Raw genomic sequence first — 115,343 nt, 5'->3', positions numbered from 1 at the left:
GGTCGCCCCAGGCCCCGAAGTCACCAACACGACGCCCACCTCGCCCGTGGCACGGGCATACCCGTCCGCCATATGTACCGCGCCTTGTTCATGACGCACCAGAATATGCTCTATGCCGCCAACCGTATGCAGGGCATCGTAAATATCCAGCACCGCGCCGCCTGGATAGCCGAACACGTGCTTAACGCCCTGATCGATCAACGATCGGATCACCATTTCGGCGCCTGACAACATCTCCATGGGTTTGCCTCTTCTGTTCAGATGCGAATTGCTTCCGTTTAACGCGGGATACCCCGCCTAACGTTATATTTCGATATAACTTATTAACATAACGCCAGATTATAGTGCAGGCAAACGCTTGCCCACAGGTCTGGACGCTTCATTTCGGTAAACGAACTGTTAAAGGGGTAACGACTGAGATAAAACGCTAAAGAGTGCGCGCCGGGTTGGGAATTATGCCGCGGCGCCCATTGATTAAAGTGTGAAATATCGACGACGAATTTCTATGGTTCGACGGCGGAGCGATCACTCCGCGTACATTGCGTCGATTTCAGGCTGATAACGTTGATGAATGACTTTACGACGCAGTTTTAATGTCGGCGTCAGTTCGCCGTCTTCCATGCTAAACGGCGCGGGCAGAAGGGTAAATTTCTTCACTTGTTCGAAACGTGCGAACTCCTTCTGCATCTCCTGCAAACGTTGTTCAAACAATTCCAGAATATGATTGTGGCGCAAGAGATCCAGCCGATCCTGATAGCGAAGATTGATGGAGCGGGCGTACTCCTCTAAAGCCTCGAAACACGGCACAATCAGGGCCGAGACATATTTACGCGCATCCGCAATCACCGCCACCTGCTCGATATAGCGATCTTGCCCCAAGGTGCCTTCCAGGCACTGAGGAGCAATATATTTTCCGCCGGAGGTCTTCATCAGATCCTTGATGCGTTCGGTAATAAACAGATTTCCCCTCTCGTCCAGTTCGCCTGCATCACCCGTCTTAAACCAGCCATCTGGCGTAAAGGCCGCGGCAGTCTCTTCCGGACGATGAAAATAGCCGCGCATCACCGTAGCCCCCCGCACCTGAATTTCATTCTCCTCGCCGATACGAACCTCGATACCGGGCAACGGCATCCCCACCGACATCAGAGAGGTCGCCTCATGCTCCCAGCAGGATACCGTCGCACAGGTTTCCGTCAGGCCATATCCGTAAACGATGCGAACACCTATCGACTGAAAAAAAGCGATGATATTACCGTCAAGACGAGCGCCCGCCGCAGGCAGGAAGCGAACCCGACCACCGAGCAATTGCCGCAGGCGCTGCAATACCAGCCGGTCGGCGATGCTATGCGCGGCGCGGCTCCAGAAGCCGACACGTCTATCGGCTTGCCGACGGACATGCAGATGACGCCCTCGTTCCAGCGCCCAGCGGAACAGCAGGCGACGATGCCACGGTGCCTGAGCCACTTTTTCGTGAATACCGCAGTACACCTTTTCGTAAAAGCGTGGCACCGCACACATCAACGTCGGCGACACCGCCTCCATGGCGGCCCGAACCTGATTGGTATCGCTCAGGTACACATTCAGCGCGCCACAATGCATGATGAAAAAGCTCCATGCCCGTTCAAATACGTGGGACAACGGCAAAAAGCACAGGGAAACATCTTGGTCAGAGACGTCAAGCCGTTCATCATGCAGCTTGAGTTGAGTCGCCATGTTGGCGTAATCCAGCATCACACCTTTAGGCTCGCCGGTCGTTCCTGAGGTATAAATCAGCGTAAACAGATCATTCAAATCGCTTTCGTCAATACGCCGTTGCAGCTCAGGCAACCAAACCGCCTCATCCGCCGCTGCTTCAAACTCCCGCAAATACACCGCAATATCGCACCCACGACGCCGAATATTGTCATCCAGCAGAATGATATGGCGAAGTTGAGGACAGGTCTCGCGTAACGACATCAAGGTATCGAACTGCGCCTGCCCGCCGACAAAAACCGTGCGAATATCCGCATCGTTGAGAATGAATGCCGCCTGTCCCACAGAACTGGTGGCATACAGAGGCACCGAAATTGCCCGCAAATGTAACAAGGCCAGATCCACCAGTGACCAGTTGATCCCGTTATCCGAGAAAATAGCCACCCGTTCCTGCACTTCGATCCCCAATGCAAGCAATCCACAGGCGATACGGTTGACTCGCTCTCCGACCTGCCGCCAGACCAAATGCTGCTCACGCTCAGGATCCCATTCCCGAAACGCCGGCGCATCAGCTCGAACAGCGACCTGATGCTGAATACGTTGAACCAAATGATAGTGTGATAATGGATGTTTACTCATGAAGTGCGGGCCAGAAAATTTCAGCGAACAGGTGTACGTTTCTGGGCAGGAGTCTACCGTGAGCGCATTCCGGTTGAAAGCGCTTTCCCCGGTTTCCACTTGCGAAATGTGACGGCTGAAGCGTCTTTGACCCGGCTCTTCTCGCCAATCCGTGGTTGACATCCCTCCGGGAATCAAGTACCAATAACGCCAGCACAAAATTTTAATCACTCTGGATGACAGAACAACATGTTCAACTTCGCTCAACTACTAGGCCTACTACTAAACGCATCTCACATGCGCGGTATGCCGGTGGGCGAAAATCAGAGCTGATTTCACGTCACACGTATAAAAACCCGCGCCACTGCGCGGGTTTTTTTTTACTCGCCGGGCGCCCAGACAAACAGGATAAAAGGAAGAGACCAATGAGCCAGCAAGTCATTATTTTCGATACCACATTGCGCGACGGTGAACAGGCATTGCAGGCCAGCTTGAGCGTCAAAGAAAAAATTCAGATCGCGATGGCGCTGGAGCGCATGGGTGTTGACGTTATGGAAGTAGGTTTTCCGGTATCCTCTCCAGGCGACTTTGAATCCGTACAGAGCATTGCTCGCCAGATCAAGAATAGCCGTGTCTGCGCGCTCGCTCGTTGCGTTGAAAAGGATATAGATGTGGCCGCTGAAGCGCTGCGTGTAGCGGAAGCATTCCGCATTCATACCTTCATCGCCACCTCGCCGATGCATATCGCCACTAAGCTGCGCAGCACGCTGGACGAAGTGATCGAACGCGCCATCTACATGATCAAACGCGCGCGCAACTACACCGACGACGTTGAATTCTCCTGCGAGGATGCCGGACGCACTCCGATTGAAGATCTGTCCCGGGTCGTGGAAGCTGCGATCAACGCCGGGGCGCGCACCATCAACATTCCGGATACCGTCGGCTACACCCTGCCCCACGAATTCGGCAACATCATCGCTTCTCTGTACCAGCGCGTTCCCAACATCGACAAAGCCATTATTTCCGTCCATACCCATGATGATCTGGGGCTGGCGGTCGGCAACGCCATGGCGGCAGTGCATGCCGGTGCGCGCCAGGTTGAAGGCACGCTGAACGGCATTGGCGAACGCGCAGGCAACTGTGCGTTGGAAGAAGTGATTATGGCGCTCAAGGTACGTAGTCAACTGATGGGCCTGCACACCGGCATAAACCATCAGGAAATTTACCGCACTAGCCAGATCGTCAGCAAAATCTGCAATATGCCGATTCCGGCGAACAAAGCGGTGGTGGGCGCCAATGCCTTTGCGCACTCTTCCGGTATTCATCAGGACGGCGTACTGAAAAACCGCGAAAACTACGAAATCATGACACCGGAATCCATCGGCCTGAAAGAAGTACAGTTGAATCTGACTTCCCGTTCCGGCCGCGCCGCGGTGAAACACCGCATGGAAGAAATGGGTTACAAAGAACACGACTACAATATGGACGACCTCTACGCCGCCTTCCTGAAACTGGCGGATAAAAAAGGCCAGGTGTTCGACTACGATCTGGAAGCGCTGGCGTTTATCAATAACCAGCAGGAAACCTCCGAGTTTTATCGTCTGGATTACTTCAGCGTACAGTCCGGTTCCAGCGTGATGGCGACCGCTTCCGTCAAACTGTTCTGCGGTGAAGAAAATATCTCCGAAGCCGCGACCGGCAACGGCCCGGTCGATGCTGTCTATCAGGCTATCAACCGTATCACCGGCTACCCGATTACGCTGGTCAAATACCAGCTGTCCGCCAAAGGGCAGGGTAAAGAAGCGCTGGGGCAAGTGGATATCGTCGCCGAATACCAGGGGCGTCGCTTCCATGGCGTTGGTCTGGCCACCGATATTGTGGAATCCTCCGCCAATGCGCTGGTTAACGTATTGAATAACATCAAACGGGCGCAACTGGTTGAGAAGGAAGTACAACGTTTGCAGCAACACAACAATAAACAAAACAGTCAGGAAACAGTGTGATGACCAAGAGTTACCATATCGCCGTACTGCCGGGTGATGGCATCGGCCCGGAAGTGATGGCGCAAGCCCACAAGGTTCTGGATGCAGTTCGTCAGCGTTTCGATCTGCGTATCACCACCAGCGAATACGACGTCGGCGGTATCGCCATCGATCGTCAGGGTACCCCGCTGCCGCAGGGCACCATTGCCGGCTGCGAGCAGGCCGACGCCATACTGTTCGGTTCGGTCGGCGGCCCGAAATGGGAACACCTGCCACCCGCAGAACAGCCTGAGCGTGGCGCGCTGTTGCCGTTGCGCAAGCACTTTCGACTGTTCAGCAACCTGCGCCCGGCGAAACTGTATCAGGGTCTGGAAGCGTTCTGCCCGCTGCGCAGCGATATCGCGGCCAAAGGCTTCGATATCCTGTGTGTGCGTGAACTGACGGGCGGTATCTATTTTGGTCAGCCGAAGGGGCGCGAAGGCAGCGGCATGCACGAACGCGCGTTCGATACCGAGGTCTATCACCGTTTTGAAATTGAACGTATTGCGCGCATCGCGTTTGAATCCGCCCGTAAACGCCGCCGCGTCGTGACCTCCATCGACAAAGCCAACGTGCTGCAAAGCTCAATTCTGTGGCGTGAAATCGTCAATGAAATTGCGCGTGACTACCCGGACGTGCACCTGAACCATCTGTACATCGACAACGCCACCATGCAGCTGATCAAAGACCCGGCTCAATTCGACGTCCTGCTGTGTTCCAACCTGTTCGGCGACATTCTGTCCGATGAATGCGCCATGATCACCGGTTCGATGGGGATGCTGCCGTCAGCCAGCCTGAACGAACAGGGTTTTGGCTTGTACGAACCCGCGGGCGGTTCCGCACCGGATATTGCCGGCAAAAACATCGCCAACCCCATTGCCCAGATTCTGTCCGCCGCCCTGCTGCTGCGCTACAGCCTGAACGCCGGCGAAGCGGCAGACGCCATTGAACTGGCGGTGAATAAAGCGCTGGCGGCCGGTTATCGTACCGGCGATCTGACCAGCGACGGCAATGCCGTCAGCACCGATGAAATGGGCGACGCAATTGCCCGGTTTGTAGCGGAAGAGGCGTAATCATGAGTAAGACCTTATATCAGAAGCTGTTTGAAGCACATGTGGTTCACGAAGCGCCGAATGAAACGCCGCTGCTGTATATCGACAGGCATCTGGTGCACGAAGTCACATCGCCGCAGGCGTTCGACGGCCTGCGCGCCATGGGGCGTAGCGTTCGCCAGCCGGGCAAAACCTTCGCCACCATGGATCACAACGTCTCGACCCAGACGCGCGACATCAACGCCAGCGGCGAAATGGCCCGTATTCAAATGCAGGAGCTTATCAAGAACTGCGCTGAATTCGGCGTCCAACTGTATGACCTGAATCATCCGTTTCAGGGCATCGTGCATGTGATCGGGCCGGAACAGGGCATGACCCTGCCGGGTATGACCATCGTCTGCGGCGACTCCCACACCGCCACCCACGGCGCTTTCGGCGCTCTGGCATTTGGTATCGGTACTTCAGAAGTCGAACATGTGCTGGCGACGCAGACCTTGAAACAGGGCCGCGCCAAAACCATGAAAATCGAAGTCACCGGCGACGCCGCTCCCGGCATCACCGCCAAAGACATTGTACTGGCGATCATCGGCAAAACCGGTAGCGCAGGCGGTACTGGCTATGTTGTGGAATTCTGCGGCAAGGCGATTGAAGCGCTGAGCATGGAAGGCCGTATGACCCTGTGCAACATGGCGATCGAAATGGGCGCCAAGGCCGGCCTGGTCGCGCCGGATGAAACCACCTTCGCCTACCTGAAAGGCCGTCAGTTCGCGCCGAAAGGCAGCGATTGGGATGACGCCGTCGCCTATTGGACATCGCTGAAATCCGATGCCGACGCCGTTTTTGATGCAGTTGTCACCCTGAGCGCCGCCGATATCGCGCCGCAAGTCACCTGGGGCACCAACCCAGGCCAGGTGATCGCCGTCAACCAGCAGATTCCGGCGCCGGAGTCCTTCAACGATCCGGTGGAACGCGCATCCGCAGCCAAAGCGCTGGCCTACATGGGCCTGGAGGCAGGTGTAAAACTGACCGATGTCGCCATCGACAAAGTGTTCATCGGTTCCTGCACCAACTCCCGGATTGAAGATCTGCGAGCGGCGGCGGCTATCGCTAAAGGCCGCAAAGTCGCCGCCGGCGTACAAGCTTACGTGGTGCCGGGGTCTGGCCCGGTCAAAGCACAGGCGGAGGAGGAAGGTCTGGACAAGATCTTTATCGAAGCCGGTTTCGAATGGCGTCTGCCCGGCTGCTCCATGTGTCTGGCCATGAATAACGACCGGTTGAATCCGGGCGAGCGTTGCGCCTCCACCAGCAACCGCAACTTCGAAGGGCGTCAGGGCCGTGGCGGCCGCACCCATCTGCTCAGCCCGGCGATGGCCGCGGCGGCGGCGGTGACGGGCCGTTTCGCTGATATCCGTGAACTGAATTAAGAGAGGCAACCATGGCTAAATTTACTCAACACACAGGTCTGGTGGTGCCGCTGGATGCCGCCAATGTCGATACCGATGCGATCATCCCGAAACAGTTCCTGCAGAAAGTCACCCGTACCGGGTTCGGTCAGCATCTGTTCCACGACTGGCGCTTTCTTGATGACGCGGGCCAGCACCCCAACCCGGAGTTCGTACTGAACCAGCCGCGCTATAAAGGCGCCAGCATCCTGTTGGCTCGTGAAAACTTCGGCTGCGGATCGTCCCGCGAACACGCCCCCTGGGCGTTGACCGACTACGGTTTCAAAGTGGTGATCGCACCGAGCTTCGCCGACATCTTCTACGGCAACGCCTTCAACAACCAGTTGCTGCCGGTGAAACTGAGCGAAAATGACATTGACGATCTGTTCACTCTGGTGGCAAACCACAACGGCATCACTTTTACGGTGGATCTGGAAGCCCAGACCGTGCAGGCCGGCGAGAAAACCTATTCGTTCGAGATCGACAGCTTCCGTCGTCACTGCATGATCAACGGGCTGGACAGTATCGGCCTGACGTTACAGCACGATGCGGCGATCGCCCGTTACGAACAACAGCAACCGGCATTCCTGCGTTAATGCCACGGTTTACGACGGTAAAGCCCACCTCGGTGGGCTTTGTTTTAACCTGATTAATGTGAACGAGCCCCACGGCTCCAATAAGCCATAAACGTCACCGCTTCGCGTGCAATACCGCGCTCTCCCAGCAGATAACGCCGCAGGTTCTTTACTGACGAAGACTCGGCAGCAATCCACCCGAAAAACTCGCCTTGCTGCACCTGAGCACGTTCCCACAGCACCTCATCGTCAGGAATCTCCTGCACGTCCAGACCCGACGGGGATACGGCTTCCGGCAACTGCGCCGACTGGCGTACCGCCGCCAATAACCGCTCACCATAGCTCGCACCGGTATCTTCACGCGGCAGCCAGAACACCTCAGCAAAAGCGAACTGGCTCAGGTCGACGCAGTCCGCCGCCAGCGGTACCTCGATAAACGCCTGAACTCGTGGCGGTTCAGCCCGTTCAGCGAGCTGCTCAAGAATGCCTTTCACCGCCGGCAAGGCCGTTTCATCGGCGGCCAACATCACTTGCGTCACCCTGGGCGGCAACACCCACTCATACCCACCACAATCATCAGGAAAAGCGCCATTGGGCGCCACCGCCTGAACTTCAGCACCCGGCTGGGCCGTCATCGCCCAGGACGATGCCGGGCCTTCGGTTCCGTGGATAACAAACTCCACCTCCATTTCGCCTTTTTCTGTGTCCAGACGTCGCATCGTATAGGTGCGTGGAATCGGCCGCTGCGCCTTCGGCAACTGCTGCGCCAGCCGATACCATTCACCTTCGGTCGGCAACCGGGAGGGCGTGCCGTCTTCAGAAGGAAACAGCAGTTTGATGCGTTGGTCCGGCGCGCCCATTTTCATTTCCCTGACCGCCTCGCCGCCAAACACGCAACACATCAACGATGGTGTCAGCATTTCCTTGCGCATCAATGTGATATCAAACACCTTATACCCCTGAACTCCCGACATAATCCGCCTCTCTGGTTGTCAAATCATCACGTCTGCCCGCAAACCGGCCTCACCCGGCCTCGCCGCAAAGACGATAATGATAACAATTATCTATAGCATTTACACCGGTAAGCACAAGGCCTCGCTTCTGACTGCCGGAGCGATCACAGTCCCCACCGCAGAGACGTTTTATGCTGTGGTTCCGTTATACCCTGCGTAGGGAGGACTCATGACACGCATCATTCGGTGTTATCGCCTGAGCATCTCCGGCGATAATCGCCCTTGGTTTAACATCGACCACCGTCTCACCAACGATTTCCCTCGTCCGTTTCATGCCTGATTCATCACTAAGCTGACTTTTTCCTTTTACTTCAATTTATTGACCCCGTATTGCGGCGCTCATGCCCGCACACTGGCGTCATGGAGATATCGCATGAAACGCATTCCCGAGCCTTTTCGCATCAAAATGGTGGAAAACATCCGTATGACATCCCGCGCCGAACGTGAACAAGCGCTACAGGACGCGGGCTACAACCCGTTTCTGCTGCGCAGCGAGGATGTCTATATCGACCTGCTGACCGATTCCGGCACCGGCGCGATGAGCGACCGTCAATGGGCAGGCCTGATGATGGGGGACGAAGCCTACGCCGGTTCACGCAACTATTACCACTTATGCGATCAGGTGAAATCGCTGTTGGGCTACCCCTTTACCATCCCGACCCATCAAGGACGTGGCGCAGAACAGATCCTGTTTCCCTGCCTGCTGGCGAAAAAACGCCGGGAAGGTGGCGGACAAAAGCCGGTCTTCATCTCTAATTTTCATTTTGATACCACCGCTGCACACGTCGAAATGACCGGAGCACGCGCCATCAACGTCGTCACGCCGAAAGCATTCGACACCACCACCTATTACGACTGGAAAGGCGATTTCGATCTCGATCTACTGCAATCGGCCATCGAACAGCACGGCCCGGAAAATGTGGTCGCCATCATCACCACGGTGACGTGCAACAGCTCCGGCGGCCAGCCGGTTTCCATGAGCAATATGCGCGAGGTCTACCGTATTGCGCAGCAGCACCGGATCCCGGTCGTGATCGATTCCGCCCGTTTCTGCGAAAACGCCTGGTTTATCAAACAGCGCGAAGCGGGTTATCAGCAACGGAGCATCAAAGACATCATTTACGAGATGTATCAGTACGGCGATATGCTCACCATGTCGGCGAAAAAGGATCCGATGGTGAATATCGGCGGCCTGTGCTGTTTTCGCAGCGATGAAGATCTGTACAACGACGTGCGGGTACGCTGCGTGCCGCTGGAAGGTTTCGTCACCTATGGCGGGCTGGCCGGGCGTGATATGGAAGCGCTGGCCATCGGTCTGGAAGAGGGCACCAATGAAGACTTTCTCACCTATCGTATCGGTCAGGTGACTTACCTCGGCGAACGCCTGAAAGCCGCCGGTATCCCGATTCAGTACCCGGTGGGCGGGCACGCGGTGTTCGTCGATGCCAAAAAATTGCTGCCCCATATTCCGCCGGAACAATTCCCGGCGCAGGCGCTGAACAACGCACTCTATCTGGAGGCAGGGATCCGTAGCGTGGAGATCGGTTCGCTGCTGCTGGGGCGCGACCCGGACACCGGTGAGCAGAAACCCTCGCCGCTGGAGCTATTGCGGTTAACTATCCCCCGCCGGGTTTACACCAATGACCATATGGACTACATCGCCGATGCATTAATTGCGCTGAAAGCCCAGGCGCATGACATCAAAGGCCTGACGTTCACCTACGAACCGCCGGTGTTGCGCCATTTCGTGGCTAAACTCAAGCCAGTGGAGTAAAACCCGCGGTCTTCAGACTGCATTGAGCATAAAAAAAGCCAGCGGATCATTCCGCTGGCTGGTGAAACGCACCATTACTCAGAAAATCAGGCCGCTCCGGAACCGGACGACACCGGTACACGGTCTTTGCTGACGGAACGTCACCTGAAGCCGCGATGCCGCAACACTCACATCCGTTATCACAGCCAATGGCGATATTCTTCTTCGTTCATCTCGCCAATCTGCCACTGTGTCACCTGCAACAGCAATGCCATACGCTGTGACGTCGACAAAAAACACCATAAACCGCGCCTGCCGTGACGCAGCCAACGCACATAGAAACGATACTGACAGGTCATCATCCGCCTCCTCACACTGCGTTGTTCACTGACCCAAAGTATCGACGTAATATAGGGAAAAATATATTGATGACTTTCCGCCGTGGAGTTCCCCTTTTATGTCATCGACTCGTTTGCAACAGCAGTTTGTCCGGTTATGGCAATGCTTTCAGGGCCAGGATACCGACACCACGCTACAGGAATTGGCCATCCTGCTGAATTGTTCGCGCCGCCATATTCGGTCACTGCTGCGCGCCATGCAGGATCAGGGTTGGCTGCTCTGGCATGCGGAAGCGGGACGCGGAAAACGTTCACGCCTGACGTTCCTGTACACCGGCCTGACGTTGCAACAGCAACGAGCCGAAGACCTATTGGAACAAGACCGTATCGACCAGTTGGTGCAATTGGTCGGCGACAAGGAAACCCTGCGCCAGATGCTGTTGTCCCACCTGGGACGCAGCTTCCGCCAGGGCCGCCACCTGCTGCGCATACTCTATTATCGCCCGATGCATAACCTGATGCCCGGCAATGCATTACGGCGTTCCGAAATGCACCTGGCCCGGCAGATCTTCAGCGGGTTGACCAGCATAAATGAGGAAAATGGGGAACTCCTGCCGGATCTGGCGCACCACTGGCAGGCACTGTCGCCACTGCATTGGCGGTTTTATCTGCGTCCGGCGGTACGCTTTCATCACGGTCGGGAAATGACGATGGAAGACGTGGTCACTTCCCTAAAACGGCTGACGCTGTCGCCGCTGTTCTCACATTTGGTCGCCATTACTTCCCCCACTCCGTTCGTGCTGGATATTGAGCTCAGCATGCCCGACGTTTGGCTGCCATGGCTGCTGGGCAGCGTTCCGGCGATGATCATCCCGAAAGAGTGGCAAACACTGCCGGACTTCGTGCGTCAGCCAGTGGGTACCGGCCCATACTCGGTGGTGAAAAACACCCATAGCCAACTTAAGATTCAGGCATTTGACGACTACTTTGGCTACCGTGCGCTGATCGATGAAGTCAGTATTTGGGTACTGCCTGATGAACCGTCGCGCTCTCCCTGCTCAATACAGTTACAGGGAGACGATACACATACCGACGAACTGGAAAACCGCTTGGAGGAAGGCTGTTACTACCTCCTGTTCGATCGACGCGCGCCGACCATGTGCGATCCGGCTGTCCGGCGTTGGCTCTGCCAGGTGCTTAGCCCGGTCGCCATGCTCGGCCAGGCGGGCGATATTTACCAGAGCAGTTGGTCGCCCGCCTACGGCCTGCTGCCGCGCTGGCATCACAATATTCCGCGCGCCTTGCAGGAAAAGCCGGCGTCGCTGGCTCAGCTGCGTATCACCAGCTATCGCGATCACCCCGAATATCAGGATATTACCGACATCATGGCGCGTCTGTTGGCGCAGTACGATGTCACGCTCAGCGTGCAGCATCTGGATTATGAAAAGTGGTATCAAGGGCAAGGCGATAGCGATCTGTGGCTCGGCAGCGCCAACTTTGCCTTGCCGCTCGAATTCTCGCTGTTTGCCATGTTGTATGAAATGCCGCTGCTGCAACACTGCATAGACGAAGATCTGGCCGCGACCGCCCGCCAATGGCGGCAGGGCTCGCTCTCTTTGCCGGATTGGGGACAGGCGCTGATACAACGCCAGCAAATCCACCCGCTATTTCACCATTGGCTGCAATTGCAGGGGCAACGCAGCATGCGCGGCATCCATCTCAATACCCGCGGGTGGTTCGATTTCAAATCCGCCTGGTTTGCACCGCCGGATAATCTCTAAACGCGCGCCGCACAGCGATTGTCGCGTCGTACATGTCGACGTCAACCGGAGCGCATGCGGCCAGATTCCGTGCTTTCCCTTCTGTAACGTTCATCTTACAATACCGCCGTTCTCAACGGGGTGCGATGCCGCCGCTGTTCGGTTTGTCGCTGAGAAAATACCCGTCGAACCTGATCCGGTTAATACCGGCGAAGGGATTTGAGACTGCTTCCGGCCTGCTCAAAGACCTTTGCCATCCGCTAAAAATTGGAGTGCAAAGTGTTAAAAAAATTACTGTCCTGCCTGCTATTACTATCCGCCCCCGTGTTCGCCAAACCGACGCTCACGGTCTACACCTACGACTCATTCGCGTCAGAATGGGGGCCGGGGCCGGGCGTCAAAACCGCCTTTGAAAAAACCTGCAACTGCGAACTGAAATTCGTCGCGCTGGAAGATGGCGTCTCATTGCTTAACCGCCTGCGCATGGAAGGCAAAAACAGCCCGGCCGATATTGTCTTGGGCCTGGACAACAACCTGCTGCAGGCAGCGGAACAAACCGGCCTGTTCAGCAAACACGGTATTAGCACCGATGCGCTGGTCGTACCCGGCGGTTGGAAAAACGACACCTTTCTGCCGTTCGACTACGGCTACTTCGCCTTCGTCTACAACAAAGACAAGCTGAAAAACCCGCCGACAAGCCTGCGTGAACTGGTGGAAAGCAACCAGCCGTGGAAGGTGATTTACGAAGACCCTCGCACCAGCACGCCGGGGTTAGGCTTGCTGCTGTGGATGCAAAAAGTGTACGGCGACCAGACGCCGCAAGCCTGGCAGCAACTGGCTAAAAAAACCGTTACCGTCACCAAGGGATGGAGCGAAGCTTACGGTCTATTCCTCAAAGGCGAGGCGGATCTGGTACTGAGCTACACCACGTCGCCGGCCTATCACATCATCGCCGAGAAGAAAGACACCTATGCCGCCGCTGATTTCGCCGAGGGCCATTACCTGCAAGTAGAAGTAGCCGGCCGTCTGGCCGGCAGTAAAAACCCCCAGTTGGCGGAGCGTTTCCTGCAGTTCATGGTCAGCCCGGCTTTCCAGCAGATCATCCCGACCACCAACTGGATGTACCCGGCGGTCAAAACCGAGTTACCTGCGGGCTATAACAGCCTGATTGTGCCCAAGACCTCGTTGTCGTTCACCCCACAGCAGGTCGCTGAACAACGCGCAAGCTGGGTGCAGGCATGGCAACGCGCCGTCAGCCGCTGATTCCCGGCTGGCTGTGGGCCGGCGGTCTGGCAGCCTCGTTGTTGACGGCCACCGCCGTGCTGGCCTTCGGCGCGCTGTGGCTTGATGCGCCGCAGGCGCCATGGTTGTCACTGTGGCAGGATAGTTATCTGTGGCATGTCATCGGATTCAGCGTCTGGCAGGCGCTGCTTTCCGCCCTGCTTTCCACACTTCCCGCGCTGTTTCTGGCGCGCGCGCTCTACCGACGTCGTTTCCCCGGCCGGCGCTGGCTGTTGCGGCTATGCGCCATGACGCTGGTGCTGCCGGTGCTGGTGGCGGTGTTCGGTATCCTCAGCGTATATGGCCGCGAAGGCTGGCTGGCGCAGCTATTGGCGCTGTTCGGGCTGCATTATCGCTTCTCGCCTTACGGTTTGCAGGGCATCCTGCTGGCCCATGTGTTCTTCAATCTGCCGCTGGCGACTCGGCTGATGCTGCAGGCGCTGGAGAGTATTTCCAGCGAACAGCGCCAGTTGGCGGCACAGCTCGGCATGCGCGGCTGGCATTTTTTCCGGCTGGTGGAATGGCCCTGGCTGCGCCGTCAGTTACTCCCGGCGGGATCGCTGATTTTCATGCTCTGCTTCGCCAGTTTCGCTACCGTGCTTTCTTTAGGCGGCGGCCCGCAGGCAACCACCATCGAGCTGGCGATTTATCAGGCGCTGAGTTTTGATTACGACCCGGCGCGTGCGGCGCTGCTGGCACTGTTACAGCTGATCTGTTGTCTGGGATTGACGCTGCTTGGGCAGCGGTTAACCACACTGCTGCCGGTCGGCATCAGCCAGCAGCGTGACTGGCGGGATCCTCAGGACAGCCCGTTCAGCCGCATCGCCGATACCCTGTTGATTGTCGCGGCACTCCTGCTGTTACTGCCGCCATTGCTGGCCGTGATGGCTGATGGGCTGCACGGTTCGCTCGTCAGCGTCATACGCCAGAATGCGCTATGGCAGACATTATGGACTTCGCTGCGCATCGCGCTGGCTTCCGGCGTACTGTGCGTCATCCTGACGTTGATGTTGTTGTGGAGCAGCAGGGAGTTGCGGCTGCGGCAGCGCACACAGGCCGCACAATGGCTGGAACTGAGCGGCCTGCTCATTCTGGCGATGCCGGGCATCGTGTTGGCGACCGGCTTTTTTCTGATATTCACCCATACCGTCGGATTACCGACCTCGCCCTATGAACTGGTGGTGCTCACCAACGCGCTGATGGCCATTCCCTACGCAATGAAAGTGCTGGAAAATCCGATGCTGGATATCGCACAGCGCTATGGCCCGTTGTGTCAGTCGCTGGATATTCACGGTTGGCAGCGGCTGAAAGTGGTGGAGTTGCGGGCACTCAAACCGCCGATCGCTCAGGCGCTGGCCTTTGCCTGCGTGCTGTCGGTGGGCGACTTCGGCGTCATCGCGCTGTTCGGCAGCGAGTCGTTTCGTACTCTGCCGTTCTATCTTTATCAACAGATTGGCGCCTACCGCAGCGCTGATGGCGCCGTGACCGCACTGCTGCTGCTGTTGCTCTGTTTTTTGTTATTCACCCTGATTGAGAAACTGGCAGGCCGTCATGATCACGCTGGATAAGTTGACCTATCTCTACCAACATTTGCCGATGCGCTTCGATCTACACCTTGATCCCGGCGAACGATTGGCCATTCTCGGCCCTAGCGGTGCTGGGAAAAGTACATTGCTTGCCCTGATTGCCGGTTTCCTGCAGGCCGGGCATGGCCGGTTGTTGCTCAACGGCCAGGATCATGCCGATACGCCGCCCGCCCGGCGCCCGGTCTCGATCCTGTTTCAGGAAAACAACCTGTTCCCCCACCTCACCTTGGGGCAGAACATTGCTCTCGGGCTGCATCCAGGCTTGAAGCTCGACCACGCGCAGCGCGACACGCTACGTCGCATTGCGCAGCGAGTCGCGCTGGACGACCTGTTGAATCGCCTGCCGTCGCAGGTTTCCGGCGGGCAACGTCAACGCGCGGCGCTGGCGCGTTGCCTGATCCGCCAGCAACCGATCCTGCTGCTGGACGAACCGTTTTCCGCGCTCGATCCCGCACTTCGGCAGGAAATGCTCACGCTGGTGGAGGATATCTGTACCGAGCGGCAACTGACGTTGTTGATGGTGTCCCACCACCTGTCGGACGCGCAGCGCATCGCACCGCGCAGCATTTTAGTGCTGGAAGGCCGCATCGCCCATGATGGCCCAACCGCCACCCTGCAACAGCACGAGCACGTCGCACGGATTCTGGGAATGACTGTCAGTTCAGGTAACAAATCGTGATCGTCATCACGATTTTGGTTTTCATCCCCTGCTCGCTATTGTTTGGTTTTCCATACTCATGGTTAGATGAATCCGCTAATTAACCAAAACGAAACAGGTTCCCCGTGAAACACACCACCTCTACTTTCGCACTACTTAACAACGCCGCGCAGCTAGACGCGGTCGTCGTCGTGCGCGTCGTGGTGGTCGTGGTCGGCAGCGCGCCGTAACGGGTTCCGAATCCAAATCAAGATTCCAAACCCCGCCGGCGCAAGCCGAGCGGGGTTTTTCGTATCCACCTCCCCGCTCCCCCAGCACCGGCTCTGATAAAGGATATGACTATGCGTTATACAGGAGCTGAGCTGATTGTCCGTTTGCTGGAACAGCAAGGCATCACTACCGTAACCGGGATCCCGGGCGGCGCTGCCTTGCCGTTGTACGATGCGCTAGGACAAAGCCGAACCATCCGCCACGTACTGGCTCGTCACGAACAGGGGGCTGGATTCATTGCCCAAGGCATGGCTCGGGCACAGGGCAAAGCGGCGGTGTGCATGGCCTCCAGCGGGCCGGGCGCCACCAATCTGCTGACCGCCATCGCCGACGCCAAGCTCGACTCCATCCCGCTGGTGTGCATTACCGGCCAGGTCTCTTCCGGCATGATCGGAACCGATGCCTTTCAGGAAGTGGACACCTACGGTATTTCCATCCCGGTGACTAAACACAACTATTTGGTACGCGATATCAGCGAGCTGCCGCGTGTCATCAATGATGCGTTCCGCATTGCCCAATCTGGCCGCCCCGGCCCGGTATGGGTGGATATTCCGAAGGATGTACAGACCGCCACCCTCGATCTGGCCGAACTGCCGACGCCGGATGCGCCGGCCGCCGCACCGGCTATCGATCAACATGCTGTTAATCAGGCTGCTGCAATGATCAACCGCGCCAAACGCCCGATCCTGTATCTTGGCGGCGGCATCATCAGTGCTGGCGCACATCGCCAGGCGACCGAACTGGCAGAACGCGCCGGCCTGCCCACCACCATGACGCTGATGGCGCTGGGTGCCATGCCGGTAGACCACCCGTTGTCGCTGGGGATGTTGGGCATGCACGCCGCCCGCGCCACCAACCTGCTCCTGCAACAATCGGATCTGTTGGTCGTACTGGGCGCTCGCTTTGACGATCGCGCCATCGGCAAGGCGGAGCAGTTCTGCCCGGACGCCAGCATCATCCATATCGATATCGATCCCGCTGAATTGGGTAAAATCCGCCAGCCGCACATTGCGTTGAATGCCGATGTCGCACAGGCGCTGGACTGCCTGCTGCCGCTTATCGAACGCAATGAACGCGCTGAGTGGCTCGCCCAGATGCGCGGGCTGCAACAAGAGTTTCCCTTCAACATGCCAAACGTTGACGACCCGCTGAGTCATTACGGCCTGATCCACGCCGTTGCCGGGCAACTGGACGATAACGCGATCATCGCCACCGATGTCGGCCAACATCAGATGTGGGTCGCTCAGGCGTATCCGCTGCGCCGCCCACGTCAATGGTTGACCTCCGGCGGTCTCGGCACCATGGGATTCGGCGTTCCAGCCGCTATCGGCGCGGCGCTGGCCGAACCTGAACGCACCGTGGTGTGTTTTTCCGGCGACGGCAGCCTGATGATGAACATCCAGGAAATGGCCACCGCCGCCGAAGAAAACCTGAACGTGAAGATCGTGTTGATGAACAACCAGTCGCTGGGGCTGGTGCATCAGCAGCAAGAGTTGTTCTACCAGCAGCGCTTCTTCGCGTCGGATTACCGCTACCAGACTAATTTTTTGGCTATCGCCGCCGGTTTCGGTTTTGCCACCTGCGATTTGAACGCCGCAGACAATCCGCAGGAAGCATTGCGTGATGCATTGCACCGCCGAGGCCCGGTGCTGATTCACGCCGCGATCGATATCAACGAAAAAGTATTCCCGATGGTGCCGCCGGGTGCCGCCAATACCGAGATGATTGGAGATTAATACCATGCAGACATCGACTACGACTCCCGCGCAGGTCACACTGGAACTGTCGGTACGCAACCATCCGGGCGTGATGTCCCACGTCTGCGGGCTGTTTGCCCGCCGTGCCTTTAACGTCGAAGGGATCATGTGTATGCCGTTGCCCGATAACGAACAAAGCCGCATCTGGCTGTTGGTCAAAGACGATCAGCGGCTCGCGCAGATGATCAGCCAAGTTGAAAAACTGGAAGACGTATTGCAGGTGACGCGCCACGGCGAAGAAATGCGGATTTTCGATCAGGTGGCGGAGTTTTATCGCTAACCACCAAACGCGCCATACCGACTCATTCCGGTATGGCGCGGCGTTTATCTTCGGTCACGGTGTACCGGCGCGGCAGGTGCGAGCCAGCACCAGGAAATGCCGACGACGCACAACCTACCTCATCGCCATAAATAACCGGACGGCGAAAACCAGCAACATCACGCCCATTAATTTCTCAAACCATCGCCCGTAAGAAAGAAAATAGGCCCTGACAGCGGAATGTGAAAATAACAGGCTGACCAGCATGAACCAGAGTGCATTTACGCCACACATCCATACGCCATACCCGGCCTGAATAAACCAGGGTGTCGCCGTACTGACCACCGAGGTAAAAATAGCCAGAAAAAATAGCGTAGCCTTAGGATTGGTGGCATTGGTAATAAATCCGGATAAAAAAGCCTTTTTCCCGCTCGGACGGTTGATAATATTTCCTTCCTGAAAAGCATCCTCCGTCATTGAATATTGACTGGTGATAAACTTTATCCCCAAATAAAATAGATAACCTCCTCCAGTGATTTTAGCGACATTCAGAAACCAGGATGATGCCTGCATCAATGCGCTGACACCGACCAAGGTATACATGACATGAATCGATATTCCCGCCCCGATGCCCAATGCAGTGAATAACCCGGTTGTTCTGCCATAGCAGACGCTCTGCCGTACCGTGACGGCGAAATCAGCCCCCGGAGACAATACGACTAAAAAATGAATCAGCGCCAGTGACAGAAACTCATGCCAATAACCCGTCATAATAAGAATATATTCCCATATGGATATTCCATGAATCGAATCATAAAAATCCGGTACCACAATCTATTATTTACGCCACAAGTATCACAAATAAAAAACAACTGCGGTAAACCGATATTTTTATCGTGGAGAGGATAACGAAAATAACTGTCCGTCACCGAATATCATAATGAACGACTCGTTTTCCTTTTTTGTTTTTCACATCCGTAATCACAACATCGCCAATTATTTTCAGAGAACTGACATGGGTTCCGCCGCAAGGATAGGGCGCAAATTCGCCGAAGCCGACAGTACGGAACCCATCCTGCTGTCGATCCACTCGACAAGGCCAGTCGGCAGCGACGGCTGCGGAACATAATGCCGTCAACGCCGGCGCCGTAATGTCGTGACTGTTTACGCCAGAGGAAAATTCAATTCTGCCCTCCCCCGGCCAGTGATGCGCTTTGACCGGCGTCCATCCTTGCGATTCCATGATATGCGCAATCAAATGTCCCGCGGAATGCCAGCGGGAATGCCACTGACGGCACTCGCCGTCAACCAGCACCCTCACCACACCCGACGCAATCGGTTCATCAGTAAAATGCCAAATTCCCTCCGGCACCATGACGACGTGTGTCACCACTACGCCATCGATCGTGCCCCGATCGGCGGGTTGACCACCACCCTGCGGATGAAAAGGCGTGCAACTTAATAAAACCGCATAGCCCCCGCCCGCCCTCGGTTTACATTCGATGACCTCCGCCATTACCGACAATTCCCCCTGCTCAAGATAGATTTTTTCCGTCACTGCATTTCTCCCGTCTCTTGGTTTTCCCCATTGTATTAAAACCATCCGAACAGGATAATCCGTCAAAATGGCAAATGATTTATTCCCTATGTTCACAAATAAAGAGCTCGGACTACTGGAGGAAATGGCGGTATTCGCCAAGGTGGTGGAAACCGGAAGCTTCTCGGAAGCGGCACGGCAGTTGGGGGCGACGCCTTCCGCGATCAGTCGCTCGATCAACCGGCTGGAAAAAGCGCTCAATACCCGGTTGCTGCAACGCACCACCCGCAAACTGCGGCTCAGCGATAGCGGGCAGGTGATATATCAACACTGTCAAAACATGGTGAACGAAGCGCTGGCGGCAATCTCGACATCAGGCGTATTTAACGATGCACCCGCAGGCATCGTTCGGCTGAGCGTCCCCAAAGCGGTGGGGCATTTTCTCATCCACCCGCATATTCCCGCTTTTCTGGAACAGTATCCCAAGGTTGATATCATCATGCGTCTGGAAGACCGCTATATGGATCTGATCGACGATCAGATCGATGTCGCCATCCGGATTACCAACCAGCCGCCGCCGGGGCTGATGGGTCGCAAATTGACCACGATCGATCATGTGCTGTGCGCCACCCCCGCCTACCTTGAAAAACAGGGGGTACCGCACCATCCTCATGATTTAAAACAACATTGCTGTATCTATCTCGGTGAAACCCCCGGCGACGCACGCTGGAAATTCAGCCGTGAAAACAAAACCGTCAGCGTCGCCGTGCATGGACGTTACGCCGCCAACCACACCGGCGTCAGGCTCGATGCCGTACGACGGCATATCGGCATCGGCAGCCTACCCTGGTTCACGGCCAGAGAAGCGTTAGAGCAAGGGGACATCGTGCAGGTGTTGCCCGAATGGAGCTTCAAAACCGACTATAGCGGGGAGATCTGGCTGCTCTATCCGCCGACCAGACACCTGCCCCCCAGAATCAGCGCGTTGATCGGTTTTCTTTCAGAACAGCTGGCTAAAGAACCCACTCTGCTCGGCAAAAAGAAAAAGTAACCCGTGCTACCCATTCAGAATCTGCCACAACAGACGGCGATACACCGGCATCAGCGGATGCAGCCACAGTTGCCACAGACAGATCCCGGCCAACAGTACGGTCAGCGGGGCCATCCAGCGCAGGCGAGCGGGAGTCAGCCACCCGCCGGGCTGTGCCGCCGTACCACCACGCTGTCGCCATACCTGCCACAACAACCACACGGCGCCCCAGACCAGCAGCGCCGTCGCCAGCAACAGCCACTTGAACCCGTTGCTGTCCGCCTGTTTGGGGATATCCAACGCCACACCGGCCAATATTCCCGGCATCAGATACGCAGGCGGCCAGGTAATACAACCGATGATATTAGGCACGGCGAAACGACGTGGCGGCAATTCCAGCATGCCCGCCACCATCGGGATCAACGGCCGGGTGGGCCCGACAAAACGCCCAATCAGCACCGTCGCCATATGGTGCTGATGCAACATCTTTTCGGTGCGATACAGATAGGCGCTGTGTTTTTTCAGGAACGACCAGCCATGTAGCCGATCCCGAAACCGCCAGCCGATGAAATAGGAAATCCAGTCGCCCAGCAAGCAACCGATAATCCCCACACCCCAGGCGGGATAGAACCCCATATTGCCGCTGCCGATCAACGCCCCCAGCGACACCATCATCACGGTGCCCGGCAGCAGTAGACCGACCAGCGCCAGCGATTCCAGAAACGTCACCAGCAGAACCGCCGTCAGCGACCAAGCCAGGGATTGGGTAATTACGTGTTGTAGCCAGGCTTCCATAAATCTCTACTTATCTGCTTTTTTATGAACGAAGATAACGGGATGATAGCAGTATACGATACAGAAATGGCAGTATCGGACTGCTACACTTCGTTTCCCGAACGATAAATTAAGTCGGGTGGCGGTGTTAACTCGCAAAGAGGATACGGCGCCTCTGTGACAGTTCGGCCGGATACGATCCCTCCCCTCAACAGAGCCGAACCCGCGACACATGCGACTCCCGCAGACAAAAAAGCCGGCGGATATCGCCGGCTCATGCATCAATGTAACGCGCAGAATGGGCACGCAATCTCGACTATGCGGCGCCTACCCGCCCAAGTACATCCGCTTCACTTCGGGGTTGGCGAGAATCTCCGGTGCCGGGCCGTGCAGCACGATATGGCCGTTTTCCAGCACATAGGCGCGATCGGCGATCTTCAGTGCAGCAGTGGCGTTCTGCTCCACCAGCAGGATGGTGATATTTTCCTTCTGCAGTTGCTTGATGGTAGCGAATAGCTCCCCCACCACCTTCGGCGCCAGTCCCAGGCTAGGCTCATCGAGCATCAACAGCACCGGCTCACTCATCAACGCGCGGGCGATAGCCAACATCTGCTGTTCGCCGCCGCTCATCGTGCCCGCCATTTGGCTGCGCCGCTCCTTCAAGCGTGGGAACAGCGCATACATTTTGTCCCGCAGGTAGGTGAAATTCATCGGGTTGTTGTAGGCCCCCATGCGCAGATTTTCCTCAATCGTCAGATTGGTGAACACTTTGCGCCCTTCCGGCACCAGCGCCAGCCCCTTGCGCACAATCTGGTGCGTGGGGCTGTGGGAAATATCTTCGTCCAGAAAGTTTACCCCGCCGGTGGATTTCACCAGGTTGATGATCCCGTTGAGCGTAGAGGTTTTGCCGGCGCCGTTACTGCCGATAAGCGTGACGATCTCACTGTTGTTGACTTCGAGATCGACGCCTTTAAGCCCCTGAATCAAGCCGTAAAATACCTGCAAATTGCTGGCCTTAAGCATAATCGATATCCCCCAGATAGGCGGCGATCACGTCGGGATTGTTCACCGCTTCCTGCGGCGTGCCGCTAAACAGCGGTTTGCCGTAATCCAACACCATCACCCGCTCGCATAGGGTATTAACGAACGACATGTCGTGTTCGATCAGCAGTACCGTCAACCCGTGGTCAGCACGCATTTTGAAAATCAGTTGCGCCAGCTCCGCCGTCTCCCGCGGGTTCATCCCTGCCGCCGGCTCGTCCAGCAGCAACAATTTAGGAGACGTCGCCAGTGCACGGGCAATCTCCACCTTACGCTGGTTGCCATAGCTCAAGTTGGTGGCCAGCGAATCGGCGTGCTCGGCGATACCGATGTAGTCCAGCAGCGCCATCGCTTTTTCTTTGGCTTGACGCTCGGCATGGAAAAAACGCCCGACGCGCAACGCCGCCTCCAGAAACGAATAATGAATAAAACGATCTAGGCCGATCAGTACATTTTCCAGCACCGTCATCGAGGGAAACAGCCGGATATTCTGGAAGGTACGGGCGATGCCCCGGTTCACCACCTGATTGGGCTTCAGCCCGGCCAGCGTTTGCTCACCCAGCGATACCACGCCGCCGGTCGGCTTGTAATTGGCGGTAATCACGTTGAACAGGGTGGTTTTGCCGGCACCGTTGGGGCCGATCAGGCCAAAAATCTCCGCCGGATTGATATGAAAACTCACGTCGTCGATAGCGCGCAGTCCGCCGAATTGCATGGTGACGTTATCAACGCGAAGCAATGGATTATTTGCCATTCAGACGTCTCCTGCGCATATCCCAGATTTCCTGTTTTCCCAGCAGCCCTTCGCGGGCAAAGAGCATGATCACCAGCAGCACCAGCGAGAACACCACCATGCGCAGCCCCGGATGCGCGCCGAAATCCTGGCCGAACAACGTCAACGGCTGGTCGAGGAAACGCAGCCATTCGCCGCTGCCCACCACCACCACCGTTCCCAAAATCGCCCCCGTAGTGCTGCCCAGACCGCCGAGCACAATAATGATCAGCAACTGGAACGTCAGCATGAAGTCGAACAGATCCGGCGAGATGATGGTCAGCAACGAAGCCAGCAAACCACCGCCGATCCCTTCGAAAAAGGCGCTGGTGGCGAAGGCGCAGGTTTTGATTTTGAAGGTATTGATCCCCATAGCGATGGCGGCGTCTTCATCGTCGCGCACCGCCTTCATGGCGCGGCCGTACTTTGAGTAAACCAGTTGCAGAATGAATACCACTGCGATCAGCGCGATAAAGCCGCACCAGTACAAAATGTGGCTTGCCTGCGGGATTTCGTTGATACCGATGGCGCCGTTGGTGATCTGCGGATTGTTGATGGCGAAGATTTTGATGATGAAACCGAAGCCTAACGTAACGATCGCCAGATAGTCGCCCCGCACCCGAAACACCGGAAACGCCAGGCAGACCGCCACAACCGATGCGCAGATACCGCTAATCACCAGTGCCGGCAGGAAACTGGTGTGCAATATCAGGATCACCGGACTGGGTGCCGCCATCTCGAACATGTTGATCTTGGTATCCGCCGTCAGCAGCAGAATGGCGGTAATGTAAGCGCCAATCGCCACAAAGCCGTTTGGCTCCAATGAAAGCTGGCCGGTAACACCGTTAATCAGGTTGTAGCTCACCGCCAGGATCATGAAGATAAAGATGTTGCAGAAAATACGGACGATATAATCGTCAAACAGCGATTCCAGCGCCGCCAGCGCCAGAAACATCAGCGCAAACAGCGCGATATACCCCAGGAACGTCGCCGGGGAAGTCTGCGGCATTCTCATCAGAAACGGCTCCTTTCCAGTCGTTCATCGCCCATGATGCCCACCGGTCGGAACAGCAGCACCAGAATCAGAAACATGAAGGCAAAGGCGTCCTTGTAGCCGCCCAGCTCCGGAAAAACCGCTACCGCCACCACTTCGGTAAAACCCAGAATGAAACCGCCGATCACCGCGCCGCTTACGCTGCCGATACCGCCCAACACCGCCGCCGCAAAGGCTTTCAAGCCGATCAACACCCCCATCAGCGGATCGATAGACGGATAGCTGATGGCATAGAACACCCCGCCCAGCGCCGCTAACCCACTGCCGAGCGCAAACACGAAGGCGATGATGTGATTGGCGTCGATCCCCATCAACCGCACGGTATTCACGTCAAACGCCACGGCGCGGATCGCCATACCGTGACGGGTGCGATAGAGGATGAACAGGATGATCGCCAGCAGTACCAGCGTGAGCAGCGGCACGATCCAGGCCACGTTGGTGATAATGATCGACCCGAAATTGATCGTCTGGTTGAAGAACGGCGGCGATTCGAAATAACGCGGGCTACCGCCAAATACCACGTTGAACAGGTTCTCCAGAAAGAAACTGACCCCGATGGCGGTGATCAGCATAGAGATCTTCGATGCCTGCCGTAGCGGACGATAAGCGATCTGGTCGATACCGATCCCCAGCAACGCGGCGATCAGCACTGAAAAAATAACGGCCGCCCCGAAGGGAAGCCCGAAAGACGTCACGCTGAACAGGGCCATATATGCCCCGACCATCATGATGTCGGCATGAGCGAAGTTAATCAGCCGCAGTACGCCGTACACCATGGTGTAACCAATGGCGATCAGCGCGTACATGCTGCCCAGACTCATCCCGTTGACAACCTGCTGCAAGAAAACCGCAACATCCATCATGCCACCCTTCTGCCGGTAATCAGGGGTACCGGTCAAGCAACCCCTTGGTCTCGGATAACACCGGAGCAGGCCACCGTGGGCAGCCGCTCCGGGGTATTTTCCGCTCTGTGATAATCAGCCGATCGGCCTTAAGGATTGACGACGGTTTTAAACACCAACTGGCCGTCCTTCACTTCATTGATAACCGCGTTACGAATGGCGTCGCCGTCTTTTAGGGTCAGCTTGCCGGTAATGCCGGTGAAGTCCGTAGTGGCGCGGATATTTTTGTTCACGCAGACGCGATCGTGCGGATCGCTGCACTTATTCATGGCGTTGACGATCATCTTGTAAGCATCCGCCGTCATCGCGCCCCAGGTATGGGTCGGTTCGTTATATTTGGCAGTCCAGGCCTTGATGAATTTCTCCCCTTCCGGCGTCTGCTCTTTGGCGTTGGGCGAGTAGTAGTCGGTGGTCATCCAGCCGTTCACCGCATCCTGTCCCATCTTGAAGAACACCGGATCGGCCGCCAGACCGTCGCCGCCGATCACCGGCAGTTTCAGCCCCAGCTGTTTGGCCTGCACCGCGATCAACGCGCCTTCGGTGTAGTAAATCGGCATGTAGATCACATCGACGTTATGCGACTTGATAGTGGAAAGCTGGGCCTTGAAATCTTTGCTGCCGCCGGGCGCCTGCACTTCAATAGGAATGGTGCCGCCGTTTTTCAGGAACTGGGTGCGGAAAGATTTCGCCAGCCCGACGGAATAATCGTTGCTGCTGTCAAACATGATGGCGGCTTTTTTGGCCTTCAGGTCGCGGGTCGCCAGGTTGGCCCCCACCACACCCTGAAAACTGTCGGAGAAGCACACCCGGCTGACATACTCCTTGCCCTTGGTGACGCGATCATTGGTGGCGGTCGGCGAGACGATCGGCGTTTTGTTGTCTTCCGCCATTTTGGTCATCGCCATGGTGTTGGTGGAGGTCACTTCGCCGATCACCGCGTCCACCTTGTCGCTGGAAACCAGACGCTGCATGGCGTTGGCGGCCTCCACCTTGTCGCTCTTGTCATCGATAATCACCAGCTTGACGGTATCGCCGTTCTTCAGCTTCGATTCGATGCCGTTAATCAACTCGACCCCTTTCTGGGACGGTTGGCCATAGCCGCTCAGTGCGCCGCTCAACGGCAGCACTACGCCGATTTTTACCTCGCCCGCCATGACGCTGGCGGATGCCAGCGCAGAAGACACCAGGACTGCCGCTACCGTGAATCTGAAACATGTGTTCTTCATGATCGCCTCTTATAAAAATAAGTACCGACTTCCTTCATGGAAGTACGCGCCATCCCGTCACCGTATTTCCGATTGCAGACGCCGCAGCGCCCATCTATCAAAATCGATGAGGTATTTCAGGGTGATAAAAAGAAGATCTGTGTAACAGGTTTATGTGCTGTTCACCGGTTTAAAGACAGCAATAAATATGCCAGGAGGAGAGAATCAATTAATGCGTTAATAATCAGAACCTAAAAGAAAAATATATCGATAACCGCCAACGGCAATCATCAGCTCGCTATGCCAATGCACCAATTAGACGCTTTATTGCTTCTTCTTAGTGCGCGACGATTTTTTACTTTTTATAAACAAATCAATCAATAGCAGCAATATTGCGGAGTGCATCACATATTGGCGGCGGTATTTCCATAATTCTCTGTTTATAATTTATATCGGTGATCTTTTCAGAGATTGTTTCTAAAATAATTTAGTTTTTATTCTTTTATCCTGCCGTTTCCGATATCAGAACATAGATATCAAAATAATAATTTCAAATTTCAACATTATTTTCACGCCGCCAAAATGGCCTCAACGGCCTGAATCATCATGGATGGATAATCAAAATAGGATCGATACGGTAGCCCACCAGGAAATAAGACCGACACACGGACAGCCTGAAATTTTTCAGGGATAAAACACTGGACAGATACTGTATGCATAACCATACTCTGCCTCGTCATTTCTACTATCTACCGCACAACGCGCCATGACAGACACCGAGTTGCGTCAGGGATTCGTACTTACCCGCCACTGGCAGGATACGCCGACCGGCATTCAGGTTGAGCTCTGGCTCGCTACCGATGACGGCCCTCGTCGCGTGCGCCTGCCGCCGCAGCAGGCAGTGGCGTTCGTTCCGCTGCAACATCAGGCACAGATCTTGCGCCTGCTCAACGGTGAAAAACATTGCCAATTGCGCCCGCTGGCGTTGCACAGTTTCCGCCATGAAGCGCTGTTGGGGCTCTACTGTGCGCAGTATCGCCAGTTGCTGCGGCTGGAGAAAACACTGCAGGAGGCGGGTATCCCGGTTTACGAGGCGGATATCCGCCCGCCGGAGCGTTTTCTGATGGAACGTTTCATCACCGCGCCGGTCTGGTTCAGCGGCGACGAGCGGCCGGGCGGTCTTATCGAACAGGCCCGGCTGAAACCGGCGCCGGATTACCGCCCGTCGCTGCGCACCGTCTCGCTGGATATTGAAACCAGCCGTCACGGCGAGCTGTATTGCATCGGGCTGGAAGGGTGCGGTCAACGTCAGGTGTTTATGCTGGGGCCGGAAAACGGCAACGCCGACGATGCCGGCGATCTCACGTTGGAGTACGTCGCCAGCCGCCCGCAACTGCTGGAAAAACTCAACCAGTGGATGCAAACCCACGACCCGGACGCGATTATCGGCTGGAATCTGGTGCAGTTCGACCTACGAGTGCTGCAGCAGCACGCCGAGCGTTACCGTATGCCGTTATTGCTGGGGCGCGGCGGCCAGGCGCTGGAGTGGCGCGAGCATGGCTACCGGCAAAACCACTTTTTCGCCGGTGCGGCAGGCCGGTTGATCGTCGACGGCATTGAAGCGCTGAAGTCCGCCACCTGGAACTTCGCCTCGTTCAGCCTGGAGTTTGTCGCCCAGTCGCTGCTGGGTGAAGGCAAAGCCAGCGATAACCCTTACCAACGGCTTGATGAAATCGAGGGGCGTTTCGCCCACGATAAACCGGCGTTGGCCCGCTACAACCTGAAAGACTGCGAACTGGTCACTCGCATTTTCGATAAAACCCAACTGCTGCCGTTCCTGCTGGAGCGCGCCAGCGTCACCGGGTTATCCGCCGATCGCAGCGGCGGCTCCGTGGCGGCGTTCACCCATCTGTATCTGCCCCGGATGCACCGTGCCGGTTTTGTCGCCCCCAATCTGGGGGAGGTGCCGCCAGAGGGAAGCCCCGGCGGTTACGTGATGGATTCTCGCCCCGGCTTGTATGATTCGGTACTGGTGTTGGACTACAAAAGCCTGTATCCCTCGATCATCCGCACCTTTTTGATCGACCCGGTCGGGCTGGTGACGGGGCTGAATCGTCCGGACGAACAGCATGCCGTCGCCGGATTCCGCGGCGCCTGGTTTTCCCGCCGCCATCACTGCCTGCCCGCCATTGTCGAATCCATCTGGCACGAGCGCGACGCCGCCAAGCGCGACGGTAACAAACCGCTGTCGCAGGCATTGAAAATCATCATGAATGCCTTCTACGGCGTACTGGGCTCCAGCGGCTGTCGCTTCTTCGACCCGAGGCTCGCCTCCTCGATTACCTTGCGCGGCCATGAAATCATGCGCCAGACCCGCACACTGATTGAGTCACAGGGTTATCAGGTGATTTACGGCGATACCGATTCCACGTTTGTCTGGCTCAACCGCGCCCACCGCGCCGAAGAGGCCGACGCCATCGGCCATGCGCTGACGACGTTCGTCAACCAATGGTGGCAGCAGCATCTACACCAGCAGCACGGGCTGGTTAGCGCGCTGGAGCTGGAATATGAAACCCACTTTCACCGTTTTCTGATGCCCACCATCCGCGGCGCCGAACAGGGCAGTAAAAAACGCTATGCCGGGCTTATCCATACCCCTGCGGGCGAGGAGATGGTGTTCAAAGGGCTGGAGACAGTACGTAGCGACTGGACGCCGCTGGCGCAGCAGTTCCAGCAGCAGCTGTACTGGCGCATTTTCCACCGGGAGCCCTATCAGGAGTGGATGCGGGAATACGTGGACAACACCCTGCGCGGCGCATGGGATGAACTGCTGGTATACCGTAAACGGCTGCGCCACCGCCTGGACGACTACCAGCGCAATGTTCCGCCGCAAGTGCGCGCTGCTCGGCTGGCGGACGATTACAACCGGCGTCATGATCGCCCACTTCAATATCAAAACGGCGGTTGGATCAGCTACGTGATCACCGTCAACGGCCCGGAACCGCTGGAAAACCGCCACTCTTCACTGGACTATCAGCATTATGTGGAAAAACAATTGCAGCCGGTGGCCGATGCGATTCTGCCCTTCCTGCACGACGACTTTGCTACACTGATTACCGGACAATTAGGGCTCTTTTGATGTTCGTTGGCGGTTGGCAGGTGACGAACCGGCCCCCATCCAGTACCATAGCGCCCCTTTAGGTTATGTCCCTGAATATCCGGTTTGCTCGCCAAAACCGTCGCTTCATCGCCAGGCATGTATGAGTTCGCAAGGATCAGACGCACCTGGGGAAACGTGATCGGGTGTTCTCGCTGCTAACAAGCCGAAGCGCGAAGCATGGCACTGCCACCGACGCGAAAACGAAACCGGAGCACAGCCACTCTCACCATACGAAACAAACCGCGGCTGCCGCGGTAGGCAGGGTGTTGCCGGATTTGGGGCCGTTGCCGAACAATAAACAGTTCCTGACTTTCATCTACAACGACGAGTATCGAGTTAGATTTATGCCTTTTACACTTGGTCAACGCTGGATTAGCGATACAGAAAGCGATTTAGGATTGGGGACGGTCGTGGCGGTAGACGCCCGGATGATTACCCTGCTCTTCCCGGCCAGCGGCGAAAACCGCCTCTACTCCAGAACCGACGCCCCCATCACCCGCGTGATGTTCAATCCGGGCGATACCGTCACCAGTCACGACGGCTGGCAATTGAAGGTCGAAGAAGTGCGTGACGAAAACGGATTGCGCACCTACATCGGCCGCCGTCAGGACGACGACAGCGCCGCTGAACTGAGGGAAGTGCTGCTCGACAGCAAACTCACGTTCAATAAGCCGCAGGATCGCCTGTTCGCCGGCCAGATCGATCGTATGGATCGTTTCGCCCTGCGTTATCGTGCGCGTCGCCACCTGCATGAACAGGCGCTGCAACCTTGGGGCGGTCTGCGCGGTATGCGCGCCAGCCTGATCCCGCACCAGCTCCACATCGCCCGCGAAGTCGGCCAGCGCCATGCGCCGCGCGTGCTGTTGGCGGATGAAGTAGGCCTGGGGAAAACCATTGAAGCCGGGATGATTATCCATCAGCAATTGCTGTCCGGCCGCGCCGAGCGTGTGTTGATCGTGGTGCCGGAAACCTTGCAGCACCAGTGGCTGGTGGAAATGCTGCGCCGTTTCAACCTGCTGTTTTCCCTGTTCGACGACGAACGCTATGCCGAGGCCCGCCTCGACACGGATAACCCGTTTGAAACCGAGCAACTCATCATCTGCTCGCTGGATTTTGTGCGCCGCAATCCGTCCCGCTTCGAGCACCTGATGGACGCCGACTGGGATCTGCTGGTGGTGGACGAAGCCCATCATCTGGCCTGGAGCGAAGAGGCGCCGAGCGCCGGCTATAAAGCTATCGAACGTCTGGCGCGCGTGATTCCCGCCGTTCTGCTGTTGACCGCAACGCCAGAACAGCTCGGCCAGGAAAGCCACTTCGCCCGCTTGCGCCTGCTCGATCCGGATCGTTTTCACGATTACCGCGAATTCATCGCCGAACAACAGCAGTATCGTCCGGTCGCCGACGCAGTAACGCTGCTGTTGAGCGGCAACCCGATCAGCGATGCCGATCGCAACGCTCTCGGCGACATGCTGGGCGAGCAGGATATCGAGCCGTTGCTGAAAGCCATTTCCAGCAACAGCGACGACAGCGATGCAGCCCGCAAAGAACTGATCGCCATGCTGATGGACCGCCACGGCACCAGCCGTGTGCTGTTCCGCAACACCCGTCAGGGCGTCAAAGGCTTCCCGCAGCGTGTACTGCACCAAATCAAGCTGCCGCTCCCCGCCCAGTATCAGACCGCTATCCGCGTTTCCGGCATCATGAATGCCCGTAAATCGGAGGAGGATCGCGCGCGCGACATGCTGTACCCGGAACAGATTTACCAGCAGTTCGAAGACGACAACGCCACCTGGTGGAGCTTCGATCCGCGCGTCGAGTGGATACTGGAATACCTGACCAGCCACCGCGACGAAAAAGTGCTGGTTATCTGTGCCAAAGCCGCCACCGCGTTGCAACTGGAACAGGTGCTGCGTACCCGCGAGGCCATCCGCGCTGCGGTGTTCCACGAAGGGTTGTCGATCTTAGAGCGCGACCGTGCCGCCGCCTACTTCGCTTCCGAAGAGGAAGGCGCACAGGTGTTGATCTGTTCCGAAATCGGCTCCGAAGGCCGCAATTTCCAGTTCGCCAGCCACCTGATCATGTTCGATCTGCCGTTTAACCCGGATCTGCTGGAACAGCGGATCGGCCGTCTCGATCGCATCGGCCAAAGCCGCGAAATCCAGATCCTGGTGCCATATCTGGAGAGCACCGCACAGGCGCTGCTGGTGCGCTGGTATCACGAAGGGCTGGACGCCTTCGAGCACACCTGCCCCACCGGTCGCACCATTTACGACAGCCACTACGAACAATTGCTCACGTTGCTCGGCACCCCGGCGCAGCAGGAAGGGTTGGACGATTTTATCCGCACCTGCCGCCAGCAGCACGACACGTTGAAGGCGCAGTTGGAACAAGGGCGCGACCGGCTGCTGGAAATGCACTCCAACGGCGGCGAAGATGCTCAAGCACTGGCGACCACCATCGCCGAGCAGGATAACGATGTTGAACTGGTGAATTTCGCGCTGAACCTGTTCGATATCGTCGGCGTGCATCAAGACGATCGCAGCGACGGCTTAATCGTGCTGACGCCGTCCGACCACATGCTGGTGCCGGATTTCCCCGGCCTGCCACAGGACGGCTGCACCATCACATTCGACCGCGATCGCGCGTTGTCCCGCGAGGATGCGCAGTTTGTCAGTTGGGAGCACCCGTTGATCCGCAACGGACTGGATCTGGTGCTCTCCGGCGACGTCGGCAGTTGTGCCGTTTCTCTGTTGAAAAACAAAGCGTTGCCGGTCGGTACCCTGTTGGCGGAACTGGTTTATGTGGTGGAGGCACAAGCGCCCAGAGCATTGCAGCTGACTCGCTTCCTGCCGCCAACGCCGATCCGTCTGTTGCTGGATCGCAAAGGTACCAATCTGGCGGCACAGGTGGAGTTCGAAAGTTTTAACCGTCAGTTAAACGCGGTTAACCGCCATACTTCCAGCAAACTGGTCAATGCAGTGCAGAACGAGGTACACGACATGCTGCAGAAAGCCGAACCGCTGGTGGAAGCACAGGCGCAGACGCTGATCGACGACGCGAAGCGCCAGGCCGAAACGCAATTACGCCGCGAACTGGCTCGGCTTGAGGCGTTGAAAGCCGTGAATCCGAATATTCGTGACGACGAGCTGGAAGCGCTGGAGAATCAGCGCGAGCAGGTGCTGCTCAATCTGCAGCAGGCCACCTGGCGGCTGGATGCCATCCGTCTGGTGGTGGTTTCCCACCAGTAATCCGGTTTGCCTTTACGCGGCGGGGCTATTCCCGCCGTGTTTCTGGAGTCAGCATGGAACCTTACAATCCCCCGCGCGATCCCTGGCTACATGTTCTGTATCAGGATCAACACATTATTGTGGTCAATAAACCCAGCGGATTGTTGTCGGTGCCGGGTCGCGCCGACGAGCATAAAGACAGCATCATGAGCCGGATCCAGGCCGACATCCCGACAGCCGAATCCGTACATCGTCTGGATATGGCGACCAGCGGTGTCATGGTTGTGGCGTTGACCAAAGCCGCCGAGCGCGAACTGAAACGCCAGTTCCGCGAGCGCGAACCGAAGAAATCGTACCTTGCCCGCGTATGGGGGCATATGGCGCAGGATGAAGGGCTAGTGGATCTGCCGCTGATCTGTGACTGGCCCAACCGCCCACGCCAGAAAGTCTGCTTCGAACAGGGGAAACCGGCGCAAACCGCCTATCAGGTGCTTGCACGCGACGCCGACGGCACCACCCGCGTGAAGCTGATGCCGATAACCGGCCGCTCCCATCAGCTACGGGTGCATATGCTGGCGTTGGGGCATCCTATTCTGGGAGATGGTTTCTATGCCCACCCTGACGCCAAAGCCATGGCGCCCCGCCTGCTGCTGCACGCGCAGGAACTGGCCATCACCCACCCGGCATTTCATACGCCGATGCATTTTCGCTGCGAAGCGGATTTCTGAATACGGGTCAATCAAAAGAACGAAGCGACGGAGAGCGAATCAGCGGGAAAAGTTGTGGGTTTTGAGAAACTCATAGGCGGCCTGAATATCCTGCGCCTTACGTTTGGCTATGTCGATCATACGGGGAGAGAGCCCTTTCCCCATCATTTTGTCCGGATGATGTTCACTCATCAGCTTGCGGTAGGCGCGTTTAACAGTCACGGCGTCATCGCTGGGGCGCACTCCCAGCGTCCGACAGGCGCTTTCAATGGTCGGGCCGCGCGACGACATCGGCGGACGTTGCCCATACGACTGACCACCATAAGACTGGTTGCGACGTTGGTAGGATTTGTTGTTGTTCTGCCGGGACTGATAACCATTCTGTCGCGATTGGTAGCTGCTGTTCTGGGAACTCGATTTCTGGCCCGACTGATGGCCATGGCCGCTACGCTCCATATTGCGCATGAACAACTCGAACTGCTCGCGCGTTACGCCCAACTCATCGGCAAAAACATACAGCAACCGGCGCTCATTCGGATGCAGAGCCCCATCGACAAACGCTACCTGTAATTGAATCTCAAGAAACATACGAATCAGATCAAAACGACCGATGCAGGCATCGCGCAATTTCCGCAATTTATTACGCATCGGGAACTGGTTGGCCTTGCCTTCGCGGAAGGCCTGCTGCGCGGCGGCACGCGCTTCGCCGAACAGTTCGAGATGATCCATCATTTTGGTGGCAATGCGGATATCAGCCTCCGTCACCCGCCCTTTGGACTTGGTGAGGTGCCCCATGGCCTGGAACGTCGTCAGGCAGAACAACGCCTGACGTGTGGCCTGAGCAGTAAAAAAGTCGCGCGGACGGGATCGACGGGCCCGGTCAAATAAATGACCCAGCACCACCCCGATGATTATCCCACCGACCCCGGCACTGGACATGATCCCCAGTACCAGTCCCAGCAACTTTCCCCAATACTGCATATACTCCTCAAATCCCCATGCCGTCGGCCAAAAATTGCTTTATCATACCCGTCATTTATCTTTGCTCCTAACGGCAACATCGCGAAAACGGCGGGGATTTGCGCTGGCACCAGACCAGGACATGCGATAGTCTCTGGCCGTTTGCCGGCATGACGCCTTTGATGACGGAACACCTGATACCGAGTATGAAAAAACGTTTCCCAACTCTGCTGGCCTCGTTAATCTGGTCAGCGCTATACAGCCAGCACGCGCTGGCCGATCTCGCCTCTCAGTGTATGTTGGGCATTCCTGTATATAACCGCCCGCTCGTTACCGGTGATACCAATCAGTTACCTGTACATATTCAGGCCGATCAGTCGCAAGCCAACTACCCTAATAACGCCATTTTCACGGGTAATGTGAACGTCGAGCAGGGCAATAGCGTACTCAACGCTCAGCAGGTCCAGTTGGATCAACAGCAAGGCAAGGATAAAAACACGCCTCTGCGTACCGTAACGGCAACTGGCGATGTGCATTACGATGACAACCAGGTCATTCTGACCGGCCCGAAAGCCTGGTCCAACCTGAATACTAAAGATACCGACGTTTACGACGGCACCTACCAGATGGTCGGTCGTCAAGGCCGCGGCGACGCAAACATCATGAAACTGCGTGAAAACAGCCGGTACACTATTTTAGATCACGGCTCCTTCACCTCTTGTTTGCCGGGTGATGATAGCTGGAGTGTGGTCGGTTCGGAAGTGATTCAGGATCGTCAGGAAGAAGTGGCTGAAATCTGGAACGCACGCTTTCGTATTGCTGGCGTTCCCGTGTTCTACAGCCCTTATCTGCAACTTCCCATCGGCAACAAGCGCCGCTCCGGTTTCCTGATCCCCAATGCCAAGTATGGCAGCAGAAACGGCTTTGAGCTTATTACGCCGTATTACTGGAACATTGCGCCGAACTATGATGCCACCATTACACCGCATGTGCAGACCAAGCGCGGGCTACAGTGGCAAAACGAGTTCCGCTATCTGACGCAGCCAGGTCTGGGCCAGATCGAATTCGATTGGCTGCCGGATGATAAGCAGTACAACCGCGACGTCAAATCCAATCCTTCGGTATACGGCACGGACGATAACTACACCCGCTGGCTGTTTCACTGGCAACATGCCGGCGTTATGAATCAGGTCTGGCGTTTCAACGTTGACTACACCAAAGTTAGCGATCAAACCTACTTCACCGACCTCGACTCCGTCTACGGCAACACCACCGATGGTTATGCGACACAGAAATTCAGCATGGGTTATGCCGAAAGAAACTGGAACGCTACCGTGTCAACTCGTCAGTACCAGGTCTTCAGCAATCTGGCGAGCCGGGATATCTATCGGGCTATGCCGCAGCTCGACCTCAATTATTACCAGAATGACATCGGCCCCTTCGATCTACACATTTATGGTCAGGCTGCGAAATTTACCAATATCAACCCGACGCTGCCGGATGCAACCCGTGTACATGTGGAGCCGACGCTATCGCTGCCGTTATCCAACCAGTGGGCGAGTCTCAACACCGAAGCTAAACTGATGGCGACCCACTATCAGCAGAATAATCTGGATACCTATAACGCCGATAACCCCACCAGTCCGTTGAAAGAGACGGTGAACCGGGTCATGCCGCAATACAAAGTCGACGGCAAAATGGTTTTCGAACGCAACATGGATTTGGTGCAGGGGTACACCCAGACACTGGAACCTCGCGCCCAATATCTCTATGTTCCTTATCGTAACCAGTCTTCCACTCGCGCCTATGATTCGACATTGCTGCAAAGCGACTATGCGGGGCTGTTCCGCGATCGCACCTTCAGTGGTCTGGATCGCATCGCCTCCGCTAATCAGATAGCCACCGGCGTCACTACTCGCCTTTACGATCAGGCATTAGTCGAGCGGTTTAACGCCTCTGTCGGCCAGATTTACTATTTTGAACGTCCGCGTACCGGCACCTCGTCCATTATTGATAGCAGCGACGATCGCGGCAGCCTGTCGTGGGCCGGTGACGCTTACTGGAAGTTTGCCGACGACTGGGGCGTTCGTGGCGGTCTGCAATACGACGATCGACTGAAAGATTTCACACTGGGTGATGCCGCGCTGGAATACCGGGCCGGGGGTGAACGGATGTTCCAGTTGAACTACCGTTTTGCCAGCGCCGAATATATTCAGGCCATGTTGCCTAACATCACCAACCCTGGCTACCAGCAAGGTATCTCCCAGGTGGGAGTGACCAGCAGCTGGCCGTTGTCCGATCGCTGGGCGATCGTCGGTGCCTATTACTATGACGTCAAAGCCAACCAGCCTGCGGATCAACTCGTCGGTTTGCAATACAGCACCTGCTGCTGGGCGGTCAACGTCGGTTACGAGCGCAAGATCACCAAATGGAACAGCACGACCAGCCAAAGCGTTTACGACAATAAGATAGGTTTCAGTTTCGAATTACGCGGTCTGAGCAGCAACTACGGCCTTGGAACGGACAAAATGCTCAAAAACGGCATTTTGCCCTATCAACGCGCTTTCTGATGATGTGATACCGGGAACTCTCGCTGCCATAAGCGTCTAACTACCGGTAACGATTAAACCGACAACCCGCCCGTGCGGATGAAATGAATGGGAAAGGTATGAAGAACTGGAGAACGCTGATTCTGGGACTGGCATTAAGTGCCAACACGGTGTTTGCCGCCCCGCAGGTGATGGATAAAGTCGCTGCAGTGGTGGATAACGGCGTGGTTCTGGAAAGTGATATCAATAGTCTGATGCAGTCCGTCAAGATGAACTCGCAGGAATCCGGTCAGCAGTTACCGGATGACGCTACCCTCCGTCATCAGATTCTGGAGCGGCTGATCATGGACAACATCGTGCTGCAGATGGCGCAGAAGATGGGAGCCCAGGTGTCCGACGATCAGTTGGATCGCGCCATCGCCAATATCGCCCAGCAGAACCATATGACCCTGGATCAATTGCGCAGCCGTCTGGCCGCAGAAGGCATCAACTACGACACCTACCGTAGCCAGATCCGTAAGGACATGACAATTGCCGACGTGCGCAATAGCGAAGTGCGCCGCCGCGTCACCGTCCTGCCGCAGGAAGTGGACGCGCTGGCCCAGCAGATCGCCAGCCAGGGCAGTGATAAAGAAGTGAACCTCAGCCAGATTCTGCTGCCGTTGCCGGAAAACCCGAGCCAGGAGCAGGTCGACAAAGCCGAGTCGCTGGCCAATCGATTGGTTAAAGACGCGCGTCAGGGTGCGGATTTCGGCAAGCTGGCCATCACCTATTCAGCCGATCCTCAGGCGTTGAAAGGCGGCCAGATGGGATGGGGCCGCCCGCAGGAGCTACCGTCGTTGTTCGCCGAACACTTGGCTAACCCGGAGAAAGGTCAGGTTATCGGCCCGATTCGTTCCGGCGTCGGCTTCCATATTCTGCGTGTGAATGATACCCGCGGCGGCAATCAGGCTATTTCAGTCACTGAAATGCACGCACGCCACATTCTGCTGAAAACGTCCGTCGTGATGAACGATGCGCAGGCGCGCGCCAAACTGGAAGATGTCGCCCGACAGATCAAGAGCGGCAGCACCAGTTTTGCCGCTCAGGCGAAACTGCTGTCGCAGGATCCGGGCACCGCCAACCAGGGCGGTGACTTGGGATGGGCCTCGCCGGATATGTATGACCCGGCGTTTCGCGATGCGCTGATGCAATTGAAGAAAGGTGAAATCAGCTCACCGGTGCGCTCTTCCTTTGGCTGGCACTTGATCCAGTTGCTGGATACCCGTCAGGTGGACAAAACCGATGCCGCCCAGAAAGAGCGCGCTTACCGTATGTTGTTCAATCGTAAATTCGCCGAAGAAGCGCAAACCTGGATGCAGGAAAAACGCGCCTCAGCCTATGTAAAAATCCTTGATAGTCAGAGCCCGAGCCAAAACTGATGTCGATGGAAAATATCACCCAACGAATCGTGGTGACGCCCGGCGAACCCGCCGGGATTGGCCCCGATCTGATCGTTATGCTGGCCCAACAGGCATGGCCGATCGAGCTGGTGGTTTGTGCCGATCCCGAACTGTTGCTCAGCCGGGCTTTACAGTTGGGGCTGCCGCTGACACTGCGTGACTATCGGCCCGAGGAGGCTGCCCGGCCGCAAGCGGCAGGCACGCTGACCCTGTTGCCGGTCATTACGACAGAGACAGTTATTGCCGGTCAGTTGAACGTCGCCAACAGTCGCTACGTGGTGGAAACCCTAGCGCGCGCCTGCGACGGGTGCCTGAACGGCGAATTCGCCGCGCTGATCACCGGCCCGGTGCATAAAGGCATCATCAATGACGCCGGCGTCCCCTTCTCCGGCCACACCGAATTCTTTGCCGATCGCAGCCAGTGTGCGCGCGTGGTGATGATGCTGGCGACTGAAGAACTGCGGGTCGCGCTGGCGACGACGCATCTGCCGCTGAAAGCGGTGTCAGAAGCGATCACCCGTACCAGTCTGCATGAAGTGATCTCCATTCTGCACCACGACCTGCAGCGTAAATTCGGTATTTCCCAACCGACCATCTACGTCTGCGGCCTGAATCCTCACGCCGGGGAAGGCGGCCATATGGGCCGGGAAGAACTGGATGTCATCATCCCGGCGCTGGACGAACTGCGTCAGACCGGCATCCAGTTGGTCGGCCCGTTACCGGCGGATACCCTATTCCAGCCCAAATACCTGGAACACGCCGATGCCGTACTGGCCATGTACCACGATCAGGGGCTGCCGGTGCTGAAATATCAGGGCTTCGGCCGCGCCGTCAATATCACGCTGGGGTTGCCTTTCATCCGCACCTCGGTCGATCACGGTACCGCCCTTGAGCTTGCCGCCAGCGGCAACGCCGATCCAGGCAGTTTCCGTACTGCACTCAATCTTGCCATTCATATGATCGCTAACCGTAATGAATAATCGCGTCCACCAAGGCCACTTCGCCCGTAAACGTTTCGGGCAAAACTTTCTCAACGATCAGTTTGTGATCGACAGTATTGTTTCCGCCATCTACCCGCAATCGGGTCAGGCGCTGGTGGAAATTGGCCCCGGGCTCGGCGCGCTGACCGTTCCGGTCGGGGAACGTATCGACCGTTTCACCGTGGTGGAGCTGGATCGCGATCTGGCCGCCAGGCTGGAAACCCACCCGACGCTGAAGGACAAGCTCACTATTATCCAGCAGGACGCCATGACGGTGGATTTTACCGCGCTGGCACAACAGGCAGGACAACCGCTGCGGGTTTTTGGTAACCTGCCGTATAATATTTCGACACCGCTGATGTTCCACCTGTTCAGCTATACTCACTCTATTCGCGACATGCATTTCATGTTGCAGAAAGAAGTCGTCAATCGATTGGTTGCCGGCCCGAACAGCAAGGCTTATGGGCGTTTGAGTGTCATGGCGCAATATTATTGTCAGGTCATCCCGGTGCTGGAAGTCCCGCCGAGCGCATTTAAGCCCGCGCCCAAAGTGGATTCGGCCGTTGTGCGCCTGGTGCCGCATACCACGTCGCCCTATCCGACGGTGGACACGCGCATGCTGGGCCGGATTACTACCGAAGCCTTTAACCAGCGCCGCAAAACGCTGCGCAACAGTCTGGGCAACCTGTTTACCCCGGAACAACTGACGGAACAGGGGATAGATCCCAACGCCCGGGCGGAAAACGTCACCGTTGAGCAGTATTGCCAGTTGGCCAACTGGCTGACGGGACACCCCGTACCGCAGGAATAAACTGGAGTTGTCGTGATGATTAACGCGCCCCGAGTTTGCATACAGGTCCAAAGCTTCTACGTGGAAGCGCAATCTCAACCAGATGAAGATCGTTTCATTTTTGCCTACACCATTACCATCCGTAATCTGGGGCGTCACGACATCAAACTGCTGAACCGTTATTGGATCATTACCAACGGCAACGGCAAGCAGACCGAAGTACAGGGTGAAGGCGTGGTCGGCCTGCAACCGCTGATTCTGCCGGGCAATGATTTTCAGTACACCAGCGGCGCGATTCTGGAAACACCGATGGGAACCATGGAAGGCCACTACCAGATGATCGATCATCAGGGCGAGGCGTTTCAGGTTGCTATACCGGTTTTCCGTCTGGCAATCCCTTCATTAATACATTAAGACATTATGGCTACCTATCTTGTTGGCGACATCCACGGTTGTCTGGCTGAGTTTGAGTCGCTTTTGGCGCAAGTTTCCTTCGATCCGGAACTGGATACCCTGTGGCTAACAGGCGATCTGGTTGCCCGTGGGCCGGATTCTCTCGGTGTGCTGCGTTACGTTCGCTCCCTGGGGCCGGCGGTTAGAATGGTACTGGGCAACCATGACCTGCACCTGTTGGCGGTCTATGCCGGCATCAGCCGCAGAAAGCCTAAAGACCGGCTGGAGACGCTGCTGGCGGCGCCGGATGTAGATGAACTGATCAATTGGCTGCGTCGCCAGCCGATCCTGCAGGTGGACGACGATCTGAAACTGGTGATGACCCACGCAGGCATCACGCCGCAATGGGATCTGGAAACCGCCAGAATATGCGCCAGAGAAGTGGAATCCATCCTTGCCAGCGACAGCTATCCGCTATTTCTCAATGCAATGTACGGCGATATGCCCAATCACTGGAGCCCCGAATTGAGCGGGCTGCCGCGTTTGCGTTTCAGTACCAACGTGTTCACCCGCATGCGCTACTGTTTCTCTGGCGGTCAACTGGATATGTTGTGTAAAGAGGCACCCTCGCAGGCGCCGATGTTGTTGAAACCCTGGTTTAATTTACCCAGCCAGTTACCTGCGGGCTATGCCGTGGCATTCGGTCATTGGGCGTCATTGGAAGGTCAGGGAACGCCAGCCGGCATCTATGCGCTGGATACCGGTTGTTGTTGGGGAGGATCGCTAACGCTGCTGCGCTGGGAAGATAAAAGCTATTTCAGCCAGCCATCACTGATAGCGCCTGACAGAGAAGCCATGGCCGCCGGGTAAACACCATCGGCGAAGCCGTGACCGGGCGCGCAGAAAGCCGCGCGCGCCTCCTCGTCACATCGCGCCACCCTCACGACGGTCCAGAATTTCGAAGCAGTAACTGTGGGAGTTGAGCTCATCCGCGTCGTGGAACTCGCTGAATATCGATACCCATTCGTCCGGCTCATATTCCGGAAAGTGCGTATCCCCTTCCACTTCCGCATCAATATGTGTCAGGTAAAGACGACCCGCTTTCGGCAACATTTGCTGATAAACCTTGCCGCCGCCAATCACCATGACTTCATCCACGTCGCCCGCCGCCAGTAAGGCTTCATCCAGCGACGCGGCCCAAATCACCCGCTCGTCGTCGCCCGGCTGGCTGCTCACCACGATATTTAGTCGCCCCGGCAATGGTTTGCCAATCGAGCAGTAGGTATGACGCCCCATAATTACCGGCTTGTTCAGCGTATTACGCTTGAACCATGCCAGATCGGCCGGTAAATGCCACGGCATGGCATTCTCCTTACCGATAACCCGATCCACCGCCAGTGCGGCAATCAAACTAATCACCATGGTAAAACCCTGCAGGCTGAAAAATTGGTGCCACTATACGGAAAGCCTGGGCGAACGTCGATATGACGACCTGTGACGGCCATAATATAAGAGAGATCCGACAGCTGAGCGAAGTGTCAGCAAATGTGAACAAACGCGCTCCATCTCAAAGAAAGCTGATACCCCGTCCATCAAGGCAGCCCCTGACTGTCATTTAAGATGCGAACTCTGTGCTCATCTCTCGTCGACTGTCGGGGTATATTTCAGGTTTTCGCTCCTGCCGAGACAGGTTGGGGCACCATCAGGTCTGGCGCAACGGCGCCCAGCCGCCAAAGACCCGCGATGTACGCGGGGCTATTTATGCCGATGACAGAGCGCCGCACCGACCGCAGCATACTCATACGCCGGGCCGCTTGCGATAAATCCAGATACCGGGCAACGATAACCCGATAGACAGCGCGCCCACGATAAAACTGGCTTTAAGAAAATTAGTAATCAATACCTGCATCAGCTCCTCGCTGTACCCCAGATGTGACAGTTGCACTACCGAAATCATCGCCGTATAAGCCGGAATGCCGGGGAACATCGGGATAACGGCGGCCACTGTGAACACTTTGGGATGGGCCAGCAACCAGCGAGACCAACGAATACCGATAACACCGATAAGAATGGACGCCACAAAAGACGCCCATTCGATATGGAAGCCGAAATGAACCATCAAAAAACGGCAACCATGGCCAATACCGCCCAGCAACGCACAATAAGGCAACGCTTTGATCGGTACGTTGAAAACCATGGCGAACCCCAGCGCCGGCACGGCAGCCAGCACCATATCCTGCGCCAGCGCATCAATCAGCTCTATGACCATCCGTGCAGCCCCCATAGCGCCATCGCCGTCACGACCCCGATGCAGGTCGCCAGCGTCAGCAGGCTGGCCATCGCCCAGCGCGCCAGGCCGGTATTCACATGCCCTTTAAACATATCCGCCACCGCATTGATCAGCGGGAACCCTGGCACCAGCAACAATACGCTGGCCGCCATCGACACGGTTGACGCATGCTCCAGCCCCGGTAGCCGCATCAGCAAGCCGGAAGCCGAAGTGGCGACAAACGCCGTAATGCAGAAATTGATCAAGGGGTTCAGATGGCGCGCGGTCAACATCTGCCGCACATACATTGCCATCCCGCTGGCAATCACCGTCACCAGAAACGCATCCCAGCCGCCGCCATTCAGCCGACTGAAACACCCGCATGACAACGCCACGACAGTTACCATCAGCCAACGCGGATAACGCAGCGGCTTGATTTTACTGAATCGACGCGCCACGCCGTCGACATCCAGCAACCGGTGCTCGGCCATGATCACCACATGCTGAACTTCCGTCACCACATGCATATTGATGCCGCGATCCACGTTTTTACGGGTGGAGGTCAGGCAATGTTCCTGCATAATCGTGGTTAATACGATCGCATTGGCGGAAATGGAGCTTTCCACGCTATCCACACCCAGCGCTACGCCCAGACGGGACGACAACTGCTCAACAACCATACTTTCAGCACCATGCTGCAGCAGCAGTAGCGCACACTGAATACACAGCCGGGTGATATCCCTCTGCTGCGTGGTCTCACATACCATATTTACGTTCCTGCCCCTGTTCCTGAATACAACCACTATATATATGGCTTTTATAAGTTTATTAACAATCAATTCTCGTTATTGATGGTGCGAAAGCATGCCATCGGCGCTATTATGCCCACGTTTTTTTGCCCGTTCTTTGATTGCCATACTGAATACATCATGCTTGAGACTTCTTTATTTGTTGCCACCATCGCCATGCTGGGGATGCTTTCTCCCGGCCCAGACTTTTTTCTGGTGATAAAAAACGCCGCGCGTTACCCCCGTCTCGCCGCCATGATGACGGCAGCAGGCGTCATCTGCGGCGTCGCTACCCATATGGCTTACTGTGTTGCCGGCCTGGCTGTCGTGATCACCACCACGCCATGGCTATTCAGCCTGCTGAAATATGTCGGTGCGGTTTATTTGATTTGGCTAGGCATTCAGGCGCTGCGCGCTCGCGGCAGCGGAAAATTGAATATCGCCGGCTTGCCGCGCCAGAGCGTCAGCCTGCGCAACGCCTTCATGCAGGGTTATCTCTGTAACCTGCTCAACCCCAAGGCCACGCTATTCTTTCTGGCTATTTTCACTCAGGTGTTGAACCTTGATTCCAGTTTCGGCGAAAAGTTGTGGTACGCCGGGATCATCTGGGGACTGACACTGTGCTGGTGGCCGCTACTGGTCATCCTGATTCAGAGTGAACCCGTGCGTCGCGGCATGACTAAAGCCCAAACATTGCTCGACAAAGTGCTGGGCGGCGTACTCATCACACTGGGCATCAAGGTTGCTCTGAGTTAACGCTCAACCCGCTGCCCTGCCGGTTTTCGGCAGGGTTTCTCTTTCTCGCCGTTCGCCTGACTTTCTCCCCGTTCGTCACTCCGCGCTTAAAAATTAAAAAAATAGCAATTAAACCGTAAATAAATCGAAAATATTGTCGCTATTTATTAATTGAGCCAGGCTCACTCTATCTATGCCGTTTTTTGTCTTTGTGACAAGCAACCTCTGGCGAAACTGCCAGTATCAGGGAAATGCCACGATGAGAAGGCAGCATCCCTGCAAGTTCCTACCGCGATACTTGAGCGAATACGAGATCGGTCTCTATCACGGCAGCCAATAACCGGAGTTTCGGATGACGACCATCAATAACCGTGTTACACAACAAACCAATGACAATCTACATAGCGCGTCAACTTCAGGCACGCATACCAGCGCAGAAAGTCGCACCGCGCTCAATGGCGCCACTCACAACACGCCGTCGACTAACCACGAGATTTCAACACTGGCGCTTCAGTTGTCGGCAGCCGCAGAACGGGCAGCCATACGGGATTCGACCCAGGGTTATCAATCTCTGGCAAAACAGGCACAAGAGACGATCGAGCAGTTGATCGGCAGTGATTATGATCGCCACAAGAAGCGTAACGACAGCGAGCTCCCCAACACTGACGACCCTGATCTGCTGGCTCGCGCCCAGCAGGCAACCGACTTCGTGAATCGAAAAGGCGCCAACCCATTCAGGGGATTATCCCGTGAGCAGTTAGCGCTCATCACCTATGACGATAGCGGAACATTTACCGTTAATGAGCGGCGGGCAGCCTGGTCAGAGGCTTACGATCAGGAAGAGGCGTGGCGTGTACGTGTGTGTGCGATGGCAATGAATGAATACAACGCCACCGGTAAGACGTCGAATTTCTTTAAAGAAGTTCTACGCCACTATCAGGAGCTCCCCAAAATGGAACGAGTACAGTATCCGCTGGATTACCCCATCCAGCTGCAAACAAGGATCGCGGAAGAGGAGAGTAAAACAACCTCATCGATCTCTGTGCATTTAACCGACAGCCAACTTTCCGAGCTATTTGAACGTTTATTAGGGTGGAGCCTGTCAGCGCAACAAATCGGCGCCATTACCACGCAGACCACCTCATCCACACATTAAAAGCGGCCATCCATGCCCATAAAAAAAGCCGGTCAGTGCACACCGACCGGCTCTTCATCAGCAGCGAGTGCCGTTAACCACGGATGCGGGCATGCATTTCCTGTACGGAGATCACCTGCTCGGTCGGGTCGGCATTCAGCGACATCGCCGTGGCGAAGCCGCCGTTCATGGTAGTGTCGTAGTGCACCTTGTACTGCAACGCGCTGCGGCGAATCAACTTGGAATCTTCAATCGCCTGGCGGCCCGCCGTGGTGTTCACGATGTAGGTATATTCGCCATTCTTGATGCGATCCTGAATGTGCGGACGCCCCTCGTGCACCTTATTCACTAACCGGGGATTAATGCCGGCTTCGCCCAGTACAATCGCCGTTCCATGGGTCGCATCCAGCTCGAAACCATGCTTGAGCAGCTTGGCCGCCAGATCGACGACCCGCGCCTTATCACCTTCTCTCACTGACAACAACGCCCGGCCGATTTTTTTCATCGGTGAATTGCTGCCTAGCATCGCCTTGGCGAAAGCTTCCGCAAACGTCCGGCCCACCCCCATCACTTCACCGGTAGAACGCATTTCAGGCCCCAGAATCGGGTCGACACCAGGGAACTTGTTGAAAGGCAGCACCACTTCCTTCACCGAGTAGTAAGGCGGAATCACTTCTTTAGTCACGCCCTGCGCGGCCAGCGTTTGCCCAACCATCACGCGGGCTGCGACCTTCGCCAACGGCACGCCGGTCGCCTTGGAGACGAACGGTACGGTACGCGCGGCGCGGGGGTTCACCTCAATCAGATAAACTTCGTTATCTTTCACCGCAAACTGCACGTTCATCAGGCCGCGAACGGACAGTTCAAACGCCAGTTTTTCCACCTGCTGACGCATCACATCCTGAATTTCCTTGCTCAGGGTGTAAGCCGGCAGCGAACAGGCTGAGTCGCCTGAATGCACGCCGGCCTGCTCGATATGCTCCATAATGCCGCCAATCAGCACACGTTCACCGTCGCAGATAGCGTCCACATCCACTTCCACCGCATCGTCCAGGAAACGATCCAACAGCACCGGCGCATCATTAGATACGCTGACCGCCGTCTGGAAGTAGCGCCGCAGGTCGACTTCGTCGTACACGATTTCCATCGCCCGGCCGCCCAGCACGTAAGACGGGCGCACCACCAGCGGATAACCGATGGCCGCCGCTTTCTCCACGGCCTGATCGATGGTGGAAACGGTGGCGTTGGCCGGCTGTTTCAGCGACAGACGATTAACCGCCTGCTGGAAACGCTCGCGGTCTTCAGCGCGGTCGATGGCATCCGGGCTGGTACCGATCACCGGCACCCCTGCAGCTTCAAGCTGACGGGCCAGTTTCAACGGCGTTTGACCACCGTATTGCACGATGACGCCCTTCGGCTGCTCAACACGTACAATTTCCAGTACGTCTTCCAGCGTTACCGGCTCGAAGTAAAGACGGTCGGACGTATCGTAATCGGTGGACACCGTTTCCGGGTTACAGTTGACCATGATGGTTTCATAACCATCTTCACGCAACGCCAGCGCCGCATGCACGCAGCAGTAGTCGAACTCAATACCCTGACCGATGCGGTTCGGCCCACCGCCCAGCACCATGATCTTGTCGCGATCATGATTCGGATTCGCTTCGCATTCTTCATCATAAGTGGAGTACATGTAGGCGGTATCGGTAGCGAATTCTGCGGCACAGGTATCCACGCGCTTATAAACTGGATGCAGGTTGTATTTGGCGCGCAGTTTGCGAATCTCACCTTCGGACACTCCGGCCAGTTTAGCCAAGCGGGCATCGGCGAAACCTTTGCGCTTTAACAGACGCAGGAATTCCGACGTCAGGCCGTTGGCGCCCAGCTCGGAAACCTGCTCTTCCAGACGAACCAGCTCTTCAATCTGCACCAGGAACCAACGATCGATGTTGGTCAGGTTGAACACGCCGTCGACAGACATGCCGGCACGGAATGCATCTGCCAGATACCAGATACGCTCGCCGCCTGCATCTTTCAGCTCACGACGGATTTTGGTCAATGCTTCCGGATCGTCCAGGCTCACTTTCGGATCGAAACCCGTAGCGCCGACTTCCAGCCCACGCAGCGCTTTCTGCAACGATTCCTGCTGGGTGCGGCCGATCGCCATCACTTCACCCACCGATTTCATCTGCGTGGTCAGGCGATCGTTGGCGCCGGCGAATTTTTCGAAGTTGAAACGCGGGATCTTAGTGACTACATAATCGATTGAGGGCTCAAAAGACGCCGGAGTACGGCCGCCGGTGATGTCGTTCATCAGTTCGTCCAGCGTATAACCGACTGCCAGCTTGGCGGCGATCTTGGCGATCGGGAAGCCGGTCGCTTTGGACGCTAACGCCGAAGAACGGGATACGCGCGGGTTCATTTCGATGACAATCAGACGACCGGTTTTCGGGTTCACCGCGAACTGTACGTTAGAACCGCCGGTTTCCACGCCGATTTCACGCAGTACCGCCATCGAGGCGTTACGCATGATCTGGTATTCCTTGTCGGTCAGGGTCTGGGCGGGCGCTACCGTAATGGAGTCGCCGGTGTGGATCCCCATGGCGTCAAGGTTTTCAATCGAGCAAACGATGATGCAGTTGTCGTTTTTATCCCGCACCACTTCCATTTCATACTCTTTCCAGCCGATCAACGATTCGTCGATCAACAATTCGTTGGTCGGCGACAGATCCAGGCCACGCGCGCAGATTTCTTCAAACTCTTCACGGTTGTACGCAATACCGCCGCCGGTGCCGCCCATCGTAAATGACGGGCGGATAATGCACGGGTAGCCGACATCCGCAGCAACCGCCAGCGCTTCGTCCATCGTATGTGCGATGCCGGAACGGGCGGTTTCCAGCCCGATTTTTTTCATCGCGATGTCGAACCGACGGCGATCTTCCGCTTTATCAATCGCATCGGCCGTCGCACCGATCATGGTCACGCCGAATTCCGCCAGCACGCCCTGACGTTCCAGCTCCAGCGCACAGTTCAGCGCCGTCTGTCCACCCATCGTCGGCAGCACTGCATCCGGGCGTTCTTTTTCGATAATCTTGCGCACCACTTCCCAGTGAATCGGCTCAATGTAGGTGGCGTCCGCCATCTCCGGGTCGGTCATGATCGTGGCCGGGTTGGAGTTCACCAGAATCACACGGTAGCCTTCTTCACGCAGCGCCTTACACGCCTGAGCGCCGGAGTAGTCAAATTCGCACGCCTGACCGATCACAATCGGGCCGGCGCCAAGAATCAGGATACTTTTTATGTCTGTACGTTTTGGCATTTCTCGCTCCTGCAAACCCGTTTACTCACCGCCGCGTTGGCGCTTGCGCCCTGTGCTTATATCGCAGCGTGACTAAACGGATTCTGATTATTTGGTATGGCTACGATAAGACTCAATCAGCTCGATGAAGTGATCGAACAGCGGCGCGGCGTCATGCGGGCCGGGGCTGGCTTCCGGATGCCCCTGGAAGCTGAACGCCGCTTTATCGGTGCGGTGAATGCCTTGCAGCGAACCGTCGAACAGCGATTTGTGCGTCGCGCGCAGCGTGGCGGGCAAAGATGTTTCATCGACCGCGAACCCGTGGTTTTGGGCAGTGATCATCACCCGGTTGCCGTCCAGATCTTTAACCGGATGGTTGCCGCCGTGGTGGCCGAACTTCATCTTGACGGTTTTGGCGCCACTGGCCAACGCCAGCAATTGGTGGCCCAGACAGATGCCGAATACCGGAATATCGGTTTCCAGGAACGTCTTGATGGCGGCGATGGCATAATCACAGGGCTCCGGATCACCGGGGCCGTTGGAGAGGAAAATCCCGTCCGGATTAAGTTTCAGCACTTCATCCGCCGGCGTTTTGGCCGGAACAACCGTCAGGCGACAACCGCGATCTACCAGCATGCGCAGGATATTACGCTTCACACCGTAGTCATAAGCCACCACATGGAACGGCAGTTCATCTTCCGCTTTGGCCGGCGGCAGTTCGCCTTGCAACGTCCAACTGCCTTGCAGCCAGGAGTAACTTTCACGGGTCGTGACTTCTTTGGCGAGATCCATGCCTTTCAATCCCGGAAAGGCTTTGGCTTTTTCCAACGCCAACGCCGCATCCGGCGCGTCGCCCGCAATGATACAACCGTTCTGCGCGCCTTTTTCACGCAGTAAACGAGTCAGTTTGCGGGTATCAATATCGGCTATTGCCACAATATTATGACGCTTGAGGTAATCCGACAGGCTCTCTTCACTGCGATAGTTGCTGGCAATCAGGGGCAAATCGCGAATGACCAAGCCTTGAGCGTGAATAGCGGGGGATTCTTCATCGGCATTATTGGCGCCAACGTTACCGATATGGGGATAAGTAAGAGTGACAATCTGGCGGGAATAGGAAGGATCAGTGAGGATTTCTTGATAACCGGTCATTGATGTATTGAAGACCACTTCCCCCACTGCCGCACCTTCCGCCCCGATGGCCCGACCGTGGAACTGGGTTCCGTCTTCCAGAACCAATAGCGCTGACTTAATCAAAACACCCTCCAAGGAATAAACAATCACGTTATTTGCATATTAATTCAGATTTAACGATCTAAATCAACGCAAAAACCACCTGTAAGGCAAATTTTCGGCAAATTGCGCGCATTTTAATGATGCCCCCGATACTTGTCTACTGAAACACCAAAAAATTATCCCTTTTTACCGCCTTGATGCCACATGCATGGCTTAGAGCGGAGAAAACACATATCAATTGATGTAAGTAAACGGTTGCCAGGCAGGATGAGTAAAAAAGTGGATGTAAATACGCCAACAAGGATAAAAAGCGTTATCAGAAGGAGATGAACGGTGTTGAAAATACCAGTTAATATAAAAATAGTGGCGTTAAAATCAAAAAATATCAAATAATCGCCATTTACATATAAAAAAAATGGCGCAAACATTAGCGCCATTAAAAATCAATAAGTTAATAAAAAAAATCCATCCTATATAAATCAAAGATTATCTAATTCAAGCACATCTTTCATATCAAAAAGCCCATTATTATGGGCCTTTAACCATATAGAAGCCCTGACTGCACCATTTGCAAAAGTCATGCGACTTGAAGCCTTGTGGGTTATCTCGATACGCTCGCCGATATCTACAAACATTGCAGTATGCTCACCAACGATATCTCCGGCGCGAACCGTGGCAAAACCGATGCTTTTCGGATCGCGTTCACCGGTGTATCCCTCGCGTGCATAGACGGCGCACTCTTTCAGGTCACGGCCCAACGCATCGGCGATGGCTTCCCCCATCGCCAGCGCGGTTCCCGACGGCGCATCCACTTTGTGGCGGTGGTGCGCCTCGATGATTTCAATATCCGTGTAATCACCCATGACCTTGGCCGCTTTTTCCAACAGTTTCAGTAGCAGGTTTACGCCCACGCTGAAGTTGGCGGCAAACACAATGCCGATCTCCGCTGATGCCTGCTGGATGGCGGCTTTCCCGGCATCGTCGAACCCGGTAGTCCCGATGATCATCGCCTTGGCATGCTGACGACAAAACGCCAGATGAGCCAAAGTTCCTTCCGGACGGGTAAAATCAATCAGCACATCAAAATCATCTTTCACCGCCTCCAGACTGTCTGACACCGTAACGTTCAGTTTTCCCAACCCAGCCAGTTCGCCAGCATCGCTGCCCACCAGTGACGATCCCTGGCGTTCCAACGCCGCACCCAGCACCGCGCCTTCGGCATTTGACACCGCCTGGATCAGTTGACGGCCCATGCGGCCGCCCGCACCGGCAACCGCAATACGGATCGATGAATCCTTCATGTTTACGCTCTCTTATAGTGATTTCAGGCATGATACAAATGCGTATCAGGGTAACTGAGCCAGCTAAGCGGTTGCCAGCAGATTTCACGCATGATTAGAAAATTATGTCAGGCTACGCTAGGCATCAGAGAAAGGGATAGCGGAAGGACGATGGAATAGAAAGCAGACAACGCATAAACATGCAATTTTTATGCATCCGATCGGCTGGACGGAAAAGATAAAAAAACGGCAGCCTCACGACTGCCGCTGATGATGTGTCTTTATTCAACCTGTCGAACGTCAACCCGCAGTTCTTTCGGCACTTCAAAGACGATGTTTTCTTCGCGCCCCTGCATCTCCAACGCAATCTGCCCGCCCATGCCTTGCAGCCGCTTCACGACCTGCTGCACCAACACGTCGGGAGCTGATGCGCCGGCCGTCACACCGACACACGCGGTGCGACTGAACCAGGACTCCTGAATATCATCTGCTGAATCAATGAGGTAGGACGGTTTGCCGACACGCTGTGCCAGTTCTGCCAGCCGGTTGGAGTTGGACGAATTTTTCGACCCGACCACCAAGACCACATCAGCCTCCAGGGCCAGATTGCGTACCGCCTCCTGGCGATTGGTCGTGGCATAGCAGATATCATCCTTGCGCGGCCCGATAATCTGCGGGAAACGCGCCCGCAGCGCATCAATCACCGCCGAGGTATCGTCCACCGACAGTGTGGTCTGAGTCATGAAGCACAAATTGGTTTCATTTTTCACTTGCAGTGACCAGACATCGTCCGGCCCCTCGACCAGATACATGCCACCTTTCGGATTGCTGTACTGCCCCATAGTTCCTTCTACCTCGGGGTGCCCGGCATGACCAATCAGAATCGCTTCCATACCTTTTCGACTGGCGCGCGCCACTTCCATATGTACCTTGGTGACGAGTGGGCAAGTGGCGTCAAATACCGTCAGATCGCGATTACGTGCTTCCGCGCGCACCGCCTGAGAAACGCCGTGAGCGGAAAAAATCAGAATCGCGCCGTCCGGCACTTCATCGATCTGCTCAATAAAAATAGCGCCGCGTTCCCGCAGCCCATCAACCACATAGCGGTTATGCACCACTTCATGACGCACATAGATAGGTGCGCCGTAAACCTCCAGCGCACGTTCCACAATACTGATGGCGCGGTCAACGCCAGCGCAGAACCCGCGTGGGTTCGCCAGCAAGATCTTCATGCGTCTTCTCCTGCCGCGGGGGGATCGATGCTCAGCACTTCAATATCGAAGGCGACAGTATGACCGGCCAGCGGGTGATTGAAATCCACCGTCACGGACTCTTCAGCCACCTCGCGAATTACGCCGGCCATATCGTTGCCCCCGATGCCGCTGAATAACATAATGGTGCCCACATCCGGCACCCCAGTCTCAGCAAAATCACGCCGCAGAAAAAACTGGATCAGATCGGGATTCGAGTGCCCGAAAGCCGATTCTGGCGGCAGGGAAAACTGGCGCCGTTCCCCGATGCGCAGCCCTAGCAGTTGCTGCTCAAGCGCAGGAGAAAGACTGCCGTCCCCTAGACGGAACAAAGCGGGTTTGCCGCTTTCACGGGTCGCCTCCGCTACGGAGCCGTCTTCCAGCGTCAGGATAAAATGAACCAGTACGGCGCTATCGCTAACCACTTGTTGAGTCATAGGTTACTCACCTGACGCCGTTTTTTTGTCCGGGGAACTGAAAAAACTCTCTACCACAACCAGAAACGCGCCGATGACGATTGCACAATCGGCAAGGTTAAATGTTGGGTAGTGCCAGTCGCCAATAAAAAAATCCATAAAATCAATTACATAACCATGAATCAAGCGATCAGAGAGATTACCGATCGCCCCGCCGATAATCAGCGCGTAGGCAATATTGGCCGCAATTTGACTGGCTCTGGTGCGATACATAATCACCAGCAACGATACGATGACTGCAACAGCAATCAGCGCAAAGAACCAGCGCTGCCAGCCGCCTTTATCAGCCAGAAAGCTGAAAGCCGCACCATAGTTGTGGGCGTAGGTAAAGCTAAAGAAAGGGATCAGCGGCAACGATTCGCCCAATTGAAAGTGGGTCATCACCCACTGTTTGGTCCCCAGATCCACTACCAGGATGACCAGCGCCAGCCATAGCCAACGCAGCCCCGTTGCTCCAGTCGATTTACTCATCAGACAAATTTACGCTCTTCGCCATTGCCGCCGATGTTAGTCGCGCAGCGACCACACACTTCCGGATGCGCGGCATCACTGCCGATATCCGTTTCATAATGCCAACAACGCGGGCATTTCTCCCCGTCAGCCTTAGTAAGGACAACTTTCAGCCCCGACAATTCACTTTGCTGAGCATTCGCCGGCGCATTCTCATAACGTTCGACACGCGCCCTGGAGGTCAACAAAGCGAAATGCAGTTCGGACTGCAACTGACCGAGATGCGCATACAGTGCGTTATCGGCATATAGCGTAACGGCAGCTTCCAACGAACTACCGATATGCTTGTCATTACGCGCCTGTTCGATCACCTTGTTGACTTCACTGCGTACTCTCAGCATTTCAGCCCAGAAAGTTTCATTCATGCTTTCCTTTGCATCCAGGCCGAACAAACCGTCATACCACTCTTCGGTGAAGACATACTGGGCGCGTTTACCCGGAAGATAAGCCCAGATCTCGTCAGCGGTGAAGGACAGAATCGGCGCCATCCAGCGAACCAAAGCTTCCGCGATGTGGAACAACGCCGTCTGGCAGCTGCGACGCGCAACGCTATCGCTTTTCGCCGTGTACTGACGATCCTTGATGATATCCAGATAAAAAGATCCCATCTCGACGGAACAGAACTGCATCAGGCGTTGAACCACGCGATGAAAATCATAACTTTCATAGGCCTCGACTATCTCTTCCTGCGCGGCGTTGGCACAACCAACCGCCCAACGATCCAGCACCACCATGTCTTCGGGTTTCACCGTATGCAACGCAGGGTCGAACCCATTCAGGTTAGCCAGCAAGAAACGCGCCGTATTACGAATACGACGATAAGCATCGGCGGAACGTTTGAGGATCTCATCGGACACGGCGATGTCGCCGGAATAATCGGTCGACCCAATCCACAGGCGCAGAATATCGGCGCCCATTTTGTCCATCACATCCTGAGGCGCAATGGTGTTGCCGATGGATTTAGACATCTTCCGCCCCTGACCATCCACGGTGAATCCGTGGGTCAGAACCTGGCGGTACGGAGCTTTACCTTTGATCGCCGTAGAGATCATCAGCGAAGACATGAACCAACCGCGATGCTGGTCGGAACCTTCCAGGTACATGTCGGCAGCATGGCCTGCAAACTCGGGACGGACATCCACCACGGAAGCGTGCGTCGATCCAGAGTCGAACCAGACATCCAGCGTATCCGGCACTTTTTCGTACACAGACGCTTCCGCACCCAGCAATTCCGCCGGATCCAGATCCCACCATGCCTGAATGCCTGCATCCTCAACACGTTTAGCGACGGCTTCAATCAGTTCGCCAGTACGTGGATGCAACGCTTGCGTTTCCTTGTGAACGAACAGCGCCATTGGCACGCCCCAGGTTCGCTGACGGGAAATACACCAGTCAGGACGGTTGGCGACCATGGCTTCAATACGCGCTTGCCCCCAATCCGGAATCCACTGTACACCTTTGATTTCGGACAGTGACTGCTTGCGCAGCCCTTTCTGATCCATGCTGACGAACCACTGCGGCGTGGCACGGAATATAATCGGCGACTTGTGACGCCAGCAGCACGGGTAACTGTGCTGCAATTTCTCATCATGCAGCAGCGCGCCGCGCTCACGCAGCAGTTCAACAATCTTGTCGTTGGCTTTGAACACGAACAAACCGTCCAGCCCTGGGAAGGTGCCCGGCAGATAACAGCCGTTCGGCCCGACCGGGTTGGCGATTTCCAACTGATATTTCTGGCTGATGACATAATCGTCCGGGCCATGACCACCGGCGGTATGTACCGCCCCGGTTCCCGCTTCCAGCGTCACATGTTCGCCCAGAATCGCCGGCACATCGAAATCCAGAAACGGATGGCGGAACCGCAGCAATTCCAGATCGCTGCCTTTGACCGTATTTCCCACGCAGCATGCCTCACTGCCGGCGATGCGCTGCGCTGCGCCTTCAGCCAATCCTTCCGCCACGACAATGGCGCGATCAGCCAGTTGAATCAGCACATAATCAAATTCCGCATTCAGGGCAATCGCCCGGTTGGCAGGTAGCGTCCAGGGGGTGGTAGTCCAGATAACCAGCGCCACATCGCCGTTTACCGCCTCAGCGGACAGGCCGAATTTCGCCAGCACCGCCGCACGATCGACCGCATTGAACGCGACATCAATCGCCGGGGACGTTTTGTCGTAATACTCGACCTCCGCTTCCGCCAGTGCGGAGCCGCAGTCGGCGCACCAGTGCACCGGCTTGGCGCCTTTGTGCAGATGGCCGTTTTCGATGATACGACCGAGCGCACGAATGATGTTAGCCTCGGTATTAAAATCCATCGTCAGGTAGGGTCGATCCCAATCACCCAGCACGCCAAGGCGGATGAAGTCTTTTTTCTGCCCGGCGACCTGCTCGGCGGCATACTTACGGCAAGCTTCACGGAACTGTGCAGCGCTCACTTTCTCGCCCGGCTTGCCGACCAACTGCTCTACTTTGAGTTCAATCGGCAAACCGTGGCAATCCCAACCAGGGATATAAGGAGAGTCATACCCAGACAACCCCTTGGATTTGATAATAATATCTTTGAGAATCTTGTTGACCGAGTGACCAATATGAATATTGCCGTTCGCATATGGCGGGCCGTCATGCAGAATAAAGGTTTTCTTACCTTTCTTGGCGCTACGAATAATCCCGTACAGATCCTGTTCATACCAACGTTTCAGCATGTCAGGTTCACGCTTGGCGAGATCGCCACGCATCGGGAACCCTGTTTCCGGCAAATTCAGGGTAGTTTTATAGTCACTCATTCGCTTCTCGATTTCGTTTTCGGCTAGAGAAATTAAACCGGTGTCTTCAACCCAAAAAACTCACGGGCTGCCACCACATCATTAGCGATTTGCTGCTTCAACGCATCCAGCGAAGCAAACCGCTGCTCATTACGTAATTTTTTACGCATTACCACATCGATATGTCGACCATAGAGATCCATCGTCACGTCCAGTAAATGGACTTCCAACTGCTGGCGCCGATCTCCGGTCACGGTAGGGCGTGTACCAATATTGGCGACACCAGGTAGCGGATGCTCCCCCAAGCCGTACACACTGACGGCATATACCCCGCTTACCGGGGAAACCTGGCGCTTAAGCGGTAGATTAGCGGTGGGGAAACCGATAGTCCGCCCGAGTTCGTTACCATGTACAACACGCCCGGAGATGCTGAATGGATGCCCCAGCAACGCTTCGGCCAACACCAGGTCGTCCCGCATCAACGCCTCGCGCACCGCAGTGCTGCTGACGCGCTTGCCGCCGTTGCAAAACGTTGCGGTGCTGATAACTTCGAAGTCCTGCTCAGCACCGGCTTTCTGTAATAACAGGAAATCCCCTACGCGACCAGCACCGAAGCGGAAGTCATCACCGACGACCAGAAAACGCACCCCCAGTTTCGCCACCAACAGGTCGGAAATAAATGTGCTGGCATGGTTGGCGGCGAACGTATCGTTGAATTCGACGCACAGCAGGTAATCAACGCCAGCCTGCGCCAAATACTTCACTTTATCCCTTAACCGGGTCAGGCGAGCCGGGGATTTTTCCCCGGCAAACAGTTCCAGCGGCTGCGGCTCGAAAATCATCACCATCACCGGCAACCCACGGGCGCGTCCTTCCTGTTTCAGACGTTCTAACAGCATCTGATGTCCGCGGTGGACACCGTCAAAATTGCCAATAGTAAGCACACAGCCATAATGGCGTGCCTGAAGATTGTGTATACCGCGTATTAGCTGCATAACTGGCTCAAAACAGTGGAAATCGGCGGATTATACCTTGTACAACGGACAAGGTTAACCCGCGATTGATGCCTTTTCGTGTCAGAACAATGGATTTCCGCCCCGCCGCACACTTAGACGTTTTCATCTTGCCGTCGACATCAACAGCCCGACACTGCAGGATTCCTCAGCAAATCGGCGGATGAATATCTATCAGGCCGAAACGGTCGAATTTATGACGCGAAAGACTGTATTCCCCGCGTCTAAGCTGATAGAATCCTGCGCCATCACAACGTAACAAGCGCTGACGTACAAACGGCGCTTATTTGCACAAATCCATTGACAAAAGAAGGCTAAAAGGGCATATTCCTCGGCCTTTGAATTGTCCTCGATAGAATATATTTGGGAGTTGGACCTTGGCTAATATCAAATCAGCTAAGAAACGCGCCGTACAGTCTGAAAAGCGCCGTAAGCACAACGCGAGCCGTCGCTCCATGATGCGTACTTTCATCAAGAAAGTTCAGGCTGCCATCGCGACTGGCGACAAAGAAACTGCGCAGAAGGCGTTTAATGACATGCAACCGATCGTGGATCGTCAGGCTAGCAAAGGTCTGATCCACAAAAACAAGGCTGCGCGTCATAAATCCAGACTGATCGCTCAGATCAACGCGCTGCAGTAATCACATTTTTTTGAATACTGCTGAAGAAACCGGCTTAGGCCGGTTTTTTTGTGTCCGCTATTCCTGAAACAGGGGTGAAAAATCCGTGTTGCAGACCCGCTGCACTGCAGGATGCTGGATCATCCGCTCAGCAAAAATCACATAATATTCGTCCTGCACATGAGTCAGCCTGCCCAGTTCGACAATATCGCCTTGCGCATAAACGTCACGCGCATAGAGAGACGGTGCAACAAAAATGGCGTCATGATTAACACCAAATGCGGTCATCAATGCGGCATCATCAAACTCCCCCATGATCGCGACGTGCAAATGCTGCTCGCTTAGCCAGTTAAGCAGCTTGCGGCCGAGCATAGTACGCCTGCCGGGGATCAGCAACCGACGTTGCTCCAGACACTCGGGAAACGGCGATGCCGGCGCTGGATGGCGACAATAAAAACTGACGCTGCATTCTCCGAGTTTGCGAGAAAACAACCCGGCCTGCTGGCTGGAGTCGATAGGGCAATCCGACACAATCATATCCAATTTGTGCTGGCCCAGTTGTTCCAGCAGCATTTCATGCGTTGACTCGAAACAGCGCAGCCGCATCTGTTGCTCAGTCACCACTGTTTCCAGCACCCGACTTACCAGCCGTTTGGACAGCGCATCCGCCACCCCGACATCGAACAGCAGACTCGCATCCTTACGATAATTAACGATATCCAGCATCTCCTGGCCCAGCACAAACATACGGTCGGCGTAGCGAAACACCAGTTGTCCCAGTTCTGTCGGCTCGATCCCTCGCCCCTTGCGCTTAAGCAGTTTTCCCTGTAGCCGTTCTTCCAGTGCTTTGATCTGGCCAGTGATAGTTTGCGGCGTTAGAAAAAGCAGCTCCGAAGCCCTGGAAACGGAGCCTGCCTTACATACATGCCAAAAATAATAGAGATGGTTGAAATTAATGTGCAGCATGACTTTTCTCTTCTTGCCACTGCGCCGCCGGCAACACCGCACGCAATGCCAGAAATCCCAGAATGGCTGCGGCAAAAGACGTCAGCAGAATCGCCAGCTTGGCATACAGAATAGCGTCGCTATTCACCTCGCCAAATGCCAGCAATGTAATAAAGATCGACATGGTAAAACCAATGCCACACAACAAGGATACTGCCATGACCTGGCGAAAATCGACGCCAGATGGAAGCACCGCTAGCCTAGTGCGAATCACCAGCCAACTGAACAAAGTGATCCCCAATGGCTTGCCCAACAACAACCCGGCGCCGATCCCCCATGTAAGTGGCGCGGCCAGTTGCGACAACGCAATCCCCTTCAGCTCAATGCCCGCATTAGCAAAAGCGAAAACGGGTATTACCATCATTGAAACCCAAACATCCAGTCCATGTTCCAACGTTTTAGCAGGAGATACTCCCCCGGTTGGCGAACGTAAAGGAATGAAAAAACCGACGATCACACCAGCTAGCGTGGCATGTATGCCCGATTTCAACACACACACCCACAAGATGATCCCGATCAACAGGTAAAGCGATGTTTTCATCACTTGTTGATGGTGTAGGTAAACAAGCACCAGTATCGCTGCCAGGGCACAAACCAGCGCAGGCCAGTAAAGCTGTTGAGTATAGAACAGCGCAATAATCAGAATAGCGCCCAAATCATCAATAATGGCCAGCGCCAGCAGAAACACTTTCAAACCAACAGGAACACGTTTTCCCAGTAACGCCAGAATACCGACCGCAAATGCGATGTCCGTCGCAGCAGGAATCGCCCACCCGGAGCGGGTTGTTGCGTCCTGAAAGTTAAACACCAGAAACAAGAGCGCAGGCACCAACATCCCGCCGACTGCCGCAGCAATAGGAAGCAACGCCTGGCGCCTGCTGGCCAAAGAGCCGGATAACAGTTCGCGCTTAACCTCCAACCCCACCAGCAGAAAAAAAATCGCCATTAAGCCATCGTTGATCCACAACAGCAACGGCTTATCGATCTCCAATGCCGCAATACGTAATGAAACCGGAATAGCCAAAAACGCATGATACAGGGAAACCGTAGCCGGCAGGTTGGCGATGAATAGCGCCAGTAGTGTTGCCACAATCAGGATAATACCGGCCGCGGCCTCCAGATGGATGAAACGCCTGAACACTCCAATCATTATCTTCTCTCCCTCCCATTTTGCAGGTAAAGCTCGCTGACATCGGGACAAGAGTAATCGCCATAAAAGATCGTTAAAAGCAGTTTAAATCTGGATTAATACTCGGTAAAACCGAATTATTACATCAGATTAAGCAGGAAGACAAAACATCGGCCATGTTTTAAACGACGTTTAGCGTCAAGCAACAATAAGGAATACGAAGATACTTGCTGAAACAGGGCGTTTACAGGCCGGTTGAGTTGATTGCTCAATCATGCGTTGCTTGCGCTGCTATAACCCTGACGGGGATCGAACCGGGTACAAGAACGCACATGATGGCTCTCGACTTTCAAAAGAAAACACCCTGTCAGCGTGTGGCTAACAGGGTGCGGATAAACCCTCAATCTCATGAACTGATTTTGGGAGCTGGCCGGTTTTTACCGATTAAAGACTCTCAGCGGGTCAAATCGTCAAAAAACTTTTTCACGCCGTCAAAGAAACTTTTGGAGCGAGGACTGTTGCCTTCCCCTGTCGGCCCGCCAAAGCTTTCCTGCAATTCCTGCAGCAGTTGCTTCTGACGATCGCTCAGGTTGACCGGTGTCTCAACCACAACCCGGCACAGCAGATCCCCCTGCGCCCCGCCGCGTACCGATTTCACCCCTTTTCCCCGCATCCGGAACAGTTTACCGGTCTGGGTTTCCGGTGGCACTTTGAGCATGACGCGGCCATCCAACGTCGGTACTTCGATTTCGCCACCAAGTGCCGCCATCGCAAAGTTGATCGGCACTTCGCAATACAGGTTGTTGTCTTCACGCTGAAAAATGGGATGCTGCCTGACCTGAACCTGAACATACAGATCGCCCGCCGGCGCACCGAACTCTCCGGCTTCGCCTTCACCTGCCAGACGGATACGGTCGCCGGTATCTACGCCGGCAGGAATCTTGACCGACAGCGTTTTGCTCTTCTCGACCCGCCCATGACCATGACACTTAGTGCAAGGATCCTTGATGATCTTGCCGCGTCCATGACAGTGCGGACAGGTTTGCTGCACGGTGAAAAAACCCTGGCGCATCTGCACCTGTCCATTACCGTGACAGGTGGGACAAGTCACCGGATTACTCCCCGGTTTAGCGCCGCTGCCATGACAGGCATCGCACTCCTGCAACGTCGGGATACGGATCTCTTTAGTGACGCCGCGTACTGCCTCTTCCAGCGTCAGCTCCATGGTGTAACGCAAGTCGGCACCGCGGCTGGCGCGCTGGCGACGGCCTCCGCCGAAAATATCGCCGAATACATCGCCAAAGATATCGCCGAAATCAGCGCCGCCGAAACCACCCGCTCCGCCGCCACCCATACCGCCTTGCTCAAACGCAGCGTGCCCATACTGGTCATAGGCGGCACGTTTCTGAGCATCGGTCAAAATTTCATAGGCTTCTTTGACTTCCTTGAATTTGGCTTCCGCCTCTTTATCACCCGGATTACGATCAGGGTGATACTTCATCGCCAGCCGTTTATAAGCCTTTTTAATCTCGCGCTCATCGGCGCCTTTCGCAACACCCAGAATTTCGTAGTAGTCTTGCTTGGCCATGCTTTTTTCCTGCCCTCAACATGCGTGCACGGGCGCAGAGTTTCCTCAACGCCCGTGCTGGTTGCCAGCCGCCACAGCAAACTGAGGTGGCTGCGCCCGCCTAAGGGCGATTATTTCTTGTCTTTGACTTCTTCGAACTCGGCATCGACCACATCATCATCCTGACGGGCGGCGTTGTCAGCGCCGGCTGCGCCCGCACCAGCTTGAGCTTGCTGCTGAGCCTGAGCCGCTTCCAGCAGTTTGGTGGAAGCCTGAGCCAACGTCTGGATCTTCGCTTCGATATCCGCTTTGTCTTCAGCCTTCAACGCAGCTTCCAGCGCCTTCAGCGCTTCTTCGATAGCCGTCTTATCACTGGCGGCCAACTTGTCACCGGACTCTTCCAACTGCTTACGGGTACTGTGCAACAGGTGATCGCCCTGGTTGCGCGCCTGTACCAGTTCTTCGAATTTACGATCTGCCTCAGCATTCGCCTCGGCATCACGCACCATCTTCTGGATTTCATCCTCATTCAAGCCGGAAGAAGCCTTGATGGTGATTTTCTGTTCGCGACCGCTGTTTTTGTCCTTGGCGGAAACATGCAGGATACCGTCTGCGTCGATATCGAAGGTGACTTCGATCTGCGGCATACCGCGCGGCGCCGGCTGGATACCGTCCAGATTGAACTGACCCAAAGATTTGTTATCGTGCGCACGTTTACGTTCGCCCTGCAGTACATGAATAGTTACCGCAGACTGATTATCTTCCGCCGTAGAGAACACCTGGCTGTGTTTGGTCGGAATCGTGGTGTTCTTGGTGATCAGCGGCGTCATCACGCCACCCATGGTTTCGATCCCCAGAGACAACGGAGTCACGTCCAGCAACAGCACGTCTTTCACATCACCAGCCAACACGCCGCCCTGCACCGCCGCGCCAATCGCCACAGCTTCGTCCGGGTTAACGTCTTTACGCGGCTCTTTGCCGAAGAAATCGGCAACTTTCTTCTGAACCAGCGGCATACGAGTCTGACCGCCCACCAAAATAACGTCCTGGATTTCGGATACGGACAGGCCGGCATCCTGCAACGCCACTTTCAGCGGTTCCAGTGAGCGAACCACCAGTTCCTCCACCAGTGACTCCAGCTTGGCACGAGTCACTTTAATATTCAGGTGTTTCGGCCCGGTAGCATCGGCAGTGATGTACGGCAGGTTGACATCCGTCTGCTGCGCGGAAGACAGTTCAATTTTTGCTTTCTCTGCCGCTTCTTTCAGACGCTGCATTGCCAGCGGGTCATTACGCAGGTCAAAACCCTGCTCTTTCTTGAATTCATCAACCAGGTAATTGATCATCCGGCTGTCGAAGTCTTCACCGCCCAGGTGGGTATCACCGTTGGTTGCCAACACTTCGAACGTTTTTTCGCCGTCGACATCATCGATTTCGATGATGGAAATATCAAAAGTACCGCCACCCAGGTCATAAACAGCGATGGTGCGGTTGCCCACGCCTTTGTCCAGACCGTAAGCCAGTGCTGCGGCGGTCGGCTCGTTGATGATGCGCTTCACTTCCAGACCGGCGATACGACCGGCGTCTTTAGTCGCCTGGCGCTGAGCATCGTTGAAATAAGCCGGAACAGTGATAACCGCTTCGGTCACAGCTTCGCCCAGATAATCCTCGGCGGTCTTCTTCATTTTTTTCAGCACTTCAGCGGAAATCTGCGGCGGGGCCAACTTCTGATCTTTGACCTCAACCCAGGCATCACCATTATCAGCCGGAATGATGCGATACGGCATAATGTTGGTGTCGCGCTGCACTTCTTCATCCTGGAAGCGGCGGCCAATCAAACGTTTGATAGCAAACAGCGTGTTCTTCGGGTTAGTCACCGCCTGACGTTTAGCCGGTTGGCCAACCAGAGTTTCACCATCCTGCGTATAGGCAATGATGGAAGGCGTAGTACGGTCGCCTTCGCTGTTTTCCAGCACTTTGACCTGCGTACCGTCCATAATCGCTACACAAGAGTTGGTTGTACCCAAGTCGATACCAATAATCTTACCCATCTAAACATCTCCACTTAAAAGTCATATCCGGTGTGGTAGTTCAACCTAACTATGCGGGCGGAATTCTGCTTTTCAACACCCCGAAATAGTCTAATTTTCCGGTTAAACCATTTTCGATGAGTCTAAGATGGGGACGACAATTCCGGCATCAAGGGGCATTCACCAAAAAAACTGCATCCACTCCCCTTTTCGATCAAATTATTCGCTTCCTGTCCGATTGTGCCATTTGTCACCTCCCGCTATGATGCCGCGCCCGCAGCCAAAAGAGGCGGCGCCCGGCCAGAACGGCACGGTTACACAACATCTTTATTACTTGTTTACTGCAGAGGATTTATGCAAGCAAAAACGTTGGCGAATCCCGGTCCGCTGGGACTGATGGGCTTCGGGATGACCACTATTCTTTTAAACCTGCATAACGCAGGCTTTTTTCCGCTCACATCCATTATTCTGAGCATGGGGATCTTCTACGGCGGCATCGCCCAAATTCTGGCCGGCATGCTGGAATACAAAAAGGGCAACACCTTCGGCGTTACGGCTTTCACGTCTTACGGCGCTTTTTGGCTGACACTGGTCGCCATTCTGATGCTGCCAAAAATGGGGCTGGCGGAAGCCAGCGACGCTAAATTCCTGGGCGTATTCCTGGGTCTGTGGGGCGTGTTCACTCTGTTCATGTTCTTCGGCACCCTGGGCGCCAACCGCGCTTTGCAGTTTGTCTTCGCCAGCCTGACCTTGCTGTTCGCCTTGCTGTCCGTCGGCAACATGACCGGCAACCATGCACTGCTGACTTTCGCTGGCTATGAAGGCATCATCTGCGGCGCTAGCGCCATCTATCTGGCGATGGCGGAAGTGTTGAACGAGCAGTACGGCCGCACCATTCTGCCGATTGGCGCACGCGGCGCGCATTAATCGTCGGTTGCACATTACGTCGACATTATTCGCAGCCTCATCATCGATAGCGAACAATGCCTACAAACAAAAAGAGGTTTCCCATCATAGGAAACCTCTTTTTTATGCCCTAGCGCCCAAAGGCGCACCTCGAAAGCATTATACGCCGGCAGGAGAATTCGCCGGTTCAGACACCGTTGATTGACGGCTTTCATTGCGCAGATAAAAACCCAGCAGCACTCCCAGCGCACAGAGAGCCAACACATAAAATGCCGGCGCAAGTGGCGTTACCTTCATCAGCAAAGTCACACATATCGGCGTCAAGCCGCCAAAAATGGCGTAAGACACATTATAAGAAAAGGAAATGCCGGTGAAACGCACCGTGGCAGGAAATGCCTGCACCATGACATAAGGAACGGCGCCCACCACGCCGACGCTGAACCCCGCCATGCTATAACTGATAAACAGCAATTCATGACTCTGCGCCGCATGGGTGTAAAAAAACCAGCTGCAAGCAGCCAACAGCAGGCTGCCGACGATAAACGTATAGCCAATGCCAAAGCGATCCGCCGCCAGGCCGGCGCTAATGCACCCCGCCATCAGCGCAATAGTCGCCAGACTGTTGGCTTGCAACGTCAGTGCCGGCGCAATGGCGAACAATTTTTGCAGATAGACCGGCGCCATTAAGATCACCACCACAATGCCGGCAGAGAGCATCCACGTCAGCAACATGGAAATCAGCACGGCTTTCTTGTGACGTAATATCACCATCTTGAGCGGCAGTTCACTGGCCAGTTTCTTGTGTTCCTGCATTTCCTGGAATATCGGCGTTTCCTGCAACCAACGACGCAAATACAACGCGATCAGCCCGAAAATCCCGCCGACAAAGAAAGGTATCCGCCAGCCGCCCGCAGAAATCTGCGCTGGTGACAACGATGTATTAAGCAGCGTCGCGATCATGGAGCCAAACAGGATCCCCAGCGTTAATCCAGCCGTCAGGGTGCCGCATGCAATACCGATGCGCGAACGCGGCACATGCTCCGACACGAACACCCAAGCCCCAGGCACTTCACCACCGATCGCCGCGCCCTGCAGCACCCGCATCAACAGCAGAAGCAACGGCGCGGCAATGCCGATCGACGCATAAGTCGGCAACATCCCCATACCCAGCGTAGGCAACGCCATCAACAAAATACTCAGGCTGAACATTTTCTTGCGGCCGACGAGATCGCCGAAATGCGCCATCACGATCCCGCCAAGCGGCCGAGCCAGATAGCCGGCAGCGAAGATCCCGAACGTCTGAACCTGCCGTAACCAATCGGGGATATCCGTCGGAAAGAAAAGATCGCCGATCACCGCGGCAAAAAAGACGAAGATGATGAAATCATAAAATTCCAGCGCGCCGCCCAACGCAGCCAGAGAGAGCGTCTTGTAATCATGCCGGTTTAACCGACGACTTTTTTCGTTAACCATAAATCACCGCACAACACCAGTATCAGGGGAGGATTATTTTAAACAACGCCGTAAAGTAAACATTACTATATCGGAAGAATTCTGATACACCAGCGACGAGCGGCGCTTATGCCGGAGATGATAAAATTTCAGTTTTTTATATCACGAATAGCATTTTGGGGCCTAAAAGCTGCTACCACATCGGTATTAGTTTCTACATAAGGCCCGTCAAGAAGCTGGATACAGTAAGGAATGCTGGCAAAAATGCCGGGAACAACCACCAGCCCGCGTTCATCTTTCAGGCCGGACAGAGTTTCACGAATGGACTTGGGCTGCCCCGGTAGATTGAGAATCAGCGCCTGTTTGCGAATCACGCCGACCTGCCGCGATAGAATGGCGGTGGGCACAAAGCGCAGGCTAATCTGACGCATCTGTTCGCCGAATCCCGGCATTTCACGATCCGCCACCGCCATCGTCGCATCCGGAGTCACATCACGGCGGGCCGGGCCTGTTCCCCCGGTGGTCAACACCAGATGGCACTCGCATTCATCCACCAGTTCGCAAAGCGTCTGCTCAATCAATGGCTGCTCGTCGGGCACCAGTCGGGTTTCCACCTCAAACGGTGTGGTCAGCGCCTCAGCCAGCCATTCCTGCAATGCCGGAATCCCCTTGTCTTGATAAATCCCGCTGGACGCGCGATCGGAAACGGACACCAACCCAATACGCAGCATGTTCATAACAACCTCGCTTTTACCAAAAACATATGCAATTCAGTGGAAAACTTCATCACCCCTGAATATTCGGAGAATATGGAGACAACGCCAAGACGCGATACCAAAGAAAGCCAATCAGGATCACAAAATCCCCACATAAAATACTTATTTAATAACCTGATATTAAATAAAAAAAATGGTTCTGTTGACGATAACTCATTAAGAACGCGATCTTAACCATCAGAGCGCGGCAAAAAATACAGTTCGCAGAAAAATAATTGAAAAATATTGGGAAAATGTATGAGTCGCCTTCAGAATCAGTTATTGAAATTATTTTCTCATCCGGTATCCGCATTTATTCTGTTTGGATCATTTGCACTTATCATCGCCAGCTTGTTACTGCTCAATGCCAGAGAAAAAGATTGGTGGGACGAAAAAGCCAGCTTTGACAACATTATCAGGATGTATGAATCCTATAGCACAAACGGCGAACTCAGCGAAAGCAACCGTAATTACAGGGTTGGCAGCGCGATGTCGATCAATGTCAAAGTGCTGGCGTTTAACACACGCGACACTCGTCGGGAGTGCATCACTCGCCTGACGGAACTGAATCTTTCGCTCAACGACATGGCGATTATCCGGCTTTGCGAAAACCGGCTCCCCGTATCAGGAAGTAAGTCCAATAAAGAGCAGGTCACGACACTCATGCCGATCCTATCGCCTACCGATGACCTGATCGGCGCGCGAGTCCGGGTGACTATCATGGACACCATGCCCGCATGGCGCGATCTTTTCCTGTCCCCATCGTCACTGTTTACCTTGGTATTCATTAGCTTGATGATTGCCGTTATTGGCAGCCTGCTATCCCTATTAGCCAAAAAATACCTGATCGAATTGCCTACCATCGCCCGCTACGACGACCTGACGAACGTTTTGCGCCGCGATGCTTTTTTTCAGGCATCCAATCAGGCGCTGATGCTTTCGCGCCGTGAAGATTTGCCGGTGTGCGTCATGCTGATCGACATCGACCACTTCAAACAGGTCAATGACACACGAGGACACGCCGATGGCGACAAAACCCTGACGGTCATCGCCAATCTCATCCGCGACAACAGCCGCCGTCAGGATGTGCTGGGGCGTCTTGGCGGCGACGAGTTCGCCATCGTTCTGCCGAATACTTCAGCAGAGAGTGCCAGCCAGGTAGCCGAACGAATCAGAACCGCCCTGATAGAACTGCGCGAAGAGAGTGAATGGTTGTCCCCGGACATTTCCGTCAGCATCGGTTTAACCGTAACCACCGATGATGAAGCCGAGTTGGATGAATTGATACGACGTGCGGATACCCACCTTTATATGGCCAAGAGAGCGCGCAACTGTACCGTTTCTGACCGTGGGCTGGTCACGCCGCTAGCAACAAAAACGGCCAGCACAGGCTGACCGTTATTCGGCGTCGAAACGGTAGTTACAACAATTCGACGATCATTTTTTCCAGTTTTTCCTGGTCAATGGCGAACTTGCGAATCCCTTCGGCCAGTTTTTCCACTGCCATCGGATCCTGATTGTGCTGCCAGTAGAACTCGGATTCGGTCAGTCTGGCCGGACGTGCCTTAACGTCACCGCTGTACTGCAGCTTACGCGCCACGTCGCCCGCCGTTTCCGCCAGCTCTTTCAGCAGCGCGGGGGCGATGGTCAGGCGATCGCAACCGGCCAGTTCCAGTATCTCGCCGGAATTACGGAAGCTTGCGCCCATCACCACAGTTTCATAGCCGTGAGATTTGTAATAGGTGTAGATCTCGCTCACGGAAATCACCCCCGGATCGTCCTGCGGCGCGAACTCTTTTTTGTCGCCATTGGCTTTGTACCAGTCAAGAATACGGCCAACGAACGGAGAAATCAGGAAAACGCCGGCTTCCGCACAAGCGCGGGCCTGAGCGAAGGAAAACAGCAATGTCAGGTTACAGTTGATGCCTTCTTTTTCCAGCTGTTCAGCAGCACGGATACCCTGCCAGGTAGAAGCCAGCTTGATCAGAATGCGATCATTGCTGATACCCGCGTCGTTATACAACTTGATCAAACGCTTGGCTTTGACCACGCTGGCTTCGGTATCGTAGGAGAGGCGCGCATCTACTTCGGTAGAAATGCGTCCCGGGATCAGTTTGAGAATTTCCAGACCGATATTGACTGCCAGTTTGTCCGTCGCATCGACAATCTGCTGTTCGCGCTTGCTGCTCTGGCCACGGGCCCAGGCCACGGCGTCATCAATCAGCGCACGGTATTCCGGGATTTGCGCTGCGTTCAGGATCAGGGAAGGGTTAGTGGTGGCATCCTGCGGTTTGTAAAGTTTCATCGCCGCGATATCGCCGGTATCCGCCACAACCGTAGTTAATTGGCGTAGGGAAGTCAGTTTATCAGTCATGTTGGCCTTTCTCATTGTTTGTGCATGAACTGGTGGCAGGGAACTGTCGCCAGAGCCTGATAATAACACGCGCGGGAACCCGCGCAAGCTGGTAGATAACGAACACCCAACGTTGATAATCATAAATTATCATTTAAAATCAATAAAATAAAAAAACAGTTTTATTCAAAGTCATGTTTGCTGAACACCTCAATACCGGTGAATCACACACCGATTGATTCATCAAGCCTGTCGCAATCATCGCCCCTTTTTCGGGCACATTTTGCTACAGTAAACCCCATCGCTATCTGAACGGATATTCCTATGCTTATTACTATTTCACCTGCTAAAACGCTGGATTACACCAGTCCGCTGCCCACACAACGTTACACCCAGCCGGAGCTGCTGGCCCATTCCGCCCGGCTGATTCAACGTTGCAAACAGCTGACACCAGCGGAAATTGCATCATTGATGGGGATCAGCGACAAGCTTGCTGGGTTGAACGCCGTCCGCTTCCAGGAATGGCAGCCGGAATTCACACCGGATAACGCCCGGCAAGCCATTCTGGCCTTCAAGGGCGATGTGTATACCGGGTTGAACGCAGATAGTTTCAGCGAACAGGATTTCGATTTTGCCCAGCAGCACCTGAGGATTCTCTCTGGGCTTTACGGCGTGCTACGTCCGCTGGATTTGATGCAACCATACCGGCTGGAAATGGGAATCAAGCTGAAAAATGACACGGGTAACGACCTGTACCAGTTCTGGGGCGACACCATCACCGGAAAACTGAATCAGGCGCTGGCAGAGCAGGAAGACGACATTCTGATCAATCTGGCATCGGACGAATACTTCAAATCGGTTATGCCAGGGAAACTCAAAGCCCGCCAGATCAAACCGGTTTTTCTGGATGAGAAAAACGGCAAATTCAAAGTCATCAGTTTTTACGCCAAAAAAGCACGCGGGTTGATGAGCCGTTTCATTATTCAGCATCGGCTCACTACACCGGAACAACTCAAGTCTTTCGATCTGGAGGGCTATGTATTCTCCGCCAGCGACTCTTCCGCCGACGAGCTGATTTTCAAACGTTCGGAGCGCTAACCTCCTCAACAAACGGCCTGCATCGGAGCAGTCATGACGTTCGCTGAGTGCTGGCTGATAGCGATCATGCCAATGCACTACGTTAGCTATGTTGCTCCGTGTGTTCGATTTTATTAAAACAAAGGAGCCCAATGGGCTCCTTTGCTGAGGCAGAGACTCTGCTTTGAGACGGCGATTAACGTGGCAATGCCATCAGGAACTGACGCAACTTGGCGAAATCAGGCGCAAAATGATGGGACAGCAAATCCAGATCAGCGCGCTCAGCCAGCTCCTGCGGCAACGGCAGAGCTTTCCCCAGAATCTCCTCCACGCTTTCCTTGAATTTCGACGGGTGTGCCGTCCCCAGGAACAGGCCATGCTCACCGGGCTGTAACTGATCGCGCAGCAGGCGGTAGGCGATCGCCGCATGCGGTTCGGAAACATATCCCAACGCATCCAGCTCCCGCATGGTGGTTTTAGTGACTTCATCGCTGACTGCGCCAAAGCCCAGCGTTTTCAGCGACCAGTTCTTACGACGGAACAGTTCTTCTACCCGCGGCCAGTTGTTGGGTTGGCTAACGTCCATGGCGTTGGAGAGTGTGGCGACCGTCGGATTCGGCTGCCAGCTGCCGTTTTGCAGAAAACGCGGCACGGTGTCGTTGGCGTTGGTGGCGGCAATAAAACGCTTCACCGGCAGCCCCAGCGATTTCGCCAGCAGACCGGCGGTCAAATCGCCGAAATTGCCGCTGGGCACCGAAACCACCAGTTGGTTGCGCGCTTCTTGCGACAGTTGCGCCACCGCCTCAAAGTAATAACAGATCTGCGCCAGCAGGCGGCTGATATTGATGGAGTTGGCCGAGTTGAGCCCCACCGTCTGCTTCAGCTCTTCGTCATCAAACGCCTGTTTGACCAGCGCCTGGCAGGCATCGAAGTCACTGTCGATGGCAATGGTGTGAATATTACCGCCAAGCGTACAGAACAATTTTTCCTGCAGCGGGCTGATCTTGCCGCGCGGATACAGGATAACAACGCGCACATTTTCCAGGCCGTAAAACGCATGCGCTACCGCTGCGCCGGTATCGCCAGACGTGGCGGTCAGGATGGTGATCTGCTCGTCGCCCGCCACTTCCGCCAGCATCTGCGCCATAAACCGGCCGCCGAAATCTTTGAATGCCAGCGTCGGGCCATGGAACAACTCCAGCGAGGAGATATCCGCGCTTACCGGCACCACCGGCGCCGGAAAACGAAACGCCGCTTTAACACGTTGATATACCGTCTCATCCGGCATTTCATCGCCGATAAACGCTGACAAAATACGACTGCTGCGGGTGACAAAATCCAACTGCAGCAATTCGTCGATCGCCGTCAGGTCAAATTCCGGCAACTCCAGAGGGAAAAACAGGCCCTGCTGGCTGCCGAGCCCTTTTCTGATGGCTTCGGCAAAATTCACCTGTTCGTTATGATCTTTCAGATTGTACAGTTTCATGCGTTATCCCACTTGTCGCGCGCCTGTCGTATCCAGACGGCAAATATGAACAAAACCTTCATTATTCTGCAGGTAGTGCGCCCGCAGCCAGTCGGCGACGTGCTCTGCCGCCCCCATGTTGTCGCACACGGAAAATAAAGTCGGCCCGGAACCGGAAATGCCGCACGCCAACGCGCCCAGTTCCTCGGCGGCACGGCGCGCCTCGGCAAAACCGGGCAACAAACGAGTACGGTAGGGTTCTGCGATCACATCCTTCATCAGCCTGGCGGCCAATTCCGCTTGCCCGGTGTGACAAGCGTGGATGAAACCGGCCAGATAACGACCGTGGCTGATGCAATCCTGGCGACGATACTGCGCCGGCAAAATCGCCCGCGCTTCAGCCGTCGAGACCTTGATGCCTGGGTACGCCATCACCCACAACCAGTTGTCAAAACCCGGCACGGACTGGCTGATAATCCCCAGTTCCTCCACCATCAACTGGATCCCGCCCAGAAAGCAGGGGGCGACATTGTCATAATGCACGCTGCCCGAAATACGGCCTTCCAGCTCACCCATCAAAGTTAGCAGACGAGTGTCATCCAGCGGTTTGCCGCAGTATTCATTCATCGCCATCAACCCCGCCACCACTGAACAGGCGCTGGAACCCAGACCGGAGCCGATAGGCATATTCTTTTCCAGCTTGATGGACACCGGTATCGTTTTACCGATTTCCTGACAGAAACGTTCCCAGCATTGGTAAACGATATTCTGTTTGGGATCGTCCGGCAGCTTGCTGACAAAACGGCCTTCGTTACGCAGGCTGAACAGCTCGGCCGCTTCCACCGAAACGCAGTCGCCAAGCAGCGTTCCATCTACCGGCGAGACCGCCGCCCCCAGCACATCAAAGCCGACGCTCACATTCCCGATGGATGCCGGGGCATAAATTTTCACCATTCTCACACTCCCACCTTCCACGACAGCGTACGCAACAGATCCGCGAATACGCCCGCCGCCGTCACCTCATTGCCGGCTCCGTAGCCGCGCAGCACCAACGGCAACGGCTGATAATAACGACTGTAAAACGCCAGCGCGTTCTCACCGTCTTTCACTTTGAACAACGGATCGTTGCCGCCGACGGCGCTGATTTGCACCCGGCAACGCCCTTCTTCGATCACGCCGACATAACGCAATACTTTGCCTTCCGCTCGCGCGGCGTCCACACGCTGAGCAAACTCGCCGTCCAGCTCCGGCAGACGCGCCAGAAATGTCGCCACGTCGCCGGACGCATAATCCTCCGGCAGCACTGAATCGACCTGGATATCATGCAGCTCCAACTCATAACCCGCTTCGCGAGCCAGAATCAACAGCTTACGTGCTACGTCCATACCAGACAGATCATCGCGCGGATCCGGCTCGGTAAAACCTTTTTCCTTCGCCAGCAGCGTTGCAGCCGACAGCGACATGCCTTCGTCCAGTTTGCCGAAAATGAAAGACAGCGAGCCGGACAGAATACCGTTAAAACGAATTAATTCATCACCAGCGTTGAGAAGATTCTGCAGATTCTCAATAACCGGCAAGCCAGCGCCTACGTTGGTGTCGTACAAGAATTTACGACGGGACTTGGCCGCGGCGGCGCGCAACTGATGGTAGTAGCGCAGAGTGCCGGTATTCGCTTTCTTGTTCGGCGTAACGACATGGAAACCGTTCGATAGAAAATCTGCGTACTGTTCGGCGACAGCCTGGTTGGAGGTACAGTCAATAATGACCGGGTTCAGCAGATGATACTCTTTCACCAGCCGCACCAAGGCTTCCGGGTTAAACGGCTCGCGCGCGCGCGCCAGCTCTTCGCGCCAGCGTTCCATCGAAATACCGTGAACGTTGGTCAGCATCGCTCGGGAATTGGCGATCCCGCAGACCCGTACATCGATGTGTTTCTGCTTCAACCACGGCTGCTGGCGTTGAATTTGCTCCAGTAACGCACCGCCAACCCCACCGACACCAATCACAAAAACATCCAGCACTTGATCGGTGTTAAACAGCATTTGGTGCGCCACGCGCACGCCCGTGGTCGCGACATCATTATTTACCACCACGGAAATCGATCGCTCAGACGACCCCTGTGCAATCGCCACGATGTTGATATTAGCGCTGGCGAGCGCGGTGAACAGGCGAGCGGACAGGCCGCGCAACGTGCGCATGCCATCGCCGACAACAGAGATAATCGCCAGCCGCTGAATTACATCCAAAGGCTCCAGCACGCCTTCCTTCAGTTCCAGATAGAATTCGTCTTCCAGCGTTTTACGCGCCCGCGGCAGTTCATTCTGAGAGACACAGAAGCTGATGCTGTATTCAGAAGAAGACTGGGTAATCAGTACGACGGAAATACCTGCGCGCGACATGGCGGCGAAGACCCGCGCGGCCATTCCCACCATGCCCTTCATCCCCGGCCCGGAGACGTTGATCATCGCCATGTTATTGAGATTGGTGATGCCTTTGACCGGATACTGGGTATCGTTGCTTTCAAGACCAATCAATGTGCCGGGGGCTTGGGGGTTTTCGGTGTTTTTGATAAGGCAGGGAATCTGGAACTGGGCAATAGGGGCGATGGTGCGAGGATGGAGAACCTTAGCGCCGAAATAGGAGAGCTCCATGGCCTCCTGATAGGACATCGACTTAAGTAGTCGGGCATCCGGAACCTGGCGTGGATCACAGGTATAAACACCGTCCACATCCGTCCAGATTTCGCAGCAATCCGCCCGCAGGCAGGCAGCCAATACCGCGGCTGAATAGTCAGAACCGTTACGGCCCAGTACCACCAACTCGCCCTTCTCATTACCGGCGGTAAAACCCGCCATCAGAATTACGTGATCCGCTGGGATGCCTTGTTCGGCAATACGGCGCGTGGATTCCGCGATATCAACTGTCGACTCCAGATAATGCCCTTGCGCCAGTAGTCGTTTGACTGGATCAATGACGGATACCTGATAGCCGCGCGCCTGAAACACCGCCTCCATGATAGCGATGGACAGTTTTTCCCCACGGCAGATGATGGATGCATTGACGCTGTCCGGGCACTGCCCCAGTAGCGAAATACCATGCAATACCTGCTTGAGCTGGGCGAATTCCTCATCGACACGCGCGTTGAGACGATCGAAAGCAAACCCCGGTTGGGATTCAGCCAGCCCTGCCAGTAAGTCGGTAAAGATCGCTTCTGCATCGCTGATATTTGGCTGAATATCCTGCCCCGCCACGGTTTTTTCGATCATCGCCACCAAGTGGTTGGTGATTTTCGCCGGAGCCGACAGTACGGTAGCAACCTGTCCCTGACGCGCATTGCTTTCAATAATGTCGGCAACACGCGCGAACCGCTCTGCGTTTGCCACCGAAGTCCCGCCAAATTTCAACACTCGCATTTTGATCTGTTCTCCTGAATTTCAGCTTACAAAAACACCGAAGCACTTTTGCATACCGCTTGCTGTGGCCCGAAAGGGGCGCCGAACAGCGAATTTTTTACCTGCAAAAAAAAACCCGCACTTTGCAAGTGCGGGCTTTTTCTGGATTCTTCTGTATGCGTCAGCCCGCACCGTTACACATTGTGCCGGTGGTAATAATAATGGTGGTAGTAACCAGGCTGATTGAACTCATCGCATTATGTTCTCGTTTGAGAAAATTAACAGCCCTATTAGTTAGGGCAATCGCCCCGCTAAGTCAACGGATTTCTTTGCTTATCTCCTTTTTAACCCACTTTGCTGGCGGATGAAAAAACTACATGCGCAAAAAAATGCCGGATGATGCGGTACGAAAGATAACATTTAATTATGTTCATCCATGAAAAAAGCATTACGCCTTATTTTCTATGGATAACGCTTTTTCCACGTCATGCAGAAGCCTATGAAGCATCGCGGTATCACGCTGTTCCAGCAACCCTAAACGCTGTCGTAACCAATCATGCAGCTTCTCATCCCGCTCAACATCAATACGGCCCAACAACCGCTCAACGCGCTGTCGCAAAGCGGACAGTTGCCCCGAATCGGCCGCAGGCGCCGCCACGGTAGTCACTTGCATCAGCGATGAGAGCTGATAACAATAAACCATAACAGCCTGACCCAGATTCAGAGAAGGATAATCCGCCGCCATAGGAACGCCGGTCAGAATATCCGCCAGAGCCAGCTCCTCATTCGTCAAACCGGAGTCCTCTCGTCCGAACACCAATGCGGCGGATTTCACCCATTGCCGTTTTTCTCTTATGACATCCAGCACTTGTTCCGGTGAGGCGTAGTAATGAAAACGGGCCCGGCTGCGCGCCGTCGTTGCAACGGTAAAATCCACATCCGCCAAGGCATCGGCCAACGATGAGAACGTCTGCGCTCGCTCCAGAATATCGCTGGAACCATGCGCCACCCAACGTGCGGCCGGCTCCCGATGCGCCTGACTGTCCACTATACGCAAGCACTCAAAACCCATAGTTTTCATCGCGCGGGCAGCCGCACCCACATTCTCGGCTCGGGCAGGTGCCACCAGAATAATAGAGAACTGCATACTTCCTCCCGGCCACATTTACTCCGGCCTCTATATCGGACATTGCCGTCCGTAAAAATCGAACGCGCTGCAAATTAACAAATAAATCACCATGCTGCAGCCATTGCCCGACGTCGTCACTTGTCTGCGTTATACGTGATGCCCACACCAACGGACGATATGTCGCCAATAAAGGACAATGCAGAAGTAAACTCAGACGGGAAACGGTTCAGCAATCATTATTTGCTATGGCTCGCACAAAATGACATGGACTACGCAATGGTGCGGCTCAATGAATGATGCGCATCTTCCACAAAATTGTTAACGTGCTACAATCAAATTTGACATATGTCAACGTAACCGTAGATTTGCCCGCCGGGAAAATCAGTGTTCACTGTTATGTCGCTGTTAATAAGGTTAAACTGTCCGGCACAATGGGTTCATTTGAAAAACCCGCCCAGTGTCTGTTATCAGATAATTTTTCAGGCACCAGCCAGTGTATCAGCCGTATTTACGTACTTTAGTCAGTTGGTGAAAAGAACGGTGAACATGCATCTCCGGGGCGCCCGCGAGAACCAGGACTTCTGTACTTTCGAATCTCTATTTTAAGTTGGCAATTTTAGGTAGCAAACATGCAGACCCCGCACATTCTCATTGTTGAAGACGAGTTGGTAACTCGTAACACCCTCAAAAGTATTTTTGAGGCTGAGGGATATGTTGTTCACGAAGCCACTGACGGTGCTGAAATGCACCATATTCTGTCCGAGCATGACATCAATCTGGTCATTATGGATATCAATCTGCCAGGAAAGAATGGCCTGCTGCTGGCCCGCGAACTGCGGGAACAAGCAAGCGTGGCGTTAATGTTCCTGACCGGCCGTGACAACGAAGTCGATAAAATTCTGGGCTTGGAAATCGGGGCGGATGATTACATCACCAAACCGTTCAATCCGCGCGAATTGACTATCCGCGCCCGCAACCTGCTGTCTCGTACCATGAATTTGGGCAGCGCACCTGAAGAGCGTCGTCTGGTCGAAAGCTATCGCTTTAACGGCTGGGAATTGGACATCAACAGCCGTTCTCTCATCAGCCCAAACGGCGAACAGTATAAGCTGCCGCGCAGCGAATTCCGTGCCATGCTGCATTTTTGCGAGAATCCTGGGAAAATTCAGTCTCGCGCGGAGCTATTGAAGAAAATGACCGGCCGCGAGTTAAAGCCTCACGATCGTACTGTCGATGTCACTATCCGCCGTATTCGCAAGCACTTTGAATCAACCGCCGATACACCGGAAATCATCGCGACCATTCATGGCGAAGGCTATCGTTTCTGCGGTGAGCTGGAAGATTAATCGCCAGAAAATGAAACAGATTAAAAAAACCGGAGCCTTGAGCTCCGGTTTTTTATGGCGTTACTGCGACTTGCCCCACGGCAGAATAGGCACCGTGCTCAATGCATTCTTCGGAGAACCATCAACCAAACGATCAGAGTAGGTTAGATAAATGAGCGTATTACGTTTCTGATCATAAAAACGGACAACCTGTAGTTTCTTAAATATCAATGAAGTCCGTTGCTGAAAAACGACGCTGCCTTTGCCTTTACTCGCATTCGCCACTTTTTCCGTCAGAGTAATGGGACCGACCTGATTACAAGAAATAGCCGCGTCAGAGGTATCTTCAGCCAACCCAAGCCCCCCTTTAATCCCACCGGTCTTGGCCCTGCTCAAATAACAGGTGACATTGGACACATCTGGATCGTCAAACGCTTCCACCACAATTTTATGATCCGGCCCCAACAGCTTGAAGGCGGTATCAACGGAGCCAATCTCTTCTGCCCAGGTAGATGACACTCCCATAAGCATCCCCACGGAAAGAAGCAGAATTCTTTTTTGCATCATTAATTTTCCTTCACGTACCATCAATGGTTGTTTACTCTCACTAGCTTAGGCAGCATTGTCAGATGGATTTCTGTAACAACGTATGTTAATCAGATTCTTTGTTCATAAAGCACAAAAATCTTGGGAAGAGCCAGGATAAAAAAATTGCTATTATGCCGAGTCTTATACGCTTCACGCCCAGTGTGTTCTATGAGGACGTTCTATGGATCAAGCCAGTATTATACGAGACCTGCTTAACTGGCTGGAGGGTCATTTGGACCAGCCTTTATCGCTGGATAATGTAGCGGCCAAAGCTGGCTACTCGAAATGGCATTTGCAGCGGATGTTCAAGGACGTAACGGGTCATGCTATCGGCTCATATATCCGTGCACGTCGTCTAACCAAAGCGGCGGTCGCTTTGTGTCTGACCAGCCGCCCTATTCTCGATATCGCACTGCAATACCGATTCGATTCGCAACAGACCTTTACCCGCGCATTCAAAAAACAGTTTTCTCAAACACCGGCCTCTTATCGCCGTTCTGAAGACTGGAATACCATCGGCATCCACCCACCGATCCGGCTAGGGGCGTTCGACTTACCACAACCCCAGTTCATCATTCAGCCTGAAATGCATCTGGTCGGTGTCACTCAAAGCTATATTTGCAATCTGGAACAAATTTCTTCTTTCTGTAGCGAAATGCGCATCCATTTCTGGCGCCAATATCTGGGGGACGCTAAAACAGTACCGCCGGTGTTGTATGGATTACACAATGTTCTTCCCAGCCGGGACAAAGACGACGAGCAGGAAGTTCTTTACACTACGGCACTGGAGCCTCATCACGTGCCAGAGGGTATACATCCCGGTAAGTCAATTACACTGCCCGCAAGCGAATACGCCATGTTTGTGTACGAAGGTCCGAAGGACAATTTACAGGAGTTCATCATCAGTCTGTTCGATACCTGCCTGCCGACTTACAAACTGATCTGTCGTAAAGGATTCAGCATCGAACGCTACTATCCCGAAGAACGAAAAATCACTCCAGACACGCTTCGCGACCCACCTAAACTTATTCGTTGCGAATGCCTGATTCCAATCCGCCGTTAACGCTGAAGTTCATCCAAGGCCGGAGCATCAAGATGAGAAACATCTCCGGCTGTTTCCACTACCCATCCGGGAGCCAGCCAAGGGCTCTGCTGGTAATCGATACGGGACAATGAACAATTGCGCAGCCGCAAACGACGTTCAGCCCACGCGGGTAATCCCAGCAATGTACTGATCAGACATCCCAGAGCAATACCGTGACTAACCAACAAAGGGCGGCTTCCCTGAGGCAAATCGAGACATCTATCCAATACTCGATTCATGCGTACCGCCAGCTCAGACATAGACTCACCGTTAGGAATCCTTCCGCCTTCCGTACCGTCAATCAGCTGTTTGCGCCATCCTTCCTCTTCCAAGCTAAGGGAATCGATCATTCGCTCCTCAAGCACGCCCATATTCAGCTCTCTGAGGTCGGGTTCAAGGATGACGGGGCACTCGGCACAGGCGGCAGCGATAATATCTGCAGTTTGACGGGTTCGCCCCAGGTCACTGGTAAAAATGTGGGTAATTCCCAGCTGTCGGACACGCGCAGCAACCCGATACGCCTGATGTTCGCCAGCCTGCGTCAACATGCTGTCTGATTGCCCCTGGATACGTCTGGCGACATTCCACTCAGTCTCGCCATGACGAACAAGATATACCTGTAACATGATCGTTTTCCGTTATACTGCATCAAATTAACTACAAAGTAAGGAAACTCTATGTTTTACGTTGTAGCTGCTACCACTAACCCGGCAAAAATTAACGCCATCACTTTAGCATTTGCCGATGTTTTTGGTGCAGATAATTGCCGTATTGAGGGAGTCAATGTCGATAGTGGCGTATCCAGTCAGCCACAAGGCTCTATTGAAACACGAACCGGGGCCCGCAATCGCGTGATGAGAGCACGTCAGGTAAGGCCCGAAGCTGATTTTTGGGTTGGCGTGGAAGCCGGTATTGAAGAAGGGATGACCTTCGCCTGGATGGTTATCGAAAATGCGACCATCCGGGGAGAATCTCGCTCAGCTAGTCTGGTGCTGCCGGAAAGCATTCTGCAGGGCATACGCGAAGGCCGCGAACTGGGAGATGAAATGGCGCGCCTGACTGGCATTCAGGATATAAAGCATCAAGGTGGGGCGATTGGCGTATTCACTGACGGTAAACTCACCAGAACCAGCGTCTACTATCAGGCATTACTTCTTGCGCTGGTTCCGTTTCACAATCCGCTTTATCAACGTCCTGCCGGCACATCTCAGGCATAAGTGTTCATACTCTTATGCGTCATTTTTCGGCAGAAGCTGCGCCTCCAACCATGACTTCAATGCAACAGGCGCAGTTTTCAAACTGTTGGAACCTCGGGTAATGGTTGCAATACCGGTTCCCAGTTCATTCTTGAGCTCCCGCTGACTCAACGTTCCTCTCATCAATTCCTGAACAATGCGAACCCGCGTACCCAACGCCGTCTTTTCATCCGGCGTCAGCAGTAGCTGAAGCAAAGGTTCATCCATGTCCTGGATGACGGCCTGCCGCAACAACCATACAAACTGACGCCAATACTCATCATCCTGTTCGGTTGGTGCAGCGTCATTGAAGAAATAGGGTGTCATAACCACGCGCCATACTAATTAACTAGTACAAAAGAATAGCATAAGCTCTACTACAAAAAGAAGTACGCCGGGTTTCTTCCCGGCGTTACCGCGCACACATGACATCACTGACCATAACCGCCATTCTTCAGGTGGAGCTTGAGGAACAAGATCGGTTTAATAGCGTCGACGCCACTCACTGTCTGTCATTAATTGGGTGGGCCGGCTCAACAGATTGCGGTAAAAAACGTCATAGGCCAGCACATTCTTGACATACCCGCGCGTTTCCGAAAACGGAATACTTTCAACAAACGCCACCGCGTCTATGCGGCCTTCACTATTCTTCAACCAGGTACTTACCCGCGAAGGCCCGGCATTATAGGCAGCGGAAGCCAGAATACGGTTTTGCCCGAACGACTGATAAACATATTCAAGATAGCTGGAGCCCAACTGGATGTTCATTTGAGGGTCGAGTAATTGACTACTGTCGCTGTAACTAGTGACATTAAACATTTGCGCCGTATGTTGTGCTGTAGCCGGCATCAGTTGCATTAAACCAGCAGCCCCCACACTAGAGCGAGCCTGCGGATTCCAGGCACTTTCCTGCCGGGCGATGGCCATGGCATAACTTTGACTGATCCCCTTACCTTGCGTCGCCTGGCGAAACTCGTCATTCCACGCTAAAGGAAAACGCTCCTCAAGGTTATCCCAGAGCTTAGCCACTATCGTCGCCTGCACGCTTAAATCATACCAACGTTGTTCAAACGCAAATCTGGCCAACGCTTCCTGTTGTGGACGATCACGGCTGGCGACTAATCCCGCCCATTCAGAACGAGCCAGACTTTCCAGCCGCCAGTACATCAATTCGCGTATTCGGGCAATCTCCGGCAATTGCCCAATTGAGCGATCGGGTCTGGCCGAAATAACCGTTGTCAGCGGATAGTTCACATTCAGCCGCTGTGCGGCCACCATCGGATAAAAACCACGCTGCTTCATCAAATCCCGCAGTTGATTTTCACCATCCTCACGCTGTCCCTGTTCAATAAGCAACACCGCTCGCCAGTAGCGCCACTCGTCTTTCTGTAATACCTCTGCAGGCAGGCGGGTCAACCATTGCGACAATCCCTGATGATCGTCTTGCCCCAATGCAAGACGCACCCGCCGTTCGATTAATGGCGCTGACTTGCTCTTTGCGATAACGGCATCACGCCACCGAGCCTGCTCATCCGAAACGTCAGTCCCCATAAAACGCCATGCCACATCCTCATCCATTGTCTGTCGATCCTGGCTTCCGAACCGCTGCAATCTCACCAGCTGAGGCAACAACGAACGGGCGCTATCCGGATCTTGTCTGGCGATACGGCTAAATGCGGCCAATAAGGCTTTACGGGTGAAATCTGTCGGGCCAACAGTGCGGGCAAAACGTTCCACCGTCTTGGTCGACGTATTTTGCAGTCTCAATAGAGCATCGGTAATCGTTTTATAATCAGGGGGAAGCTGTCTCGCCAGATGGCTCACTAAACCGCTATTGCCTTCCCCCATGGCCAAACGCATACGCTCAAGAACCATCATCGATGTCATTCCGCCATTCTGCTGCCAGGCAGTAAACAACTTGTCGCAGGAAGGAGGTAAGGAACGACCGGTTAACCAGATATCTCGGGTTTGATCCCAAATACCCTGGGGCTGGTTCACCATCAGACGCGCATACAAATAATTACAGCGCGCAGCAACGGGTTTAGGTTGCTCGGGGCTGAACGACAACAACCCGCTCCAATCCTGACGCCGCGCCAGCTCATTGATAAAATTGTTATTCAGTGTTCGAACGGCAGGCAGGGTCGGATGCGTAGCAATAAACTGTTTAACCTGCACAATGCTGAGAAGGGAAACATCCTGAGTCAAAGCCCGATACTCAAGATAAGGATAAAGCGGATAATCTCGCAGCGTTGGCATCAGTTGAGACACCACATCCAGTTGATTACTATCCCACGCAAGTTTGATCTGTTGATAGCGCTGACGCTGCTCATCCAAAGAATCAGCAAAAACCTGACATGACGCGCCGACCAGACACACCCCTGCAACGATATAACGCCAATATCCTACTTTGAACATGACAGCCCCAACCTCAATTCGTTACCGCTTCTGAATACCACCGCTGAACGTAAGCACCCACACTCACAACAAGCGCTCTTGTAACCATGGCAAGCGTTTTCATACCGAGCAAGTGTGTCACAGACTGGTTGGCAACGATACGCTGAACCTCTGTCGATGCGGAGAAAAAAGATGTCTTTTAGGTGCGATTCCGGAACTCGCTCGCAATGTTGCTCAACATCCCGGCCACATCTTGCAGCCTGAAGGAACCTCCCCCGCAAAGCAGGCATCACTACCGCAGTACGGCTGGGATTGAACGTTGAAAACAGCTAAACTCCGTCAACAGAAAATACTTTTGACCGCAGGAGTCCAACTCCCAAGGTTCATGCCCCCACATGCGCCATGCTTTTATGGCATAACGCTAAACCGGACAGACAGAAAGAGGCTCAGAGCAACGTGGCTCAATACGTTTATACTATGCATCGCGTCGGTAAAGTCGTACCACCGAAGCGTCATATTCTGAAAAATATCTCCCTTAGTTTCTTTCCAGGCGCCAAAATCGGCGTTTTGGGGCTTAATGGCGCAGGTAAATCCACTTTGCTGCGCATTATGGCCGGCATCGATAAAGACATCGAAGGCGAGGCCCGCCCGCAGCCGGGCATCAAAATCGGCTACCTGCCCCAGGAACCGCAACTGAACCTAGAACAGACGGTTCGGGAAACCATAGAAGAAGCGGTTTCAGAAGTAAAAAATGCGCTGACTCGTTTGGATGAAGTCTATGCTGCCTATGCGGATCCGGAAGCAGATTTTGACAAACTGGCTAAAGAACAGGGTGAATTAGAAGCCATCATCCAGGCTCATGATGGGCATAATCTGGATAACCAACTTGAGCGTGCAGCGGATGCACTGCGTTTGCCACCATGGGATGCAAAAATCGCCCACCTGTCTGGTGGTGAACGCCGTCGTGTTGCTATCTGCCGTCTGCTGCTGGAAAAACCGGACATGCTACTGCTAGACGAACCGACCAACCATCTGGATGCCGAATCCGTCGCCTGGCTGGAGCGCTTCCTGCACGATTATGAAGGAACCGTCGTGGCCATTACCCATGATCGCTATTTCCTCGACAACGTCGCTGGTTGGATTCTTGAGCTGGATCGTGGCGAAGGCATCCCTTGGGAAGGCAACTATTCATCCTGGCTGGAGCAGAAGGATCAGCGTCTGGCGCAGGAGGCTGCATCTGAGGCAGCTCGCCGCAAGTCCATCGAAAAAGAACTGGAGTGGGTTCGCCAGAATCCGAAAGGACGTCAGGCCAAAGGCAAGGCCCGTCTGGCACGCTTTGATGAACTCAACAGCGTCGAATATCAAAAACGCAATGAAACCAGTGAATTGTTCATTCCACCCGGCCCCCGCTTGGGCGATAAGGTGCTGGAAGTGGCGGCATTGACTAAATCCTATGGCGACCGGGTGCTGATCGATAACTTGTCGTTCAACATCCCGAAAGGCGCCATCGTCGGTATCATCGGCCCTAACGGTGCGGGTAAATCCACCCTGTTCCGTCTGTTGTCCAGTCAGGAACAACCGGACGCCGGCACGATTACACTCGGCGACACCGTCCAGTTGGCTTCTGTTGATCAATTCCGCGACAGTATGGACAACAACAAAACCGTGTGGGAAGAGGTGTCAGGCGGGCAGGACATCATGCGGATCGGCAACTTTGAAATCCCGAGCCGGGCTTATGTCGGTCGGTTCAACTTTAAAGGTGTAGATCAGGGTAAGCGTATCGGCGAGCTTTCAGGCGGTGAACGCGGTCGCGTACATCTGGCGAAACTGCTGCAGGTTGGCGGCAACATGTTGCTGCTCGACGAACCGACTAACGACCTGGATATCGAAACATTACGAGCACTGGAAAACGCCCTGCTGGAATTTCCTGGCTGTGCGATGGTCATCTCCCATGACCGCTGGTTCTTGGATCGCATCGCCACACACATCATCGATTATCAGGATGAAGGCAGAGTGGAGTTCTTTGAAGGCAACTTCACAGAATATGAAGAATATAAAAAACGTACTTTGGGTGCAGAGGCCTTGGAACCTCACCGTATCAAATACAAGAGGATGGCCTGAGTCGTCTGATTGCCCACGTTTAAAGCCGCATTGCATTATCTAGCTAGAAGAGCGGCGTCCACTCTGTTCAGCGTATAACGGCTTCCCAAACGGGAAGCCGTTTCTTTATTGCATTGATTCTTCAAGCTAAATAATCGAGAGATCTCTGACAGATAGCCTTTCGCATCAACGTTAAAAAACCGTCCAGTTCTGATCGTCGCCAGGCTTTTTCTTCCCATGGCCTATCGCTGCGGTCGCCGTTACAGGCACCAGCGGCTGATTTTGACGTGGTGCCACGACAGTGAGGGGGGCTTTTTCAGTATAAGAACGCAATTTGAATACAGAGACAGCCTGAGTCAGCCGCTCTGCCTGAGACTCCAAAGATGCAGCAGCAGAAGAGGCCTCTTGAACCAAGGCAGCATTTTGCTGGGTTGATCCCTCCATTTCGACAACCGCCTGATTGACCTGCTCAATGCCGCGGCGTTGCTCATCGGAGGCGGATGCGATTTCCCCCATAATATCCGTCACACTGACGACAGCATTCACGATTTCATCCATCGTTGCGCCCGCCCGACTTACCAGCTCCGAGCCGGAATCAACCAAACGTCCCGACTCACCAATAAGGGATTCTATTTCTTTCGCTGCCTGAGCGCTTCGCTGAGCCAGATTTCGTACCTCACCGGCCACGACGGCAAAACCCCGCCCTTGTTCGCCTGCCCGCGCCGCCTCAACAGCTGCATTCAACGCCAGAATATTGGTTTGGAATGCAATGCTATTGATAACACTGGTAATTTCTGAAATTTTTCTGGAGCTGGCAGAAATATTGCTCATCGTAGTAACTACTTCCTTCACAATATCGCCGCCCTGCTCTGCTTTGGTAGAAGCATTACGGGCCAGTTGACTGGCGTGACTGGCGTTGTCGGAGTTCTGCTTCACTGTAGAAGTCAACTCTTCCATGCTGGCAGCCGTCTGCTCAAGAGCCGCTGCTTGCTGTTCAGTACGAGAAGACAGATCGACGTTACCCACGCTAATCTCGGACGCGCCCTGATAAATAGAATCAGCACCATCACGCACGATTGAAACGGTATTCGTCAGCGAATCCTGCATCTGTTGAAGATTCTTACCAAGAATACCTATTTCATTACGTCCCAAATCGACAGGCGGCTGCGTCAAATCCCCCCTGGCAATGTTCTGAATGCGAGCAATCAGAATATCCACCGGCATCAGGACTGCTCTGCGAATGATAAAATAGCTGAGCACAGCTAACACAATCGACAACACAAATGCCGTTCCCATCAGGGTGTATCCCAAATTGGACTTTCTTTCCGCCTCGGTATTGATCCGGCTCGCATACTCACTCAGATACTTCACCTCCTTACGAACAGGAAGTGCATAGTTATTGTCCAGCTGTCGCGCTAATGTTGTCTCTAGCTCAATAACGCTCTCGAACTCACCACCACGCACCATCTCCACCATAGGCAACAGTACGTTATTACGGTAAGCGTTGTAACTGGCCGTCAATTCGCTATCTAGCGCCTTTTCTTCCGAAGACTGATCGACACGGGCCATGTATTCGTCGAATCGTTTTTTGGAACTATTAATTCGATCGTTAGCTTCTTTAAATGACTGATTATATGAATCTTTATCACCAATTCTCGACGCTGCCACCGCCTGAACCAGCAACTGACGAGCGACACGCAGTTGATCCATACTGCTGCTAATTCCCGAGCGCGTATCCGATGCCTGATTAGCCATATCTAACGCATCGTTACTCTGTTTCAAAAAGTAGCTCGCGGTGCCGATAGAAAGTGCAAACAACAACAGAATGATCGTCAACAACGTAATGAAAAACGTCACCAGACGAACATTGTTTACCGAAGAAATTTTTCTTTTTTGTTCTGCCATTCCGATTTCTCGCTTTAACGCTAAAGATACTATTCGTATCCTACGCCATAATAAAATACAAAGACTTACAGCATTATACCTAGTCAGATTGCCTGGCTAGAATCCATGCTAATAAATGAAAAAATCACATGCGTCGGATACGGGGGCTAGACATCATTAAAATGAAACGATGTTTCTTTTTTAATATAACAAAATTCTATTCAGATAAGAAAAGGTATTACTCAAGATCCCAAAGATGTACGGTAAATACCGAGAACATATAACAATTCACTTACTGTCCAGATAATCGATAATACGCCACCGTAAAGTTCGTCTTTAACGCATTTAAAAGGTCTTATATCTGTGAAGTAGATCAAATTGGTATTTTCACCGGGTAGTGCGAATAACACGTGGAGAGATAAAAACACCAGACGGTATAACGTCTCGCTTGCAAACAGCGCTTCATTTCCGATGACAAGTTGGTAAGGATAATTAAAAAATCCAGCCCCGCTAGCGGCGACTGGATTTTTTCAAAATGGCAAAGTGGGGTGGATCAATAAAGCAGGCGAGCACGGATCGTGCCTGGAATAGCCTTCATTAGCTGCAATGCTGTATCCGCACCGTCAGTTTCCACGTCGATCACCACATAACCGATTTCAGCGCTGGTCTGCAGATACTGTGCGGCAATATTGATGCCCTGAGCAGCAAAGATATTGTTAATTTGCGTCATGACGCCTGGACGGTTTTCATGGATGTGCAACAGACGGCTGGCGCGTTCACCGTGGGCCGGCAAAGAAACTTCAGGGAAATTGACCGCTGAGAGCGTAGAACCGTTATCGGAATATTTCGCCAGTTTGCCAGCGACTTCATCCCCAATATTTTCCTGCGCTTCCTGTGTTGAACCGCCAATATGCGGAGTCAGTAAGACATTATCGAATTCGCTCAGCGGGGAAACAAAAGGATCGCTGTTGGTAGCAGGCTCTGTCGGGAATACATCAATGGCTGCGCCAGAAAGATGCTTACTGCGCAGCGCCTCACACAGGGCGGGAATATCTACCACAGTACCGCGCGACGCATTGATCAGAATCGAACCGGGCTTCATCAGCGCTAACGCATCCGCATTGATCATATTTTGGGTACTGTCCGTCTCCGGTACATGCAGACTGACCACATCGCTCATGTTCAGCAGATCAGACAGATGGCGCACCTGTTGAGCATTACCCAACGGTAGCTTGCTTTCAATATCATAGAAGTAAACATGCATCCCCAGCCCTTCGGCCAAAATACCAAGCTGAGTGCCGATGTGACCATAACCGATGATGCCCAGCTTCTTGCCGCGAGCCTCATAACAGCCGACCGCCTGCTTGTGCCAGATACCGCGATGCGCATTAGCATTAGCGGAAGGAATGCCGCGCAACATCAGCAACAATTCGCCGATCACCATTTCAGCGACAGAACGAGTGTTGGAAAAAGGCGCGTTGAACACTGGAATACCGCGTTTGGTTGCAGCAGGCAGTTCCACTTGATTAGTACCGATGCAGAAACACCCGACGGCCACCAGCTTTTCCGCAGCGGCAAAAATCTCTTCCGTCAGATGAGTACGTGAGCGAATGCCTACAAAATGCGCATCGCGGATTGAGGCTTTTAATGACTCAGGATCCAGTGCGCCTTTATGGTATTCAATGTTGGTGTACCCCGCAGCGCGAAGATTCTCAACCGCACTCTGATGTACGCCTTCCAACAACAGAAACTTAATCTTGTCTTTTTCCAGTGATACCTTTGCCATTTCCCGACCTTATTTTCAGACTTCAGATGCGACGGTCTACAAACCGACCTCAGCAAACATAACAAAAATTACGCAGGCGGCAATACAAACGATTGCCTACACCAGTTACCCTGCTGCTCAGCCACCCGGCTTATACGGCGATAAATGCTACCAACCGTCACTTGAGCCAGACAGCGATGATACCAAATAAGAGAAACTGATATTAAGTACCAAAAATGAGCCGTTAACAAGAGTGGTTTTTTGAGATAAAAAAATCCGGCCAGGTTTACACCGTAGCCGGATGATGACGTGAGGCGCGTAAGATTACTTCAATCGAACGGTTTTGACGCCATCGGCCATTCCGACCAGCGCCACATCAGCACCTCGGTTGGCAAACAGCCCGACAGTCACCACGCCAGCAATACCGTTGATGCGATTCTCCATAGCCACCGCATCAGATAAATCAAAGTCATGTACGTCCAGGATAATGTTGCCGTTATCCGTCAATACGCCGTCACGATACAGCGGGCGACCGCCCAGTTTAGTCAGCTCGCGGGTGACATAAGTGCGAGCCATTGGAATGACTTCCACCGGCAACGGGAACTTACCCAGCACCTCAACCTGCTTTGAGGCATCCACTATGCACACAAATTGGCGGGAAATGGCTGCAACAATTTTCTCGCGCGTCAACGCCGCGCCGCCGCCTTTGATCATCTGCATGTGGGGATTAATTTCATCAGCGCCATCGACGTAAACATCCAGCGCATCGACATCATTACAATCAAAGACCGGGATACCCAGGCTTTTCAGTTTGGCAGTCGACGCATCAGAGCTGGATACAGCGCCTTTAATCTGATCCTTGATCGTACCCAATGCGTCAATAAAGTGTGCGGCGGTAGACCCCGTACCTACGCCAACAATCGTCCCGGGCCGGACATAATCCAGTGCGGCCCAACCAACGGCCTTTTTCAGTTCATCCTGCGTCATGGTGTATGCCTGTTATTACGACGAAAACGTGTGCGTATTATAAGGCATGACAGGGGCAAAAGGAGGAATTTGTCCGGCATTCGGCATACAAAGCTCCACCGTACTCGGGCTTCGACATGATTTTTTTCGGCGATTGCCCTGAGAAATGTGGCATAGTGCCAGAACAGTTTTTTTTCAGAGGATTCTTCAACTTCATGAAACGCCCGGACTATCGCACCCTTCAGGCGCTGGACGCCGTAATCCGTGAGCGTGGTTTTGAACGCGCTGCTCAAAAACTCTGCATTACCCAATCCGCGGTTTCACAGCGCATCAAACAGTTGGAGAACCTTTTCGGTCAACCCCTGCTCGTTAGAACGATTCCTCCTCGCCCCACGGAGCAAGGGCAAAAACTACTGGCTCTGCTGCATCAGGTCGAACTACTGGAAGAAGAGTGGCTGGGTAATGAAAACGGTAACGAAACACCATTATTACTCTCTTTGGCGGTGAACGCCGACAGTCTGGCAACCTGGCTGCTGCCAGCATTGCAACCGGTGCTGGTGGATTCACCAATACGCCTTAATCTGCAGGTGGAAGACGAAACCCGAACCCAGGAGCGCCTGCGCCGCGGAGAGGTAGTTGGCGCCGTCAGTATTCAATCGCAGCCGCTGCCCAGTTGTCTGGTCGATAAACTGGGGGCGTTGGACTATTTATTTGTAGCGTCTCCGGAGTTCGCGAACCGCTATTTCCCCAACGGTGTAACCCGCTCCGCGCTGCTGCGAGCTCCCGCTGTTGCTTTCGACCATCTCGACGACATGCATCAGGCATTTTTGCAACAAAACTTCGAACTACCGCCCGGCAGCGTTCCTTGCCACATCGTTAACTCATCCGAAGCGTTTGTACAACTGGCTCGGCAAGGTACGACCTGCTGTATGATCCCGCATCTGCAGATAGAAAAAGAGCTGGCAAGCAGCGACCTGATCGATTTGACGCCCGGTCTGTTCCAGCGCCGAATGCTGTACTGGCATCGCTTCGCGCCGGAAAGCCGGATGATGAGGAAAGTGACGGATGCCTTGTTGACCCACGGGCATCAGGTGCTTCGCCAGTCTTAGCAGACCGGCTCCACCCCCATAGCGATAGCGCTGCTCATCTGTTACCGCGCGTTGAATCAACGGTTCCGTTGTAATTCAAATACCACATCGACCTGATCGTCGAAATGTATCGCCTGCTGCTGATAGGTTTGCGCGACATCGTTCGGTGCCAACGCCTCGGTGGCTTTCAGCATACGCGCGACCGGCATCGGCTGATAATTTGAAACATGGTAGCGAATGCTATAAATCGGCCCCAGCGTTGTATTAAAGCCAGCCGCCAGTGACTGAGCCTGATGAGTCGCCTGTTCTATCGCTTTTTTGCGCGCTTGCTCACGATAAGTATCCGGATTGGATACCCCAAAATCCACCATGCGGATTTCATTCAAACCAGCCTTCAGCGCGCCATCCAACAATGCGTCCAATTTGTCTAACTGGCGTAATGTCACTTCCACTTGCCGAACCGCACGATATCCCTTCAATACCGAACCGCCGTTTTTCTGATAATCGTACTCTGGTCGGGTATTCAGGTTGGCGGCATTGATATCCGGCTTATCAACGCCATTCCGAACCAGAAAATCAACATACTGCGCCACTCGGTTATCAACCTGCTTCTTGGCATCGACCGCTTCTTTTGACGAGACACTCACTTCAATGACCAGACGGGCGAGATCCGGAAAGGCCTCTACGCTTGCCGTCCCGGAGGTGACGACATGAGGGCCATTCGGCAATTCATTGTTGGCCAGCGCCGAGGTGGCAAAAACACAACTCCCCAGCAAGGTAGCCATGGTCAGATTTTTCAGTTTCACGCGATACCCTCTATCTCTGCGCCATCATCGCCATCAGATGGATACGGCGATGAAACAGTACCGGACACCTTAACGAAAGGCTGCCCTTTCTCAATATAGGAGAAGTTCCGAATCTGACCGGGCCAATCAACGATCTCACAGATGTTGCCAACCATCGTGCGCCAGCTGCAACGCCATACTCCACATAACTGCACCGACGAAAAGATTGATAACCCGCTGACAACGGACGGAACGCAGCCAAGGCGCAAACCACGAAGCCAAAACCGCCAACCCGAAGAACCACACAAACGACGCCGTTATCGAGCCCAACGCAAACCAGCTTCGCTCGCCGGTTTCCAACCTGCCGCCCAGACTGCCCAACACAACGAAAGTATCCAGATACACATGCGGGTTAAGCCAGGTGACAGCAAGCAGCGTCAGCATAATGCGCCAACGGCTTTCACGGCTGATTTTCGCATCATTCAGTTGGATATCACGCTGGCATGCAATCCGTATGGCACCCCAGCCATACCACAGCAGAAATGCTACGCCTCCCCAAGTGACCAGCATCATCAACAACACCGACTGCGTCAGCAACGCGCTACCGCCGAACACGCCAGCACAAATCAACGCCATATCGCTTAATGAACATATCAACGCAATGGTCAGATGGTAATGGCGACGGATTCCCTGGTTCATCACAAACATATTTTGCGGCCCTAGCGGCAAAATCATCGCAGCCCCCAGAAAGAAACCTTGCCAATAAATCATCGTCATTTCCTACATATCCCCAACCAGTTCAATCATGTCGGCAGTGTATGAGGTGTATATCATTAACGGAAATGGGAAATATTAATCTGTCATTAGCATGATTAATAACAAAACGGCCCGACGATCGTCGGGCCGAAACCGAATTCATAGCATCCGCGGCAGCAGCAGTTACAGCGTTGGAATATCCCGCGATGCCTGCGGCACTGCGGTATTCTGGTGCAGGTGCACATCCAACTGGGGGTATGGGATACCGATTTTATGTTGATCCAACGCCCGTTTGAAATTCTCCAGTAAGTCCCAGTATACCGGCATGGCATCTCCATTGGTGGTCCAGACTCGCACCACAAAATTAAGTGATGACGGCGCCATCTCGTTCAGACGAATAATGACCTCCTTTTCATGCTGGATACGCTTGTCGGCGGCGACGATATCACCAAGCACTGTTTTCACCACATCGATATCCGCGTCATAGGCCACGCCGACGATGATTTCCGTCCGACGATCCGGCTCACGGGAACTGTTGATGATATTGCCCGCGATCACTTTGCCATTCGGCACCACGATGATTTTGCCGTCGGCGGTACGCAAGGTTGTCGAGAAGATCTGGACTTGAATCACGGTACCGGCAATGCCCCCCAGATCGACGGCCTCACCGCTACGAAAAGGCCTGAAGATAACCAGCAACACCCCAGCCGCAAAATTTGACAACGACCCCTGCAATGCCAAGCCGACTGCCAAACCGGCAGCACCTAAGACAGCAATGACCGAGGTGGTTTGTACGCCAATGCGACTTAACGCGGCAATCAGGGTGAACGCGATAATACCGTATCGCACCAACGCGGAAAGGAAATCAGCCACCGTAGCGTCGATATGCCGCGCCGTCATCAATCGATTAAGCGTATTGGCGACAATACGCGCGACGATTAACCCAACAATAAGAATGATAAAAGCCGCGACGATATTCACAGCGTACTGTAGTAAAAGGTTCTGGTTATCAACCAGCCAGTGCTGCAGGCGATTGACACTTTCAGTTACGTTCAGGTCTTCCATATTATTCTCCTGTCTTTGAAAAAACTCAGGCTGTGTATAGACGAACCCATCATCCCGACCGATATGCGGCGGATAAAAATAAGGCTCCCGTGGGGGAGCCCTGAATGTATATTCTGGCGTGTTATTACAGAACGTCGACAGCGTTCAGCTCTTTAAACGCTTTTTCCAGACGGGCTACCATGCTGGCCTGACCAGCACGCAACCATACGCGCGGATCATAGTATTTCTTGTTCGGCTTGTCTTCCCCTTCCGGGTTGCCCAACTGGCCCTGCAGATAGCCTTCGTTTTTCTTGTAGTAGTTCAGAATACCTTCCCAGGTTGCCCACTGAGTATCGGTATCAATGTTCATCTTCACCACGCCGTAGCTGACTGCTTCAGCAATCTCTTCCGCCGTAGAACCAGAACCACCGTGGAAAACGAAGTCTAGGCTATTGTGCGGCAGGTTGAACTTCTTGGAGACGAACTCCTGGGAGTTACGCAGGATTTTCGGCGTCAACTGCACGTTGCCCGGCTTGTACACGCCATGCACGTTGCCGAAGGAAGCCGCGATGGTGAAACGAGGGCTAATGGCGTTCAGTTTTTCATACGCATAAGCCACGTCTTCCGGCTGGGTATACAGCGCAGAGTTATCCAGATGGCTGTTATCCACGCCATCCTCTTCCCCGCCAGTGCAACCCAGTTCAATTTCCAGCGTCATGTCCAGCTTCGCCATGCGAGCCAGATATTTGCTGCAGATTTCGATGTTTTCTTCCAGAGACTCTTCAGACAGGTCGATCATATGGGAAGAGAACAGCGGTTTGCCGGTAGCTGCGTAGTGCTTCTCGCCCGCATCCAGCAGGCCGTCGAGCCACGGCAGCAGTTTTTTCGCGCAATGGTCAGTATGCAGAATCACCGGAATACCATAGTGTTCAGCCATCTGATGAACATGGTGAGCGCCAGAAATCGCACCCAAAATAGCCGCCTGCTGGCCTTCGGCTTTCAGACCTTTGCCCGCGGTAAACGCAGCGCCGCCGTTGGAGAACTGAACGATGACCGGCGCACGTACTTTGGCTGCGGCTTCCAGTACTGCATTGATGGAATCAGTACCGACGCAGTTAACTGCCGGCAGTGCAAACTTGTTTTCTTTGGCAATTGCGAAAACTTTCTGCACGTCATCACCGGTGATGACGCCAGGTTTTACGAAATCAAAGATTTTAGACATGTTACGTGTCCTGTTTCGTTGGCCGTGGAGGGTTAGAGACTCAATGGTTACTTTAACGGCGGCCCGATACTCCAGTCAGGCCGCAAGGGACGAAAGCACACTCCCGTCCCGATATCGATTACTGCCGTGCACGCTCTTCCAGCATGACGACCGCAGGCAGTTTCTTGCCTTCGACAAACTCCAGGAAGGCGCCGCCGCCCGTGGAGATGTAGGAAATCTTGTCGGCAATACCGAACAGATCAATCGCCGCCAGTGTGTCGCCGCCGCCGGCGATGGAGAAAGCATCACTGTTGGCGATAGCCTGGGCGATGATTTCCGTTCCTTTACGGAAGTTCGGGAATTCAAATACGCCGACCGGGCCGTTCCACAGAATGGTTTTGGCATTTTTCAGGATATCGGCCAGACGCTCGGCGGACACATCGCCCAGATCCAGAATCTGCTCGTCATCTTTAATTGCAGTCACGGATTTCAGCGTCGCCGTTGCAGTTTCGGAAAACTCGGTCGCAACACGCACGTCGCTCGGAACCGGAATATCACAGGTTTCCAGCAGTTTTTTCGCTTCAGGAATCAGTTCCGCTTCGTACAGGGATTTACCCACGTTGTGCCCCTGGGCAGCAACGAAAGTATTGGCAATGCCGCCGCCGACAATCAGCTGATCAGCGATCTTGGACAGCGAGTCCAGAACGGTCAGTTTGGTAGAGACTTTGGAACCGCCGACGATGGCAACCATCGGACGAGCCGGATTACCCAGCGCTTTGCCCAGCGCTTCCAGTTCATCGGACAGCAGCGGGCCGGCACAGGCGATCGGCGCAAATTTGCCCACGCCGTGCGTGGACGCCTGGGCACGGTGAGCCGTACCGAACGCATCCATCACGAATACATCGCACAATGCGGCATATTTTTTGGACAGTGCTTCGTCGTCTTTCTTCTCGCCTTTGTTGAAACGAACGTTTTCCAGTACGACCAGTTCGCCTTCGGCGACATCAACGCCGTCCAGGTAATCTTTGGCCAGACGCACCGGAGAAGACAGGTGATCTTTCAGGTAATTCACCACCGGCAGCAGGGAGAACTCTTCGTTGTATTCGCCTTCGGTCGGGCGCCCCAGATGAGACGTCACCATCACGCGAGCTCCCTGTTTCAGGGCAATTTCAATGGTCGGCAATGATGCACGGATACGTGCGTCAGACGTCACTTTGCCATCTTTAACCGGCACGTTTAGATCCGCACGGATCAACACACGTTTACCAGCCAGATCCAGATCGGTCATCTTAATTACAGCCATGGTGAATCCTCTTGTTGATTCTCTTCAAAGTTGCTTGAACGAGATACCGGCGCACCGGTACCGACTATCAGAAACCGCAGGCCGCCATTGCCTGTGTTGTGTCCAACATCCGGTTGGCAAAGCCCCATTCGTTATCACACCAGACCAGCGTTTTAACCAGATGCTGGCCGCTGACCCGGGTTTGCGTGCCATCCACAATCGCACTATGGGGATCGTGGTTAAAATCCGCGGAAACCAGCGGTAATTCGGTATAGTCAACTATACCACGAAATGCATCCTGCGCTGACTGACGGAAAAGTGTATTGATTTCATTCACATTTACCGCTTTTTTCACGCTAACGCTCAAGTCGATGGCCGTCACGTTAATGGTCGGCACCCGCACGGAAATTGCCTCAAAACGGTCAGCGAACTTCGGAAAAAATCGCGTAATCCCCACCGCCAGTTTGGTATCCACCGGAATGATAGACTGGCTTGCCGCCCGGGTGCGGCGCAAATCATGATGATAGGCATCAATGACCGGTTGATCGTTCATAGAGGCATGAATCGTCGTAACAGTACCGCTTTCTATATCAAACGAGTCATCCAACAGCTTGATGATCGGTATGATGCAATTGGTGGTACAGGAAGCGTTGGACACCAGACGATGCGTCGATAGCAAATCGGCATGGTTAACGCCGTATACGACGGTGGCATCCAAATCCGGCGCTCCGGGATGTGAAAACAGCACCTTTTTAGCACCGGCGGCCAAATGGGCCTCGCCATCCGCCCGACTGCCGTATACACCACTGCAATCCAGCACCACATCGACACCCAGCTCTTTCCAGGGCAACGCATGAATATCCGCCTGATGTAACAAACGGATAGTATCGTCGCCGACCGACAACCGATCACACTCCTGACGTACATCCCATGAGAAACGACCGTGGCTACTGTCATATTTAAGCAGATGGGCAATACCTTCGGCGCTGGCCAGCTCATTGATCGCCACCACCACCATTTCGGCCCGCCGACCGGACTCGTACAATGCCCGCAGTACGCTGCGGCCAATGCGGCCAAAACCGTTTATCGCAATACGGATTGCCATGAAAATCCCTGTGTAATGATAAAAGCGTGCGCGTAATAGGATAATCAGTACGTCGTCAGGAATAAACCGCTTGTTATATGCCAGTCCCCCCGATCTGCAGCCCCGAAAAATGCCGTCAGAACGATGACTGAAACGCTTCAGCTAGGATAAACAAAATAAGAACCAAAAGGAATACACCGGGGAAACGGATGCCAGAACAGTGACTCACATCAAAAAATTACCGCACGCTTTGCTGCCCTATCTCGGTGCAGATCAAAAAAGGCCGGGATACTCCCGGCCTTTGGCAATCTCAGCGCTGATGCACTTATTTCAACAACGCTTTCGCTTTAGCGACCACGTTATCGGTGGTAAAGCCAAATTCTTCGAACAGTTTCTCCGCAGGTGCGGATTCGCCGAAGCGTTCCATGCCAACGATGGCACCGTTCAAACCGACATACTTGTACCAGAAATCAGCAATGCTGGCTTCGATCGCCACACGGGCACTTACCGAAGACGGCAATACCGCTTCGCGGTAAGCGGAAGTCTGCTTATCGAAAGCATCGGTGGACGGCATGGAAACCACGCGAGCCTTGATACCTTCGTCCGTCAGTTTCTGCCAGGCGGAAACCGCCAGTTCAACTTCGGAACCCGTCGCGATCAGGATCACGTCGGGTTGACCGTTGCTGTCTTTCAGCACGTACGCGCCTTTTACGACATCCGCCAGTTGCTGAGCGGTACGCTCCTGTTGAGCCAGATTCTGACGAGACAGAATCAGCGCCGTCGGGCCGTCTTTACGCTCGATGGCATACTTCCAAGCCACCGCGGTTTCTACCTGATCCGCCGGACGCCAGGTACTCATGTTCGGCGTAACACGCAGGCTGGCCAACTGTTCAACCGGCTGATGGGTCGGGCCGTCTTCGCCCAGCCCGATAGAGTCATGGGTGTAGACATAAATGCTGCGAACCTTCATCAGCGCCGCCATACGCACAGCGTTGCGGGCATATTCCACGAACATCAGGAAGGTCGCGGTATAAGGTACAAAACCGCCGTGCAACGCGATACCGTTGGCAATCGCGGTCATGCCGAACTCACGCACGCCGTAGTGGATATAGTTGCCCGCTGGGTCTTCATTCAGCGCTTTGGAGCCAGACCAGATAGTCAGGTTGCTGGGCGCCAGATCGGCAGAGCCGCCCAGGAATTCCGGCAGCAATTTGCCATAGGCTTCCAGCGCGTTCTGAGAAGCTTTACGACTGGCGATCTTGGCGGCATTGGCCTGCAGCTGTTCAATCACCTTCGTGGATTCCTGCTGCCAGTTGGCGGGCAGTTCACCGCTACTGCGACGAGTAAACTCCGCCGCCAATTCCGGGTAGGCGCTGGCGTAAGCGTTGAATGCCTGCTGCCAGGCGGCCTCTTTGTTCTTACCGGTTTCGCGGGCATCCCACGCGGCATAGATTTCCGCCGGGATTTCAAACGGACCGTATTTCCAACCCAGCTGTTCGCGGGTGGCGGCCACTTCGGCATCACCCAGCGGCGCGCCGTGCGAGTCATGAGTACCGGCTTTGTTCGGAGAACCAAAACCGATAACGGTTTTGCACATCAGCAGGGACGGTTTATCCGTCACGCGCTGAGCCTGTGCAATAGCCTGATGAATAGCGTCGGCATCGTGGCCGTCAATGCCGCGAATAACCTGCCAACCATAGGATTCGAAGCGAGCGGCGGTATCATCAGTGAACCAGCCGTCAACATGACCATCAATGGAAATACCGTTGTCATCGTAGAACGCGATCAGTTTGCCCAATTTCAGCGTGCCGGCCAGCGAACACACTTCATGGGAGATCCCTTCCATCATGCAGCCATCGCCCAGAAAGGCATAGGTATGGTGATCGACGATGTCATGGCCCGGACGGTTAAACTGCGCGGCCAGCGTGCGTTCGGCGATAGCCATACCGACCGCGTTGGCGATCCCCTGCCCCAACGGCCCGGTGGTGGTTTCTACGCCCGGCGTATAACCCACTTCCGGGTGTCCCGGCGTTTTGGAATGGAGTTGACGGAAATTTTTCAGCTCTTCAATCGGCAGATCATACCCCGTCAAATGCAACAGACTGTAGATCAGCATGGAGGCGTGACCATTGGACAGTACAAAGCGGTCGCGGTTGACCCAGCTCGGATTGCCCGGGTTATGGTTGAGGTAATCACGCCACAAAACCTCGGCGATATCGGCCATACCCATCGGTGCGCCCGGATGACCAGATTTGGCCTTCTGCACACCATCCATACTTAACGCGCGGATGGCATTGGCAAGTTCTTTACGAGAGGACATGTTTGACTCCAGATCGGATTGAACAATTGCCTTGACGAACATAAGACATATTAATCAATACGTTATATCGAAAAGACAAAGAAAGGATACGCACAAATGTACATGAAAACCCGTCTGATTGCACATGGAACAACGGGCAGAAAAGCAGGATTCGCTGGCTGACCTGTGAGCACACACGCAATACCAGATTTTTCTATTATTTCACGGCTCTCCCGGCGTCTCCCTGAACAGAAAAGGGAGCGGTTATTCGTTAAAGCAGAACCTGTCATGCAGCCGCACGGGCGCGATCTCTAGAAAGCGAACCCCCACCTTGGCTGACGCGGCCAGACTCAACACCGTTCCCATTCAGGCGATCAACTTGCCATGTGGGCAAACAACGCCCGACATACCCGCATATCGGATATTCGCGTCGATTTACTCGTTATGTTTGCACGGCAAAACCGGGCATGCGCTGCCGTGATCTCTTCAGCTGCGGCAATAGTGCCGACGGAGATGGGGTCTGAAACGAAAGGCGTTATGCGAAGTCCCGCAACAATACAGGACTTCGCCTACTGTTTACGGCCAGCAAGAGTGAACCCGCACCGCTCGGCATCACTCATCGACGGCGTTATGCGTGCCCGTGACCGGTATGGTCGTGATTACGATGTTTAGTTACAAAACCGAGCAAGAAACACATAACGAAAACAACAAAATAGAGACCATTGGCCGTCACCAGCGCGGCATGGACATTAAACGCGCTCACGATAGGCCCGGTCACGATAAACGTCAGCATCGTGCCAACGGTGCCGCAGGTCAGGATGAAGTTCACCAGCTTCGGCGAAGGCATTCGGGTCTGCTGCGATCCCAGAGTAATCAACGTGGTGTAGATGGCACTGGAAATGAACCCGAGGAAAAGAATGAAATATTTCAACAGTTCCGGATTGCCGCTGGAAACAAACAGGTACATCGACGCCGTCGCCAGCAACGCCAATACCGTCACAACACGTTGCAGATCAAAGAATTTGAGCACATAACTGAACACCCACATGCCGATCATATAAGCCGTCCAGAAACTGCCCACCAAGCCGCCCGCATCACCGAGACTCATACCGAACGTTTTGGTCACATATTCCGGCACCCATTGGATAAACGCCAATTGGCCGAGAATGTAGCAGAGCGCGGCGATAGACAGCACCAGCACGTTGGCGCCCCATTTCTCCTGCGCCGTTTGGGTCTCTTTACGGGCGCTGTCGGCCGCACCAATGGACGGAAACTCGGACGGCAGCGTCAGCACCAGAATCACTACATACAGCAGCCCGATACAGGCATAAACCCAGTACCAACCGAAATGACGAGATAACAAAGCCGCGGCCAGAATCGGAAACAGAGTGCCGGCCATACTGAAGAATGAATCGGTAAACAACAGACGCGCGCCACGCTGCCGGCCTTCATACAATTGAGTAATCAGGAACGTACCGATCGACATGGTAATGCCGCTGACCACGCCCAGCGTAAACATGCATACAGAGAAAATAGTCAGCGTATCCGCCAGAAATAAACCGACAATTGATAACAGGATGAGAATAAAACCGAAAATAAGCTGTTTCTTCAGGGAGAAAACTTCCATTAGCCACACGTTCAGGAAAATGGAAATCAGAATACCGGCGTTCAGAAAAGTAAACGTATTACTCATGCTGGTGATAGGCACATTAAAATACTGGGCGATATCCCCCATCACCATGCCGGTTACAATAACCAGCGCCCCGGTCAGGGCATATGAAAAACAACTGGTAAAAAAAAGTCGCTGACGATTCAAATCAACCATGAATTATTCCTATGACCACCATTGCGGCCCATAACACCCTGTGAACTGATACATACCCTCAATAATTCGCGTTGCAGGAAGGCGGCAGGTATACGCATCGCGATGAGCTTACTCCAGTAAGTCATCCAGGTGAGCAAACGCCGTCAATGCATCGGCAACTTGAATAATGACGGGTATAGACCCTAAATAATTCGAATTGCGGGACACTTAGTCGCCCCATCACACAGGTCTTCCATGACATCAGAAGATGAATAATAGACTCGATGCACATTAAAACAGCGGGCGCATTGCATTCATCTTTCTGTGAATATTGCTGGAAAACACAGCCCCTGGCGATGATAGCCTGGAAGAAAAACGATAATTATAAACAAAAACGTTGGACACACAGAGTGTGCCCAACGTTCCTCTCATGAATTATTCGTCTTCCAGATAAGTATATCCGTACAGACCGGTTTCGAACTCTTCCAGGAACTGGGCCTGCAGCTCCGGCGCCAGATCCGTTTCCTTCACTTGATCACGGAAACGGGACATGAGCACTTCGGGATCCAATTGTACGTATTCCAGCATATCCGCCACGGTATTGCCTTCGTCAGACTCTTCCAGCTCGACGGATCCGTCCTGAAAGACGAAAACATCCACGGTCGAGGTATCGCCAAACAGGTTATGCATATTGCCAAGAATTTCCTGATAGGCGCCGACCATGAAAAATCCCAGCAACGGCGGGTTCTCCGGGTCATACGGCGGCATCGGCATGGTCGTGGCGACGCCGTCGCCATCCACGTAGTGATCAATGGCGCCGTCGGAATCGCAGGTAATATCCAACAGCACAGCACGACGCTGCGGCGGCTTATCCAGACCCTCCAGCGGCAGTACCGGGAACAGTTGATCTATCCCCCAGGCATCCGGCATCGACTGGAACAGCGAGAAGTTGACGTACAGTTTGTCCGCCATGCGTTCCTGCAGTTCATCGATAATCGGACGGTGCGCGCGATTGCTCGGATCCAACTGCTGCTGCAGACGCTGGCAGATATTCAGATAGAGCTGCTCGGCCTGCGCGCGCTGGGTCAGATCCAGCATGCCGTGCGTATATTGCATATGGATATCGTACAAATCCATCTGGCTGTCATGCAGCCACTCGCGCAGCGAACGACGATTGCCGGGCTGGTTGACCTCCTGCCAGGTACCCCACAGGCTTTCCAGCGCACGCGGCGCGTCTTCCGACGGCGCTTCCGGTTCGCTGAATTCATTACGTTCCACGCCGATGATGTTGGAAACCAGCACAGTATGATGAGCCGTGACCGCCCGTCCGGATTCGGTAATCACGGTCGGATGCGGCAGGTCATATTCATTACAAGCTTCGCCAATCCCCCAAATCACGTTATTGGCGTATTCATTCAGGCCGTAGTTGACGGAGCAATCGGATTGCGAGCGCGTACCTTCATAATCCACGCCCAGACCACCGCCGACGTCGAAACACTGGATGTTCACGCCCAGTTTATGCAGCTCCACGTAGAACCGGGCCGACTCACGCACACCGGTCGCGATATCGCGGATATTCGCCAACTGAGAGCCCAGATGGAAGTGCAGCAGTTGCAGGCTGTCGAGGCGGTTGGCCTGACGCAGCAGTTCCACTAAATGCAACACCTGCGCCGCTGCCAGACCGAACTTGGATTTTTCGCCGCCGCTGGACTGCCATTTGCCGGAGCCCTGCGACGCCAGACGGGCGCGCACCCCCAGACGAGGCACGACATTCAGCCGCTCGGCTTCTTCCAGCACCAACTTGATTTCGGTCATCTTCTCGATAACCAGATAAACCTTGTGCCCGATTTTTTCACCAATCAGCGCCAGCCGGATGTATTCACGATCCTTGTAACCGTTGCAGACGATCACGGTGCGGGTCATGCCCGCATGAGCAAGCACTGCCATCAGCTCAGCTTTGGAACCCGCTTCCAGCCCTAACGGCTCACCGGAATTGACCAGCGCTTCGATAACCCGACGATGCTGATTAACCTTGATGGGGTACACCAGAAAATAGCCGCCTTCGTAACCGAAAGACTCGCGAGCGCGACGGAACGCCGCATTAATGGAGCGCAGCCGGTGCTGAAGGATCTGCGGAAAACAGAACAGAGCGGGCAGACGCTGATTATCCTGTTGCCGTTCTTTGACCAGCTCAGCCAAATCGACCCGCGCTTCCGGCACATCCGGATCAGGACAAACGCTGATGTGTCCCAACTCGTTGACGTCGTAATAGTTATTGCCCCACCAGGCAATATTGTAAGTACGAAGCATTTCGCTGGCGTCACGGTCATTCATAGCTACCTCCTGCATGGAGCGAGAAGTATCGTATTTACCCGCCATCGACGAGCAGTGGATCATATCGTCAGACATGGCGATCCCTTAATTCCTACTTGGTTATAGATGCCGGCAGCGGCGCTCGCCGGAAAAAACGGCAGCACAATATGGCCTGCTGCCAACAACACTGTTTGCAACATGCAGTATGCCGTCGTTTTATGACTCTTATTAGTGTAAAGCACGATATCGAACTCCGAAGTTCGGGCCAGTGAAAATAACGGGATAACTATTTTCAGAAGAACGGGTTACGTTCATCTTTTCGGGGCAGGTAGGTTAACCAGCTCGGGAGTCCTGCGTTGCGCTGCGGGACAGGCAACTTCGGGCAAACGGCAGAAGGGAAGACGGGGACAAAAACGCCGTAAAATCAAAGGATACGCGCGGCGAACGCCAGTCACTCAGCACACAATGGATCATTAATCCTATCACCTCCACGCTCGCCGCAGATCATGCGGTCAGGCTATCACGGAAACAATCGATGGTTATCAGATTACGGACAACAAAACCGCTCGCCGTTTATACCGACACCGCCCCCGAAAAGCAAAATGAAAATAGTAAAAAACGTGCTTATTTCCATCGTAAATGCCGATGGTCTTCACTGATGGCCCGGCCGCCATAAAAACCACTGGCAATAGGTGCAAAACCTGACCTAAAATAGCCATCCAGATGTTAATCCATCCATACTGATTGACTGATAAACTGCTTAACGGCTTTAAGTTTATAAGGTAAAAAACTCATGGCTAAACACCTTTTTACGTCCGAGTCCGTCTCTGAAGGGCATCCCGATAAAATTGCCGATCAGATCTCTGACGCTGTTCTTGACGCCATTCTTGAGCAGGATCCCAAGGCCCGTGTCGCCTGTGAAACCTATGTAAAAACCGGCATGGTATTAGTAGGTGGCGAGATTACGACCAGCGCTTGGGTAGACATTGAGGAAATTACCCGCCGGACGGTACGTGACATTGGTTATATCCATTCCGATATGGGATTCGATGCCAACTCCTGCGCCGTTCTGAGCGCCATCGGCAAACAGTCTCCGGATATCAATCAGGGCGTTGACCGCAGTAACCCATTGGAACAGGGCGCTGGCGATCAGGGCCTGATGTTCGGCTACGCGACCAATGAAACCGAAGTGCTGATGCCTGCGCCGATCACCTACGCCCACCGCCTGGTTCAACGCCAGTCCGAAGTGCGCAAGAACGGTACGCTGCCATGGCTGCGTCCGGACGCCAAAAGTCAGATCACATTTGCTTACGACAACAACAAAATTGTCGGTATCGACGCCGTTGTTCTGTCTACCCAGCATGCGGAAGACATCCAGCAGAAAGACCTGCATGAAGCGGTCATGGAAGAGATCATCAAGCCGGTGTTGCCTGCCGAATGGCTCTCCGCCCACACCAAATACTTCATCAACCCAACCGGCCGTTTTGTTATCGGCGGCCCCATGGGCGATTGTGGCCTGACCGGTCGTAAAATCATTGTTGATACCTACGGCGGCGCAGCGCGTCATGGCGGCGGCGCATTCTCCGGTAAAGACCCGTCCAAGGTCGACCGTTCCGCTGCTTATGCCGCTCGCTACGTGGCGAAAAACATTGTGGCTGCCGGCCTGGCCGATCGTTGCGAAATTCAGGTCTCCTACGCCATCGGTGTGGCGGAACCGACTTCCATCATGGTGGAAACCTTCGGTACCGAGAAAATCGCCAGCGACCGTCTGGAAGCATTGGTGCGCCAATTCTTCGACCTGCGTCCTTATGGCCTGATCCAGATGCTGGATCTACTGCACCCGATCTATCAGCAAACCGCGGCTTACGGCCATTTCGGCCGTGAACATTTCCCGTGGGAAAAAACCGACAAAGCCGAGTTACTGCGCGATGCTGCCGGCCTGAAATAACGGTTTCACGCGCTCAAGATAAAAACGGCGATGCCATGCTTCGCCGTTTTGTTTTTTATATTCAACGATATCCGCTCTCCTCGTCCGGCTGGACAATATTGAAGACACGATTTCTCCGACGTAACCGCGTCATAAGAACAATGGCATGGTTTCTCCCGTGCGATTGCATCCAGACAGAGACCTCCGTAAGCTGCCGACATGAATACCTCAAGACTTCCCATTGCCCTACATCAGGCCGTAATGCGCTGCTTGCGGGATAAACTCCGGCAAGCCAATACAGCCCTCGGCAGCGACTACCCGGAACCCTCCGTCAGCTATCGGCAACGGGGCGCTACCGCCGGCAGCGCCTGGCTGAAAAACTGGGAGATACGGATCAATCCGGTGCTGTTACAGGAAAACCAGCAGGCATTCATTGATGAAGTGGTTCCGCATGAACTGGCTCATCTGCTGGTACACGCCCGTTTCGGCCAGACAGCCCCTCACGGCCGCGAATGGCGCTGGATGATGGAAAAGGTGCTACAGGTTCCGGCCAGACGCACCCACCGTTTCGAGACCGCATCAGTTCAGGGAAAAACCTTTCCATACCGGTGCGCCTGCCGCCTGCATGACCTCACGCTGCGTCGTCATAACCGCGTAATGCGCGGCGAAGCGGAATACCGCTGCCGCCACTGCGGCACCTTGTTACATGTCGTCATAACATCTTCTGTTTAAAACAAAATTTAAGCGTTTAATCCCGTATTTGTTGAATTTGCCTGCATGTCGTACTTCAGGTACGCTGCCTGCTTTTGCTAACCAAGGTTCATTCTGGAATATGCTTCGCAAAATCGCGATAACGCTAACGCTGAGCGTCGGTCTGGCTACCCTGACGGTTGCCGCGCAAGGCATCAATAATTTTACCCAGGCTAAGGCCGCAGCGGCCCAAATACATCGGGACGCGCCGGGTACGTTTTATTGCGGGTGCAAAATCACCTGGCAAGGCAAGAAAGGTACGCCGGATCTGGCTTCCTGCGGCTATCAGGTTAGGAAGGACGCCAATCGGGCCAGCCGCATCGAATGGGAACATGTGGTGCCCGCCTGGCAGTTCGGCCACCAGCGCCAGTGCTGGCAGGACGGCGGACGCAAAAATTGCACCCGGGATGATGTCTATCGTCAAATCGAAGTGGATCTGCATAACCTGCAACCGGCGATTGGCGAAGTGAACGGCGATCGCGGCAATTTCATGTATGGCCAGTGGAATGGCGACGAACGCCAGTATGGACAGTGCGAGATGAAGGTCGACTTCCAGAATCAGCAGGCCGAACCACCCGAACGCGCCCGCGGCGCCATTGCCCGTACCTATTTCTATATGCGCGATAGGTATAACCTGAACCTGTCCCGTCAGCAGACACAGCTCTTCGACGCCTGGAATAAACGATATCCGGTAACGCCGTGGGAATGCACTCGCGAACGCCGCATCGCCGAGGTACAAGGCAATCACAATCCTTACGTCCAACAGGCTTGCCAGCCGTAGCGCAGCTACCTACTATAGCGGACTGTCGCCGCCGCTTGCCGGCGGCGTCGATATCATCAGGGCGTTATCTGCCCGTTCCACACTGACAATAAAGGCCAGGGCCAGACTACCCATGCGAATACCGCGCATTTTTCATCCGGAGCTGCTTGCTCTGCACGGCGGAGAGACCGACCTGAGCGAAGACGCCGCCAATCATGTCGGCCGCGTGCTGCGCATGACGACCGGACAAGCGTTGCAGCTGTTTGACGGCAGTAATCAGGTATTTGACGCCGAAATTCTGCAAACGGGGAAAAAAAGTGTGTGCGTGCGCTACGCCGCCGGCCGTGTAGAAGATTGCGAGTCGCCTTTGCATCTTCACCTCGGGCAAGTGATGTCCCGGGGGGAAAAAATGGAATTCACCATTCAAAAATCCATCGAACTGGGCGTCAACGTCATTACGCCGCTGTTTTCAGAACGCTGCGGCGTCAAACTGGACGGTGAGCGCCTGGACAAAAAAATCGCCCAATGGCAAAACATCGCCATTTCCGCTTGCGAACAGTGCGGCAGGAACCGCATTCCGGAAATCCGCCCCGCCATGACGCTGGAAAGCTGGTGCGCGGAATCAGACAATGGGTTAAAACTGAACCTGCATCCGCGGGCGACGCAAAGCATCAACACCCTTTCCCTGCCGATCTCCCGCATTCGCTTGCTGATCGGCCCGGAAGGCGGACTCTCTTCGGGTGAAATTGCGATGACTGCAGCACAGGGTTTTACCGATATCCTGCTCGGCCCTCGCGTTTTGCGTACAGAAACTACCGCGCTCACCGCAATCACTGCGCTACAGGTAAGATTCGGCGACCTGGGGTAAAGGAGATAAAAATGATCAAACTCGGTATCGTGATGGACCCTATCGCCGCCATCAATATCAAGAAAGACACCAGTTTCGCAATGCTGCTGGAAGCACAGCGGCGAGGCTGGGAGCTGTATTACATGGAGATGGGCGATCTGTATCTGCACGCAGGCGAGGCCAGAGCGACAGTCCGGACACTGAGCGTTCGGTATGATTACAACGACTGGTATCAGTTCGAAGATACGCAGGATATCGCTCTGCATGAACTGGATGCGATCCTGATGCGTAAAGATCCGCCGTTTGATACCGAGTTCGTGTATGCGACCTACATTCTGGAACGGGCCGAAGAAAAAGGCACGTTGATCGTCAACAAGCCGCAAAGCCTGCGTGATTGTAATGAGAAACTGTTCACCGCCTGGTTCCCGGAACTGACGCCCGACACCCTAGTGACCCGCAATGCCGACAGACTGCGTGCGTTTCACCAACAACATAGCGATGTGATCCTTAAACCGCTGGACGGTATGGGGGGAGCCTCCATATTCCGACTGAAACCGGATGACGCCAATGTCTCCGTCATCATCGAAACCCTGACCGAACACGGCGGCCGTTACTGTATGGCGCAGAACTATTTGCCTGCCATCAAGGACGGTGATAAGCGCGTGTTGGTGGTGGACGGCGAACCGGTTCCCTATTGCCTGGCGCGCATCCCCAAAAGCGGAGAAACCCGGGGCAACCTGGCGGCTGGAGGACGCGGCGAGGCGCGGCCACTGAGCGAAAGCGATTGGCGGATCGCTCGTGCCGTTGCCCCCGTTTTAAAGCAGAAGGGATTGATTTTCGTGGGGTTGGATGTCATCGGCGATCGTTTGACAGAAATCAACGTTACCAGCCCGACCTGCGTGCGGGAAATCGAAGCCGCCTATCCGGACGTATCCATCACCGGCATGCTGATGGATGCGATTGAACGTTATCTGGCACAACGTTAATCAGGCCAGACCTGCGGCCCAGTCTGCCGTGCTCGCCGCCCCTGACGAGCCGGCCCATCAATGACGACAGAGATACGACAAACGACGACGATGAATTTACAGCACCATTTTCTTATCGCGATGCCAGGGCTACAGGATCCGGTATTCAAACGGACGGTTATCTATATCTGCGAACATAACGAAGACGGCGCCATGGGGCTGGTCATCAATAAACCCATGGAACAATTCACTGTCGAGACGATCCTGAAAAAACTGAAGATCGAACCAACACCACGCGATCCCGCCATCCGTCTCGACAAACCCGTTTTTATGGGCGGCCCGCTGGCGGACGATCGCGGTTTTATTCTGCACACACCGTGCGAAGGTTTTGCATCCAGCATTTCCATTTCCGATGAAACCATGATCACCACCTCCAAAGACGTACTGGAAACGCTTGGCACGCCGGATCAGCCACAAAATACCCTGGTCACGTTGGGGTATTCTGCCTGGGAAAGCGGTCAGTTGGAGAATGAATTGCTGGAAAACGCCTGGCTGACCGCACCGGCAGATAGCCAAATCCTGTTTTGTACTCCGATTGCCGAGCGTTGGCGCGCCGCCGCCAAAAAGCTGGGGGTGGATATTCACACAATCCCGTCTGAAGCGGGGCACGCCTGATGAGCAACCGAACCGTGATGGCCTTCGATTTCGGCACCCGCAGTATCGGTGTCGCCATTGGACAAGAGATTACCGGCACGGCTCGCCCGCTGCTTTCCCTCAAGGCGCAGGACGGCACTCCCGACTGGCAGAAAATCGGAGCATTGCTTAACGAGTGGCAACCGGATCTGGTCATCGTTGGTCTGCCGCTGAATATGGACGGCACCGAACAACCCATTACGGCCAGGGCGCGCAAATTCGCCCAACGCCTCCACGGCAGGTTCGGCGTAGCGATTCAATTACATGATGAACGTTTGAGTACCGTCGAGGCGCGTGCCGACCTGTTTGAACGCGGTGGTTTTCGCGCGCTGGATAAAGGCAGCGTCGATGCGGCTTCCGCCGTTATCATTCTGGAAAGCTGGTTTGAACAACAGAGCTGACTTGCACCCTGCGCAACTGCATTCCCGTTCGGTATAAATACATCAGGCTCGCATTGCGAGCCTGAAAAACAAGTGATGATCACACTGAATGATTATGCGTCCGGGTAATCGCGCAGGAAACCTTCCAGATCTTCCACCATCGATTGAGTGCCGACAAAAAACGGCGCACGCTGGTGCAGTTTCTGCGGAATAATGTCCAGAATACGGTTTTTGCCGTCGCTGGCTTTACCGCCTGCCTGTTCGGCCAAAAACGCCATCGGGTTGCACTCGTACAGCAGACGCAGTTTGCCTTCCGGATAACTCGCCGTGCTCGGATAAAGATAAATACCGCCTTTCAGCAGGTTACGATGGAAATCGGCAACCAGAGAACCAATGTAGCGTGTGGTATAAGGACGTTGTGTCGCTTCATCCTGTTCCTGACAGTATTTGATGTACTTTTTCACCCCCAAAGGAAACTTGATGTAGTTGCCTTCGTTGATGGAATACATGTTGCCTTTTTCCGGGAAACGCACTTTTTCGTGCGACAGGCAAAATACCCCTAGGGAAGGATCATACGTAAACGCATGAACGCCATGACCCGTGGTGTAAACCAGCATGGTGGACGACCCGTATACGATGTAGCCAGCCGCCACCTGTTTGTGACCAGGTTGCAGGAAATCGGCTTCAGTCACAGGCATACCCAGTGGGGTGATACGGCGATAAATGGAGAAAATCGTCCCGACAGAAACGTTTACGTCGATATTTGAAGAACCGTCCAGTGGGTCCATCAACACGACATATTTCGCGTTTTCAGCACTTTCACCTTCAAAGATGACAATATTGTCTTCTTCTTCGGAAGCAATGCCCGCTACTTCTCCACGTGCTTTCAGAGCGGCTTTCAACTTTTCGTTAGCGTACAGATCGAGCTTCATCTGCACTTCGCCCTGAACATTGGACACGCCGCTGGTACCGAGAATATCCACCAGGCCAGCTTTGTTGATATCACGGTGGATAATCTTGGCCCCCAGCTTGATGGCCGATAGCAACGCGGTGAGTTCACCGGTGGCGTGAGAGAAATCGTGCTGTTTTTCGACGATGAATTCGCCTAACGTTTTCATAACACTATTCCAGAATCTACGGATGAAAAGCGGTTTCAGTTTTATACCGCCAACGTTTGCGCCTGCAGTGTAGCCCAAAGGGAAGCCGGCACCTAGTCAAATCCATTTCGTATCGTGAATGTCCGGCGCTAAAATGGACGACAGACTTACTGAATATAGATGGAAAATGTATGCGTATTCATATTTTAGGAATCTGTGGCACCTTTATGGGCGGGCTCGCGTTGCTGGCCCGCTCTCTCGGACATGAGGTGACCGGTTCAGATGCCAATGTCTATCCCCCCATGAGTACCTTACTGGAGGAGCAGGGTATCACCCTGATTCAGGGATATGACCCGGCACAGCTCGACCCCGCTCCGGATCTGGTGATCGTCGGTAATGCCATGACCCGTGGCAACCCCTGCGTCGAAGCGGTACTGGAACGTAATATTGCCTACGTATCCGGCCCGCAATGGTTGCATGACCATGTACTGCGCAACCGCTGGGTTATCGCCGTCGCCGGTACTCACGGCAAAACCACCACGGCCGGTATGGTGACTTGGATTCTGGAAGCCTGCGGCTATCAACCGGGCTTCGTCATCGGCGGCGTCCCTGGGAACTTCACCGTCTCCGCCAGACTGGGCCAAAGCCCGTTCTTTGTGGTGGAAGCCGATGAGTACGACTGCGCCTTCTTCGATAAGCGTTCCAAATTCGTTCACTACAGCCCTCGAACACTGATACTGAACAATCTGGAATTCGACCACGCCGACATCTTTGACGATCTCAAAGCCATTCAGAAACAGTTCCATCATTTGGTCAGGCTGGTACCCGGCAGCGGCCGCATTATCATTCCCGCCAATGATTTGCACCTCAAGCAGGTCATGACGATGGGATGCTGGAGCGAGCAAGAGCTGGTTGGAGAAGAAGGAATCTGGAATGCGAAGAAAGTCGCCTCCGATGCCAGCGTATTTCAGGTCTATCTGAACAATGAACTGGTTGGTGAAGTGTCGTGGAAACTGGTCGGCGAACACAATATGCACAACGGCCTGATGGCGATTGCCGCGGCCCGGCACGTTGGTGTGATGCCGGGAGACGCTTGTCGAGCGCTGGGGGAGTTCATTAACGCACACCGTCGCTTGGAACTGCGCGGCACGGCGGATGGCGTTTCTGTTTACGACGACTTCGCCCATCACCCAACTGCCATTCTTGCCACACTGGCCGCATTACGTAGCAAAGTTGGCGGCACCGCGCGGATCCTGGCGGTGCTGGAACCTCGCTCCAACACCATGAAAATGGGACACTGCAAAAACGAGTTAGCACCCGCTCTGGGCCGTGCTGATGGCGTATTCCTGTTCCAGCCGCAGCACATTCCCTGGCAGGTCGCTGAAGTGGCTGACGCCTGCGTTCAGCCAGCACATTGGAGCGCAGATGTCGATACGCTGGTTGATATGATTGTCAAAACCGCGCAACCGGGGGATCACATTCTGGTGATGAGTAATGGGGGTTTCGGTAATATCCACAACAAACTGCTGGATGCGCTGCATCACCGGGAAACGCTGCACACAGATCAAGACTGATAACACCAAATGATGAAAACAAAAAAGGCGGGGAAATCCCGCCTTTGTTTTTATGACTACGATGTCAATCAGGCGTCAAACGGATCACGCAGAATCATGGTCTCTTCACGATCCGGGCCGGTGGAGATGATATCAACCGGGACACCAGTAACTTCTTCAACACGCTTAATGTAGTTACGTGCCGCCTGAGGCAATTGATTGTAATCTTTCACACCGAAAGTACTTTCAGACCAACCCGGCAGTGACTCATACACCGGCTCTAGACCTTCCCAACCTTCCGCAGCCAACGGCGTCACATCTATCGTTTTGCCATCTGCAGTACGATACGCCACACAGATTTTTACTTCCTTCAGACCATCCAGCACATCCAGCTTGGTCATACAGAATCCGGACAGGGAGTTAATCTGCACAGCACGACGCACAGCAACCGCATCCAGCCAGCCAGTACGACGACGACGGCCAGTAGTGGCGCCGAACTCGTTACCTTTCTGAGATAGATACTCACCAACGTCATCAAACAGCTCGGTAGGAAACGGACCACCACCTACTCGGGTCGAATACGCTTTGACGATACCCAGTACATAATCCACATAACGCGGCCCCAGGCCAGAACCGGTCGCCACACCACCCGCAGTGGTGTTGGACGACGTCACATACGGATAGGTACCGTGATCGATATCCAACAGTGTTCCCTGCGCCCCCTCGAACATGACCCGATCGCCACGCTCATGAGCCTTGTATAGCAGATCGGAAACATCGATAACCATGGACGTCAGGATATCCGCCACCGCCAGTACATCATCAAGGGTCTTCTGGTAGTCCACCGCTTCCACTTTGTAATAATGAACCAGCTGGAAATTATGGTAATCCAGAATGTCTTTCAGCTTGGCGGCAAAGCTTTCCTTATCAAAAAGATCACCGACGCGCAGACCACGGCGCGCAACCTTGTCTTCATACGCAGGGCCGATGCCACGCCCCGTGGTGCCAATAGCTTTCGCTCCGCGCGCTTTTTCACGAGCATTATCCAGAGCGACGTGATACGGCAGAATCAGCGGACACGCTTCCGAAATAAGCAGACGTTCGCGAACCGGGACACCACGAGCTTCTAGCGCCGTCATCTCTTTCATGAAAGCGTCAGGAGCCAGCACCACACCGTTACCGATGATGCTGATGACATTTTCACGCAGAATACCTGAGGGAATTAAATGGAGAACGGTTTTTTCACCGTTGATAACCAGAGTATGACCAGCATTATGGCCACCTTGGTAGCGCACAACATATTTGGCCCGTTCAGTCAGCAGGTCGACGACCTTGCCTTTACCTTCGTCACCCCATTGGGTGCCCAGTACGACAACGTTCTTACCCATCTCAAGAATCACCAGATTGGTTAAAAAAGGATTCTAACATCTCATCTTCGGCCTTTCAGTACTTTTAGCACACGATTGCGCACATTTTGGGCGGGAAATTCAGCTACCAGTACGGCTACGCAACATGTAGTAGATGACAACGCCGGCAACCACAATTCCTCCACCAAACCGACGCAAAATGTTGTCCGGCAACTGTGCCATCGCCAGGATCATTCGACGCCAGATGCGTGGAAACAGCAATGGTCCCAAGCCTTCCATAATCATCACCAGCCCTAACGCCAGCCAGATAGTTGCGCTCATAAAAACTCCAGACAGAAAAAAGCCCGTAAAAACGGGCTTTATAGTGACAAAAAACGGCTTATCGGGAAGGCATCGTTTTTTCCGGCGCTTTCATATAACGGAAGAAATCGCTGTCCGGACTCAACACCAGTACGTCCTGATTAGAACTATTAAAACTGTTCTGGTAAGCACGCAGGCTACGGATGAAGCTATAGAAATCAGGATCCTGGCTGAATGCAGAGGCAAACAGTTTGGCCACTTCAGCATCGCCTTCACCACGTAGGATGCGCCCCTGACGTTCCGCTTCCGCCAATGTACGAGTCACCTCGTAATCGGCAGTTGCTTTAATCTTCTCGGCCTGCTCCTGGCCTTGAGAACGATGGCGACGCGCCACCGCTTCACGCTCAGCACGCATACGCTGGAAAATAGCGTCGGAAACCTCAGTCGGCAGGTTGATCTGTTTGATGCGGACATCAATCACTTCAATCCCCAATGCAGCCATACTGTTCGGGTTGACTCGAGGCATATCACCACTGGTTTCACTCGCTACACGAGCAGCAGCAGATGCAATGGCATTATCAGCTTCTGACGTCTCTCCAGTGCCCGTATTCAGTGCTTCACGCACATCAGACATCAACTGCCCACGAGAATCGGTCACAATCCCTTTAACATCAAGGCGGCCAATCTCCGAACGCAGACGGTCACTGAACTTGCGTTTTAGCAGCACTTCCGCCTGTGAAACATCCCCCCCGCCGGTTGCCAGATAGTAACGGCTGAAATCGCTGATACGCCATTTAATATAGGAATCAACGATTAAGTCCTTTTGTTCTCGGGTAATAAAACGATCAGCCTGATTTTCCATTGTCTGGATACGGGCATCCAACGTTTTTACTGACTCCAGAAACGGAATCTTCATATGCAAGCCCGGCGCATAGATCAACGGCTTATTGTTGTCGTCACGCAGAACTTTACCAAAACGCATCACGATCCCACGCTGCCCCTCCTGAACAACAAACAAAGAGGCATAGACCACTAACAGTAACGGAACAAGAATAAAGAGTATTGGCTTACGCATGATTATTCTCTCCCGCTTCGAGTGCTCTCATCGCGTTGAGCGTTAGCCCGACGCTGATCCATGATGCTGCCATTACTAGTGCGTGGCGTATAAGTCGTACCAGCATTACCGCCGGACAAGCCCGAAGGCTGGCGCAGTGGCGTTGCAGTTCCAACATTACTGCCCGTTGATGCGCCACTCGCGATATTTTGCCCCCGCAGGATCTGCTCCAAAGGCAACACCATCAGATTATTTCCCTTATCGCTGACCAAAACTTTACTGGTGTGACTCAGAACGCGCTCCATGGTCTCAATATAGAGACGCTGGCGGGTGATTTCAGGCGCGGCCTTATATTCAGGCAGTAACCGAGCAAAGCGCGACACTTCCCCTTGGGCTTCCAGAATAGTACGTTCCTTATAGGCT

General features: G+C 54.3%; 97 protein-coding genes, 1 riboswitch and 1 other annotated feature (2 of these 99 cut by a window edge). Of the genes, 41 read left to right on the top strand and 56 right to left on the bottom strand.

Features of this window, described 5'->3' with window-relative positions:
• Window positions 1-240, bottom strand: the 5' portion of a protein-coding gene (ilvI, locus tag HEP82_RS09915; protein ID WP_192457923.1) for an acetolactate synthase 3 large subunit. The gene continues 1,482 nt to the left of window position 1, outside the view; 240 of the gene's 1,722 nt are visible here — the first part of the coding sequence; its start codon is at window positions 238-240; its stop codon lies off the left edge, out of view.
• A gap of 285 nt (window positions 241-525) precedes the next feature.
• Window positions 526-2,331, bottom strand: coding sequence for an AMP-dependent synthetase/ligase (locus tag HEP82_RS09910; protein ID WP_192457922.1), 1,806 nt, complete (start codon window positions 2,329-2,331; stop codon window positions 526-528).
• Between the two features lie 404 nt (window positions 2,332-2,735).
• On the opposite strand from HEP82_RS09910, the gene leuA reads away from it, so the two are divergent.
• The 4 genes from leuA to leuD are packed head-to-tail and all read left to right on the top strand — an operon-like array spanning window position 2,736 to window position 7,421.
• A complete protein-coding gene (gene leuA, locus HEP82_RS09900) occupies window positions 2,736-4,313 on the top strand; it encodes a 2-isopropylmalate synthase (protein WP_192457921.1) in 1,578 nt (525 codons plus the stop codon).
• Window positions 4,313-5,404 carry a 3-isopropylmalate dehydrogenase gene (gene leuB, locus HEP82_RS09895; protein ID WP_192457920.1) on the top strand — a complete coding sequence of 364 codons (1,092 nt, stop codon included), beginning with the start codon at window positions 4,313-4,315 and terminating at the stop codon, window positions 5,402-5,404. The genes leuA and leuB overlap by 1 nt, the downstream gene beginning before the upstream one ends.
• A gap of 2 nt (window positions 5,405-5,406) precedes the next feature.
• A complete protein-coding gene (gene leuC, locus HEP82_RS09890) occupies window positions 5,407-6,807 on the top strand; it encodes a 3-isopropylmalate dehydratase large subunit (protein WP_192457919.1) in 1,401 nt (466 codons plus the stop codon).
• An 11-nt stretch (window positions 6,808-6,818) separates the two neighbouring features.
• Window positions 6,819-7,421 (top strand): 3-isopropylmalate dehydratase small subunit, encoded by a 603-nt coding sequence (gene leuD / locus HEP82_RS09885; RefSeq protein WP_192457918.1) that lies wholly within the window; start codon window positions 6,819-6,821, stop codon window positions 7,419-7,421.
• 53 nt (window positions 7,422-7,474) lie between these two features.
• Here the strand turns inward: leuD and HEP82_RS09880 are convergent, their stop codons facing one another.
• Window positions 7,475-8,374, bottom strand: a complete 900-nt coding sequence (locus HEP82_RS09880) for a siderophore-interacting protein (RefSeq protein ID WP_192457917.1) — start codon at window positions 8,372-8,374, stop codon at window positions 7,475-7,477.
• Between the two features lie 208 nt (window positions 8,375-8,582).
• Between HEP82_RS09880 and tnaC the strand changes: the two genes are divergently transcribed.
• Together tnaC and tnaA are read left to right on the top strand one after the other, a co-directional pair.
• Window positions 8,583-8,693 carry a tryptophanase leader peptide gene (gene tnaC / locus HEP82_RS09875; protein ID WP_192457916.1) on the top strand — a complete coding sequence of 37 codons (111 nt, stop codon included), beginning with the start codon at window positions 8,583-8,585 and terminating at the stop codon, window positions 8,691-8,693.
• Window positions 8,694-8,786: 93 nt separating this feature from the next.
• On the top strand, window positions 8,787-10,187 hold the full coding sequence (gene tnaA, locus HEP82_RS09870; protein ID WP_192457915.1) for a tryptophanase: 1,401 nt from the start codon (window positions 8,787-8,789) through the stop codon (window positions 10,185-10,187).
• Window positions 10,188-10,366: 179 nt separating this feature from the next.
• On the opposite strand, the gene sgrT is transcribed toward tnaA, so the two are convergent.
• Complete coding sequence (gene sgrT / locus HEP82_RS09865; protein ID WP_225622400.1) at window positions 10,367-10,528, bottom strand: glucose uptake inhibitor SgrT; 162 nt, start codon at window positions 10,526-10,528, stop codon at window positions 10,367-10,369.
• A gap of 95 nt (window positions 10,529-10,623) precedes the next feature.
• Between sgrT and sgrR the strand changes: the two genes are divergently transcribed.
• The 6 genes from sgrR to ilvN all read left to right on the top strand — a co-directional run bounded on the left by sgrR (window position 10,624) and on the right by ilvN (window position 18,096).
• The gene (sgrR, locus tag HEP82_RS09860; RefSeq protein WP_192457914.1) at window positions 10,624-12,285 is read left to right on the top strand and encodes an HTH-type transcriptional regulator SgrR; all 1,662 of its coding nucleotides are present in this window, start codon (window positions 10,624-10,626) and stop codon (window positions 12,283-12,285) included.
• A gap of 106 nt (window positions 12,286-12,391) precedes the next feature.
• Window positions 12,392-12,500, top strand: a riboswitch (TPP riboswitch).
• Between the two features lie 43 nt (window positions 12,501-12,543).
• Window positions 12,544-13,527, top strand: a complete 984-nt coding sequence (gene thiB / locus HEP82_RS09855) for a thiamine ABC transporter substrate binding subunit (RefSeq protein WP_192457913.1) — start codon at window positions 12,544-12,546, stop codon at window positions 13,525-13,527.
• Window positions 13,503-15,113: a thiamine/thiamine pyrophosphate ABC transporter permease ThiP gene (gene thiP, locus HEP82_RS09850; RefSeq protein ID WP_192457912.1), complete on the top strand. Its 1,611-nt coding sequence runs from the start codon at window positions 13,503-13,505 to the stop codon at window positions 15,111-15,113. Before thiB ends, thiP begins: the two co-directional genes overlap by 25 nt.
• Window positions 15,097-15,810, top strand: a complete 714-nt coding sequence (gene thiQ / locus HEP82_RS09845) for a thiamine ABC transporter ATP-binding protein ThiQ (RefSeq protein ID WP_192457911.1) — start codon at window positions 15,097-15,099, stop codon at window positions 15,808-15,810. The genes thiP and thiQ overlap by 17 nt, the downstream gene beginning before the upstream one ends.
• A gap of 320 nt (window positions 15,811-16,130) precedes the next feature.
• The gene (ilvB, locus tag HEP82_RS09840) at window positions 16,131-17,795 is read left to right on the top strand and encodes an acetolactate synthase large subunit (protein WP_192457910.1); all 1,665 of its coding nucleotides are present in this window, start codon (window positions 16,131-16,133) and stop codon (window positions 17,793-17,795) included.
• Window positions 17,796-17,799: 4 nt separating this feature from the next.
• On the top strand, window positions 17,800-18,096 hold the full coding sequence (ilvN, locus tag HEP82_RS09835) for an acetolactate synthase small subunit (protein ID WP_012764249.1): 297 nt from the start codon (window positions 17,800-17,802) through the stop codon (window positions 18,094-18,096).
• Window positions 18,097-18,210: 114 nt separating this feature from the next.
• Here ilvN and HEP82_RS09830 read toward each other — a convergent pair whose 3' ends face one another.
• Both HEP82_RS09830 and HEP82_RS09825 read right to left on the bottom strand, forming a co-directional pair.
• Entirely contained in the window at window positions 18,211-18,846 is a 636-nt protein-coding gene (locus tag HEP82_RS09830; protein ID WP_225622399.1) for a LysE family translocator, read from the bottom strand.
• A gap of 154 nt (window positions 18,847-19,000) precedes the next feature.
• On the bottom strand, window positions 19,001-19,633 hold the full coding sequence (locus HEP82_RS09825) for an alanyl-tRNA editing protein (RefSeq protein ID WP_243061610.1): 633 nt from the start codon (window positions 19,631-19,633) through the stop codon (window positions 19,001-19,003).
• A gap of 88 nt (window positions 19,634-19,721) precedes the next feature.
• Here HEP82_RS09825 and HEP82_RS09820 point away from each other — a divergent pair, with 88 nt between their 5' ends.
• Window positions 19,722-20,663: a LysR family transcriptional regulator gene (locus HEP82_RS09820; protein WP_192457908.1), complete on the top strand. Its 942-nt coding sequence runs from the start codon at window positions 19,722-19,724 to the stop codon at window positions 20,661-20,663.
• Between the two features lie 6 nt (window positions 20,664-20,669).
• Here HEP82_RS09820 and HEP82_RS09815 read toward each other — a convergent pair whose 3' ends face one another.
• The 6 genes from HEP82_RS09815 to HEP82_RS09790 form a co-directional block, all read right to left on the bottom strand.
• Window positions 20,670-21,437: a DedA family protein gene (locus HEP82_RS09815; RefSeq protein WP_192457907.1), complete on the bottom strand. Its 768-nt coding sequence runs from the start codon at window positions 21,435-21,437 to the stop codon at window positions 20,670-20,672.
• A 306-nt stretch (window positions 21,438-21,743) separates the two neighbouring features.
• Complete coding sequence (locus tag HEP82_RS09810) at window positions 21,744-22,439, bottom strand: ABC transporter ATP-binding protein (RefSeq protein WP_192457906.1); 696 nt, start codon at window positions 22,437-22,439, stop codon at window positions 21,744-21,746.
• Complete coding sequence (locus HEP82_RS09805; RefSeq protein WP_192457905.1) at window positions 22,432-23,211, bottom strand: ABC transporter ATP-binding protein; 780 nt, start codon at window positions 23,209-23,211, stop codon at window positions 22,432-22,434. Before HEP82_RS09805 ends, HEP82_RS09810 begins: the two co-directional genes overlap by 8 nt.
• Entirely contained in the window at window positions 23,201-24,184 is a 984-nt protein-coding gene (locus HEP82_RS09800; RefSeq protein ID WP_225622409.1) for a branched-chain amino acid ABC transporter permease, read from the bottom strand. Before HEP82_RS09800 ends, HEP82_RS09805 begins: the two co-directional genes overlap by 11 nt.
• Before the next feature lie 59 nt (window positions 24,185-24,243).
• Window positions 24,244-25,143, bottom strand: coding sequence for a branched-chain amino acid ABC transporter permease (locus tag HEP82_RS09795; protein WP_192457992.1), 900 nt, complete (start codon window positions 25,141-25,143; stop codon window positions 24,244-24,246).
• A gap of 131 nt (window positions 25,144-25,274) precedes the next feature.
• Window positions 25,275-26,339, bottom strand: a complete 1,065-nt coding sequence (locus HEP82_RS09790) for an ABC transporter substrate-binding protein (protein ID WP_404821621.1) — start codon at window positions 26,337-26,339, stop codon at window positions 25,275-25,277.
• An 817-nt stretch (window positions 26,340-27,156) separates the two neighbouring features.
• Here HEP82_RS09790 and HEP82_RS09785 point away from each other — a divergent pair.
• The 3 genes from HEP82_RS09785 to rluA all read left to right on the top strand — a co-directional run bounded on the left by HEP82_RS09785 (window position 27,157) and on the right by rluA (window position 33,505).
• Window positions 27,157-29,529 carry a DNA polymerase II gene (locus HEP82_RS09785; protein WP_192457903.1) on the top strand — a complete coding sequence of 791 codons (2,373 nt, stop codon included), beginning with the start codon at window positions 27,157-27,159 and terminating at the stop codon, window positions 29,527-29,529.
• 365 nt (window positions 29,530-29,894) lie between these two features.
• A complete protein-coding gene (gene rapA, locus HEP82_RS09780; RefSeq protein WP_192457902.1) occupies window positions 29,895-32,798 on the top strand; it encodes an RNA polymerase-associated protein RapA in 2,904 nt (967 codons plus the stop codon).
• A gap of 53 nt (window positions 32,799-32,851) precedes the next feature.
• Window positions 32,852-33,505 (top strand): bifunctional tRNA pseudouridine(32) synthase/23S rRNA pseudouridine(746) synthase RluA, encoded by a 654-nt coding sequence (gene rluA / locus HEP82_RS09775; RefSeq protein ID WP_192457901.1) that lies wholly within the window; start codon window positions 32,852-32,854, stop codon window positions 33,503-33,505.
• Between the two features lie 39 nt (window positions 33,506-33,544).
• Here rluA and djlA read toward each other — a convergent pair whose 3' ends face one another.
• Window positions 33,545-34,465, bottom strand: coding sequence for a co-chaperone DjlA (gene djlA / locus HEP82_RS09770; RefSeq protein ID WP_192457900.1), 921 nt, complete (start codon window positions 34,463-34,465; stop codon window positions 33,545-33,547).
• Window positions 34,466-34,614: 149 nt separating this feature from the next.
• On the opposite strand from djlA, the gene lptD reads away from it, so the two are divergent.
• The 6 genes from lptD to apaH all read left to right on the top strand — a co-directional run bounded on the left by lptD (window position 34,615) and on the right by apaH (window position 41,468).
• Window positions 34,615-37,014 carry an LPS assembly protein LptD gene (lptD, locus tag HEP82_RS09765; protein ID WP_192457899.1) on the top strand — a complete coding sequence of 800 codons (2,400 nt, stop codon included), beginning with the start codon at window positions 34,615-34,617 and terminating at the stop codon, window positions 37,012-37,014.
• Window positions 37,015-37,112: 98 nt separating this feature from the next.
• A complete protein-coding gene (gene surA / locus HEP82_RS09760; protein WP_192457898.1) occupies window positions 37,113-38,414 on the top strand; it encodes a peptidylprolyl isomerase SurA in 1,302 nt (433 codons plus the stop codon).
• Window positions 38,414-39,415, top strand: a complete 1,002-nt coding sequence (gene pdxA, locus HEP82_RS09755) for a 4-hydroxythreonine-4-phosphate dehydrogenase PdxA (protein WP_192457897.1) — start codon at window positions 38,414-38,416, stop codon at window positions 39,413-39,415. The genes surA and pdxA overlap by 1 nt, the downstream gene beginning before the upstream one ends.
• On the top strand, window positions 39,408-40,226 hold the full coding sequence (gene rsmA, locus HEP82_RS09750; RefSeq protein WP_192457896.1) for a 16S rRNA (adenine(1518)-N(6)/adenine(1519)-N(6))-dimethyltransferase RsmA: 819 nt from the start codon (window positions 39,408-39,410) through the stop codon (window positions 40,224-40,226). The genes pdxA and rsmA overlap by 8 nt, the downstream gene beginning before the upstream one ends.
• A 15-nt stretch (window positions 40,227-40,241) precedes the next feature.
• Window positions 40,242-40,619, top strand: coding sequence for a Co2+/Mg2+ efflux protein ApaG (gene apaG, locus HEP82_RS09745; RefSeq protein WP_012764231.1), 378 nt, complete (start codon window positions 40,242-40,244; stop codon window positions 40,617-40,619).
• A 6-nt stretch (window positions 40,620-40,625) separates the two neighbouring features.
• Window positions 40,626-41,468, top strand: a complete 843-nt coding sequence (apaH, locus tag HEP82_RS09740) for a bis(5'-nucleosyl)-tetraphosphatase (symmetrical) ApaH (RefSeq protein WP_192457895.1) — start codon at window positions 40,626-40,628, stop codon at window positions 41,466-41,468.
• A gap of 54 nt (window positions 41,469-41,522) precedes the next feature.
• Here apaH and folA read toward each other — a convergent pair whose 3' ends face one another.
• From folA to HEP82_RS09725, 3 genes are all read right to left on the bottom strand, one after another.
• Window positions 41,523-42,017, bottom strand: a complete 495-nt coding sequence (folA, locus tag HEP82_RS09735) for a type 3 dihydrofolate reductase (RefSeq protein ID WP_192457991.1) — start codon at window positions 42,015-42,017, stop codon at window positions 41,523-41,525.
• A 379-nt stretch (window positions 42,018-42,396) separates the two neighbouring features.
• Window positions 42,397-42,867, bottom strand: coding sequence for a threonine/serine exporter (locus HEP82_RS09730; protein ID WP_192457894.1), 471 nt, complete (start codon window positions 42,865-42,867; stop codon window positions 42,397-42,399).
• Window positions 42,858-43,634, bottom strand: a complete 777-nt coding sequence (locus HEP82_RS09725) for a threonine/serine exporter family protein (RefSeq protein WP_192457893.1) — start codon at window positions 43,632-43,634, stop codon at window positions 42,858-42,860. The genes HEP82_RS09730 and HEP82_RS09725 overlap by 10 nt, the downstream gene beginning before the upstream one ends.
• A 162-nt stretch (window positions 43,635-43,796) precedes the next feature.
• Between HEP82_RS09725 and HEP82_RS09720 the strand changes: the two genes are divergently transcribed.
• Together HEP82_RS09720 and HEP82_RS09715 are read left to right on the top strand one after the other, a co-directional pair.
• Entirely contained in the window at window positions 43,797-44,411 is a 615-nt protein-coding gene (locus tag HEP82_RS09720; protein WP_023638132.1) for a LysE family translocator, read from the top strand.
• Window positions 44,412-44,742: 331 nt separating this feature from the next.
• Window positions 44,743-45,546, top strand: coding sequence for a hypothetical protein (locus HEP82_RS09715; protein WP_192457892.1), 804 nt, complete (start codon window positions 44,743-44,745; stop codon window positions 45,544-45,546).
• A gap of 73 nt (window positions 45,547-45,619) precedes the next feature.
• On the opposite strand, the gene carB is transcribed toward HEP82_RS09715, so the two are convergent.
• From carB to ribF, 8 genes are all read right to left on the bottom strand, one after another.
• The gene (carB, locus tag HEP82_RS09710; RefSeq protein ID WP_192457891.1) at window positions 45,620-48,844 is read right to left on the bottom strand and encodes a carbamoyl-phosphate synthase large subunit; all 3,225 of its coding nucleotides are present in this window, start codon (window positions 48,842-48,844) and stop codon (window positions 45,620-45,622) included.
• Between the two features lie 87 nt (window positions 48,845-48,931).
• Window positions 48,932-50,080: a glutamine-hydrolyzing carbamoyl-phosphate synthase small subunit gene (gene carA / locus HEP82_RS09705; protein WP_192457890.1), complete on the bottom strand. Its 1,149-nt coding sequence runs from the start codon at window positions 50,078-50,080 to the stop codon at window positions 48,932-48,934.
• 458 nt (window positions 50,081-50,538) lie between these two features.
• Window positions 50,539-51,360: a 4-hydroxy-tetrahydrodipicolinate reductase gene (gene dapB / locus HEP82_RS09700; RefSeq protein WP_192457889.1), complete on the bottom strand. Its 822-nt coding sequence runs from the start codon at window positions 51,358-51,360 to the stop codon at window positions 50,539-50,541.
• 260 nt (window positions 51,361-51,620) lie between these two features.
• The gene (ispH, locus tag HEP82_RS09695) at window positions 51,621-52,571 is read right to left on the bottom strand and encodes a 4-hydroxy-3-methylbut-2-enyl diphosphate reductase (protein ID WP_192457888.1); all 951 of its coding nucleotides are present in this window, start codon (window positions 52,569-52,571) and stop codon (window positions 51,621-51,623) included.
• Window positions 52,568-53,026: an FKBP-type peptidyl-prolyl cis-trans isomerase gene (fkpB, locus tag HEP82_RS09690; RefSeq protein WP_192457887.1), complete on the bottom strand. Its 459-nt coding sequence runs from the start codon at window positions 53,024-53,026 to the stop codon at window positions 52,568-52,570. Before fkpB ends, ispH begins: the two co-directional genes overlap by 4 nt.
• 3 nt (window positions 53,027-53,029) lie before the next feature.
• Complete coding sequence (gene lspA, locus HEP82_RS09685) at window positions 53,030-53,536, bottom strand: signal peptidase II (protein WP_192457886.1); 507 nt, start codon at window positions 53,534-53,536, stop codon at window positions 53,030-53,032.
• Complete coding sequence (gene ileS, locus HEP82_RS09680) at window positions 53,536-56,358, bottom strand: isoleucine--tRNA ligase (protein ID WP_192457885.1); 2,823 nt, start codon at window positions 56,356-56,358, stop codon at window positions 53,536-53,538. Before ileS ends, lspA begins: the two co-directional genes overlap by 1 nt.
• Before the next feature lie 32 nt (window positions 56,359-56,390).
• On the bottom strand, window positions 56,391-57,332 hold the full coding sequence (gene ribF / locus HEP82_RS09675) for a bifunctional riboflavin kinase/FAD synthetase (protein ID WP_192457884.1): 942 nt from the start codon (window positions 57,330-57,332) through the stop codon (window positions 56,391-56,393).
• A gap of 395 nt (window positions 57,333-57,727) precedes the next feature.
• On the opposite strand from ribF, the gene rpsT reads away from it, so the two are divergent.
• Window positions 57,728-57,991: a 30S ribosomal protein S20 gene (gene rpsT / locus HEP82_RS09670; RefSeq protein WP_012764215.1), complete on the top strand. Its 264-nt coding sequence runs from the start codon at window positions 57,728-57,730 to the stop codon at window positions 57,989-57,991.
• Between the two features lie 57 nt (window positions 57,992-58,048).
• Here rpsT and nhaR read toward each other — a convergent pair whose 3' ends face one another.
• From nhaR to dnaK, 4 genes are all read right to left on the bottom strand, one after another.
• Window positions 58,049-58,936, bottom strand: coding sequence for a transcriptional activator NhaR (nhaR, locus tag HEP82_RS09665; RefSeq protein WP_192457883.1), 888 nt, complete (start codon window positions 58,934-58,936; stop codon window positions 58,049-58,051).
• Complete coding sequence (gene nhaA / locus HEP82_RS09660) at window positions 58,923-60,125, bottom strand: Na+/H+ antiporter NhaA (protein WP_192457882.1); 1,203 nt, start codon at window positions 60,123-60,125, stop codon at window positions 58,923-58,925. The genes nhaR and nhaA overlap by 14 nt, the downstream gene beginning before the upstream one ends.
• A gap of 433 nt (window positions 60,126-60,558) precedes the next feature.
• On the bottom strand, window positions 60,559-61,692 hold the full coding sequence (gene dnaJ, locus HEP82_RS09655) for a molecular chaperone DnaJ (RefSeq protein WP_192457881.1): 1,134 nt from the start codon (window positions 61,690-61,692) through the stop codon (window positions 60,559-60,561).
• Window positions 61,693-61,802: 110 nt separating this feature from the next.
• Window positions 61,803-63,722, bottom strand: coding sequence for a molecular chaperone DnaK (gene dnaK / locus HEP82_RS09650; RefSeq protein ID WP_012764211.1), 1,920 nt, complete (start codon window positions 63,720-63,722; stop codon window positions 61,803-61,805).
• A gap of 333 nt (window positions 63,723-64,055) precedes the next feature.
• Between dnaK and satP the strand changes: the two genes are divergently transcribed.
• On the top strand, window positions 64,056-64,628 hold the full coding sequence (gene satP / locus HEP82_RS09645) for an acetate uptake transporter (RefSeq protein WP_192457880.1): 573 nt from the start codon (window positions 64,056-64,058) through the stop codon (window positions 64,626-64,628).
• 138 nt (window positions 64,629-64,766) lie between these two features.
• Here the strand turns inward: satP and HEP82_RS09640 are convergent, their stop codons facing one another.
• Both HEP82_RS09640 and mog read right to left on the bottom strand, forming a co-directional pair.
• Window positions 64,767-66,080 carry an MFS transporter gene (locus tag HEP82_RS09640; protein ID WP_192457879.1) on the bottom strand — a complete coding sequence of 438 codons (1,314 nt, stop codon included), beginning with the start codon at window positions 66,078-66,080 and terminating at the stop codon, window positions 64,767-64,769.
• Window positions 66,081-66,208: 128 nt separating this feature from the next.
• Complete coding sequence (gene mog / locus HEP82_RS09635) at window positions 66,209-66,796, bottom strand: molybdopterin adenylyltransferase (RefSeq protein ID WP_192457878.1); 588 nt, start codon at window positions 66,794-66,796, stop codon at window positions 66,209-66,211.
• A 276-nt stretch (window positions 66,797-67,072) separates the two neighbouring features.
• Between mog and HEP82_RS09630 the strand changes: the two genes are divergently transcribed.
• Window positions 67,073-68,209 carry a GGDEF domain-containing protein gene (locus HEP82_RS09630; protein WP_192457877.1) on the top strand — a complete coding sequence of 379 codons (1,137 nt, stop codon included), beginning with the start codon at window positions 67,073-67,075 and terminating at the stop codon, window positions 68,207-68,209.
• A 25-nt stretch (window positions 68,210-68,234) separates the two neighbouring features.
• Here the strand turns inward: HEP82_RS09630 and tal are convergent, their stop codons facing one another.
• Complete coding sequence (gene tal / locus HEP82_RS09625) at window positions 68,235-69,188, bottom strand: transaldolase (protein ID WP_192457876.1); 954 nt, start codon at window positions 69,186-69,188, stop codon at window positions 68,235-68,237.
• 303 nt (window positions 69,189-69,491) lie between these two features.
• Between tal and yaaA the strand changes: the two genes are divergently transcribed.
• The gene (yaaA, locus tag HEP82_RS09620; RefSeq protein WP_192457875.1) at window positions 69,492-70,265 is read left to right on the top strand and encodes a peroxide stress protein YaaA; all 774 of its coding nucleotides are present in this window, start codon (window positions 69,492-69,494) and stop codon (window positions 70,263-70,265) included.
• Between the two features lie 175 nt (window positions 70,266-70,440).
• Here yaaA and thrC read toward each other — a convergent pair whose 3' ends face one another.
• The 4 genes from thrC to HEP82_RS09600 all read right to left on the bottom strand — a co-directional run bounded on the left by thrC (window position 70,441) and on the right by HEP82_RS09600 (window position 76,248).
• On the bottom strand, window positions 70,441-71,730 hold the full coding sequence (gene thrC, locus HEP82_RS09615) for a threonine synthase (RefSeq protein WP_192457874.1): 1,290 nt from the start codon (window positions 71,728-71,730) through the stop codon (window positions 70,441-70,443).
• A 3-nt stretch (window positions 71,731-71,733) separates the two neighbouring features.
• On the bottom strand, window positions 71,734-72,663 hold the full coding sequence (thrB, locus tag HEP82_RS09610) for a homoserine kinase (RefSeq protein WP_192457873.1): 930 nt from the start codon (window positions 72,661-72,663) through the stop codon (window positions 71,734-71,736).
• 2 nt (window positions 72,664-72,665) lie between these two features.
• Window positions 72,666-75,122: a bifunctional aspartate kinase/homoserine dehydrogenase I gene (gene thrA / locus HEP82_RS09605; RefSeq protein WP_192457872.1), complete on the bottom strand. Its 2,457-nt coding sequence runs from the start codon at window positions 75,120-75,122 to the stop codon at window positions 72,666-72,668.
• 104 nt (window positions 75,123-75,226) lie between these two features.
• Window positions 75,227-75,347: a sequence feature (Thr leader region), on the bottom strand.
• A gap of 202 nt (window positions 75,348-75,549) precedes the next feature.
• Complete coding sequence (locus HEP82_RS09600) at window positions 75,550-76,248, bottom strand: tRNA/rRNA methyltransferase (RefSeq protein ID WP_192457871.1); 699 nt, start codon at window positions 76,246-76,248, stop codon at window positions 75,550-75,552.
• Between the two features lie 611 nt (window positions 76,249-76,859).
• Here HEP82_RS09600 and arcA point away from each other — a divergent pair.
• Window positions 76,860-77,576, top strand: coding sequence for a two-component system response regulator ArcA (gene arcA, locus HEP82_RS09595; protein ID WP_192457870.1), 717 nt, complete (start codon window positions 76,860-76,862; stop codon window positions 77,574-77,576).
• Window positions 77,577-77,636: 60 nt separating this feature from the next.
• On the opposite strand, the gene creA is transcribed toward arcA, so the two are convergent.
• Window positions 77,637-78,122, bottom strand: a complete 486-nt coding sequence (gene creA / locus HEP82_RS09590) for a protein CreA (protein WP_192457869.1) — start codon at window positions 78,120-78,122, stop codon at window positions 77,637-77,639.
• 202 nt (window positions 78,123-78,324) lie between these two features.
• Here creA and robA point away from each other — a divergent pair, with 202 nt between their 5' ends.
• On the top strand, window positions 78,325-79,206 hold the full coding sequence (gene robA / locus HEP82_RS09585; RefSeq protein ID WP_192457868.1) for an MDR efflux pump AcrAB transcriptional activator RobA: 882 nt from the start codon (window positions 78,325-78,327) through the stop codon (window positions 79,204-79,206).
• Here robA and gpmB read toward each other — a convergent pair.
• Window positions 79,203-79,853, bottom strand: coding sequence for a 2,3-diphosphoglycerate-dependent phosphoglycerate mutase GpmB (gene gpmB / locus HEP82_RS09580; RefSeq protein WP_192457867.1), 651 nt, complete (start codon window positions 79,851-79,853; stop codon window positions 79,203-79,205). The genes robA and gpmB overlap by 4 nt on opposite strands.
• Before the next feature lie 51 nt (window positions 79,854-79,904).
• Here gpmB and yjjX point away from each other — a divergent pair, with 51 nt between their 5' ends.
• Window positions 79,905-80,444: an inosine/xanthosine triphosphatase gene (yjjX, locus tag HEP82_RS09575; RefSeq protein WP_012764196.1), complete on the top strand. Its 540-nt coding sequence runs from the start codon at window positions 79,905-79,907 to the stop codon at window positions 80,442-80,444.
• Between the two features lie 12 nt (window positions 80,445-80,456).
• On the opposite strand, the gene trpR is transcribed toward yjjX, so the two are convergent.
• Together trpR and sltY are read right to left on the bottom strand one after the other, a co-directional pair.
• The gene (gene trpR / locus HEP82_RS09570; protein ID WP_192457866.1) at window positions 80,457-80,789 is read right to left on the bottom strand and encodes a trp operon repressor; all 333 of its coding nucleotides are present in this window, start codon (window positions 80,787-80,789) and stop codon (window positions 80,457-80,459) included.
• A 156-nt stretch (window positions 80,790-80,945) separates the two neighbouring features.
• On the bottom strand, window positions 80,946-82,877 hold the full coding sequence (sltY, locus tag HEP82_RS09565) for a murein transglycosylase (RefSeq protein ID WP_192457865.1): 1,932 nt from the start codon (window positions 82,875-82,877) through the stop codon (window positions 80,946-80,948).
• A gap of 435 nt (window positions 82,878-83,312) precedes the next feature.
• Here sltY and ettA point away from each other — a divergent pair, with 435 nt between their 5' ends.
• Window positions 83,313-84,977 (top strand): energy-dependent translational throttle protein EttA, encoded by a 1,665-nt coding sequence (gene ettA / locus HEP82_RS09560; protein WP_192457864.1) that lies wholly within the window; start codon window positions 83,313-83,315, stop codon window positions 84,975-84,977.
• 171 nt (window positions 84,978-85,148) lie between these two features.
• Here ettA and HEP82_RS09555 read toward each other — a convergent pair whose 3' ends face one another.
• The 3 genes from HEP82_RS09555 to rpiA all read right to left on the bottom strand — a co-directional run bounded on the left by HEP82_RS09555 (window position 85,149) and on the right by rpiA (window position 89,592).
• Window positions 85,149-86,861: a methyl-accepting chemotaxis protein gene (locus tag HEP82_RS09555; RefSeq protein ID WP_192457863.1), complete on the bottom strand. Its 1,713-nt coding sequence runs from the start codon at window positions 86,859-86,861 to the stop codon at window positions 85,149-85,151.
• A gap of 532 nt (window positions 86,862-87,393) precedes the next feature.
• Window positions 87,394-88,626, bottom strand: coding sequence for a phosphoglycerate dehydrogenase (gene serA / locus HEP82_RS09550; RefSeq protein WP_192457862.1), 1,233 nt, complete (start codon window positions 88,624-88,626; stop codon window positions 87,394-87,396).
• Between the two features lie 303 nt (window positions 88,627-88,929).
• Window positions 88,930-89,592 (bottom strand): ribose-5-phosphate isomerase RpiA, encoded by a 663-nt coding sequence (gene rpiA, locus HEP82_RS09545; RefSeq protein ID WP_192457861.1) that lies wholly within the window; start codon window positions 89,590-89,592, stop codon window positions 88,930-88,932.
• Window positions 89,593-89,786: 194 nt separating this feature from the next.
• Here rpiA and HEP82_RS09540 point away from each other — a divergent pair, with 194 nt between their 5' ends.
• Window positions 89,787-90,680, top strand: a complete 894-nt coding sequence (locus HEP82_RS09540) for a LysR family transcriptional regulator ArgP (protein ID WP_192457860.1) — start codon at window positions 89,787-89,789, stop codon at window positions 90,678-90,680.
• Between the two features lie 56 nt (window positions 90,681-90,736).
• Here the strand turns inward: HEP82_RS09540 and HEP82_RS09535 are convergent, their stop codons facing one another.
• The 9 genes from HEP82_RS09535 to speA all read right to left on the bottom strand — a co-directional run bounded on the left by HEP82_RS09535 (window position 90,737) and on the right by speA (window position 103,323).
• On the bottom strand, window positions 90,737-91,465 hold the full coding sequence (locus HEP82_RS09535) for an oxidative stress defense protein (RefSeq protein ID WP_192457859.1): 729 nt from the start codon (window positions 91,463-91,465) through the stop codon (window positions 90,737-90,739).
• Window positions 91,466-91,600: 135 nt separating this feature from the next.
• Window positions 91,601-92,221 (bottom strand): arginine exporter ArgO, encoded by a 621-nt coding sequence (gene argO, locus HEP82_RS09530; RefSeq protein WP_192457858.1) that lies wholly within the window; start codon window positions 92,219-92,221, stop codon window positions 91,601-91,603.
• Between the two features lie 162 nt (window positions 92,222-92,383).
• Window positions 92,384-93,265: a small-conductance mechanosensitive channel MscS gene (gene mscS, locus HEP82_RS09525; protein ID WP_192457857.1), complete on the bottom strand. Its 882-nt coding sequence runs from the start codon at window positions 93,263-93,265 to the stop codon at window positions 92,384-92,386.
• Window positions 93,266-93,389: 124 nt separating this feature from the next.
• A complete protein-coding gene (gene fbaA, locus HEP82_RS09520) occupies window positions 93,390-94,466 on the bottom strand; it encodes a class II fructose-bisphosphate aldolase (RefSeq protein WP_192457856.1) in 1,077 nt (358 codons plus the stop codon).
• 118 nt (window positions 94,467-94,584) lie between these two features.
• A complete protein-coding gene (pgk, locus tag HEP82_RS09515) occupies window positions 94,585-95,748 on the bottom strand; it encodes a phosphoglycerate kinase (protein WP_192457855.1) in 1,164 nt (387 codons plus the stop codon).
• A gap of 67 nt (window positions 95,749-95,815) precedes the next feature.
• Window positions 95,816-96,832 (bottom strand): erythrose-4-phosphate dehydrogenase, encoded by a 1,017-nt coding sequence (gene epd / locus HEP82_RS09510; RefSeq protein WP_192457854.1) that lies wholly within the window; start codon window positions 96,830-96,832, stop codon window positions 95,816-95,818.
• A gap of 304 nt (window positions 96,833-97,136) precedes the next feature.
• The gene (gene tkt / locus HEP82_RS09505; RefSeq protein ID WP_192457853.1) at window positions 97,137-99,131 is read right to left on the bottom strand and encodes a transketolase; all 1,995 of its coding nucleotides are present in this window, start codon (window positions 99,129-99,131) and stop codon (window positions 97,137-97,139) included.
• A gap of 607 nt (window positions 99,132-99,738) precedes the next feature.
• Window positions 99,739-100,935: an MFS transporter TsgA gene (gene tsgA, locus HEP82_RS09500; RefSeq protein WP_192457852.1), complete on the bottom strand. Its 1,197-nt coding sequence runs from the start codon at window positions 100,933-100,935 to the stop codon at window positions 99,739-99,741.
• Between the two features lie 414 nt (window positions 100,936-101,349).
• On the bottom strand, window positions 101,350-103,323 hold the full coding sequence (speA, locus tag HEP82_RS09495; protein WP_012764180.1) for a biosynthetic arginine decarboxylase: 1,974 nt from the start codon (window positions 103,321-103,323) through the stop codon (window positions 101,350-101,352).
• A gap of 697 nt (window positions 103,324-104,020) precedes the next feature.
• On the opposite strand from speA, the gene metK reads away from it, so the two are divergent.
• The 7 genes from metK to ruvX all read left to right on the top strand — a co-directional run bounded on the left by metK (window position 104,021) and on the right by ruvX (window position 109,570).
• Window positions 104,021-105,175 (top strand): methionine adenosyltransferase, encoded by a 1,155-nt coding sequence (metK, locus tag HEP82_RS09490; protein WP_192457851.1) that lies wholly within the window; start codon window positions 104,021-104,023, stop codon window positions 105,173-105,175.
• Window positions 105,176-105,373: 198 nt separating this feature from the next.
• A complete protein-coding gene (locus HEP82_RS09485; RefSeq protein ID WP_192457850.1) occupies window positions 105,374-105,886 on the top strand; it encodes a SprT family zinc-dependent metalloprotease in 513 nt (170 codons plus the stop codon).
• Window positions 105,887-105,986: 100 nt separating this feature from the next.
• Window positions 105,987-106,685: a deoxyribonuclease I gene (endA, locus tag HEP82_RS09480; RefSeq protein WP_192457849.1), complete on the top strand. Its 699-nt coding sequence runs from the start codon at window positions 105,987-105,989 to the stop codon at window positions 106,683-106,685.
• 112 nt (window positions 106,686-106,797) lie between these two features.
• Window positions 106,798-107,532, top strand: coding sequence for a 16S rRNA (uracil(1498)-N(3))-methyltransferase (gene rsmE / locus HEP82_RS09475; RefSeq protein WP_192457848.1), 735 nt, complete (start codon window positions 106,798-106,800; stop codon window positions 107,530-107,532).
• An 11-nt stretch (window positions 107,533-107,543) separates the two neighbouring features.
• Window positions 107,544-108,497, top strand: a complete 954-nt coding sequence (gshB, locus tag HEP82_RS09470) for a glutathione synthase (RefSeq protein ID WP_192457847.1) — start codon at window positions 107,544-107,546, stop codon at window positions 108,495-108,497.
• Between the two features lie 90 nt (window positions 108,498-108,587).
• Window positions 108,588-109,151 (top strand): YqgE/AlgH family protein, encoded by a 564-nt coding sequence (locus HEP82_RS09465; protein ID WP_023638126.1) that lies wholly within the window; start codon window positions 108,588-108,590, stop codon window positions 109,149-109,151.
• Window positions 109,151-109,570, top strand: coding sequence for a Holliday junction resolvase RuvX (gene ruvX / locus HEP82_RS09460; protein ID WP_192457846.1), 420 nt, complete (start codon window positions 109,151-109,153; stop codon window positions 109,568-109,570). Before HEP82_RS09465 ends, ruvX begins: the two co-directional genes overlap by 1 nt.
• Before the next feature lie 92 nt (window positions 109,571-109,662).
• Here ruvX and fbp read toward each other — a convergent pair whose 3' ends face one another.
• Window positions 109,663-110,667, bottom strand: a complete 1,005-nt coding sequence (gene fbp, locus HEP82_RS09455; protein ID WP_012764172.1) for a class 1 fructose-bisphosphatase — start codon at window positions 110,665-110,667, stop codon at window positions 109,663-109,665.
• 170 nt (window positions 110,668-110,837) lie between these two features.
• On the opposite strand from fbp, the gene mpl reads away from it, so the two are divergent.
• A complete protein-coding gene (gene mpl / locus HEP82_RS09450; protein WP_192457845.1) occupies window positions 110,838-112,220 on the top strand; it encodes a UDP-N-acetylmuramate:L-alanyl-gamma-D-glutamyl-meso-diaminopimelate ligase in 1,383 nt (460 codons plus the stop codon).
• A gap of 68 nt (window positions 112,221-112,288) precedes the next feature.
• Here the strand turns inward: mpl and HEP82_RS09445 are convergent, their stop codons facing one another.
• From HEP82_RS09445 to hflK, 4 genes are all read right to left on the bottom strand, one after another.
• Entirely contained in the window at window positions 112,289-113,587 is a 1,299-nt protein-coding gene (locus HEP82_RS09445) for an adenylosuccinate synthase (protein ID WP_012764170.1), read from the bottom strand.
• Between the two features lie 99 nt (window positions 113,588-113,686).
• Window positions 113,687-113,887 (bottom strand): DUF2065 domain-containing protein, encoded by a 201-nt coding sequence (locus HEP82_RS09440; protein WP_192457844.1) that lies wholly within the window; start codon window positions 113,885-113,887, stop codon window positions 113,687-113,689.
• A gap of 58 nt (window positions 113,888-113,945) precedes the next feature.
• A complete protein-coding gene (gene hflC / locus HEP82_RS09435; protein ID WP_012764168.1) occupies window positions 113,946-114,941 on the bottom strand; it encodes a protease modulator HflC in 996 nt (331 codons plus the stop codon).
• Between the two features lie 2 nt (window positions 114,942-114,943).
• Window positions 114,944-115,343, bottom strand: partial view of an FtsH protease activity modulator HflK gene (hflK, locus tag HEP82_RS09430; RefSeq protein WP_192457843.1) — the 3' end only. Its footprint extends 857 nt past the window's final position; only the last 400 of its 1,257 coding nucleotides appear in the window; its start codon lies off the right edge, out of view; it ends in the stop codon at window positions 114,944-114,946.

It is taken from the genome of Musicola keenii (genome assembly GCF_014855505.1).
GTDB classification, from domain to species: Bacteria; Pseudomonadota; Gammaproteobacteria; order Enterobacterales; family Enterobacteriaceae; genus Musicola; species Musicola paradisiaca.
This window is presented reverse-complemented; position numbering and strand designations above follow the sequence as displayed.

What these genes read in the sequence shown, in the direction of transcription:
- leuB (WP_192457920.1), top strand. Translation starts at nt 4,313, where the DNA reads ATGACCAAGAGTTACCATATCGCCGTACTGCCGGGTGATGGCATCGGC.
- creA (WP_192457869.1), bottom strand. Translation starts at nt 78,122, where the DNA reads ATGATGCAAAAAAGAATTCTGCTTCTTTCCGTGGGGATGCTTATGGGA.
- ilvB (WP_192457910.1), top strand. Translation starts at nt 16,131, where the DNA reads ATGCGTTATACAGGAGCTGAGCTGATTGTCCGTTTGCTGGAACAGCAA.
- pdxA (WP_192457897.1), top strand. Translation starts at nt 38,414, where the DNA reads ATGTCGATGGAAAATATCACCCAACGAATCGTGGTGACGCCCGGCGAA.
- tkt (WP_192457853.1), bottom strand. Translation starts at nt 99,131, where the DNA reads ATGTCCTCTCGTAAAGAACTTGCCAATGCCATCCGCGCGTTAAGTATG.
- HEP82_RS09810 (WP_192457906.1), bottom strand. Translation starts at nt 22,439, where the DNA reads ATGCTTAAGGCCAGCAATTTGCAGGTATTTTACGGCTTGATTCAGGGG.
- rapA (WP_192457902.1), top strand. Translation starts at nt 29,895, where the DNA reads ATGCCTTTTACACTTGGTCAACGCTGGATTAGCGATACAGAAAGCGAT.
- metK (WP_192457851.1), top strand. Translation starts at nt 104,021, where the DNA reads ATGGCTAAACACCTTTTTACGTCCGAGTCCGTCTCTGAAGGGCATCCC.
- dnaJ (WP_192457881.1), bottom strand. Translation starts at nt 61,692, where the DNA reads ATGGCCAAGCAAGACTACTACGAAATTCTGGGTGTTGCGAAAGGCGCC.
- HEP82_RS09640 (WP_192457879.1), bottom strand. Translation starts at nt 66,080, where the DNA reads ATGGTTAACGAAAAAAGTCGTCGGTTAAACCGGCATGATTACAAGACG.
- HEP82_RS09445 (WP_012764170.1), bottom strand. Translation starts at nt 113,587, where the DNA reads ATGGGTAAGAACGTTGTCGTACTGGGCACCCAATGGGGTGACGAAGGT.
- mpl (WP_192457845.1), top strand. Translation starts at nt 110,838, where the DNA reads ATGCGTATTCATATTTTAGGAATCTGTGGCACCTTTATGGGCGGGCTC.
- HEP82_RS09540 (WP_192457860.1), top strand. Translation starts at nt 89,787, where the DNA reads ATGAAACGCCCGGACTATCGCACCCTTCAGGCGCTGGACGCCGTAATC.
- nhaA (WP_192457882.1), bottom strand. Translation starts at nt 60,125, where the DNA reads ATGATTGGAGTGTTCAGGCGTTTCATCCATCTGGAGGCCGCGGCCGGT.
- sgrT (WP_225622400.1), bottom strand. Translation starts at nt 10,528, where the DNA reads ATGATGACCTGTCAGTATCGTTTCTATGTGCGTTGGCTGCGTCACGGC.
- fbp (WP_012764172.1), bottom strand. Translation starts at nt 110,667, where the DNA reads ATGAAAACGTTAGGCGAATTCATCGTCGAAAAACAGCACGATTTCTCT.
- satP (WP_192457880.1), top strand. Translation starts at nt 64,056, where the DNA reads ATGCAAGCAAAAACGTTGGCGAATCCCGGTCCGCTGGGACTGATGGGC.
- HEP82_RS09795 (WP_192457992.1), bottom strand. Translation starts at nt 25,143, where the DNA reads ATGGATGTTGCGGTTTTCTTGCAGCAGGTTGTCAACGGGATGAGTCTG.
- thrC (WP_192457874.1), bottom strand. Translation starts at nt 71,730, where the DNA reads ATGAAACTGTACAATCTGAAAGATCATAACGAACAGGTGAATTTTGCC.
- ileS (WP_192457885.1), bottom strand. Translation starts at nt 56,358, where the DNA reads ATGAGTGACTATAAAACTACCCTGAATTTGCCGGAAACAGGGTTCCCG.
- HEP82_RS09830 (WP_225622399.1), bottom strand. Translation starts at nt 18,846, where the DNA reads ATGACGGGTTATTGGCATGAGTTTCTGTCACTGGCGCTGATTCATTTT.
- gshB (WP_192457847.1), top strand. Translation starts at nt 107,544, where the DNA reads ATGATCAAACTCGGTATCGTGATGGACCCTATCGCCGCCATCAATATC.
- ispH (WP_192457888.1), bottom strand. Translation starts at nt 52,571, where the DNA reads ATGAAGATCTTGCTGGCGAACCCACGCGGGTTCTGCGCTGGCGTTGAC.
- rluA (WP_192457901.1), top strand. Translation starts at nt 32,852, where the DNA reads ATGGAACCTTACAATCCCCCGCGCGATCCCTGGCTACATGTTCTGTAT.
- surA (WP_192457898.1), top strand. Translation starts at nt 37,113, where the DNA reads ATGAAGAACTGGAGAACGCTGATTCTGGGACTGGCATTAAGTGCCAAC.
- HEP82_RS09815 (WP_192457907.1), bottom strand. Translation starts at nt 21,437, where the DNA reads ATGGAAGCCTGGCTACAACACGTAATTACCCAATCCCTGGCTTGGTCG.
- fbaA (WP_192457856.1), bottom strand. Translation starts at nt 94,466, where the DNA reads ATGTCTAAAATCTTTGATTTCGTAAAACCTGGCGTCATCACCGGTGAT.
- endA (WP_192457849.1), top strand. Translation starts at nt 105,987, where the DNA reads ATGCTTCGCAAAATCGCGATAACGCTAACGCTGAGCGTCGGTCTGGCT.
- epd (WP_192457854.1), bottom strand. Translation starts at nt 96,832, where the DNA reads ATGGCAATCCGTATTGCGATAAACGGTTTTGGCCGCATTGGCCGCAGC.
- HEP82_RS09720 (WP_023638132.1), top strand. Translation starts at nt 43,797, where the DNA reads ATGCTTGAGACTTCTTTATTTGTTGCCACCATCGCCATGCTGGGGATG.
- robA (WP_192457868.1), top strand. Translation starts at nt 78,325, where the DNA reads ATGGATCAAGCCAGTATTATACGAGACCTGCTTAACTGGCTGGAGGGT.
- thiP (WP_192457912.1), top strand. Translation starts at nt 13,503, where the DNA reads ATGGCAACGCGCCGTCAGCCGCTGATTCCCGGCTGGCTGTGGGCCGGC.
- arcA (WP_192457870.1), top strand. Translation starts at nt 76,860, where the DNA reads ATGCAGACCCCGCACATTCTCATTGTTGAAGACGAGTTGGTAACTCGT.
- djlA (WP_192457900.1), bottom strand. Translation starts at nt 34,465, where the DNA reads ATGCAGTATTGGGGAAAGTTGCTGGGACTGGTACTGGGGATCATGTCC.
- thrA (WP_192457872.1), bottom strand. Translation starts at nt 75,122, where the DNA reads ATGCGAGTGTTGAAATTTGGCGGGACTTCGGTGGCAAACGCAGAGCGG.
- ribF (WP_192457884.1), bottom strand. Translation starts at nt 57,332, where the DNA reads ATGCAGCTAATACGCGGTATACACAATCTTCAGGCACGCCATTATGGC.
- HEP82_RS09485 (WP_192457850.1), top strand. Translation starts at nt 105,374, where the DNA reads ATGAATACCTCAAGACTTCCCATTGCCCTACATCAGGCCGTAATGCGC.
- HEP82_RS09805 (WP_192457905.1), bottom strand. Translation starts at nt 23,211, where the DNA reads ATGGCAAATAATCCATTGCTTCGCGTTGATAACGTCACCATGCAATTC.
- HEP82_RS09820 (WP_192457908.1), top strand. Translation starts at nt 19,722, where the DNA reads ATGTTCACAAATAAAGAGCTCGGACTACTGGAGGAAATGGCGGTATTC.
- argO (WP_192457858.1), bottom strand. Translation starts at nt 92,221, where the DNA reads ATGACGATGATTTATTGGCAAGGTTTCTTTCTGGGGGCTGCGATGATT.
- rpiA (WP_192457861.1), bottom strand. Translation starts at nt 89,592, where the DNA reads ATGACGCAGGATGAACTGAAAAAGGCCGTTGGTTGGGCCGCACTGGAT.
- pgk (WP_192457855.1), bottom strand. Translation starts at nt 95,748, where the DNA reads ATGGCTGTAATTAAGATGACCGATCTGGATCTGGCTGGTAAACGTGTG.
- leuD (WP_192457918.1), top strand. Translation starts at nt 6,819, where the DNA reads ATGGCTAAATTTACTCAACACACAGGTCTGGTGGTGCCGCTGGATGCC.
- nhaR (WP_192457883.1), bottom strand. Translation starts at nt 58,936, where the DNA reads ATGCTGCACATTAATTTCAACCATCTCTATTATTTTTGGCATGTATGT.
- HEP82_RS09440 (WP_192457844.1), bottom strand. Translation starts at nt 113,887, where the DNA reads ATGAGCGCAACTATCTGGCTGGCGTTAGGGCTGGTGATGATTATGGAA.
- yaaA (WP_192457875.1), top strand. Translation starts at nt 69,492, where the DNA reads ATGCTTATTACTATTTCACCTGCTAAAACGCTGGATTACACCAGTCCG.
- thiQ (WP_192457911.1), top strand. Translation starts at nt 15,097, where the DNA reads ATGATCACGCTGGATAAGTTGACCTATCTCTACCAACATTTGCCGATG.
- HEP82_RS09880 (WP_192457917.1), bottom strand. Translation starts at nt 8,374, where the DNA reads ATGTCGGGAGTTCAGGGGTATAAGGTGTTTGATATCACATTGATGCGC.
- sgrR (WP_192457914.1), top strand. Translation starts at nt 10,624, where the DNA reads ATGTCATCGACTCGTTTGCAACAGCAGTTTGTCCGGTTATGGCAATGC.
- HEP82_RS09725 (WP_192457893.1), bottom strand. Translation starts at nt 43,634, where the DNA reads ATGGTATGTGAGACCACGCAGCAGAGGGATATCACCCGGCTGTGTATT.
- tnaC (WP_192457916.1), top strand. Translation starts at nt 8,583, where the DNA reads ATGACACGCATCATTCGGTGTTATCGCCTGAGCATCTCCGGCGATAAT.
- dnaK (WP_012764211.1), bottom strand. Translation starts at nt 63,722, where the DNA reads ATGGGTAAGATTATTGGTATCGACTTGGGTACAACCAACTCTTGTGTA.
- tal (WP_192457876.1), bottom strand. Translation starts at nt 69,188, where the DNA reads ATGACTGATAAACTGACTTCCCTACGCCAATTAACTACGGTTGTGGCG.
- HEP82_RS09790 (WP_404821621.1), bottom strand. Translation starts at nt 26,339, where the DNA reads ATGGCGGGCGAGGTAAAAATCGGCGTAGTGCTGCCGTTGAGCGGCGCA.
- trpR (WP_192457866.1), bottom strand. Translation starts at nt 80,789, where the DNA reads ATGACACCCTATTTCTTCAATGACGCTGCACCAACCGAACAGGATGAT.
- HEP82_RS09465 (WP_023638126.1), top strand. Translation starts at nt 108,588, where the DNA reads ATGAATTTACAGCACCATTTTCTTATCGCGATGCCAGGGCTACAGGAT.
- fkpB (WP_192457887.1), bottom strand. Translation starts at nt 53,026, where the DNA reads ATGACTCAACAAGTGGTTAGCGATAGCGCCGTACTGGTTCATTTTATC.
- serA (WP_192457862.1), bottom strand. Translation starts at nt 88,626, where the DNA reads ATGGCAAAGGTATCACTGGAAAAAGACAAGATTAAGTTTCTGTTGTTG.
- HEP82_RS09555 (WP_192457863.1), bottom strand. Translation starts at nt 86,861, where the DNA reads ATGGCAGAACAAAAAAGAAAAATTTCTTCGGTAAACAATGTTCGTCTG.
- dapB (WP_192457889.1), bottom strand. Translation starts at nt 51,360, where the DNA reads ATGAAGGATTCATCGATCCGTATTGCGGTTGCCGGTGCGGGCGGCCGC.
- hflC (WP_012764168.1), bottom strand. Translation starts at nt 114,941, where the DNA reads ATGCGTAAGCCAATACTCTTTATTCTTGTTCCGTTACTGTTAGTGGTC.
- HEP82_RS09800 (WP_225622409.1), bottom strand. Translation starts at nt 24,184, where the DNA reads ATGTTTCTGGCGCTGGCGGCGCTGGAATCGCTGTTTGACGATTATATC.
- HEP82_RS09715 (WP_192457892.1), top strand. Translation starts at nt 44,743, where the DNA reads ATGACGACCATCAATAACCGTGTTACACAACAAACCAATGACAATCTA.
- leuC (WP_192457919.1), top strand. Translation starts at nt 5,407, where the DNA reads ATGAGTAAGACCTTATATCAGAAGCTGTTTGAAGCACATGTGGTTCAC.
- HEP82_RS09630 (WP_192457877.1), top strand. Translation starts at nt 67,073, where the DNA reads ATGAGTCGCCTTCAGAATCAGTTATTGAAATTATTTTCTCATCCGGTA.
- apaH (WP_192457895.1), top strand. Translation starts at nt 40,626, where the DNA reads ATGGCTACCTATCTTGTTGGCGACATCCACGGTTGTCTGGCTGAGTTT.
- speA (WP_012764180.1), bottom strand. Translation starts at nt 103,323, where the DNA reads ATGTCTGACGATATGATCCACTGCTCGTCGATGGCGGGTAAATACGAT.
- tnaA (WP_192457915.1), top strand. Translation starts at nt 8,787, where the DNA reads ATGAAACGCATTCCCGAGCCTTTTCGCATCAAAATGGTGGAAAACATC.
- yjjX (WP_012764196.1), top strand. Translation starts at nt 79,905, where the DNA reads ATGTTTTACGTTGTAGCTGCTACCACTAACCCGGCAAAAATTAACGCC.
- ruvX (WP_192457846.1), top strand. Translation starts at nt 109,151, where the DNA reads ATGAGCAACCGAACCGTGATGGCCTTCGATTTCGGCACCCGCAGTATC.
- HEP82_RS09730 (WP_192457894.1), bottom strand. Translation starts at nt 42,867, where the DNA reads ATGGTCATAGAGCTGATTGATGCGCTGGCGCAGGATATGGTGCTGGCT.
- rsmE (WP_192457848.1), top strand. Translation starts at nt 106,798, where the DNA reads ATGCGAATACCGCGCATTTTTCATCCGGAGCTGCTTGCTCTGCACGGC.
- tsgA (WP_192457852.1), bottom strand. Translation starts at nt 100,935, where the DNA reads ATGGTTGATTTGAATCGTCAGCGACTTTTTTTTACCAGTTGTTTTTCA.
- apaG (WP_012764231.1), top strand. Translation starts at nt 40,242, where the DNA reads ATGATTAACGCGCCCCGAGTTTGCATACAGGTCCAAAGCTTCTACGTG.
- thrB (WP_192457873.1), bottom strand. Translation starts at nt 72,663, where the DNA reads ATGGTGAAAATTTATGCCCCGGCATCCATCGGGAATGTGAGCGTCGGC.
- mog (WP_192457878.1), bottom strand. Translation starts at nt 66,796, where the DNA reads ATGAACATGCTGCGTATTGGGTTGGTGTCCGTTTCCGATCGCGCGTCC.
- ilvN (WP_012764249.1), top strand. Translation starts at nt 17,800, where the DNA reads ATGCAGACATCGACTACGACTCCCGCGCAGGTCACACTGGAACTGTCG.
- lptD (WP_192457899.1), top strand. Translation starts at nt 34,615, where the DNA reads ATGACGCCTTTGATGACGGAACACCTGATACCGAGTATGAAAAAACGT.
- leuA (WP_192457921.1), top strand. Translation starts at nt 2,736, where the DNA reads ATGAGCCAGCAAGTCATTATTTTCGATACCACATTGCGCGACGGTGAA.
- sltY (WP_192457865.1), bottom strand. Translation starts at nt 82,877, where the DNA reads ATGTTCAAAGTAGGATATTGGCGTTATATCGTTGCAGGGGTGTGTCTG.
- HEP82_RS09785 (WP_192457903.1), top strand. Translation starts at nt 27,157, where the DNA reads ATGACAGACACCGAGTTGCGTCAGGGATTCGTACTTACCCGCCACTGG.
- HEP82_RS09600 (WP_192457871.1), bottom strand. Translation starts at nt 76,248, where the DNA reads ATGCAGTTCTCTATTATTCTGGTGGCACCTGCCCGAGCCGAGAATGTG.
- mscS (WP_192457857.1), bottom strand. Translation starts at nt 93,265, where the DNA reads ATGGAAGACCTGAACGTAACTGAAAGTGTCAATCGCCTGCAGCACTGG.
- carB (WP_192457891.1), bottom strand. Translation starts at nt 48,844, where the DNA reads ATGCCAAAACGTACAGACATAAAAAGTATCCTGATTCTTGGCGCCGGC.
- rsmA (WP_192457896.1), top strand. Translation starts at nt 39,408, where the DNA reads ATGAATAATCGCGTCCACCAAGGCCACTTCGCCCGTAAACGTTTCGGG.
- gpmB (WP_192457867.1), bottom strand. Translation starts at nt 79,853, where the DNA reads ATGTTACAGGTATATCTTGTTCGTCATGGCGAGACTGAGTGGAATGTC.
- lspA (WP_192457886.1), bottom strand. Translation starts at nt 53,536, where the DNA reads ATGAGTAAATCGACTGGAGCAACGGGGCTGCGTTGGCTATGGCTGGCG.
- HEP82_RS09910 (WP_192457922.1), bottom strand. Translation starts at nt 2,331, where the DNA reads ATGAGTAAACATCCATTATCACACTATCATTTGGTTCAACGTATTCAG.